Annotated in this window: 98 protein-coding genes and 1 other annotated feature; of the genes, 76 read left to right on the plus strand and 22 right to left on the minus strand. The window is 52.0% G+C overall.

The window, feature by feature from the left end:
- Positions 1–51 precede the first annotated feature (51 nt).
- Entirely contained in the window at positions 52–1080 is a 1029-nt protein-coding gene (locus tag CFI03_RS17245; protein WP_481857693.1) for a M23 family metallopeptidase, read from the minus strand.
- 175 nt (positions 1081–1255) lie between these two features.
- Here CFI03_RS17245 and lipA point away from each other — a divergent pair, with 175 nt between their 5' ends.
- Both lipA and CFI03_RS17255 read left to right on the plus strand, forming a co-directional pair.
- Positions 1256–2158 (plus strand): lipoyl synthase, encoded by a 903-nt coding sequence (lipA, locus tag CFI03_RS17250; RefSeq protein WP_248758179.1) that lies wholly within the window; start codon positions 1256–1258, stop codon positions 2156–2158.
- A gap of 35 nt (positions 2159–2193) precedes the next feature.
- Positions 2194–2955, plus strand: a complete 762-nt coding sequence (locus CFI03_RS17255) for a YutD family protein (protein ID WP_248758180.1) — start codon at positions 2194–2196, stop codon at positions 2953–2955.
- Between the two features lie 82 nt (positions 2956–3037).
- On the opposite strand, the gene CFI03_RS17260 is transcribed toward CFI03_RS17255, so the two are convergent.
- Both CFI03_RS17260 and ylbJ read right to left on the minus strand, forming a co-directional pair.
- A complete protein-coding gene (locus tag CFI03_RS17260; RefSeq protein WP_201006145.1) occupies positions 3038–3826 on the minus strand; it encodes an NAD kinase in 789 nt (262 codons plus the stop codon).
- Positions 3827–3910: 84 nt separating this feature from the next.
- Complete coding sequence (ylbJ, locus tag CFI03_RS17265) at positions 3911–4969, minus strand: sporulation integral membrane protein YlbJ (RefSeq protein ID WP_248758181.1); 1059 nt, start codon at positions 4967–4969, stop codon at positions 3911–3913.
- Between the two features lie 409 nt (positions 4970–5378).
- On the opposite strand from ylbJ, the gene CFI03_RS17270 reads away from it, so the two are divergent.
- Together CFI03_RS17270 and CFI03_RS17275 are read left to right on the plus strand one after the other, a co-directional pair.
- Complete coding sequence (locus CFI03_RS17270; RefSeq protein ID WP_041613309.1) at positions 5379–5762, plus strand: globin domain-containing protein; 384 nt, start codon at positions 5379–5381, stop codon at positions 5760–5762.
- A 13-nt stretch (positions 5763–5775) separates the two neighbouring features.
- The gene (locus tag CFI03_RS17275; protein WP_248758182.1) at positions 5776–6501 is read left to right on the plus strand and encodes a DUF2225 domain-containing protein; all 726 of its coding nucleotides are present in this window, start codon (positions 5776–5778) and stop codon (positions 6499–6501) included.
- A gap of 15 nt (positions 6502–6516) precedes the next feature.
- On the opposite strand, the gene CFI03_RS17280 is transcribed toward CFI03_RS17275, so the two are convergent.
- A complete protein-coding gene (locus CFI03_RS17280) occupies positions 6517–6759 on the minus strand; it encodes a hypothetical protein (RefSeq protein ID WP_127490897.1) in 243 nt (80 codons plus the stop codon).
- Positions 6756–6947 carry a YycC family protein gene (locus CFI03_RS17285; protein ID WP_248758183.1) on the minus strand — a complete coding sequence of 64 codons (192 nt, stop codon included), beginning with the start codon at positions 6945–6947 and terminating at the stop codon, positions 6756–6758. The genes CFI03_RS17280 and CFI03_RS17285 overlap by 4 nt, the downstream gene beginning before the upstream one ends.
- Before the next feature lie 151 nt (positions 6948–7098).
- On the opposite strand from CFI03_RS17285, the gene CFI03_RS17290 reads away from it, so the two are divergent.
- From CFI03_RS17290 to CFI03_RS17445, 32 genes are all read left to right on the plus strand, one after another.
- Positions 7099–8883: a M3 family oligoendopeptidase gene (locus CFI03_RS17290; RefSeq protein ID WP_248758184.1), complete on the plus strand. Its 1785-nt coding sequence runs from the start codon at positions 7099–7101 to the stop codon at positions 8881–8883.
- Between the two features lie 184 nt (positions 8884–9067).
- Positions 9068–10876, plus strand: a complete 1809-nt coding sequence (locus CFI03_RS17295) for a cache domain-containing sensor histidine kinase (RefSeq protein ID WP_248758185.1) — start codon at positions 9068–9070, stop codon at positions 10874–10876.
- 19 nt (positions 10877–10895) lie between these two features.
- Positions 10896–12509, plus strand: a complete 1614-nt coding sequence (locus tag CFI03_RS17300; protein WP_248758186.1) for a response regulator — start codon at positions 10896–10898, stop codon at positions 12507–12509.
- A gap of 203 nt (positions 12510–12712) precedes the next feature.
- Positions 12713–14098, plus strand: coding sequence for an ABC transporter substrate-binding protein (locus CFI03_RS17305; RefSeq protein WP_248758187.1), 1386 nt, complete (start codon positions 12713–12715; stop codon positions 14096–14098).
- A gap of 85 nt (positions 14099–14183) precedes the next feature.
- Positions 14184–15077 (plus strand): carbohydrate ABC transporter permease, encoded by an 894-nt coding sequence (locus tag CFI03_RS17310; RefSeq protein ID WP_248758188.1) that lies wholly within the window; start codon positions 14184–14186, stop codon positions 15075–15077.
- Positions 15074–15907 (plus strand): carbohydrate ABC transporter permease, encoded by an 834-nt coding sequence (locus CFI03_RS17315; RefSeq protein ID WP_248758189.1) that lies wholly within the window; start codon positions 15074–15076, stop codon positions 15905–15907. The genes CFI03_RS17310 and CFI03_RS17315 overlap by 4 nt, the downstream gene beginning before the upstream one ends.
- A complete protein-coding gene (locus tag CFI03_RS17320; RefSeq protein WP_248758190.1) occupies positions 15904–19095 on the plus strand; it encodes a glycosyl hydrolase in 3192 nt (1063 codons plus the stop codon). Before CFI03_RS17315 ends, CFI03_RS17320 begins: the two co-directional genes overlap by 4 nt.
- 2 nt (positions 19096–19097) lie before the next feature.
- A complete protein-coding gene (locus CFI03_RS17325) occupies positions 19098–20096 on the plus strand; it encodes a glycoside hydrolase family 130 protein (RefSeq protein WP_248758191.1) in 999 nt (332 codons plus the stop codon).
- Positions 20097–20456: 360 nt separating this feature from the next.
- The gene (locus CFI03_RS17330) at positions 20457–21074 is read left to right on the plus strand and encodes a CBS domain-containing protein (RefSeq protein WP_248758192.1); all 618 of its coding nucleotides are present in this window, start codon (positions 20457–20459) and stop codon (positions 21072–21074) included.
- A 6-nt stretch (positions 21075–21080) separates the two neighbouring features.
- On the plus strand, positions 21081–21878 hold the full coding sequence (locus CFI03_RS17335; protein ID WP_248758193.1) for a pyruvate, water dikinase regulatory protein: 798 nt from the start codon (positions 21081–21083) through the stop codon (positions 21876–21878).
- Positions 21879–21964: 86 nt separating this feature from the next.
- Positions 21965–22933: a class II fructose-bisphosphatase gene (gene glpX, locus CFI03_RS17340; protein WP_248758194.1), complete on the plus strand. Its 969-nt coding sequence runs from the start codon at positions 21965–21967 to the stop codon at positions 22931–22933.
- Between the two features lie 26 nt (positions 22934–22959).
- A complete protein-coding gene (gene ndk, locus CFI03_RS17345; RefSeq protein ID WP_248758195.1) occupies positions 22960–23367 on the plus strand; it encodes a nucleoside-diphosphate kinase in 408 nt (135 codons plus the stop codon).
- On the plus strand, positions 23364–24014 hold the full coding sequence (gene fsa / locus CFI03_RS17350; RefSeq protein WP_248758196.1) for a fructose-6-phosphate aldolase: 651 nt from the start codon (positions 23364–23366) through the stop codon (positions 24012–24014). Before ndk ends, fsa begins: the two co-directional genes overlap by 4 nt.
- Before the next feature lie 213 nt (positions 24015–24227).
- Positions 24228–24983: a YveK family protein gene (locus CFI03_RS17355; RefSeq protein ID WP_248758197.1), complete on the plus strand. Its 756-nt coding sequence runs from the start codon at positions 24228–24230 to the stop codon at positions 24981–24983.
- A 102-nt stretch (positions 24984–25085) separates the two neighbouring features.
- Entirely contained in the window at positions 25086–25973 is an 888-nt protein-coding gene (galU, locus tag CFI03_RS17360) for a UTP--glucose-1-phosphate uridylyltransferase GalU (RefSeq protein WP_248758198.1), read from the plus strand.
- Positions 25974–25985: 12 nt separating this feature from the next.
- Positions 25986–26675: a sugar transferase gene (locus tag CFI03_RS17365; RefSeq protein WP_127490887.1), complete on the plus strand. Its 690-nt coding sequence runs from the start codon at positions 25986–25988 to the stop codon at positions 26673–26675.
- Between the two features lie 29 nt (positions 26676–26704).
- Positions 26705–28081, plus strand: a complete 1377-nt coding sequence (locus tag CFI03_RS17370) for a sugar phosphate nucleotidyltransferase (RefSeq protein ID WP_248758199.1) — start codon at positions 26705–26707, stop codon at positions 28079–28081.
- Between the two features lie 158 nt (positions 28082–28239).
- A complete protein-coding gene (locus CFI03_RS17375) occupies positions 28240–30447 on the plus strand; it encodes a glycosyl hydrolase family 28-related protein (protein WP_248758200.1) in 2208 nt (735 codons plus the stop codon).
- Positions 30448–30575: 128 nt separating this feature from the next.
- The gene (locus CFI03_RS17380) at positions 30576–31364 is read left to right on the plus strand and encodes a YveK family protein (protein ID WP_283094579.1); all 789 of its coding nucleotides are present in this window, start codon (positions 30576–30578) and stop codon (positions 31362–31364) included.
- A complete protein-coding gene (locus CFI03_RS17385) occupies positions 31339–32028 on the plus strand; it encodes a CpsD/CapB family tyrosine-protein kinase (RefSeq protein WP_248758202.1) in 690 nt (229 codons plus the stop codon). The genes CFI03_RS17380 and CFI03_RS17385 overlap by 26 nt, the downstream gene beginning before the upstream one ends.
- Before the next feature lie 44 nt (positions 32029–32072).
- A complete protein-coding gene (locus tag CFI03_RS17390; protein WP_248758203.1) occupies positions 32073–32999 on the plus strand; it encodes a glycosyltransferase family 2 protein in 927 nt (308 codons plus the stop codon).
- Positions 32975–34402 carry an O-antigen ligase family protein gene (locus tag CFI03_RS31335; protein WP_164775345.1) on the plus strand — a complete coding sequence of 476 codons (1428 nt, stop codon included), beginning with the start codon at positions 32975–32977 and terminating at the stop codon, positions 34400–34402. Before CFI03_RS17390 ends, CFI03_RS31335 begins: the two co-directional genes overlap by 25 nt.
- On the plus strand, positions 34377–35528 hold the full coding sequence (locus tag CFI03_RS17400; RefSeq protein ID WP_248758204.1) for a glycosyltransferase family 4 protein: 1152 nt from the start codon (positions 34377–34379) through the stop codon (positions 35526–35528). The genes CFI03_RS31335 and CFI03_RS17400 overlap by 26 nt, the downstream gene beginning before the upstream one ends.
- Positions 35529–35541: 13 nt before the next feature.
- Positions 35542–36891 (plus strand): oligosaccharide flippase family protein, encoded by a 1350-nt coding sequence (locus tag CFI03_RS17405; protein ID WP_248758205.1) that lies wholly within the window; start codon positions 35542–35544, stop codon positions 36889–36891.
- 28 nt (positions 36892–36919) lie between these two features.
- Positions 36920–38110, plus strand: a complete 1191-nt coding sequence (locus CFI03_RS17410) for a glycosyltransferase family 4 protein (protein WP_248758251.1) — start codon at positions 36920–36922, stop codon at positions 38108–38110.
- Positions 38107–39300 carry a glycosyltransferase family 4 protein gene (locus CFI03_RS17415; RefSeq protein WP_248758206.1) on the plus strand — a complete coding sequence of 398 codons (1194 nt, stop codon included), beginning with the start codon at positions 38107–38109 and terminating at the stop codon, positions 39298–39300. The genes CFI03_RS17410 and CFI03_RS17415 overlap by 4 nt, the downstream gene beginning before the upstream one ends.
- Positions 39297–40445 carry a glycosyltransferase gene (locus CFI03_RS17420; RefSeq protein ID WP_248758207.1) on the plus strand — a complete coding sequence of 383 codons (1149 nt, stop codon included), beginning with the start codon at positions 39297–39299 and terminating at the stop codon, positions 40443–40445. Before CFI03_RS17415 ends, CFI03_RS17420 begins: the two co-directional genes overlap by 4 nt.
- 86 nt (positions 40446–40531) lie before the next feature.
- Entirely contained in the window at positions 40532–41461 is a 930-nt protein-coding gene (locus CFI03_RS17425; RefSeq protein WP_248758208.1) for a phosphoenolpyruvate carboxykinase (ATP), read from the plus strand.
- A complete protein-coding gene (locus CFI03_RS17430; protein WP_248758209.1) occupies positions 41458–41751 on the plus strand; it encodes a lasso peptide biosynthesis PqqD family chaperone in 294 nt (97 codons plus the stop codon). The genes CFI03_RS17425 and CFI03_RS17430 overlap by 4 nt, the downstream gene beginning before the upstream one ends.
- The gene (locus CFI03_RS17435) at positions 41751–42203 is read left to right on the plus strand and encodes a lasso peptide biosynthesis B2 protein (RefSeq protein WP_248758252.1); all 453 of its coding nucleotides are present in this window, start codon (positions 41751–41753) and stop codon (positions 42201–42203) included. The genes CFI03_RS17430 and CFI03_RS17435 overlap by 1 nt, the downstream gene beginning before the upstream one ends.
- A gap of 24 nt (positions 42204–42227) precedes the next feature.
- Complete coding sequence (locus CFI03_RS17440) at positions 42228–43436, plus strand: nucleotidyltransferase domain-containing protein (protein WP_248758210.1); 1209 nt, start codon at positions 42228–42230, stop codon at positions 43434–43436.
- Positions 43433–45235: an ABC transporter ATP-binding protein gene (locus tag CFI03_RS17445; protein ID WP_248758211.1), complete on the plus strand. Its 1803-nt coding sequence runs from the start codon at positions 43433–43435 to the stop codon at positions 45233–45235. The genes CFI03_RS17440 and CFI03_RS17445 overlap by 4 nt, the downstream gene beginning before the upstream one ends.
- A gap of 102 nt (positions 45236–45337) precedes the next feature.
- Here CFI03_RS17445 and CFI03_RS17450 read toward each other — a convergent pair whose 3' ends face one another.
- The gene (locus CFI03_RS17450) at positions 45338–45451 is read right to left on the minus strand and encodes a paeninodin family lasso peptide (protein ID WP_164775344.1); all 114 of its coding nucleotides are present in this window, start codon (positions 45449–45451) and stop codon (positions 45338–45340) included.
- Between the two features lie 280 nt (positions 45452–45731).
- Here CFI03_RS17450 and CFI03_RS17455 point away from each other — a divergent pair, with 280 nt between their 5' ends.
- Genes CFI03_RS17455 through CFI03_RS17500 form a run of 10 tightly spaced genes read left to right on the plus strand, consistent with a single transcriptional unit; the run spans position 45732 to position 55909 of the window.
- A complete protein-coding gene (locus CFI03_RS17455; RefSeq protein ID WP_248758212.1) occupies positions 45732–46844 on the plus strand; it encodes a P-loop NTPase family protein in 1113 nt (370 codons plus the stop codon).
- Complete coding sequence (locus tag CFI03_RS17460) at positions 46822–48075, plus strand: TadA family conjugal transfer-associated ATPase (protein WP_248758213.1); 1254 nt, start codon at positions 46822–46824, stop codon at positions 48073–48075. Before CFI03_RS17455 ends, CFI03_RS17460 begins: the two co-directional genes overlap by 23 nt.
- The gene (locus CFI03_RS17465) at positions 48066–48929 is read left to right on the plus strand and encodes a type II secretion system F family protein (protein WP_248758214.1); all 864 of its coding nucleotides are present in this window, start codon (positions 48066–48068) and stop codon (positions 48927–48929) included. Before CFI03_RS17460 ends, CFI03_RS17465 begins: the two co-directional genes overlap by 10 nt.
- Before the next feature lie 10 nt (positions 48930–48939).
- Positions 48940–49788: a type II secretion system F family protein gene (locus CFI03_RS17470; RefSeq protein WP_248758215.1), complete on the plus strand. Its 849-nt coding sequence runs from the start codon at positions 48940–48942 to the stop codon at positions 49786–49788.
- A 34-nt stretch (positions 49789–49822) separates the two neighbouring features.
- Positions 49823–50014, plus strand: a complete 192-nt coding sequence (locus CFI03_RS17475) for a Flp1 family type IVb pilin (RefSeq protein WP_127490866.1) — start codon at positions 49823–49825, stop codon at positions 50012–50014.
- Positions 49983–50708 carry a TadE/TadG family type IV pilus assembly protein gene (locus tag CFI03_RS17480; RefSeq protein WP_248758216.1) on the plus strand — a complete coding sequence of 242 codons (726 nt, stop codon included), beginning with the start codon at positions 49983–49985 and terminating at the stop codon, positions 50706–50708. Before CFI03_RS17475 ends, CFI03_RS17480 begins: the two co-directional genes overlap by 32 nt.
- Positions 50705–52918 (plus strand): hypothetical protein, encoded by a 2214-nt coding sequence (locus tag CFI03_RS17485; protein WP_248758217.1) that lies wholly within the window; start codon positions 50705–50707, stop codon positions 52916–52918. The genes CFI03_RS17480 and CFI03_RS17485 overlap by 4 nt, the downstream gene beginning before the upstream one ends.
- Positions 52884–53855 (plus strand): TadE/TadG family type IV pilus assembly protein, encoded by a 972-nt coding sequence (locus CFI03_RS17490; RefSeq protein WP_248758218.1) that lies wholly within the window; start codon positions 52884–52886, stop codon positions 53853–53855. The genes CFI03_RS17485 and CFI03_RS17490 overlap by 35 nt, the downstream gene beginning before the upstream one ends.
- Positions 53852–54367: an A24 family peptidase gene (locus CFI03_RS17495; protein WP_248758219.1), complete on the plus strand. Its 516-nt coding sequence runs from the start codon at positions 53852–53854 to the stop codon at positions 54365–54367. The genes CFI03_RS17490 and CFI03_RS17495 overlap by 4 nt, the downstream gene beginning before the upstream one ends.
- Before the next feature lie 18 nt (positions 54368–54385).
- A complete protein-coding gene (locus CFI03_RS17500; RefSeq protein ID WP_248758220.1) occupies positions 54386–55909 on the plus strand; it encodes a DUF6382 domain-containing protein in 1524 nt (507 codons plus the stop codon).
- A gap of 31 nt (positions 55910–55940) precedes the next feature.
- Here CFI03_RS17500 and CFI03_RS17505 read toward each other — a convergent pair whose 3' ends face one another.
- From CFI03_RS17505 to CFI03_RS17515, 3 genes are all read right to left on the minus strand, one after another.
- Positions 55941–56843 (minus strand): TIGR01777 family oxidoreductase, encoded by a 903-nt coding sequence (locus tag CFI03_RS17505; RefSeq protein WP_248758221.1) that lies wholly within the window; start codon positions 56841–56843, stop codon positions 55941–55943.
- Positions 56844–56860: 17 nt separating this feature from the next.
- On the minus strand, positions 56861–57367 hold the full coding sequence (locus CFI03_RS17510; RefSeq protein WP_201006287.1) for a hypothetical protein: 507 nt from the start codon (positions 57365–57367) through the stop codon (positions 56861–56863).
- 178 nt (positions 57368–57545) lie between these two features.
- Positions 57546–57983 (minus strand): DUF2621 domain-containing protein, encoded by a 438-nt coding sequence (locus CFI03_RS17515; RefSeq protein WP_015842874.1) that lies wholly within the window; start codon positions 57981–57983, stop codon positions 57546–57548.
- 100 nt (positions 57984–58083) lie between these two features.
- Here CFI03_RS17515 and CFI03_RS17520 point away from each other — a divergent pair, with 100 nt between their 5' ends.
- From CFI03_RS17520 to ppnP, 4 genes are all read left to right on the plus strand, one after another.
- On the plus strand, positions 58084–59214 hold the full coding sequence (locus tag CFI03_RS17520) for a deoxyribonuclease IV (protein ID WP_127490858.1): 1131 nt from the start codon (positions 58084–58086) through the stop codon (positions 59212–59214).
- Between the two features lie 47 nt (positions 59215–59261).
- A complete protein-coding gene (gene purU, locus CFI03_RS17525; protein ID WP_127490857.1) occupies positions 59262–60140 on the plus strand; it encodes a formyltetrahydrofolate deformylase in 879 nt (292 codons plus the stop codon).
- Between the two features lie 156 nt (positions 60141–60296).
- Positions 60297–62315, plus strand: a complete 2019-nt coding sequence (tkt, locus tag CFI03_RS17530; RefSeq protein WP_248758222.1) for a transketolase — start codon at positions 60297–60299, stop codon at positions 62313–62315.
- A gap of 38 nt (positions 62316–62353) precedes the next feature.
- Complete coding sequence (ppnP, locus tag CFI03_RS17535; protein ID WP_015842878.1) at positions 62354–62671, plus strand: pyrimidine/purine nucleoside phosphorylase; 318 nt, start codon at positions 62354–62356, stop codon at positions 62669–62671.
- 281 nt (positions 62672–62952) lie between these two features.
- On the opposite strand, the gene CFI03_RS17540 is transcribed toward ppnP, so the two are convergent.
- Positions 62953–63867 carry an NAD(P)-dependent oxidoreductase gene (locus tag CFI03_RS17540; RefSeq protein WP_349292484.1) on the minus strand — a complete coding sequence of 305 codons (915 nt, stop codon included), beginning with the start codon at positions 63865–63867 and terminating at the stop codon, positions 62953–62955.
- A gap of 270 nt (positions 63868–64137) precedes the next feature.
- Between CFI03_RS17540 and CFI03_RS17545 the strand changes: the two genes are divergently transcribed.
- The 6 genes from CFI03_RS17545 to CFI03_RS17570 all read left to right on the plus strand — a co-directional run bounded on the left by CFI03_RS17545 (position 64138) and on the right by CFI03_RS17570 (position 70145).
- Positions 64138–65487 (plus strand): glucose-6-phosphate isomerase, encoded by a 1350-nt coding sequence (locus CFI03_RS17545; RefSeq protein ID WP_127490854.1) that lies wholly within the window; start codon positions 64138–64140, stop codon positions 65485–65487.
- On the plus strand, positions 65487–66119 hold the full coding sequence (locus tag CFI03_RS17550) for a YigZ family protein (RefSeq protein ID WP_248758224.1): 633 nt from the start codon (positions 65487–65489) through the stop codon (positions 66117–66119). Before CFI03_RS17545 ends, CFI03_RS17550 begins: the two co-directional genes overlap by 1 nt.
- Positions 66120–66365: 246 nt before the next feature.
- Positions 66366–67181, plus strand: coding sequence for a sulfate ABC transporter permease subunit CysT (cysT, locus tag CFI03_RS17555; protein ID WP_248758225.1), 816 nt, complete (start codon positions 66366–66368; stop codon positions 67179–67181).
- 2 nt (positions 67182–67183) lie between these two features.
- Positions 67184–67981 (plus strand): sulfate ABC transporter permease subunit, encoded by a 798-nt coding sequence (locus CFI03_RS17560; RefSeq protein ID WP_127491085.1) that lies wholly within the window; start codon positions 67184–67186, stop codon positions 67979–67981.
- Positions 67982–67984: 3 nt separating this feature from the next.
- On the plus strand, positions 67985–69049 hold the full coding sequence (locus CFI03_RS17565) for a sulfate/molybdate ABC transporter ATP-binding protein (protein WP_248758226.1): 1065 nt from the start codon (positions 67985–67987) through the stop codon (positions 69047–69049).
- A 34-nt stretch (positions 69050–69083) separates the two neighbouring features.
- The gene (locus CFI03_RS17570; RefSeq protein WP_248758227.1) at positions 69084–70145 is read left to right on the plus strand and encodes a sulfate ABC transporter substrate-binding protein; all 1062 of its coding nucleotides are present in this window, start codon (positions 69084–69086) and stop codon (positions 70143–70145) included.
- Between the two features lie 58 nt (positions 70146–70203).
- Here the strand turns inward: CFI03_RS17570 and CFI03_RS17575 are convergent, their stop codons facing one another.
- On the minus strand, positions 70204–71010 hold the full coding sequence (locus tag CFI03_RS17575) for a Cof-type HAD-IIB family hydrolase (RefSeq protein WP_248758228.1): 807 nt from the start codon (positions 71008–71010) through the stop codon (positions 70204–70206).
- Positions 71011–71181: 171 nt separating this feature from the next.
- Here CFI03_RS17575 and CFI03_RS17580 point away from each other — a divergent pair, with 171 nt between their 5' ends.
- The 4 genes from CFI03_RS17580 to CFI03_RS17595 all read left to right on the plus strand — a co-directional run bounded on the left by CFI03_RS17580 (position 71182) and on the right by CFI03_RS17595 (position 74125).
- A complete protein-coding gene (locus CFI03_RS17580; RefSeq protein WP_248758229.1) occupies positions 71182–72600 on the plus strand; it encodes a S41 family peptidase in 1419 nt (472 codons plus the stop codon).
- A gap of 91 nt (positions 72601–72691) precedes the next feature.
- A complete protein-coding gene (locus CFI03_RS17585; RefSeq protein WP_015842888.1) occupies positions 72692–72913 on the plus strand; it encodes a DUF1450 domain-containing protein in 222 nt (73 codons plus the stop codon).
- Positions 72914–73008: 95 nt separating this feature from the next.
- Positions 73009–73512, plus strand: coding sequence for a ferritin (locus tag CFI03_RS17590; RefSeq protein ID WP_248758230.1), 504 nt, complete (start codon positions 73009–73011; stop codon positions 73510–73512).
- Positions 73513–73591: 79 nt separating this feature from the next.
- Positions 73592–74125 (plus strand): hypothetical protein, encoded by a 534-nt coding sequence (locus tag CFI03_RS17595; RefSeq protein ID WP_248758231.1) that lies wholly within the window; start codon positions 73592–73594, stop codon positions 74123–74125.
- Here CFI03_RS17595 and CFI03_RS17600 read toward each other — a convergent pair.
- On the minus strand, positions 74122–76200 hold the full coding sequence (locus CFI03_RS17600; RefSeq protein ID WP_248758232.1) for an ATP-dependent helicase: 2079 nt from the start codon (positions 76198–76200) through the stop codon (positions 74122–74124). The genes CFI03_RS17595 and CFI03_RS17600 overlap by 4 nt on opposite strands.
- 96 nt (positions 76201–76296) lie before the next feature.
- Between CFI03_RS17600 and CFI03_RS17605 the strand changes: the two genes are divergently transcribed.
- From CFI03_RS17605 to fur, 3 genes are all read left to right on the plus strand, one after another.
- Positions 76297–76863, plus strand: coding sequence for a GNAT family N-acetyltransferase (locus CFI03_RS17605; RefSeq protein ID WP_248758233.1), 567 nt, complete (start codon positions 76297–76299; stop codon positions 76861–76863).
- 135 nt (positions 76864–76998) lie between these two features.
- Positions 76999–77490 carry a GNAT family N-acetyltransferase gene (locus CFI03_RS17610; protein ID WP_244935482.1) on the plus strand — a complete coding sequence of 164 codons (492 nt, stop codon included), beginning with the start codon at positions 76999–77001 and terminating at the stop codon, positions 77488–77490.
- A gap of 135 nt (positions 77491–77625) precedes the next feature.
- Positions 77626–78096: a ferric iron uptake transcriptional regulator gene (gene fur / locus CFI03_RS17615; RefSeq protein ID WP_041614036.1), complete on the plus strand. Its 471-nt coding sequence runs from the start codon at positions 77626–77628 to the stop codon at positions 78094–78096.
- A gap of 59 nt (positions 78097–78155) precedes the next feature.
- Here fur and CFI03_RS17620 read toward each other — a convergent pair whose 3' ends face one another.
- Positions 78156–78488, minus strand: a complete 333-nt coding sequence (locus tag CFI03_RS17620) for a DUF1904 family protein (RefSeq protein WP_248758234.1) — start codon at positions 78486–78488, stop codon at positions 78156–78158.
- 203 nt (positions 78489–78691) lie between these two features.
- Complete coding sequence (locus tag CFI03_RS17625; RefSeq protein WP_248758235.1) at positions 78692–80557, minus strand: prenyltransferase/squalene oxidase repeat-containing protein; 1866 nt, start codon at positions 80555–80557, stop codon at positions 78692–78694.
- A gap of 123 nt (positions 80558–80680) precedes the next feature.
- Here CFI03_RS17625 and CFI03_RS17630 point away from each other — a divergent pair, with 123 nt between their 5' ends.
- On the plus strand, positions 80681–81028 hold the full coding sequence (locus CFI03_RS17630) for a hypothetical protein (RefSeq protein ID WP_127490843.1): 348 nt from the start codon (positions 80681–80683) through the stop codon (positions 81026–81028).
- 51 nt (positions 81029–81079) lie between these two features.
- Here the strand turns inward: CFI03_RS17630 and CFI03_RS17635 are convergent, their stop codons facing one another.
- Positions 81080–81376: a DUF6509 family protein gene (locus CFI03_RS17635; protein WP_248758236.1), complete on the minus strand. Its 297-nt coding sequence runs from the start codon at positions 81374–81376 to the stop codon at positions 81080–81082.
- A gap of 4 nt (positions 81377–81380) precedes the next feature.
- A complete protein-coding gene (locus CFI03_RS17640; protein ID WP_248758237.1) occupies positions 81381–82349 on the minus strand; it encodes an RluA family pseudouridine synthase in 969 nt (322 codons plus the stop codon).
- Between the two features lie 243 nt (positions 82350–82592).
- On the opposite strand from CFI03_RS17640, the gene CFI03_RS17645 reads away from it, so the two are divergent.
- The 3 genes from CFI03_RS17645 (at position 82593) to CFI03_RS17655 (ending at position 86899) form a co-directional block, all read left to right on the plus strand.
- Positions 82593–84140, plus strand: coding sequence for a stalk domain-containing protein (locus CFI03_RS17645; RefSeq protein WP_248758238.1), 1548 nt, complete (start codon positions 82593–82595; stop codon positions 84138–84140).
- 131 nt (positions 84141–84271) lie between these two features.
- Entirely contained in the window at positions 84272–86098 is a 1827-nt protein-coding gene (locus CFI03_RS17650) for a B12-binding domain-containing radical SAM protein (protein WP_248758239.1), read from the plus strand.
- Positions 86099–86224: 126 nt separating this feature from the next.
- Complete coding sequence (locus CFI03_RS17655) at positions 86225–86899, plus strand: deoxynucleoside kinase (protein ID WP_248758240.1); 675 nt, start codon at positions 86225–86227, stop codon at positions 86897–86899.
- Positions 86900–86943: 44 nt separating this feature from the next.
- Here the strand turns inward: CFI03_RS17655 and CFI03_RS17660 are convergent, their stop codons facing one another.
- From CFI03_RS17660 to mnmL, 4 genes are all read right to left on the minus strand, one after another.
- Positions 86944–88182 carry an MFS transporter gene (locus CFI03_RS17660; protein WP_201006313.1) on the minus strand — a complete coding sequence of 413 codons (1239 nt, stop codon included), beginning with the start codon at positions 88180–88182 and terminating at the stop codon, positions 86944–86946.
- A 23-nt stretch (positions 88183–88205) separates the two neighbouring features.
- Positions 88206–89204 carry an ROK family transcriptional regulator gene (locus tag CFI03_RS17665; RefSeq protein WP_248758241.1) on the minus strand — a complete coding sequence of 333 codons (999 nt, stop codon included), beginning with the start codon at positions 89202–89204 and terminating at the stop codon, positions 88206–88208.
- A 491-nt stretch (positions 89205–89695) separates the two neighbouring features.
- Complete coding sequence (gene mnmM, locus CFI03_RS17670; protein ID WP_248758242.1) at positions 89696–90274, minus strand: tRNA 5-(aminomethyl)-2-thiouridylate-methyltransferase MnmM; 579 nt, start codon at positions 90272–90274, stop codon at positions 89696–89698.
- A 1-nt stretch (position 90275) separates the two neighbouring features.
- Positions 90276–91241, minus strand: a complete 966-nt coding sequence (gene mnmL / locus CFI03_RS17675; RefSeq protein WP_248758243.1) for a tRNA modification radical SAM protein MnmL/YtqA — start codon at positions 91239–91241, stop codon at positions 90276–90278.
- A gap of 297 nt (positions 91242–91538) precedes the next feature.
- Here mnmL and CFI03_RS17680 point away from each other — a divergent pair, with 297 nt between their 5' ends.
- Both CFI03_RS17680 and trmB read left to right on the plus strand, forming a co-directional pair.
- On the plus strand, positions 91539–91745 hold the full coding sequence (locus CFI03_RS17680; RefSeq protein WP_015842906.1) for a hypothetical protein: 207 nt from the start codon (positions 91539–91541) through the stop codon (positions 91743–91745).
- Between the two features lie 155 nt (positions 91746–91900).
- Positions 91901–92665, plus strand: coding sequence for a tRNA (guanosine(46)-N7)-methyltransferase TrmB (trmB, locus tag CFI03_RS17685; RefSeq protein WP_127490833.1), 765 nt, complete (start codon positions 91901–91903; stop codon positions 92663–92665).
- A gap of 125 nt (positions 92666–92790) precedes the next feature.
- On the opposite strand, the gene CFI03_RS17690 is transcribed toward trmB, so the two are convergent.
- The gene (locus CFI03_RS17690; RefSeq protein ID WP_248758244.1) at positions 92791–93354 is read right to left on the minus strand and encodes a phosphatase PAP2 family protein; all 564 of its coding nucleotides are present in this window, start codon (positions 93352–93354) and stop codon (positions 92791–92793) included.
- Positions 93355–93650: 296 nt separating this feature from the next.
- Between CFI03_RS17690 and CFI03_RS17695 the strand changes: the two genes are divergently transcribed.
- From CFI03_RS17695 to rplT, 5 genes are all read left to right on the plus strand, one after another.
- Positions 93651–94829, plus strand: coding sequence for a glycosyltransferase family 4 protein (locus CFI03_RS17695; RefSeq protein ID WP_248758245.1), 1179 nt, complete (start codon positions 93651–93653; stop codon positions 94827–94829).
- A 349-nt stretch (positions 94830–95178) separates the two neighbouring features.
- A complete protein-coding gene (locus CFI03_RS17700; protein ID WP_127490830.1) occupies positions 95179–96417 on the plus strand; it encodes a glycosyltransferase family 2 protein in 1239 nt (412 codons plus the stop codon).
- Between the two features lie 78 nt (positions 96418–96495).
- Positions 96496–96656, plus strand: a sequence feature (ribosomal protein L20 leader region).
- Between the two features lie 16 nt (positions 96657–96672).
- Complete coding sequence (gene infC / locus CFI03_RS17705; protein ID WP_174806518.1) at positions 96673–97212, plus strand: translation initiation factor IF-3; 540 nt, start codon at positions 96673–96675, stop codon at positions 97210–97212.
- A 20-nt stretch (positions 97213–97232) separates the two neighbouring features.
- Positions 97233–97433: a 50S ribosomal protein L35 gene (gene rpmI / locus CFI03_RS17710; protein ID WP_015842912.1), complete on the plus strand. Its 201-nt coding sequence runs from the start codon at positions 97233–97235 to the stop codon at positions 97431–97433.
- 53 nt (positions 97434–97486) lie between these two features.
- Positions 97487–97846, plus strand: a complete 360-nt coding sequence (gene rplT / locus CFI03_RS17715; protein ID WP_127490829.1) for a 50S ribosomal protein L20 — start codon at positions 97487–97489, stop codon at positions 97844–97846.
- A gap of 62 nt (positions 97847–97908) precedes the next feature.
- Here rplT and CFI03_RS17720 read toward each other — a convergent pair whose 3' ends face one another.
- Complete coding sequence (locus CFI03_RS17720; RefSeq protein ID WP_201006331.1) at positions 97909–98775, minus strand: helix-turn-helix transcriptional regulator; 867 nt, start codon at positions 98773–98775, stop codon at positions 97909–97911.
- A gap of 164 nt (positions 98776–98939) precedes the next feature.
- Between CFI03_RS17720 and CFI03_RS17725 the strand changes: the two genes are divergently transcribed.
- Both CFI03_RS17725 and CFI03_RS17730 read left to right on the plus strand, forming a co-directional pair.
- The gene (locus tag CFI03_RS17725; RefSeq protein ID WP_349292483.1) at positions 98940–101258 is read left to right on the plus strand and encodes a glycoside hydrolase family 95 protein; all 2319 of its coding nucleotides are present in this window, start codon (positions 98940–98942) and stop codon (positions 101256–101258) included.
- Positions 101259–101437: 179 nt separating this feature from the next.
- Positions 101438–104485, plus strand: coding sequence for a CBM35 domain-containing protein (locus tag CFI03_RS17730; protein WP_248758247.1), 3048 nt, complete (start codon positions 101438–101440; stop codon positions 104483–104485).
- Positions 104486–104734 lie beyond the last annotated feature (249 nt).

A 104734-nucleotide genomic window follows, 5' to 3' on the forward strand; every position in this document is an offset into this window, starting at 1 on the left:
AAAGGGGCATCCCAAAAGGTCCGGACGAATCGGCCTTCGGGAGTGCCCCTTTTATCTGTTTGCTGCTTTTAACCGGTTTCGCTCATCCTGTTCCCACCGTCGCAAGAGCGGATAAGGATCAAATGCCCATTCGATAAGCCCGCGGTCGCGATAAACCCCGTAATGCAGATGCGGCGGGAATTTGCCTTGCGTTCCGGGCTTGCCGTATCCGGAGCTGCCGACCCAGCCGATCGTTTGGCCGGGTTTTACAATCGTACCGATGCCAATAGTCTTATCGAATCCGGACAAATGGGCGTAATAGTGATAGTAGTTGTTCAAATCCCGGATACCGATCCGCCAGCCTCCGTAAGGATTCCAGCCTTTTATCTCCACGACGCCATAGCAGGTGCTGCGGACGGGAATGCCGTGATTGGCGAAAATGTCGGTTCCTTCGTGAGTCCGCCGTCCTCCCCAGCCGCGGGCATTGCCCCAGGTGCTGCGGTACGAATAATTGGTTCCGACCGGGACGGGGAACGCATGCTCATACAAGTCCAGACGTCCGAAGGTAGCGTAAATATTGGAAAACTGCTGAATACGCTGCACAGCCCTGCTATTATGGTAATATTCCCATACGCCAATGGAGAAATCGTCTTCCGTAGACCCGCCATACTGAAGCAGTCTGTTCGCTACGGAATAGAGCAGGTCGAGATCGTTGTTGCGGTCGGCAAAGCCGTCCCCGTCTCCGTCGCGGCCAATGCCGTTGAACCACTGAATCGAAGCCGGTACGTTATCGGACGAATCGGGATTAAGCGGGCCGGCCCATTGCTCCTCGTCGATGTAGATGCCAACGATACTGCCCAGCTGAGGGCGGGCTTTTGGCCGGGCTTTGGACAACGTTCGCTCGTATTGGTCAACGGCAGCGATACGGTACCAAGGAATGCCGGTAACGGTGCTTAGCCTGTCGTAAAGCTGCTGTCTGCTGGTTAAGGAATCAACCTCTCCTTCCGAAGATTGGGTTTGAGCAGGTTTAGCGTTACCGGCATTTGAGTTCGCGTTTTTTTGATTCGGATTTGCATAGCCTGTTTGCCCGGATATTAGCATGGAAGCGACAACGGCAGCCAAGGCAATAGAAAAAGTCTGTTTCAATCGTTCCACCCTTTCGAAGCTCGAAGCAATATTCGTTATGTTTTGCAAATCATTGGATTTTATCCGAACTATGCTATAATAAACGGTGAGATTCGACTGTCCAATTGAAAGTGAAAGCAGGGAATTCCAGATGAAATCAAACAAAGAAAAATTGAAAAAGCCGGACTGGCTTAAAATAAAGCTTACAACCGAAGGCAACTACACCGAAATCAAAGACATGATGCGCACCAAAACGCTGCATACCGTCTGCGAGGAAGCGCGTTGCCCGAATATTTACGAGTGCTGGGCCAACCGTACGGCAACCTTTATGATTTTGGGGGATATTTGTACGCGCGCCTGCCGCTTCTGTGCCGTGAAGACAGGCCTTCCTACGGAGCTTGATCTGCAAGAGCCGGAACGCGTAGCGGAAGCAGCGGAGCAAATGGGACTTCGCCACTGCGTAGTAACATCCGTTGCCCGCGATGATTTGGCTGATGGCGGCGCTTCGATTTTCGCCGGTACGATCAAGGCTATCCGCGAGCGGATGCCATTCACTCGGGTAGAAGTGCTTATTCCCGATTTTATGGGTAACGAGGAGTCGCTGAAGATCGTTATGGATGCGAAGCCGGACATTCTGAACCATAACATCGAGACCGTTGAGCGGATGTCGAACCGCGTGCGCGCGAAAGCGAAATACAGAAGATCCCTGGAGCTTCTAAGACGCGCGAAGGAAATGAATCCGAAGATTCCTACGAAATCCAGCATTATGCTGGGCGTTGGCGAGACTTACGAAGAAGTATTGCAGGCAATGGATGATCTTCGTGCGGTAGACTGCAACATTTTGACGCTGGGTCAATATTTGCAGCCTACGCCTAATCACATGCCGATTGAACGTTACGTGCACCCGGATGAATTCAAAAGCTTGAAGGAAGAGGGCTACAAACGCGGATTCCGCCATGTCGAGTCGGGGCCGCTGGTACGGAGCTCCTATCATGCCCATGAGCAGACGGATTCGGCTGCCGAAGCAGAGGAACGCGAGCTTAGCAACGTATAGCTTCTATTGGAGAATTCGAAAGAGGGGAAACGGAATTGATCCAAATTGGCGGCAAAATATATGAACTAATCCATGAAAATCGCAACGGCTGGAACGCGGATGCGTTCAAGGATCGTTACAGCGAAGTTTTGGAACGCTACGATTTTATTATTGGCGACTGGGGTTACAGCCAGCTGCGCCTGAAGGGCTTTTTCCGCGATAATCATATGAAGGCAACGAAGGACAGCGCGTACTCCGGAATGTCCGATTATATTAACGAATACTGCAATTTCGGCTGTGCGTATTTCGTTCTGGAGAAGACCGGTACGGCTGCAAAATCCCCGGATGAAGAGGCGGGAGATGAGCAGGAAGCTTCTTCGAAACAGGATACTTACGGGCAGGACAAGACTGATGCCGAGGACGAGCAGGAGGTTGGCGCTTCCTCGCTTGCGGATGCCGTACTGGCTGGTGCCGCGGCAGCCGCAAGGGAAAGCGCGGCTGCGGGCAGAGGCGGCGGACGTCACGCTGAGGATTCCCAGCAGCAGCAGCCATCCCGACAGCATGGCCAGCAGCGCAGCGGGAAAGATCAGCACCGCAGAAGCTATCGTTCTAACGGAAAGAAGCCGATTAGACCGGCTGCGAACAAGGATGTCGCCGCAGCATCCGAGCAAGCAGCGCCGGTTCATTCTCCGTCCGGCCCTAAGCGAGAGCGGGGAGAACGCGGAGAACGGGACAGAAACAGGGAGAGCAACAAAGTTAACAACCGAGATAACAACAGGGATAACAACAGCAACAAAGAGCAAAGCAGCCGTCCATAAACATAACGAAAGGGCTGTCCGCAGGTCATCGAGACCAGTGGACAGCCCTTTTTTATATTCGAAGGGCTCGATAGAGGTTTTCTCACATATCAACAAACGCATCGCGGACGCGGTTCCAGAACGGGAACGGACGGTACCTTGCAAAGCTGACTTTGCGGGTAGAGACGCTGCAGCGGATGGAGCGGATATCGGTCCGTTGAAGGCTGAGATGATCGATCGTAAGCAGCAGACGTTGCTCCTTTTTCGAGATAATATCGCAATGATGATGTTGCGGCAGCAGGAACGACGATCCAAGCGTCCGGTACACGCGATTGTTAATCGAAGCGATCTCTGCTATCTGCAGCGATTCAATGGACGGGTGAACGATAGCGCCGCCAACGCTCTTGTTATAAGCGGTGCTCCCTGACGGAGTGGAGATGACAATCCCGTCGCCCCGGAACATTTCGAAAGACTCATCGTTAACGCTAAGCTGTACGACAAGGGTAGCGTCAACGCCCTTTAACGTGAATTCGTTTAATGCCAGGTAATAAAAGTTCTGCTCATCGGTTTCCACCGCGATTTCCGCAAGCGGATAACGGACGAGATGGGGCGTTTCTTCCGCCATCAAGGTGACAAGCGTCTCTAATTCATCTGCTTTCCAGTCGGCGTAAAATCCCAGATGGCCCGTATGAATACCAACAAAGGATACATCGGTTACCCGGTCGGTATATTTGTGGAAAGCCTGGAGCAGCGTTCCGTCTCCGCCGATGGACACAATGATGTCCGGCATGTCGTCATGACGCGTGAGTCCGCGTTCTGCCGCCAGTTGATGGAATCGCTCCGCCAATGATTTCGATAATTGATCGCCACGATCGATGACTGCGTATTTCAAGAAATTTAAACCCCTTCCGGCCTATTGCAAAGATACTATGATGATATAGGAATATGGCTTCAAATTCAACGCCGATACAAAAGTTTAAGGTGCGAGCCATCCCCACAGCAGATAAACGAGAGCGACGGAGATAAAAGCATGAGCCAGGCGGGCCAGCATAAGCGGCATGTACCGCAGGTCCGTACGGCTTAGCAGGCTGAGCACCTGGGCATGCACGGAAAGCCCTCCCCAGGACAAAATCCAAGCGGCTATAGCGGCTTGATGCATCAAGCCGGTACCTGCTTCCCCCGCAGCCCGCGCGCCAAGGGTGACCTCGAATAAGCCAAACACGACGGCGTCGGCAAGCTTTGCCGGAAGCCCAAAGGCGCCGAACAATAACCGCAGCCCTTCGGCCAATGCCTCAACGACACCCGCATGAGTGAGCAGCTCCATCACGACGGAGAAAAAAACGACAAGCCCGCCTACAACCATCATAAGGCGCAGCGCGGATTGAATGCTGTCCTGCAGCAGCTTGCCGAGGCTTCGGCCATCCATAAGCCTGGCTTGATGCATGGCTTTGGTTGCTTCAACCAGCCGGGAGCTCCTGCGCGAAGGCGACTGCCTTAAGGATTCGGTAACCGGCTCGTGGCGGTCATGGAACCGCATGAGAAGTCCGATAATAAAAGCTCCGCCGTAGTGGGCGGCTGCAAGCAGCGGTGCTAGAGCGGCGTTATGGAAAAAACCGACCGATACGGCGCCGATCAGGAAGATTGGGTCCGAGGTGGTCGTAAAAGCGACAAGCCGCTCGCCTTCCGCGCGTTTGACAAGGCCCTGCTCCCAGAGCTGGGCGGTAAGCCTTGCCCCAACCGGATAGCCCGATACATAGCCCATCGTAACGACAAAGCTTCCGATGCCCGGAAGGCGGAATAACGGCCTCATCAGCGGATCAAGCAGCTTGCCGAAGAAGTGGACAATCCCGAAGCCGAGCAATAGCTCGGAAATGACGAAGAAAGGGAAGAGAGCCGGGAACAAAACCTGCCACCATATCGATAATCCCCGAAGCGCCGACTCCAGCGTTTGGGAGGGGAACACGGCCATCAGCAGGACGATGAGCAAAGCGATAAGGCCGGTTATCGAGGCCGGCCGGGTAAGCGTTCGGAGCATGGATGCGTCCTCCTTTGGACTTTGGGACATGCGGAAAAGCAAAATGTACAACCCCTACATGAGGTATATGAAGAAAGGTGGACATCCATCACTACAGGCTGGTTTTAGTTAAAGAAAAATTTTTTCATAATTCTAAGAAAACGCTTGCAAAAAGGGCTGGACGGTCCGTTTTTTTATGTTACAATGGAGTTACCTTTGAAGGCTTGGAGTGATGATAATGAGTATAATCGCTGGCATTCTGGTCTGTGCGTTTGTGTATGTCATCCGAGAATCACTGACAGCACCGGGAGAAGAGGACTACGAAGGTTAATCGTTGCAGCTAATCAATAATAATCCCGCATTGGTGACGATGCGGGGTTTTTTTTGTGTTATAATACTAAATACCTACACGATGGAGATGAAATTGACGATGAATAGGAATATAAGCCTTTATGAAGCGATTGGTGGAGCTGAGACTTTAAGACGAATCGTTGAGTCTTTTTACCCTAAAGTGCAGGCGCATGAGCTGCTTGGTCCACTATTTCCGGAGAACATCATCCCCGTTATGGAGAAGCAGATTATGTTTTTGACGCAGTTTTTTGGAGGACCTACGTTGTTTTCCGATGAATACGGCCATCCAATGATGCGGGCGCGGCATATGCCTTTTCCGATCACGCCGAAGCATGCGGAAGCCTGGCTTGATTGCATGAAGCGGGCACTGCAGGAGGCTTCCGGCCTCGATGAAGAGCTGCAAGCGTACATTATTGAGAGACTGTCAGGTCCGGCCAACCATTTTGTGAACACACCCGAATAGGAGATGGATGGGCATGGAGCCGCTCTATCAGACAAAGATGAATTGCATTTGCTGTGAGACCATCTTTTCGACATCACGAGTACGCCCAAGCTTTAAAAAAGCGGTGGCTATCGATTCTGATTTTTGCGGTTATTACCGGGCGGAAGCAAATCCGGATTTTTACGTGGTCCGGGTCTGTCCGACTTGCGGATTTGCAACAACGGAGAATGGTACGCAAAGGCTTACCGAGCGGCAGCGCAAAAATTATTTGGAGCAGATTGGCTCACGCTGGACTCCTTATGATTTCGGCGGCGAACGAGATGCGGCGCAGGCGATGAAGGTGTACAAGCTGGCCTTATTGTCGGCGCAGGCGGTTGAGGAAAGGCCAAGAGTTATAGCGGGTATTTTGCATCATATTGCATGGTTATACCGTTACGAGGGAAATGGGCAGGAGGAGCTGCGGTTTATGCGGTTCGCTCTCCAGGCATATATCAAGGTTTACGAGGAAGAAGGATCGCAATTAAACAATGCGAAGCTGATGTACATCATCGGAGAACTCAACCGGCGAACGGGCGAGCTGTCGGAAGCGGTAAAATGGTTCTCGCGCATTGTCAGCGACAAACGCATTATGGATGAGGCGATGATTCGCCGGAGCCGCGAGCAATGGCAGCTTATCCGGGAACAGCTGGAGCAGGGACAGCCGGTGTCGCCGGCCGCTGCGACGGGAGAAGCCGAGTCTCCCGTGCAAACGACGGCGTAATTGGCTTGTCCTGCATCAATGGCTCAGCTTGCGGAGCCGCTGATCCGTCAGCATATAGTCTTGATCCATATCGAGGACCGTAACTTTGTTATGGCAGCACGGGAAGACTAGCAGCTTTTTCTTCCCGTGCTGAATGTCCTCGATTTCCCGCACGCGAAGAGGGATGAGTACGTTCTCGCTGCTGCAGAAGGGGCAGCTGGGAACGTAAACGTCCTTCATCACAATGTCGTAGGGCCAAGTCCTCTCGAACGGAATCATGAGGACGACTCCTCCGTACCGGGAGCGGATTCAGACAGCTTACCCGCCTCTGCTTCCGCTTTTGCCAGTTCGGTGAGCTTCTGCAGTAATATATGTTTAGGCATATGCATTAAATGCTCGAGCGGCACGCCAAGCTGCTTGGACAACTTGATTGCGGTTTCGGGTGAAATTTGCAAGGGTTGTGACATGGTGTTATTCCTCCAATCTGGATATAATTAAGTTATACACCGCTGAAGCAAGATTGCGCAAATTTATTTGTCGATCTTTTTGTGGCGGTTTTTTCTATTGAGGGCTTACATAAGGAAGGTCAATACGAACGCGAAGGAGAGGAACGGTTGAATGGCGACTAGCAATTATCCAATGAAATGGGATTTGGAGACGTTTTATGAAGGAGGCTCGGGTTCGGCCGCTTTCGCCAGTGAATTGGCCGGCATCGAGAAGGATGTGGCCGAGCTGGACCGGCTGCTGTCCGACAGCTCCCTGGGGACCAAGAAAAAAGTTGAAGATACGACGGCTATTCTGCAGTCGGTGCTGATCCGTCTGCGTCAATCGGAATCATTCGTGGAATGCCTGCAGGCACAAAATATGAAAGACTCCGCTGCTAACGGCTTAAGCGACCGCGTAAAAACGATCAGCGCGAAGCTGCTTGGAGCATTAACGCGTTACGATAATGAGCTTCGCCAGATTGGCGATGAGGAATGGGCCGCTATCGCTAGCGACGGTTCGCTTGGCGAGGTCGCATTCAGCTTGTCCGAACGCCGCGAACTGGCGAAGGAAAAGCTTGCTCCTGAGCTTGAAGCGCTCGCCGGCGATCTGGCGGTTGACGGCTATCACGGCTGGGGGGCTCTGTACGATCTGATCGTTTCCCGCGCGAAGTTTACGGATATCGGCGAGAACGGGGAAGAAAAGATTCTCTCCGCCGGACAAATGTTTAACCGGCTGTCGGACGGCGACCGTTCGGTCCGTATCCGTGCTTTTGCCGAGTGGGAGCGCGAGTGGGGCGACGCGGCAGAGCTCTGTGCGGATGCGCTTAACCGCCTCGCCGGATTCAGGCTGAAGCTGTACGGCAAACGCGGCTGGGACTCGGTGTTGAAAGAGCCGCTGCAAATTAACCGAATGTCCGAAGCGACCTTCAACGCGATGTGGTCGGCGATCAACGAAGGCAAGCCTAAGCTGGTCCGTTATCTGGAACGGAAGGCGAAGCTGCTGGGTCTTGAGAAGCTGGATTGGCATGATGTCAGCGCGCCGCTTGGCTCCTCGGCACGTACAATCACGTTTGAAGAAGGCGCTAAATTTATCGTGGAGCAATTCCGCAAGTTTAGCCCGGATATGGCGGATTTCTCGGAAATGGCTTTCCGTGACGCCTGGATTGAAGCGGAAGACCGGGCAGGCAAGCGCCCCGGCGGCTTCTGTACTTCCTTCCCTAAGAGCCGTCAGACGCGGATTTTTATGACCTACTCGGGCACTGCGGATAACGTTTCGACGCTTGCCCATGAGCTTGGACATGCGTACCACCAATATGTCATGGACGATTTGCCGGCGCTGTCCCAGGAATACGCGATGAACGTGGCGGAGACGGCCTCGACCTTTGCCGAGCTGATCGTATCGGATTCGGCCATGAAGACGGCTGTTGATCGCGAAGAAAAGCTGGGCCTCCTGGAGGACAAAATTCAGAACGCGGTTGCGTTCTTTATGAACATTCATGCCCGGGTATTATTCGAGACTCGCTTCTATGAGGAGCGCAAGCAAGGTATCGTACCGGTCGAGAAGCTGAACAGCCTGATGGAGGAGGCGCAGCGCGAAGCGTTCAGCGGAGCGTTAGGCGAGCTGCACCCGCATTTCTGGGCATCCAAGCTTCACTTCTATATTACGAGCGTACCGTTCTATAACTTCCCGTACACGTTTGGCTACCTGTTCAGCGCCGGAATCTATGCGCGAGCGCTGCAGGAAGGGCCGGCGTTCGCGGAGCGTTACGTGCAGCTTCTGCGCGATACCGGCCGCATGACGGTGGAGGACTTGGCGAAGAAGCATCTTGGCGTCAACCTCGAAGAGGCCGATTTCTGGCGCGAAGCTGTTGAGCTTACAACGAAAGATATCGACCTGTTCCTGGAATTGACGGAATAGGTCGGAGAATTCAATTCATCCTAAAGATAGTGGCCGTGCGGGGTCTGACTCTGCACGGCCACTGTTTTTGGATTTTTTTGCTTTCAGTAAAGGATAGATCCCCCGACAATTAGCTGTTGCTAGATTCCCTCTTATCTATTATGTTGGTTACAAGCGGATCGAAGGACCTAGGGGGAACTTTGACATGAGGCAATTGACACGATCGATTTCCGATCTGAGCGTTTTTAATAAATTTTTCTACGGCGTTATTGCCATTGTGCTTCTTATTCTCGCCCTCAGTTTGTTTGCCTCATATACCTATTCTCAGAGCATCTATGAAAAACAGGCGTCCGAGAATGCTTCCCGGCTTGTGAAGAGCATCGATGAAGGCTTCAAATCGAATCTCGACCAAGTGGACCGGATTATCATGTCTATCTATAACGACTTGGACTCCGAAAATTCCAATTTCCTCTCATCGACCGAATATAGCGGTCTAACGGATGAATACCGTACCCTACAATTGACTCAAACCTTCTATCAGCGGCTGCTCAACCTCCGGCCGGATTTTAATAGTATTTATATCTACGTTTCGCCTAGCAAACAAATTTCCTACGCGGTGAACGGAATCGTAGATCCCGATTACGACCCCCAGCAGGAAGACTGGTTTCTTCAAACGGTTGCCGCTGACGGCAGCACGATCATATCCGCTCCGCATGATCCTTTCCAATTGCATAACGCGGAAAAGGTGATCTCTTTCTCGCGCCTGTTAAAGCGTTTCGATTCGAACAAAGACGACTCTTACGGCGTTATTCTGATCGACCTGTCGATGGATGCCATTCGGTCAATCGTGGATAATGCCGACCTCAGTTCTGAAACCGGTGTTATGATTCTGGACGGCAAGGGAGAAACGTTATTCTCGGGCGGTCCGTTAAGCAGAGGAGAGTTTTTGAACGAGGAAACCCGAAGCAAGGTGGCCTCTTCGTCCCAAGGTATGCTGAATTTGCGGATCAACGGCAAGAAGTATTTACTTTCCTACGGAACGATTGGCATTACGGGCTGGAAGTCGCTTACGCTTACCCCGTTTTCCGAAATCCAAAAGGATCGCAACAAGCTGCTTCTTTTCTGCCTTGCGCTAGCGGCAGTCGCTCTCTTGATAACCGTCATTATCGCCTATCTGTTCTCCAAGCGGCTGTTCAAGCCGATTCATACGCTTAAGCAAGGGATTGTGCAAGTTAAGCAGGGAAATTTCAATATCGAACTCGATCCGCCGACTAGCGACGAGCTTGGGCAGGTGGTATTCAGTTTTAATGTTATGGTAAAGACGATCAAACAGTTGATCGAAGAGAAATACGAAGAAGTTCTGGCAAGGCAGGAGGCGGAATTCCGTTATTTGCAATCGCAGATGAATCCCCATTTCATGTTCAATACGCTTCAGACGATTAACGGCATGGCAATCGTAAACGAAGTGCCCGAAATCAGCGCCGCTTCCAGCAATCTCGCAAGAATGCTAAGATACAATATCGACATGAAACAAAGGACCGTAACGATCCGGGAGGAGCTCGAAAACGCGGTATGTTATTTGCAAATTCAGAAAATCCGCTTCAGAGAGTATCTCGATTACGAATTAAGTGTGGACGAAGATATCTATGACTGCACCATCATCAAACTAATCCTTCAGCCTATTTTGGAAAATGCGATCGTTCACGGCATTGAACCGAAAGGGAATAACGGCAGCATCCGCTTATCAGGCTCCCGAATGGAAGAAGCGGTGCGTATCCAGGTTTTTGATAACGGTGCCGGCATGTCCGAGGAGCAGTTGGATCGCTTGATGCGCGGTATTCGAGAGGATAGCGAGCTAAGTGACGCGGATGAAAAAAAGCGGCATAACCGCGTTGGCTTGAAGAACATTCATAAAAGAATTCAAATCATTTATGGACCGGAGTACGGTATTACGGTGGAAAGCTCGCAGGGGGAATGGACGCGGGTTATTATCGATCTTCCGGTAACCGGTTAAAAGGAGGGATGTGATTGCGATGATCAGAGCGATTATTGTAGACGACGAGGAATGGACGCGGATGAGCTTGCGCAAGCAAGCGGATTGGGAAATGCTTGGCATCGAGCTTGCGGGAGAAGCGAGGAATGGCGCTGCTGCGATGGAGCTGGTCCGCGAGCGCAAGCCGCATCTTGTCATTACGGATATCCGGATGCCGGCTATGGACGGCATTCGTCTGATGGAGCTGCTTCACGCCGAATATCCTGAGGTGCTGATCATTGTGATCAGCGGCTACTCCGATTTCGAATATGCGCGCAAGGCGCTTAGCTTTGGCGCTTTCGAATATATCCTTAAGCCAATCGAGACGGAGCCCTTGATGCAGGCCCTGCAGCGTGCCGCGGATAAGCTCCGTCATGAAAGAGAACGGCAGGCCGGTTATGTAGATTTGTTCCGAAAGGCCAACTTAAGCGATCTGCTCTCGAAAGAGAAGGTTTTGACCCGGCTCGTCACCAGTGCGGCTTCCGACTCCGGGGAAATCGAGAATGCTTTGCGCAGGCATGGCCTATTGCTGGATTGGCCAAGAACGGCTGTATTGACGATTGAGGTTGCGAATTTCGAAAAAGTAGCTGCAGAGCGGTACAAGCAGGATAAGGATTTGGCTCATTTTGTGCTGGCCAATGTCATTGGCGAGTTGTTCCGCAAGTATCCGATGACGATTCTGTTTCGGAATATCGGAAAGGACAATGAATTGGTTTTGCTTAAAGGCTTGAGCGAAGAAGAGGATCAGAAGAACATTTCTTCTCTGTACGAGGATTGCCGGCTTATCATTGATACGGTGAAACAGGCAACGCAGTTTGAGTTAAATATCGGCATCGGGCGTGAATGTACGGATCTGGCTGATATTTATCGTTCCTATGCCCAGGCATGCGAAGCGGTCCAAAACGCGGAGCTTGTACTTGCGAGCCAAGTAACCCATTTCGACGAAGTAAGCAGCCGCAACGAATATTATATTTACCCGAACGACAAGGAGAAGGCGCTGCTATATTATGTCGGGAATTTGTACAAGGGGCAGGCTGTTGCGCTTGTGGCGGAGCTGTTCGGGGAGATGAAGAAGAACGCCGCTCTGCATCCGCAGAGCATTCGGAGCACGGCGCTGGGGCTTATTTTCGCGATAAATCAAGCCTTAAGTCCCTATCAGTCATCAATAAACGAACTCGGCATCGGGGAAGCGGAAAATGCGGTCAGGAGCACGCGTCTTACGGTTGACGAACTAAGCACGGATGTTCAGCGGATCGTCGAAGCGGCAGTGGATTACTTATCCTCTCGGAAGAAGTCAGGGTCATACAGGGGCGTGGAAGAAATCGTGGAATACTTGGGCGCGCATTTCCATGAAGAGATAACGCTCGGCAGCGTGGCGGAGCGTTACTTCCTCAATCCCGCATACTTATCGCGTATTTTCAAAAACGAAACGGGGCAGACGTTTAACGATTACGTGAATACCCTTCGACTGGAAGCCGCATCGAAGCTGCTCAAGGATCCAAAGCTCAAAATGAGCGCCATCTCGGAGATGGCTGGCTATATGAGCGAGAAATATTTTTTCAGGAAGTTCAAAGAGCATTACGGCTGCACCCCAACCGAATACCGCAATCGCTAGGCGCGAGAATCGCGAAGGCAAGCGCAGCCGGATTCCTTCACAAAGAAGGAATCCTTTTATTTGGTGCCGCATCCCCCAGTTAAAAAAGTGCACCTCAACTAGTAAAATGCGTGGACTGATTAGGGGCCTGGGGCCGTCTATAATGAGGAACATAAAGCAGCGGCGACAAGCAGCCGCGTGTTAAATACAAAGGAGGGTCATGCATGTTACCTATCAAAAAACCGCTTATGCTTTCCCTGACGCTCGCCATGCTCGCATTGTCGGTCACGGCATGCGGCAGCAACAACAACGGCAATTCGAACCCGAGCAATTCCCCGTCCGCCAACAGTTCGGCCAGTCCTGAACCATCGGCCAGCTCCACTGCCGAACCGAAGGGAGAGCAAGAAGCCGTTACGTTGAACTACCTCACATGGAACTACGCAACGATGGGCAAGTCGACGGATGCGTGGATCAAAGGCTTGAAGGATAAATACAACATTACGATCAACATGCAGAACGTGCCAAGCGACAATTATCCCGCTGCTTTCAAAACAAAGTATGCAGCCAATGACATGCCGGACCTCGTCATGACGCATGGCATCGACCGCAATCTGTTTATGAGCTTCGAGAAAGTGGCGATCAAGCCGGAGGACTTCGTCGATCTGTCCGAGCTGCCGGAAGTGGCCGATTTCATGCCTTCGGTCATCGCTGACCGCAAAGAAAATACAGCCGGCAAGCTGTACTACGTACCGGTTACGTCCAACGCGCTAGGCGTGCTGTACAACAAGAAGACGTTTACGGATAACGGCGTTGCCATTCCGAAGAATATCGATGAATTCGTGGCAGTGGCCGAGAAGTTCAAAGCGGCCGGCATCCCGCCTATTGAAGCCGCGTTCAAATCGCTGACCCAGGTGCAGATCATTCCGTTTATCGCGTTTGGTCAATACGTGAATACGAAGGACATGGAGATCCGCAAGAAGCTGGCGGACGGTTCGATGAAATACAGCGATATTAAGGAAGACATGATGAAGGTGCTGCAGCTCCAGCAAGAATGGAGAGACAAAGGATACTATCAGGACGGTATTCTTGGCACGGATCCAAACGTTGCGGCCGAGCAAGTCGCGCTGGGCAAGACGGCGATGTTCATTACGGGTACGTGGCAGTTCACGAACATGAAAAATGCGAATCCGGAAGCGGAAATCGGCTATTTCCCCCTGCCTTTGAACGCTGCTGGAGAGAAGACCGTTGTGCCGACCAGCGCTGACAACGGGCTTATGATCAGCGCGCATTCCAAGCACGTGGACGCTGCAAAGCTTGCGATGCAATATTATTTGAGCCCGGAGATCCAGGCGCTGGTAGTCGACGATCTGAAGGGAATCCCGACCAGCTCCAAGGTGCAGACTAACGATCCGTTCCTGAAGGACGTGCAGGATGCGATGGCTGCCGGCATCGTACAGCCGGATTGGCTTGGCTCCAACGGCTATTACTTCCCTTCCGGCACAACGTTTAACATTGCGCAGAACCTGCAATCGCTTGTCGCCGACGGAACAACCATCGATCAGTTCTTGAAAGATCTCGATGACGCAAACGCCAAAGCGTTAAGCAAATAATCCAATAAGCTCCAGGGTGAAAACCGGCGCGTGCGATTGCGTTGCCGGTTTTCTTATACCCACGGAGAGAAAGGCAGTAGGAAAGATGCAAACAAACCTTCGGCAAAAATGGAAAATAAACGGCATATGGCTCCTATTCGTGCTGCCGGCCTTGCTGTTCTACCTGGTTTTCCTGCTCCTTCCGACGTTAAGCGCAACCTATTACTCGCTTACGGATTGGGACGGCGTGACGAGCACGTTTATCGGCCTCGACAACTTCCGTGCTATGTTCCATGACCGGCTGATCATGGCGTCGTTTCGGAACACGGTGCAATACACGGTATCCATTACCGTTGTGCAGAACGGGCTGGGGCTGCTTGCCGCCCTGATTCTCGTTCGGGCCTTTCGTGGCGTTAACGCGCTGCGGACGATGTTCTTTATGCCTCATATTTTCAGCGGACTCGTCATGGGGTACGTATGGGGCTTTATTCTGGAGCCGAACATCGGGGCCTTAAACAATGTGCTTGATTTTCTTCATCTAGGTGCGCTCAAGATGAGCTGGCTCGGGGATCCCTCCGTTGCGAGATGGATGATCGTCTTTGTATCCAGCTGGCAAAATTTCGGCTTCTCGATGGTGATCTATATCGCAGGCCTGCAGGGCGTTCCGCGGGATTTGTACGAATACAGCGAAGTAGAGGGCGCGTCGTCATGGCGGAAATTCGCGAGCATTACCTTCCCGCTTATCGCGCCTTCGTTCACGATTAACATGATTTTGTGCCTGATCGGCAATTTGAAATTGTTCGACCAGATTTATTCCCTTACCGGCGGAGGACCGGGGTTCGCGACGGAATCCATTGCTTCAACGATCTATAAGGTAGGTTTCTATAACGGCATTGAATGGGGCTACGGTTCGGCGCTTTCGATCGTTTTATTCCTCTGTATTCTGCTTTTGTCGGTAACGATGGTTACCCTTCTTCGCCGAAGGGAGGTAGAGATGTGAGAAGCTATTTATCCAAAACGACGGCCATTGCCGGTATGGGGCTGCTGTGGCTCGTGGCTCTCATTGAGATCTATCCGATTCTGCTCGTCGTGATCAGCGCGGTGAAGAGCAAGCCGGAGCTGGCGGCCAATCCCTTCGGCCTTCCGAAGGAAGTGACGTTCGAGTTTTTCAAAACGGCGTACAACACGATGCATTACCTGCAATCGGTCGGCAATACGATTCTAATCGCCACGCTATCCGTCGCGGTAAGCGCGGCGATTACTTCAATGGCCGCTTACGCAATTGTCAGACGGAAGAACCGGTTCCATTCGTTTCTCTATATGCTCTTCCTGGCCGGGATGATTATTCCGTTCCAGATGACCATGATTCCGCTGTATAAAATGATGGTCGACTTTGGTCTCTATAACTCGTACCACGGCATCATGATGATTTATTTGGCGTTAACCGCTCCATTCTCCGTGTTTTTGCTCGTTGGTTTTATCAAAAGCGTGCCGCGCGAGCTGGAGGAAGCCGCTCTTATCGACGGCTGCGGCATCTTCCAGACGTTTTTCCGCATCGTTTTGCCTTTGCTCAAGCCTGCGTTAACCACGTTATGCGTATTGAATTTGTTCTCGGTATGGAACGACTTCCTTATGCCGGTGCTGTTCCTGCCGGATGACAAGAAGATGACGATTACGGTGCAAATCTCGAAATTCCAAGGCATGTACAGCAATGATTGGTCACTGTTGTTTGCCGGAATCTGCATGATTGTCCTGCCGATGGTCGTGATCTACCTGCTGGCGCAACGGTTCATAATAAACGGCATTACGGCGGGGGCGATTAAAGGATGATGACCGGCATGGAAATGAAGGAAAGATTTAAGCAGCCGGCGAACCGGAATCGGCCGATCGCCTTCTGGGTATGGAATGACGATCTGACGCCGGAGCGTGCCAGGCTGCAATTAAGGGAGCTGGCTTCCCATGGCTTTGGCGGGGCCTTTGCGCATCCGAGGCCGGGACTTGCAATCGAATATTTGTCCGAGGAATGGTTCGAGCTGTGGAGCGCGGCATTGGATGAAGCGGAAAGTCTCGGTTTGCAGTTATCCATATACGACGAGAACTCTTATCCTTCCGGTTTTGCGGGAGGGCATGTGCCCTCTGAACTTCCGGATTGTCTTGCGAATTGCGTTCACTTCAAAAAATACGGCAGGGGTCAGCTGTCGGAGCTTGGCAAGCAACAATCTTTAATGCTGAATGTGCCCGGTCATCCGATCCGTGCCTTTGCGATGCTGCCCGCTGAGGAGAAGTCCTCCGGCTTTGTCATCGCACGGGATGTTACGCTGCTGCCGGTCTCCGAATGGGAGCAGCATGGCGAAAGCTTCTGGCTGTTTGAGCTCGGAACGCCGGAAACGAATGGTTGGATGGGCGGCTTCGCGTACGCCGATTTACTGCGGCCGGAAGTTACGCGCCGCTTCCTGGAGACGACGCATGAGGAATACCGGAAGAGGTTCGGTGATCGCTTCGGGAGCGTTATTCCGGCGCTGTTCACGGACGAACCGGAAATATCGCCGGGCAACCTTTTTCAAGACGGTGCAGGTTTCCTGCCGTTTACCTACTGGTTCGCGGGCGAATTCGAGAAGCGAAACGGCTATTCGCTCTTCGACTATTTGCCTTGCCTGTTCGAGGATGTCGAGCATCCCTTAAAGCAGAAGGCCGCACGACGGGTGCGTTACGATTACTATTGCACGCTTCAGGCGTTATGGACAGACAACTCGGTACGTCCGATTTCGGAATGGTGCGAGCATAACGGTCTCGCGTATACGGGCCACTATGTTGAACATAACTGGCCGCATCCTTTTAACCGGTCATCGCCATCGGTCATGTCCATGTACGAATACATGCATTGGCCGGCAATCGATATGCTTCGATCCGAAATGCACCGGCCGGACCGGAAGTCGCCGGATAACTCGGCTCATATGCTCATCTGCATCCGAGAAGCGCAAAGCGCAGCCAATCAATTCGACCGGGAGCGGGTACTGTGCGAAGCTTTTGGCGCGGGAGGATGGGATTCCTCATTCGAGGATTACAAGCGGATTGGCGATTGGCTGTTCGCGAACGGCATTAACGCGTTAACGCCGCATTTTACCCAATCGTCCATAGCGGGTGCGCGTAAGCGGGATCATCCGCAATCGTTCGACTGGCGCCAGCCGTGGTGGGAGGAATGGAAGACGCTTGCGGATTATTTCGCCAGATTGTCCGCGGTACTGACTGAAGGCAAGACGCGTAACCGCATTCTTGTCCTGAATCCGACGACCTCCTCGTATCTGTTCGCGCCAAAGGACCTGGAGTCTAATGAAGAGTATAAGCTTGGAGTCGAGAAGACGCGGCAGTTGACGCAATGGCTGGTTGACAGAGGCTGGGATTTTGATTTTGGCGACGAGACCATTATCGAACGCCATGGATCCGTTGAAGGCGGTAGGCTTGTTGTCGCGAATCGGGCATACGAGGCGGTTATTGTACCTCCGGCGATGCTGAACATGAAACGGACTACCGTATCGCTGTTGGAACGATTCATGGATGCGAACGGAGTAGCGCTGTCATACGGAGCAATGCCGGTATGCATGGAAGGCGAGGCTTGGGATGCACAACTATTAACCGGGCATGCGGCTTGGGTGCGGGCAGATCGTTTAGAAGAACTGGATAACGGATTAAGATCGAGGCTTCAGCCTTTGCTGCGGTGGCGGTCGGGCTCGGCGCAGCATCCACGGCTGTCCCATCTGCGAAGAGAGCATGAGGATGGCAGCGTGACGTTATTTTTCGCAAACAGCAGCGTGCATGACGTTCAAGATGAACTGCTGCTGCCCTGCGCCCGCGTTGAGAGCTGGGACCCTTATAGCGGCATGGTCACCGTTGTTGGAAATGCTGCGGAAGAAGCGGGTATGGCTATTCCTGTCCTGATAATTGGTTCGGGATCCCTTCTTCTGCGGGTTTATCCGGGTGGCGAAGGCCGCTCCAGGGATGAGAGCGATCGGTACGATTCCGCTATAGCTCCTCTTGTCTATAAGAAGATAGAAGGAAGTCCAACGATGATCATGCCTGAGGAAGATAACCTACTGCCTATTCTCTATTGCGACTTGACCGTCGGGGCGAATACGTATACCGGCGTCAGTGCGCTTCAAGCGGGCAGACTGGCCTTCGAGCATCACGGGTTTCCGTCCAATCCATGGGATAACGGCATTCAGTTCAAGAGACGGCTGCTCGACAGGGAAGAAGCTTTCGACGAGCGTACCGGCATTGCGGTAGAATACCGCTTCTATGTCGTGCCTGAAGAGTTGCCGGAGCGATTAGGCCTCATCGTTGAACGGCCCGAGCTCTACCGCATCACCGTTAACGGTTTTCCGCTGGAGATCCGGCCTGGCAATTGCGGACTTGACGAACATATGGGACAAGGAGATATTTCGGCATACGCCAGAGAAGGGGACAATGTCATCCGGCTGGAAGGGCGTCCTTTTTCAATCCATATGGAGATTGAAGCGGTGTATTTGGCAGGTGCCTTTCGTGTCATGGAATCGGATGGCAAGTGGGTGATTTGCAAGCCTTCTCCAATAAGGATTGGTTCGTGGAGAGAGCAAGGATTTGCTTTTTACGGCGGGGCGATGGGCTACTCCAAGACGGTGAGTATACCTGCTTCGGCCTGCCGGGCGATCATTCGCCTGCCGCATTGGCGGGGGAGTGTCGCAACCGTGTATGTCAATGGAGAGAAAGCCGGAATCATTGGACTGGATCAAAGCTCCGTGCTCGAGATTTCGGATCGGGTCGAAAAAGGTTCGGATAATATGATTAGCGTCAGACTTGCGGGAGGGTTCAGGAATTTGCTTGGCCCGCATTTCGATCCTTCCAGACCGCGCAACGTTGCCTGGCCTTCCTTCTGGAAGCGAACGCCGGCTTATGGTCCGCCTCCCGCGAAGGAATTTGATTTAATCGATTACGGATTGATGACCGACTTCGAGGTGGAGGTCGGGAGTAAAGGAGACCAATAAAAATGAATTTACCAGCAGCCGAGCTATTCAAGTCCAGCAAAAGGATTCACCGGTACCCGGGCAATCCGATCCTCAGCGCCGGCCTCGTGCCTTATCCTACGGCTTTAACGTTTAATGCCGGCGTGACCAAATTTAACGGGAAATACGTGATGATTTTTCGCAACGATTACGGCTCCGCGGAGGAACAACGCATTGCTCCTCATGATACGACCGACCTTGGCATTGCCTACAGTGACGACGGGATCCGCTGGGAGGTTGGACCAAAGCCTGTCTTTAAGCTCCGCGATGAGGAGATTATTCGTGCTTACGATCCAAGGCTTACGGTGTTGGACGGCCGCTGTTATATGTGCTTTGCGGTCGATACGAAGCATGGTATACGGGGCGGTATCGCGGTAACGGATGATTTCGAGACGTTCGAGATTTTAAGCCTATCGACACCGGATTTGCGCAACATGGTGCTATTCCCTGAGAAAGTTAGAGGACGATATATGCGGTTGGAAAGACCGTTCACCGTCTACAGCCGCGGGGGAACGGACAGGTTCGATACTTGGATTTCCGAATCGCCCGATCTGAAATACTGGGGAGGCTCGGAGCTGCTTCTGGCGGTTGAGCATGTTCCGTTCGCCAATGACAAAATAGGTCCGGCCGCGCCTCCAATCCGGACCAGCCGCGGCTGGCTCACCACGTTCCATGCGGTGGATATCGACCCGGCGAGAGGAAAGAACGGCTGGGAGCCGTCCTGGAAGAAGCGTTACACGGCCGGTATTATGCTGCTTGATCTTGATGATCCAAGGCGGATTGTCGGCATGAGCCAAACGCCGCTCCTGTCGCCGGAAGCCAGCTACGAGGTTGAGGGAGGCTTCCGCAACCATGTAATATTCCCTGGCGGCATGATTCTGGAAGATTCGGGCGAGGTCAAAATTTATTACGGAGCCGCGGACGCCGTCGTGTGCTTGGCAACCGCTGATGCGGAAGAACTTGTTCGGCTTTGCTTGGAATGAGAGCGTTTACTGGGATGGCAGCTTCTCCGATGAATTCGGGGAAGCTGTTTTTTGACGTTCTCCTAACCGCATCAATGATCGGGCTTTTTTGTTTCGCTGTGCTTGCTTGTACCGTCTCTTCTTTCTCTTCTCTTACTTTCATTTCCCCTCTCAGGGTCAGATTTTTTTGTAGTACAAAAGCCAGTATGGCCATTCACACAGCATAAATAGAGCGCAATTCGGATGCGATAGAACATATATTGTGTAATAAATATATATGTGATATATTAAATCCGATTAATGATGGTTATATAGGTAAATGTGTGTAATAAAAAGGTGAGAGGGTGAACCGTTATCCAGCTATCGAATCGCCAGCTAGAATTGCTTGAGCTCGTTAAAAAGCATGCGCCGATTACGGGTGAGCAGCTTGCGGAGTATATGGGCGTCAGCCGCCCGACGCTGCGCTCGGACCTGTCGCTGCTTGTGATGCTGAACCTGCTTGACGCGAAGCCGAAGGTTGGCTATTTTCTCGGCGAAGCCTACCGTTCGACCGACGATACGGCAGCGCGCCAGCGTTTTGACAATATTAAGGTTCACGAGATCCAGGGCGTTCCGGTCAATATTCCGGAGACGTTATCCGTCCAGGATGCGGTTATCACCTTGTTCACGGAGAACGCCAATACGCTGCTGATCGTGAACGAGAACAAGAATCTCGCGGGCATTGTAACTCCCAAGGATCTGTTGAAGATCACGCTCGGAAATCCGGGCGCGGGTGCTATCCCGGTAAGCATGGTTATGACGCGTTTTCCGAATATCGTCACGCTTGTTCCCGAAGAATCCGTTTCGGATGCGATTCGAAAGATGATGCTCCATCAAGTGGACTGCCTACCGGTTATTATTTCGGGCGAGGGCGGACCGGAAATTAGCGGATGGGTATCGAAATCGAACATTATCCGGCTGATGTCGGATATTGCAACAGCTGCGGAACTGGGGGATTAGGAGCTTATGTCAGAGCAAATTATCTATGTTTGTTCAGATGCGGTAGGGGAGACCGCGGAAGCCGTCGCGAAAGCGACCTTGCGGCAGTTCGCATCCGATCATGTCAAAATTAAACGATTCGGCCATGTAAAGACCGAAGAGGAAGTTATTCAGATCGTTGCCGAAGCAGCCCGTACGGGCGGCTTTATCAGCTATACGCTTGTTCAGCCGGAGCTTCGCGAGCTGATGAAGGAAGAATCGTTCCGCTGGGGAGTACGGGCGGTTGATGTTATGGGCCCCATGATGCAGGCTTTCGTGGATACCTTTGGCAGCTCGCCAAAGCGCAAGCCCGGGCTTCTCCATTCCATCGACGACGATTATTACCGCCGGATGGAAGCGATTGAATTTGCGGTGAAATACGACGACGGCAAGGATGCCCGCGGCCTGATGCAGGCTCAAGTGGTTCTTATCGGCGTATCACGTACGTCCAAGACTCCGCTTAGTATTTTTTTATCCCATAAAGGAATCAAGACGGCGAACCTGCCGTTAATGCCTGAGGTCAGACCACCTGCCGAGCTTACGCCGGCACCGGGCCGGTTAATTGTTGGGCTTACGATGCAGCCGGAGCATCTGCTGCATATCCGGACTGAGCGTCTTAAGACGCTTGGTCTTCCGGAGTCCGCGCAGTACGCTTCCATGGAGCGGATTATGGAGGAGCTCGCTTACGCATCCAGCGTGATGCAGACATTCCAATGCCCGGTAATAGACGTTACGAATCGAGCGATTGAAGAGACCGCGGGACTTATTATCGAGCAATTATCTTAAGTACCCCTAGAAAATCTTGCACAAAAAAACGCCGCCAACGTATTTATCGCATAAAAATGGCAATACGTATGAGAGGATGCCCAAAAATGTTAGAACGCGAATTGTCTTTAGAGCTAGTTCGAGTCACGGAGCTTGCGGCGCTTGCCGCTTCCCCTTGGATGGGCCGGGGAGATAAGAACAGCGCCGACGGCGCAGCAACCGAAGCGATGCGGAGCATGTTTGATACGGTATCAATCCGTGGTACGGTTGTTATAGGCGAAGGCGAAATGGATGAAGCGCCGATGCTTTACATTGGTGAGCAAGTCGGCAGCATGCAGGGACCCGAGGTTGACGTTGCCGTTGATCCGCTCGAAGGGACGGAGATCGTTGCTCGGGGACTCAATAACGCAATGGCCGTGTTGGCTGTTGCAGGCAAAGGCCAGCTCCTTCACGCGCCTGACATGTATATGGAAAAGCTTGCGGTTGGACCGGAGCTTGCCGGCAAGCTGTCTCTGAAGGACCCGATCCGCATAACGCTGGAGAAGGCGGCGCTTGCGCTGGATAAGCCAATCACGGACTTGACCGTGATGATTCTGGACCGTGAGCGCCATGCGGACATAACCCGCGACTTAAGGGAAGCGGGCGTTCGGATCAAGTTTTTATCGGACGGGGATGTCGCGGGAGCGCTAGCGCCTTCTTTTCCGGAAGCGGGCATCGATCTCTATGTTGGTTCGGGCGGCGCTCCCGAAGGCGTCCTTGCGGCGGCTGCGCTCAAGTGCTTAGGCGGCGAAATTCAAGGCAGGCTGATTACCGAAAGCGAGGAGCAATATGAACGCTGCGTCTCTATGGGACTGGCGGATCCTCGCAAAATATTAAATATCAACGATATGGTAGGGACCGGGGATGTTATTTTCGCGGCCACCGGCGTAACGCCCGGTGAGTTCCTGGGCGGAGTGCGCTATATGCCGGAGCAGCGCGCGGAGACGCATTCCATGGTCATGCGGGCACAGACGCGTACCGTACGGTATGTGAAGTCGCTTCATTATTTACCGAACAAACCTCTATTGCGCAAATAAAACTAGGAATGAAAGAAGGAATGGAAATGGAACGAACCTTTGTCATGGTGAAGCCCGATGGCGTGAAGCGTGGATTAATCGGCAGCATAGTAGCAAGATTCGAGCACAAAGGCTTTAAGCTCATACAGGCGAAATTGATCGAGATCGATACGCCCCTGGCAGAGCGCCATTACAGCGAGCACGCGGCGAAGCCTTTCTTTGGCGAACTCGTCGAGTTCATTACTTCCGGTCCTTCTTTCGCCATGGTCTGGGAAGGCCCCGGTGCCGTAAAAAACGCCCGTACCCTGATCGGCCGCACGAATCCTTCGGATGCGGATGCCGGCACGATTCGCGGCGATTACGCATTAAGCGTAGATAGCAATATCGTTCACGGCTCCGATTCCGTTGAGAGTGCGGAACGCGAGATAGAGATGTTTTTTGGCGGACAGCTATGAAGTTTTTCCTGGATACGGCTAATGTCGAGGAGATTAGAAGAATTGCAAGGCTTGGTCTCGTTGACGGGGTAACGACGAATCCATCCCTGATCGCGAAGGAAGGCCGTGAATTCAAGGAAGTTATCCAGGAAATCGCAGGTTTTATTCACGGTCCCATCAGTGCGGAAGTAATCGGTACGACTTCGGAAGAAATGCTGATGGAGGCATTTGACATCGCGGATTGGGCCCCCAATATCGTCGTTAAGCTGCCAATGACCGAGGACGGTCTGTATGCAACCCGCGCTTTGTCGGAAAAAGGCATTAAGACCAATGTAACGCTGATTTTTACGGCTGCGCAAGGTCTGATGGCTGCCAAAGCAGGCGCAACCTACATTAGTCCTTTTGTCGGCCGTCTGGATGACATTGGTACGGATGGCATAGGGCTAATTCGGGATCTCCGGACGATCCTTCATAACTACGGGATGCATGCGGAGATCATCGCGGCAAGCATCCGCCATATCGGGCATGTCGAGCAGGCTGCGTTGGCCGGAGCCCATATCGCAACGATTCCAGGAGCGCTGCTTCCTTCACTTTGGAAGCATCCGCTTACGGATGCCGGCATTGCGAAATTCCTTAGCGATTGGGACGGCAGGAAGCCGAATTTGTAAAGAATAAAACCGTTCACTAACCCTCATCAAACGGGTAACCGTTTGCATGGGGGTTTTCTTTTTGCCGGAACGCTTCGCTGCAACGATATGTCGCAAAAATATGAAAACCGTTGAAAAAGCTATTGACATGATACGGTTTGTATCTTAAAGTAAATATACAAATGTTGATACAAATTGTATCTAAAGTCCTACAAGGCTGCAGGAGGGAAGCGAGTGGAACTTAAGCAGTATGCTCAGATCTTAGTGAAAAAATGGTGGCTGATTGCCGCCATTGTTATCGTTGCTGTTGTTGCTACCGGTGTTAAAAGCTACTTCTTTACAACCCCGATTTATCAAGCCAAGGCTACACTTATCGTCAATCAATCTCCCCAGCAAGCCGGCGTGGAAGCACTGAATCTTGGTCTGCTGCAGTCCAATGTCATGCTTATCAATTCCTATAAAAAAATTGTTGAGTCAGCCTACATCATGGAAAAAGTTGTCGAGCAAAACCAGAACCTGGGCATTACCGCGGATCAATTATCGCAGAAGGTAAAGGTAGAATCGGCCGATGAATCACAGGTGATGGACATCATGTATACCGGAGCTTCATACAAGCAGGCCGCCCAGATCGTGAATACGGTATCGGAAATCTTCAAGGATCAAATCCCTCATATCATGCAGGTCGATAACGTGACCATTCTCGATAAAGCGGATGACAAGGATATTCCCAGCCCTATCAACAACAGCCCAATCCTGAATATGCTGATCAGCTTTATCGTCTCTTGCATGCTGGCAGTCGGCATCATCTTCCTGCTCGACTATCTTGACGACACGATCAAGAACGAAGCGGAAATGCTGCAAACTCTTGATTTGCCGGTTCTTGCGCTGATCAACAAGATTAATAAACAGGACATGGGGCTAAAGAACAAGCCGACAGTCAAGATGCAAAAAGAACGCAATGAAGCAACGTACGCGACGCTTAACCAATAAGAACTAATCGAATATAGGATTTGGTTTGGCAGCCCTAGACCTATAAGTCAGGGCTTGTATTTTATAGAGATACTATATTGGATAGGTGAGGGTGAGAGTGTAATGAACAAGGTGAAAAAGGCAATTATTCCTGCTGCCGGGCTCGGAACCCGGTTCCTTCCGGCGACCAAAGCGATGCCGAAAGAAATGCTGCCCATCGTCGATAAACCTACGATCCAGTACATTGTGGAGGAAGCAATAGCATCCGGTATTGAAGACATTATTATCGTAACGGGCAAAGGAAAGAGAGCGATCGAGGATCATTTCGATCATGCATTCGAGCTGGAGCATAACTTGTTCAGCAAAGGCAAGTTCGATTTGCTGGATGAGGTTCGGCGCTCCTCCAACGTGGATATTCACTATATCCGCCAGAAAGAGGCGCGGGGGTTAGGTCATGCCGTATGGTGCGCACGCAATTTTATCGGGGATGAGCCGTTTGCCGTGCTGCTTGGGGATGACATTGTCCAGTCCCGCGTGCCTTGCGTAAAGCAATTGATTGAGCAGTACGAACGGACAAACCGCTCCGTCATAGGGGTTCAGACGGTCCGTGATGACCAGACACACCGGTATGGCATCGTTGATCCTATCGAAAGCCTCGACCGGCTGTATCAGGTCAAACGCTTTGTGGAGAAGCCAGCCATAGGACAGGCGCCTTCCAATCTTGCGATTATGGGGCGTTATATCCTGACACCGGAAATATTCGACTGCCTGAAAAACCAGAAAGAAGGCGCCGGAGGAGAAATCCAGCTAACCGACGCGATTCAGAAGCTGAACGAGCTGCAAGGCGTGTATGCGTACGATTTTGAAGGAACCCGGTATGACGTGGGCGAGAAGCTAGGATTTATTACGACTACGATTGATTTTGCCCTCAGAAACGAAGAACTCCGTATTCCCCTGCTCGCTGCTATGGAAGAAATGATGCTGCGGGAGCAGTCCAATAAGATTAATTAGAGGTGAATGTTGATGGCTCCGACTCCTCAGCAAAATGATCTCGAAGCAGTCATTGATGCAGCGACCATATATACAGCCTACGAGCGTCGGCCTCTTCGTATTTACTTAATGGTCAAGCGCGGATTTGACCTCATTGCCGCTAGTTTGGGTTTACTTCTGCTTTCCCCGTTATTTCTTCTTGTTGCTTTTTTAATTAAGCTTGAGAGCCCAAAAGGCTCGGTCTTCTTCTATCAAACACGGGTTGGCCGTAACGAGCAGACTTTCAGAATGTTCAAATTTCGCTCCATGGTAGCTAATGCAGAGGAGATGCTGGAGAGCTTGCTCAGCCAGAACGAAATTGAAGGTGCTATGTTCAAGATGAAGGAAGATCCCCGGATTACAAAGGTCGGCAAATTTATCCGTAAAACAAGCATCGACGAGCTTCCTCAGCTGTGGAACGTCATCCGCGGAGATATGTCGCTGGTAGGTCCACGACCTGCACTGCCCCGTGAAGTTCATGAGTACACAAGCTACGATAAGCTCCGTCTCAAGGTATTACCTGGCTGCACAGGTTTATGGCAGGTAAGCGGCCGCAATGAGCTCAGCTTTAAGGAAATGGTCGAACTTGACCTGAAATATATCGAGGAGCGGGGATTTCTGTTTGATCTGAAGTTGATGCTGCTGACGGTAAGGGTCATGTTTGGTTCCAAAAACGCTTACTAGACGCATCAGCGAAACGGAGGGAGATTGGCATGAAGCTTGTCCTGTTATCGGGCGGATCTGGAAAAAGGCTGTGGCCGCTTTCCAATGATGCCCGCTCCAAGCAGTTTCTGAAGGTACTCGAGGATGAAAGGCATCAGCTCGTATCGATGGTGCAGCGGGTATGGGGACAAATTACGGAGCGGGGTCTGGGGGATATCAGCTTTATTGCTACCGGCAAATCCCAGATGGAAATGATGCATAATCAGATCGGCCGTCATGTGCCGCTGATTATCGAGCCGGAACGCAGAGATACGTTTGCGGCGATTGCCTTAACGGCTGCTTATCTCTATTCGGAGCAAGAAGCCGGACTGGACGAAGTGATTGCGATTCTTCCGGTTGATCCTTACGTGGAAGGCCGCTTCTTTGACGAGGTTAAGCAGCTGGAGGCTGTCCTAAATGACTCCGGAGCTAATCTCGCCTTGATTGGCGTAAAACCAACCTATCCTTCCTCCAAATACGGTTATATCGTACCCTCTGCCTCCGGTAGACAGAATGATTCCGGTTACCGGCAGGTGAACCGATTCGAAGAGAAGCCGTCGGAAGAACGGGCGGGTCGGCTGATTGAGCAATATGATGCGCTATGGAATTGCGGCGTATTTGCGTTTAAGCTTGGCTTTCTGATCGGGATACTCGAGCAGAAGGGGCTGCCGCTTCATTATAAAGAGCTGGTCCGGCAGTATCATACCCTGCCGAAGGTCAGCTTTGACTATGAAGTGGTTGAGCGGACAGAGCATATCGTTGTCCGTCCGTATGAAGGGTATTGGAAGGATCTTGGCACCTGGAATACGTTAACGGAAGAGATGGGCAACCGTCTCATCGGCAAGGGTATGATCAGCGAGGATAGCGTTAACACGCATCTGATTAACGAGATTGATATCCCCGTCTCGATACTGGGTTTATCCAATGTGGTAGTGGCCGTGAGCCCGGACGGCATTCTCGTGGCGGACAAAAGCGCGAGCCCGCGGGTGAAGGACTTCATTAATTATAATCAGGGACCGATGTTCGAGGAGCGGAGCTGGGGATGGGCGCGTATTCTGGATGATCAGCGTTACGATGACGGCCGTTTGGTCGTGACAAAGCGGGTAGGCATCCTGCAGGGTCGCAACATCAGTTATCAGCTGCATATTAACCGGGAAGAGGTTTGGACCATCGTTAAGGGCGAAGGCGAATTCATTCAGAACGGCAATTACATGCGGGTAAAGGCGGGGAACGTGCTTCATATTCCGATGAAGACGCTGCACAGTATCCGGGCGGAGTCCGAGCTTGAAATTATCATCGTGCAATCCGGCAACGGGGATGAGGACAGCCGGCTCGTCGAGCTGTACAATACCTGGGAAGAAGTCGAAGAGCATTGTACGAATATGTAGAAAACATGCAAGAATACCGAATAGGCGCATTCTTCTCCATTAGGAGAGCAATGCGCTTTTCTATTAAATAATTCTAATCTATCGAAGAGGGCTATTCGCGGTTGCCGTTGCTAGATTGGCTGCATATATGAAAGGAGGAGAAGAAAGGAGGAGAATGTATGGCGACAGGCAAAACAAGCAACATGGGCATGAACAGCTGGGGAACTTCCGAGACGGTCAAACCATCCGAATTAAACGCAAATTTTGCTGCACTGGACAACGAGCTTGGTGCGATAGGATTAGACATTCGCTGGAAGGGGGCTGATGCCAGCGGTGCTGCCGGCAGCTACAATGCTCTCCTCGCAGCGGTCAACGACACGGCAACAACAGCGATTTTTATCCCGCCAGGCGTATATCTGATTGAAAAGAGTATCACAATCCCCGCGAACAAACGACTGGAGTTCGCCCGCGGTGCCCGGCTGAAGCCTGCAAAAGCGATTACGATTACTGTAAACGGAACCATCGCAGCAAGTCTTTACGATTGGATCTTCGATATTTCGGCCGGAGGATTCATTGCGGGTACGCCAAAGGTAGGCGATATTTATCCGACATGGTTTGGTGCGGCAGGCGACGGGGTTACGGACGATACGGCGGCTTTCCAAGCCGCGATGGCGCTATGCAATAAAAAGTATCGAATCTTTATGCCGGTCGGCAAATACCGGATTCGGCAGACGATTACGAATAACTCCCGTGGGATGTACGGAGCGGCGACCTTTTTGGACGACGGCCAATCCGGCTCGCTTCTGCTCTGGGATCCGATTGATACGAAGACCGATCTTCTTCCATGTATCCGTATTGAGAACGCGGGAATCGACGCGAATTTCGAAGACTTCGGCATCTATGGTCCGATAGCGTACAATACCGCTAATCTCGCAGCTTGGATAAATAAAAGCCTGTACGAGCAAAACCAATATACGATGTTTGCCGCAGGAACGGTAGCGATCGAAGTTGCGGGCGGAGCAAGACCTATTTTCCGCTGCGTTGCGACCCGACAGGTAAAGGTAGGCCTGCTGCTCAACAGTACCGATGGCCATGTGACAACTTACGACTGCTCCTGGAATGGGCTGATCGGCATGTATTGCATGCGGAACAGCGAGGATTATTTCGTTCAGGGCGGCATGATGTCGGGTGCATTCTGCGGTCTGATGCTTGGCGTCAAAGAGCATGCGGGGCATTACGGAGGAATGGCGGTTACGTTCCAACGCGTTCACATGGGTTACTCGCCTTATGGCATTTACCAGGTAATTGATTCCCCTTCCATACCTGATGTCGTAAACGGAATTTACGGTACTTTGGATTCGGTTCGGTTCGAATATGTCGGCGAAGCGGCAATCAAGCTGCTCCCGGCCTCGTTGTCGGTAGGCTTATCGATCTCGGGCTTCGGGATGTCCTGGTCTACACTGAATTCGTCGGCTACGGAGTTTGCACTCCCGGATGCTTTGAAAGCGCGCAATACGAAGCAAAGCTATGCGGTCTACTTCGGCACGGTCGCGAATTGCGATTTCAATGACATTGAAGGGACGGCAATGCTGTCGGGAGCGCCCGGCCAACTGGGAACGGCTTATATCGAATATTTGGGCGATGATGTCATTTTGACAGGGCTGCAGCCGGAATATTGCGTTATTGCGGAGCGGTATATCGATACGTCGCTTCAATACTCAACACCGCTGCTTGTCGGGCAATCGATCCGCGCCAAAGCCAACAACCCGCTTGGACACGGCAACCTCATCCAAAATCCGGAGCTGCTGAAGAGCTGGACGACAACGGGGGCCACGTTATCCTTGGTGACCAACTTGGCCACGCTGCCCGTACCTTTCTCCGCGGAGATGAAAACTTACGTGGAAAAAGGCATCTCGGCAGTATTGAAAATAACGCCAAACGGCAACAGTCCGTATGTCGCGATCCCATTTAACCCTATCCCGCTTTCCGTTGATACAAACCGTTACATTGCCTTTGAATATTTTATCCTCTCTCCGCAAGCGAGCTGCCGCAGCCGGCTGGAATTCGGCAGCTCGATGACGCTGTATGATTTTACCTTCGACGTGACGGTTAACCAATGGACGAAGATCACCTGCAATGAGCAGTACGCGCCTAACGCCAACGCCTACTCGGCATCGTTCTTTGACCTTTCCCCAAGCGCGCCGACTTATATCGCAGCCGTAATGGTTTCCTACGATTACAACGCTGCTTATTCTCCTTACGGTCATGCTTACTCGAAAGCCGCTATCGAGAGCGGAGACGCCTTTATTCTCACCGACAAAACGACGGGGGCAAGAGGCCGCATCGAGCTTGTAAACGGAAAACTGCAAGTGACGATGCTGCCTTAACAAGCATGTGAATACTCTTGGAAATGACTAAGCCAGTTATTCCGCCTATGCCGGAATAACTGGCTTTTCATGTAGAATAAGCTTGACATGCTACTAATTGTATCATAAAGTTATATACATAATGTATCATGAAGCCTTGGCGGAGGTGCAAAGTGGAGATTAAACAATACATGAGAATTGTGCTTAAAAGGTGGTGGCTTATCCTAACGCTTGTTCTGCTTGCTAGCGTGATTACGGGGGTAAAAAGCTCCTTTTATACGACGCCGATCTATGAAGCCACGGCTAAACTGATCGTCAATCAATCCTCGGGCAAATATCAGCAGGGATATCCCGATGTCGGTCTGCTCCAGAGCAATCTGATGCTGATGGATTCCTACAAAGAGATTATCAGCTCCGCTGCCATACTCGATAAAGTAGTGGAGAAAAACCCTAACCTCACGGATTCCTCATACGAAATGTCCAAAATTCTTCAAGTTTACTCTTACGAGAACTCCCAGGTGCTTAACCTGACCTATCAGGCAACTTCTTATGAGAGCGCGGCGGAGACCGTAAACGCGATCTCGCTGGTGTTCAAGGAAGAAATCCCGAAAATTATGAATGTGGACAACATCACGATTCTTAATGAAGCGAAAGTAAAGGATACCCGGCCACATAATCCGGTTAATATCAACCTCGTAACCAGCATTCTCGTCGCTTTCGTGCTGTCTCTGCTTGCTTCCGTTGCGCTCGTCTTGATTCTCCATTTCCTGGACGACACCTTGAAGAACGAAGAGGAATTGAAAGAGGTGCTCGGCATTCCGCTTCTCGCGGCAATGGGCAAGATGAAGAAGGAAGATCTGCGCGGACGGCGCGGAGAGCAAGTCTTAATTCGCAAGGAAGCGGGTGGTGACAATGTCTATGCGTCGATCAACCAGTGACAACAGGCTCGTTGTCCTGCTAAATCCAAGCTCGCCGGTAGCGGAGGCTTACCGTACGCTTCGAACCAATATTCAGTACTCTTCCGTGGATGCGCCGATTCAACTGCTGATGGCCGCCTCGGCCCAATCGGGGGAAGGTAAATCGACCGTCATATCAAATCTGGCGGTTGCCTACGCGATGGAAGGAAAGCGGGTACTGCTCATTGATACCGATCTTCGCAAGCCGACCATTCACCGGATCTTTGCGCAGACGAATAGGCTAGGCCTTACCAATCTGCTGACCTCGGAAAGCACCCTGCAAGAGGTTATCAAGGATGGCGGAATCGATAATCTCGATATCATCACATCCGGCCCAACGCCACCCAATCCCGCGGAGCTGCTGGGATCTCACCGGATGAAGACCGTTCTTGAAGAGCTCAAGGAGCGATACGATTTGATTCTGTTCGATACCCCGCCCGTTCTGCCCGTAACGGACAGTCTGATTATGAGCTCTTATTGCGACGGCGTGCTGCTTGTCATTCATGCCGGAAAAGTGAAGAAGGCGTATGTCCGCAAGGCAAAGGAAAAGCTGGATTTTGTTCAGTCCCGCATTATTGGAGCTGTATTTAACCAGATGAAAAGGCAAGATGTTGCCTTCGTGAAATATTACGGAACCTCGAAGTGACAAGCAAGTAACAAATTTTCGCAGGAAGGATAAGTGAATGCCTCATGAGAATCAGTGTCGTCATCCCGTCCTATAAGCGCGTAAGCAGCTTGAAAACCGGCCTGGAAGGCCTGTTTAATCAGCAGAGGCTGCCGGATGAAATTATTGTTGTCGCAAGAGACACGGACCAGGAAACGATTGATTTCCTGTCCGGTCATCCTTCGGAGCTGCTAAGGCAAGCCATTGTGCGCAAGCCGGGAGCGGTGGCGGCATTAAACGAGGGCTTCGGGCAGGCGACCGGGGACATCATAGTGATGACGGACGACGATACGGTTGCTTATCCGGACTGGCTGGAACGAATCGAAAAGCATTACGGCATGGATCCCCGGCTTGGGGCACTTGGAGGAAAGGACTGGGTCTATCATTCCGGCAAGCTGGAATACGGTCATTCGGAGGATGTCGGAAAGCTGTATTGGTTCGGGAGGATGTCCGGCAATCATCATATCGGAATCGGGAAGGCCAGAGAGGTTGATATTTTGAAGGGGGCTAATATGAGCTTCCGTAAGGAGGCAATCCGATCCATCGAATTTGACGATCGGCTCAAAGGCGGCGGCGCCCAGGTTCACCTAGAAATCGGCATATGCCTGCGCGTGAAGCAGGGAGGCTGGCGCGTCCTTTACGATCCAAGCGTATGCGTAAACCATTACCCGGCTGAAAGATTCGATGAGGACAAGCGGAATGCTTTTAACGAAACCGCATGTATCAATATGGCGCATAATGAAACCTATATCATCCTGAAGCATTCGGGCGCATTCCGAAGAGCAGTCTATCTACTCTACAGTATGCTCGTTGGAAGCAGCCCATCTCCCGGATTACTGCAAATGATTCGAATGGTTCCGCGTGAAGGCATTTCCGCTTTTCGGAAATTGCGCACGACATACACGGGCAGATGGGATGGTTGGAAAACGTGGAAAATGTGGTCAAACTCTTAGATACTACCCGAAACATTCTGCTCAAGGGCATCAGTATAATAGCCGTATTGCTAATGGTGCTGATTATTGGCTATCTGGCCGCCGTCCATGATTATTATGCGGGCTTGTGGCAGCTTTCGATTGTTATGGCTCTCACTTTGATTGGATGGTTTATCCAGCAGGTTAAGCCGGTCCTATACCTGCCCTATCTGCTTGCGGTATGGGCGATTTATCCCGAACTGAGGCGTCTGCTCGATTGGAGCTTTGGAGCTTACAGTGAAACACCGATCTTATCTACTGCCCCCTTGTTTGTAAGCCTCGTTATGCTGATCCCAATTGTCAAAAACTTCAGGAAGCTGTCGAAAACGGTGCTCCGAATCGAAACGATCGCCCTCTCTGTTCTGCTTTACGGATTTTTGATCGGCATCATTCAATACGGCGGAATTGCCGCAAGCTTCGACCTAATCAACTATGCCACTCCGCTCCTCATAATAGCTTACGTGAATGTCAGCCCTTTCCAAAGCCAGACCAGGGATTGGCTGCTCAAAGGCTTTGCTTATATTGCCGTCCTTGTGGCTTTATACGGCATCTATCAATATTTCCTTATCCCGCCCTGGGATAAGTTCTGGATGATTCATTCGGAGATGCTGTCGATCGGAAAGCCGGAGCCGCTTAAGGTAAGGGTGTTCTCGACGCTTAACTCTCCGGGCCCGGCAGGCGTGTTTTTCGGATTTGCTCTTGCGGTTATGACCATGAACAAAAAATGGCGGGCATTAGGCTTAATCGGAATGGTTATCGTCGCTTTCGGGTTTCTGCTCACGCTTGTTCGCAGCAGCTGGATCGCGCTTGCGGCGATGATCCTCGTCTATTTCCTGCAAGCCAAGTCTACCCATAAATTCAAGCTGCTCACAATCCTTGTCGTGCTGTTCTTATGTTATCAATTCATTTTGCCGGGATTGCCCGGCGCGGAGACGATTACGAACCGATTCGATACTTTCGGCAATTTGAATGAGGATGTCTCCTATAACGACCGTCTTGCATTCTCGACATTCATTTTGGACTCGATATCGGTTAATCCGATGGGCAATGGCCTTGGCAGTACGGGGCTTAGCGCAAAGCTGAACGAAAACGCGATGCAGGTGTTCGATAATGGCTTTCTGAACATCTTTTATACGTTTGGCTTGCCGGGAGGGCTGGCATTTCTCGGTTTCCTGATCTATCTCTCCATTCTTGCTTTAAAAAGAGAGAAGCAATCGAGTCAATATTATCATCTCGCCTTTGCTTCGATGGCAGGAGCCGCAGTACTGCTTATGAGCAACAATTTCCTGCCGGGAAGTGGCGGGGCATGCTTATGGTTTCTCGTATCCATGATTTTCTTGAGGGGGGAGAAGGAGAAGTATGAAAATCTGCTTCGTCACCCATAAGGTGAAAAAAGGCGATGGACAAGGCCGGGTGAATTACGAGGTTATTCTTGAAGCCCTAAGACAGGGACACGAAGTTATGATTATCGCTTCCGAGCTGTCGGAGGACCTCGCAAAGCATCCGAAGGTGGAATGGAGAAAGGTGTCCGCAGGCCGACTGCCTACCGAGCTGCTCCGCAATCAGTTGTTCGCCGTCCGTACGACGTTCGAACTGTTATTGAGAAAGAGGCAGCTCGATCTCGTTGTTGTGAATGGTTTTGTGACTTACGCGAAATCGGATATCAATTGCATTCATTTCGTTCATAGCGCATGGCTGGCATCACGCTATCATCCTTACCGGGAACGGAAAAGCTTTTCTTCCTTGTATCAATGGATTTATACGGGGTTGAACCGTTATTTGGAGCAAAATGCAATGAAGCGGACTTCCGTTGTTGTTGCCGTGTCGGATCGGGTCCGGCAAGAGTTGATCCAGGATGCGGGTGTTGGCGGGGAGCGGATTGCGGTTATAAGGAACGGCGTTGATCTGCAGGAATTCCATCCGAATCGGGCAACACGCGCAGACCTTCAGCTTGACGAAGATAAGCTCTATGCCTTGTTTGCCGGCGACATAAAGTCTTCGCGCAAAAACCTCGATACCGTTATGAAGGCTCTAAGCCACGTTCAGGATGTCCATTTGCTTGTCGTTGGCGATACGACGGGAAGCCCGTATCCGAAAATGGCTGCCGAGCTTGGAATAACCGGCAGGGTGCGGTTCCTCGGCTACCGGACCAACATGGCCGATTGGATGTCGGTTTCGGATATGTTTGTTTATCCTTCCCGTTACGAGCCCTTTGCTCTTGTCCTGCTGGAAGCGATGGCGGCCGGCACGCCGGTTATTGCTAGCCGCATCTGCGGGGCATCCGAGCTGTTTACCGATAAATTTGCCATAGGTATCGATGATCCGGACAATACGGAAGCCTTGACGGACGCTATTCGGAGCCTGGCGACTGACCGTGAGCGGTTAAATATGATGGGCGCCGATGCCAGAAATGCCGCTCTTAGGCATTCCTGGTCGAAGATGGCGGAGCAATACGTACGATTACTGGAGGAAGCAGCCGTCCGCAAGTCTATGCCTCTTGTAGAACCGTGAAAGGAAACCGCAAATGGCCCTATTTAATGTACTGAAACGAAAAGATAGCTTAGGCTACATGGCGCAAATTTTTGCCTCCAATGTGTTTATTCTCGTCCTTAACATGCTGACGGGTATTATTGTAGCCAGATACCTGGGACCGGAAGGACGCGGAGAGCAGGCTGCCATGATTATGTGGCCGCAGCTGTTGTCCTATGTCGTGACGCTTGGACTTCCTTCTTCGATCGTGTATTACATGAAGCAAAAGGGCAGCCAACAGGGCTCCTTATACGTCGCTTCTCTGTGGATGTGCTTTACTCTCGGAATTTTCTCGATGATAGGCGGGCTATTTTTTCTTCCCGAATGGATGAAGGGTTATTCCCCAGGAAAAGTCGAGTTTGCTTGCTGGGCGTTGATCCTGATTCCTTTTAGCCTTCTTGGCGTTATTAACAATGCCGTTCTTCAGGCGAGAGAGGAATACCGGCTGTACAACCGGATCCGCTATCTGCCTAATATTATTACGCTTGTCCTGCTAGGTCTCATGGTTGTCTCCGGACAGGTCAATTCCTTTTATTCTTCGGCTGCTTATCTTGCTCCGACACTGCCGATAACGCTGTGGACCATGATCAGGCTGCTCCGTATCTATTCGATTAAACAGAAGGATATTATTGCCTCATCCAAACAGCTTGTCCAATACGGGATCCGCTCTTACGGTACGGATCTGGCGGGCACGTTATCGTATTATATCGATCAGGTGCTGGTTGTAGGCCTGCTTTCCCCGGCTAGTCTGGGGATTTACCTGGTCGCACTCAGTCTGGCGAAAATGCTGGACGTCATCCAATCCTCTGTCGTATCGGTCCTGTTCCCGCAGGCGTCCGGACTGCAGCGGGAGGAGGCGATCCGGCTGACGCTTAAAGTGTACCGAATCAGTATGGTTATTACGCTGGTTTTTGTTGCCGCGGTTATTCTTCTTGCTCCTTACGCTTTGCTCATTCTGTACGGTCACTCCTACGAAGGGGCAATCCCGGTGTTTCGGGTGCTTGTCCTGAGCACTGCTGTCGCAAGCGCAACCTGGACGCTGTCACAAGGTTACATGGCGACGGACAAACCCGGAAGAGCGACGCTTCTGAAGGTGCTGTCCCTATTTATGAATGCTCTGTTTATTAATATATTTACTCCTCACATGGGCATTATCGGGGCAGCCTACTCCTTGCTTCTATCCGCATTCATTAACTTCTTGCTTATCTTGTTCCTGTATTCCTATGAGATGAAGCTGAAGTGGTCCTCTTTCTTCTATAACAAGGAAGACTGGATATGGATGAAAGAGATGCTGAGGAACAGGGGCAGGAGACATAAGGAAAGCAGCGAGGCGATTAGCGGATAAATAAGGATGACGGAAAAGAGTGATACCGATGAAAGTTCTGACGACCGGATTAGGATGGAACGAATTGCAGCCCGGGGGGCTGAACCGTTATTTTGTGGATTATAACCAGGCTCTCCGGGAGCACGGTCACGCAGAGCTTGGGCTGGTAGTCGCGGATCCGGGCATGAAGCTGGAGACTAGCCTCAACGTAGCCAACACGGTTAATCATGGAGAAAGCGGCCTGCTGGCCCGGATAAGATCGGTGCGCAAGCATACGCTGGAGGCGCTGGAGTCCTTCCGCCCCGACGTGTTTAATCCGCATTTCGCGCTTTACGCATCGATGATATCCCGGCAGGCGCTGCCGGAGCATATTCCGATCGTGACCCATTTTCACGGGCCTTGGGCGATGGAATCCAAAATCGAGGAAGGCGGCCGCTCCGCTCTATTCCGGGAGGCGCGGTATTTGATGAAGAAGCAGGTCGAGCAGGTCACATACCGCCGTTCGGACAGCTTTATCGTGCTAAGCGAATATTTCCGCGATATCTTAACGGATCATTACGGCGTAGACCGCCGGAAAATACATATTATACCGGGTGCCGTGGAGCATGAACGGTTCAAGCCGCATTCGGATCGGGAGAACCTGAGGAATAGGCTTGGAATCAAGGCGGATCAAAGACTTCTTTTCTGCGCGCGCAGAATTGTACGTCGTATGGGAATAGACCGTCTGATCGAGGCAATGAGATTGGTTGCGGACCGTCATCCCGAAGTGCTGCTGTTTATCGCGGGGGACGGTCCGATGCGGAGCGAATACGAGAGGCAGATTGAGAAGCTGGATTTGTCTGCCCATGTAAAGATGCTTGGCAGAGTATCCAATGAAGAGCTTGTCGAATGGTATCAGGCAGCGGATTACAGCATTGTCCCCACGATTACGCTCGAGGGCTTCGGCCTTGTCACGATTGAGTCTTTGGCATGCGGAACGCCGGTATTCGGGACGCCTTACGGAGGCACCAAAGAAATCCTAAGCAAATTTTCCCCCGAGCTCCTTTTCGAGGAAGGAACAGCAGGAGCTATCGGCGGCAAGCTGATTGACGCCTTGGGAGGGAAGATCTTTTTGCCGACGCGGGAAGACTGCCGGAACCATGTGCTGAAGCATTATACCTGGAGTACCGTGACTTCTGCGGTTACGGACGTGTTCAAGGAGGCGCAGGAGAAACGGAGAAGGGGAGGCGCGTTTGGATGAGAATCGCCTATTATAACCATACCAGCTCCGTAAGCGGGGCGGAAATGAATCTGCTTGTGACTGCCGCGCATTATCAGCGGGCTGAGGTAACGATTATGGCTCCGGAAGGCGAGCTGCTGGAGCGTGCTCGGAAGGCGGGGCTGGCCGCGATGGCCTTGCCAAGCTATAACGCCAGATTATCCCGCAATCCTTTTCGGCTGGCAGCCGGGATTATAGGAATGATAGGGGCCGGAAAACAGTTGTCGGATGCGGCCATGGCAGGCGGGGCGGAGGTTATCCATGCAAACTCGCTTCGCGCGGGGATGATGGCCTCTCTATTCTACTGGCGTCACCGGATCCCGGTTGTCTGGCATCTTCACGACAACCCGCCGAAAGGTCTTGTCGGCAAATTAATCCGGGTGTACGCCTCGAGAGCGGCTCAAGCGTTTATTGCGATTTCCGAGCCTGTCAGAGTGGGATTCGGCAGCTCTTCGGGGCCGGTGCATCTGATTCATAACGGGGCCGTTCTCAGCCATTACTCCGAGCTGGAGAAAAAGCGATACCGGATAGAGCTTAGGCGGCAATTAGACACGCCTGCAGGGGGCAGGGTTATGGTTATAATCGGGCAAATTACGCCGTGGAAGCGGCAGGAGGATGCGATCCGGGCGCTGCAATCCTTAATTCAACAGGGAGAGGAGAATTATTTATGGATTGTCGGGGAGCCAAAGTTCCGAGAGGAGAACATGCTTTATCTCAAAAAGCTAAAGCGTCTGGCGGATGAATTAAGCGTCACTAAGTATATCCGGTTTACAGGCTTTCGGAACGATGTGGATCAGCTATGCTGCGCAGCGGATCTGCTGCTCTTATGCTCCGAGAATGAGCCGTTTGGGAGGGTTATTATTGAGGCAATGGCGCAGGGAACGCCAGTCATTGCGACAAGCGGCGGAGGAGTAGGCGAGATTATCGAGCACGGAAGAAGCGGCTTGTTATACGAGGCCGGAAATATTCCCCAGCTTGCGGATTCGGTCCGATCCTTGCTGAACAACGATAGGCTGCGCAAGCAGATCAGCATAAATAGCGTTAAACGGGTCAGCGGACATTTTTCTATTGAGCAGGCCGCTGCCAAGACGGAACGCGTATACGCTCAAATGGTAGGGGAGAAAACGGGAAGAAATAAAGGGCTTCAGCAGACTAAGGGGGTGGCGAAATGAATTACCGGATTGCCATTGTACACGACTATTTGAATCAAATGGGGGGAGCGGAGCGGGTTGTCGGCGTTATGCACAAGTTGTTTCCGGACGCTCCGATTTATACGACGATCGTAGATCGCGAGAAACTGCTTCCCGAACTGCGCACGGCGGATATCCGAACTACCTGGATGCAGCATATCCCTAATATTTTACGGGACTTCAAGCTGTATTTCTGGCTGTATCCATTTGCGGTCAGGTCTATCGATCTCAAGGGATACGATATCATTGTGAGCTCTAGCAGCGCTTACGCGAAAGGCGTCCGGAAGCCGGGCAACGCCATACATTTATGCTATTGCCACTCCCCTATGCGGTTTGCATGGAACTTTGACGGTTATATCGAAAACGTGAATGTGTCGAAAACGCGGCGGACGATTGCCAAGTGGCTTACTTTTCCACTTCGGCTGTGGGATAAGGCGAATTCGAAGCAGGTTGATCGGCTGATCGCCAATTCGAGCGTAGTAAAGGGCCGGATCTCGAAATTCTATGGGCTTGATTCCGCCGTCATTTATCCTCCGGTTGAGATTGACCGTTTCTCCGTGAGCAAGGATGGGCCTAAAGATTATTTCCTTGTTGTCTCAAGGCTCGTCTCGTACAAAAAAATTGATATCGCGGTTGAAGCCTGTACGCGTCTTGGGCTCAAGCTGCTGATTGTCGGAGACGGGGATGACCGGAAGCGGCTAGAAGGACTTTCTGGTTCAAACGTACAGTTTCTCGGAAGACGGAGCGATGAAGAAGTAACCGGCTATATGCAGCATTGCCGGGCTCTATTATTTCCGGGACTGGAGGATTTCGGGATCACCCCTCTGGAGGCGAATGCATGCGGCAGGCCGGTTATCGCTTTCCAGGCAGGCGGTGCGCTTGATACGATCAAGGCAGATGTAAATGGCATGTTTTTCAAGGAACAGACGACGGAATCATTAATGGAAGCCCTGCGGGAATTCGAGAGCAAAAAGTGGGATACCGGGTTAATCCGGGGGCATGCGGAATCCTTTAATGAGCGTTACTTTATTGAACGGCTGTTATCCAGCCTGCAAAGCGCGATTGGCCCTTTAGGCAGCAGTCTCCAGCATTACGGAGTGGAAGCAGGCGCGCACGCAAGTTCTTAGCATACTCTATTTTGCTACGTTTTGTTGATTTTCCAGGTCTATATTGATACAATTAGTATCAAATAAGAGGATAGGTGAGATCCAATATGGAGCACAGCAAGCGAATGTACACAGCTTACGGTTTACGGCTCGCAAGTGAAATCGAATTACCGGAGCTGCTTACCGCAATAGATGACGGATCTGAGCCTGATGCTTGGATTACTTATGCCGATTTAAGCAGCTATGTTGCGAATTGGGAGCCGGATAGACGAAATTGGGCGGATGAGGAGCAGGTTCTAATCTATGTGCCCGGCGTGGCCTATTACCGCGTGGTATTTAACCTTATTGAGGTGATGCCGCTAAAAGACGTGGATCCACGGCAATCCCGCCTTTATATAGTAGGCGCATGCTGCAGCGTACTGCTCGTCCGCAGAGGAATAGTGCCGATGCACGCGGGCGGCGTGGTGATTGACGGGAAAGCTTACGCTATTCTTGGCGACTGCGGCGCGGGAAAGTCGACGCTGGGAGCTGCTTTTATGGAAGCGGGCTACAAGCTGCTAAGCGACGACATTGTTGCGGTTGCGATGAACGAGAAGACGAACGAGCTTACGGCGTATCCCGGTTATCCGCAGCAAAAGCTGTGGCGTCAAAGTTTGGAATATTTCCAGCGCGAAGCGTCGGATTACCGGTCAATCCTTCAAGATTACGATAAATACGCGGTTCCGATTACGGATCTGTTCCACAAAGAGCCTATACCGCTCGCAGGTATATTCGAACTGGAGAAAGCGGATGTCCCTCAAGTTCGAATTCATCCGTTAACGCCGCTGCAGCGAGTGCAGCTGTTCCGTTACCATTCGTTTCTTGACCGCGTCTTAAAGGAAATGAAGCTGGAGCAATGGCTGTTTACCTTCGGAACCAAAGTGGCGCTGGCTATTCCGTTCTATCAATTGAAGCGACCGTCTACCGGTTATACGGCACCGGAGCTGGTCAGCGAAATTCTACATACCGTGAGAGAAAGAGAGATGATTTCACTATGAGTAAATCCAGTGTGCTGATTCATGAACGTATCGTTCAAGCGGAGGGCTTTCTTGTAAGCGATATGGGCGGCGAAAAAGTGATGATGAGCATTCAGAGCGGGAAATATTTCAATCTGGGGCATTCGGGCGGAGAGATCTGGGAGCTGCTTGCTGCGCCTACAACCCTGGAAGAGATCGTAAACCGGCTTTGCCTGGAGTATGAGATAGAGAAAGAGGTTTGCGTGAATCAAGTGGCTTCTTTCCTGAAGCAGCTGGCGGAGCAGGGCCTTATCGTCAACGCGGGAGCGTGATAAGCGTTATGGGACGGCTGCGAAAATTTCTGGCTGCCGATAGAGCGTTTAAGCTTCTGCTTCTGGAAGCCTTCGTGAACCTGGGCAAGGCCCGTATTATGAAGGCGGTTCCTTTTTCGAGAACGGCTCCGAAGCTTGGAGTTGCGATGAAGGAGACATCCTTCTCGGAACCAGGAGAGGAGACGGAGCTTATCCGTAACATTGCCCGGGCTGTACGTATTATGAGTCGCTTTACGTTGTGGGAGAGCAAATGTCTGGTGATGGCTATTGCCTGCATGAAAATGCTGGAGAAGCGCCGGATCGAGAGCACCTTGTATCTTGGAACAATGAAGAATGACAAAGGAATTATGAGCGCGCATGCCTGGCTTCGGACGGGGCCGCATGTGGTAACCGGTGCGGAGATTATGGATCGTTACACCGTCGTTGGCATTTTTGGTAAAGTGCTGAGGTGATAAACAAGCAAGGGGAGAATAGAGATGAGTCAATCTTGGGTGCTGGATATAAGCTCTTTTTCAAACGAACTGCGTTTTTTGCTGCGATTGCTGCGCAGTGACAATAAATTGGAAGCGGAAGAGGCTGTACTGCTCGCCCATGAACTGGATTGGCCGTTATTTCTCCGTTTTGCCGTTTATCACGAGACTTATCCGATCGTTTATCCTTTGCTTGTTCAACTCAATGCCAAGCAGCAGTGGCTTCCTGAATTCGTTATGGCCAGATTGCGGGCTCTATATACGCGCAATACGATGATGATGCTTCAGCTGCGCGGGGAAATGGAACGCGTTAACGGGCTGCTCAATGAACGGGGAGTCAGGTCCTTGTTTTTGAAAGGTCCCGTGCTTGCCGCCATGCTGTACGGCGATGTTTCCGGACGTACCTCCGGTGACCTGGACATTCTGGTCGATAAGCGGGACTGGGACGCCAGCGTGCAGCAATTGCTGTCAGCCGGTTACATTCTTGCGGAGCAGTATGAAGAGGAAGAGGTATTAAACAATACCGAACGGAAAACGCATCATGTCTCTTACATCCACCGGGAGAAAAATATTGAAGTGGAACTGCATTGGAGCCTCAATCCGGATACCGTGATCGAACCTTCCTTTGAAGAATTGTGGGCGCGCCGGCAGGCGAGTTCCCTGCACAAATCGGTATTTACGCTTGGCAATGAAGACTTGTTGGTTTATCTGATTTTGCATGGAACGCGGCATGGCTGGTCATCTTTGAAGTGGCTCCTAGATATTGACCGGATGATGAACCAATTCCTGAATTGGAACCGAACAAACCAACTGTTCGACGGGAGCGGAAACCGAATGCTTGGAGGAGAGGCGTTCTTGCTGGCTACGCAGCTGCTTGGAACCCTGCTTCCGGAGGAAGCTCATGTTATGACGCTTGAACCAAAGGCAATGCGGCTCGCGCGAATGGTGCTTCCTTTTATCAGGGAGGAATTAATCCTATATCCAAAACCGGAGCGCAAAGACATTGCGGTGCTCTTCAACCGTTATTTGCTGGCAACGATGAGTCCCCGGCAGAAAATGCTTTATGTGACCAACAAGCTATATCCGAGCTCGAAGGATATGAGCGTGCTGCCTTTGCCCCGTTCGCTGCACTTTTTATACTTTCCCCTTCGTCCATTCCTATGGTTCTGGCGGCAGGTGAAGCGGCAAGCGCCTAAAGAGGAGGCCTCTTCGTGAAAGAGATACTCCTCTTGGTCCGAAAGCTTTATGCCTCCTCTGGCAAAAGGTTGTATCTTCATCTGGTGCTAATGCTGCTTGTCAGCTGCCTTGAGGGAATCGGCATCTTCCTGATCATCCCGCTGCTTAGCTTAATTGGCGCCTTTGATATGGATGTTGGCGCGATTCCCTTTGTCTCTGCCGCGATGGAGAAGCTGCAGCAATCCCGCATACCGCTTAATCTGCCAATCATTCTTCTTCTGTATGTTCTGCTCGTGGGAGGGCAGGCATTGCTGCAGCGGAATCAAATGATATTAGGCATACAAATCGAACAGCGTTATATTAAAAAGCTTAGAATCGAGACGCACGAATCTTTATTGAAGGCCAAGTGGGAGTTCTTTATAAATCGCCGGAATTCCGACTTTAACCAGGTATTGTCGACAGAGCTTAACCGGGTAAGCAACGGCATCAACATGCTGCTGTCGTTAGTGTCAGCGGCTGCTTTCACCCTGATCCAGGTTGGCTTTGCGATGTGGCTGTCCCCAACTCTTACTTCGATTATTATAGCCAGCGGGCTGTTGCTATCTCTGATTTCGCGAAAGTTTGTGCGGAAATCCGCCAAGCTGGGAAAGGAATCCACCAAGCTGTTCCAGAGTTATTTTGCTGGCTTGAGCGATCATTTCAACGGCATCAAGGATTTGAAGAGCAACTTGCTCGAATACTCGCATATACGCAAGTTTATGGAACTATGCGGGAAGATTGAGGCGAACTACGTAAGAGCATACCGGGTGTATGCCAATTCCCAATTTCTATACCGCGCTTCCTCCGTTGTTCTGATTGCCGTATTTGCTTACGTTTCGATCAAGCTTCTAAAGGTCGCACCAGAGCAGCTTTTGCTGGTTGTGCTCATTTTTACCCGTTTGTGGCCGAGGTTTATCACGATCCAGTCCAGTCTGGAACGTATGATGTCGCAGCTTCCCGCCATGCAGGTGCTGACCGAGCTGCAGATGGAGAGCCGAAATGCACGGGAGTCGATTCTGCTGCGGGAAGCAGGCCGGATAGAGCCTCTTCGGATAAAAGACGGCATTACTTGCGCGAATGTAAGCTATCGCTATGATATGTCCTCCTCGCGGCTTGCATTGCGCAACATTGATGTTTCGATACCGGTTAATCAAATGACCGCGATCGTTGGAAAATCCGGAGCCGGCAAAAGCACTTTCGTAGACATGCTCATGGGATTAATCGAGCCGGAAGCTGGAGAGGTGCTTGTAGACGGCAAGCATCTGACGGAAGAAAGGTTATTGGCATACCGGCATTCTATCGGTTATGTGGCGCAGGAGCCTTTCCTGTTCCATGGCACATTGCGAGAAAACCTGCAGCTTGTTGTTCCGGATGCATCTGAGGATCAGATGTGGGAGGCGCTCCGTTTCTCCTCCTCCGATGAATTCGTCCGCAAGCTTCCCGCAGGTCTGGATACCGTTATCGGAGATCGCGGTATTCGCTTGTCCGGCGGAGAGCGGCAGCGAATCGTGCTGGCGCGGGCAGTTCTAAGGAAGCCTTCAATTCTGGTATTGGATGAGGCGACCAGCGCGCTCGACAGTGAGAACGAGGTTCAGATAAAGGAAGCGCTGGACCGGCTGAGAGGAACGATGACCATCATCGTTATTGCCCACAGGCTGTCTACCATCCGGCATGCGGATCAGGTCATCGTACTGGATAATGGCGAAATCGTGCAGCAAGGGGGCTATATGCAGCTGTCGATGGAAACGAGAGGAACCTTCAGGAAGCTGTTAAGCTATCAGACCGAGGCCAACGCTTAAGCGTTGGCTTTTTTGTGCTTAAGGGCTTAAACGGGTAGAATGTAAAAAACCCGTTTCCAGCTCGCTGGAGACGGGTTTCTTTGTTATAGGAGGTGAACAGAATTATTGTCTGTGGCTGCCGTGGAATGTTGTGATCGAGTTAACCTCAACATCACCATCGAAAGTCATTTTTACGTCGAGCACTTCCAAAGTTGGTGCTTCCCATACTTTTTTCATACTGTCACCTCCTCTCGCGTGTTGGAGTATCTCCCTATGTATGAGATACGTTACGTTTCTAATTATAGCATGTTTGATACAAAATGTATCTATCTGAACAAAAATGTTTTTCTTTCTTTTTAAACAATTTTAGTTGACGGACATTTGGATATAGTGGTAATATTTATGCAATAAATGGAATCGGCACACATACGGAAGCACCGTAGAAGGCCGCAGGTAAACTGCGCCTTTTACGGTGCTTTTTTGCGTTTGCCGGAAGAAGAAAGGCAGGAGCAGGCAGGTGAGACATCAATTAGTGATTGCGGTCAAGGAGCAGGATTATGTAAGAAGACTGGCCGATTACGTGCGAAACAGCCCGTTCGGCGAAATGTGGCAGCTGACGGCCTTCACTCATGCGGAAGCGTTTGTACAGTTTCTGAAGTCAGGTTATCCGGTACACGGAATTGCTGCACAGCCTTATATGCTGGAGGCCGCTGCCGGTATATTGCCCGAGGGAGTTCCGGTTGCTGCGCTGGTTGCTGCGCCGGGCCAGCTCCCGCTTTATCATGAACTGCTTCAATATCAGGCGCTGCCGGGTCTATTGCAGAGGATGGCTTCCTTAATGGCGCCTGTTTCGCAGGCGTCTGCCAGAGAGCAATCCGTTCAAGTCATTGCCGTTTATTCAGCATCCGGCGGAGTAGGAAAAACAACGCTGGCCAGACAGCTTATTCATACGGCAGCGAGCAGAGGGCAGCGAATATTTTATCTCAACCTGGAGCGCTGGAATGCGGTGGATACGTGGCTGGAGTCCGGGGCGGTACATGGAGATGAGGGCTTGTCCCAGCTGCTATACATTCTCCAATCGCATCCCGACAGGGTTGGAGAGTGGCTTGGGCGGCACAGTAAGCGGCATGCGCTTTTGCGCGCGGATTATCTGTTGCCTTGTTCGAATCCGGAAGACCGTTTGACGCTTCAAGCCTCGGATGCGGATGCCATAGTACGGGCGATCGCGGCAAACGGACAATACGATCTGATTGTTATCGATCTGGACGAAGGGCTGGATGAGCTGCACTTGTCCGTACTGGAGCTAAGCCACGAAGTGATCTGGCTGGTAACGGAGGATCCGGCTGTTCAGCGCAAGAGCCAGCTGGCCTATCAGTACGGCGTGCAGCGTTTCGGGGAGCGTTTCCGCTTGCTGGAGCCAAGGCTGCAACTAGTCGTCAACCGCAGTGAAGGCCAACTGCATTCGAGACGGAGCATATTCAAGCCGGCTTGTGCTTTCCTTCCGGATACGGCCGCAATGGGCAGGGGAGCAACCGCTGTTCTTGCGTCGCCTCCGTATATGGCAGCAGTGGAAAGGCTATACCAGCAGCTGGTCAAGGAGGAAGGGGGTGCGCCAATTGCTAACGGATGAAGCGGTCCTTGAATTAAAAACCCGGATTAAGGACCGGCTTGATTACTCAGGCTCGGTAACGGACGAACAGCTAACCGCAATCGTGGAGCAAACCGTATTTTCCTGGAGCAGCAGTCCCCCTTTAACCGCTTCGGAGCTGGCTTCGCTCGTTCGGCGCCTGTTTCATTCGTTTCGGGGGCTTGATATTTTACAGCCTCTTATGGAGGACCCGACGGTAACGGAAGTTATGATCAACCATCATTCGGAGATCTTTATCGAACGAAGCGGCCGGCTTAGTCTGTTGCCTGTTGCTTTCGAGAGCAGGGAGAGACTGGAGGATTTGATCCAGTCCATTGTCGCAAGCGTAAACCGGGTCGTAAATGAATCTTCTCCGATTGTAGACGCCCGTCTCAAGGACGGCTCACGCGTCCATATCGTATTGCCGCCTGTTGCGTTAAGGGGGCCGGCGATGACGATCCGTAAATTTCCGGAACAGCCGCTGACGATGGACGAGCTTGTGGCGAAGGGAGCCTTAACCGGGGAAGCGGCGTTTTTTTTACAGCAGCTTACGAGGGCGCAATACAACATTTTTATTAGCGGCGGTACCGGGACGGGAAAAACAACTTTTCTTAATGCTCTTTCCCAATACATTCCCCGGGATGAACGCTTAGTCACGATTGAAGATTCCGCCGAATTGCAAATCCGGAGCGTTCCTAACCTTGTTTCCCTTGAGACGCGGAATGCCAATACCGAAGGGAAAGGGGAGATTGCGATTCGCGATCTGATTCGGGCGTCGCTTCGGATGCGTCCTAACCGCATTATTGTTGGGGAGGTACGCGGCGGAGAGGCTTTGGATATGCTGGCGGCTATGAACACGGGCCATGCGGGCAGCATGTCCACCGGTCATAGCAACGGTTCCAGGGACATGATGTCCCGGCTGGAAACGATGGTGATGAGCGCGGCGGAAATGCCGGTTCAGGCCATCCGCAAGCAAATCGCTTCGGCTCTGGATATTGTGATCCATCTGTCGCGCTTCAGGGACCGTTCCCGCCGCGTGACGGAAATTTGCGAGATCGTCGGGATGGAGGATGGAGAGATTGAGGTCCGGCCGCTTTTCCAATTTGAAGAGGAAGGCGAGGAAGGCGGGAGAGTGATCGGCACGCTTAAGCGCACCGATTATAAGCTCTGTCATACCGATAAGCTGAGGATGGCCGGAATTAAGCTTGCGGAGGAGGTAACGATATGCCCGTAATTCGAGCTGCGCCTCTAGCGGCAAAAGTGCGGACGATACTGGAATGGTGCGGTTGGGACTCGTCATTTCGGGCTGGCGGCCGGCGCATAAAGCTGCCAACCAATGTTAAGCCGCTTCAGAACTATAACGAGTACCAGCTGTCATATAAGCAGTTTATGGGATCGGCGGCTGTTGGCTTCGTCATTGTTTTCGCTGCCGTCTACCTCATCTACCATTCCTTTATCGTATCCGGTTTGTTTGCCGCTGGAGGCCTGATTGCTCCAAGACTGTACAAGTCATTCCTGCTTGCCCGGCGGAAGGAAAGGCTCCAGCTGCAATTCAAAGAGGCCTTGTATTCCTTAGCCTCATCGCTGGCGGCCGGCCGATCGGTGGAGAATGCTTTTTTGGCAACGATTGACGATCTCAAGCTGCTGTACCCGGACCCGAATACGGAGCTTCTGCTCGAATTCCAGATTATCAAGTATCGCCTCGATAACGCGGAACCGCTTGAACAGGCGCTGCGCAGCCTGGCAAAGCGTGCCCACCTGGACGATATTACGCAATTCGCCGACGTGTTTGCGGTATGCAAACGCTCCGGAGGGGATCTGGTTGAAGTGATGAAACGGACCTCGCAGACGATCGGCGAAAAGCTTGAGGTCAAACAGGAAATTTCCGTATTGCTTGCGCAAAAGCGTTTTGAAGCGCGAATTATGATGGCTGTTCCTTTTGCCTTCCTCGGTTTTCTAAGCGCTTTTGCCCCCGATTACATGAAACCCTTGTACGGGGGAGGGGGATATGTCCTGCTGACCATCGGCCTTGCCGTATTGTCCTTTTGTTTCTGGCTGATCCATCGGATTATGCAAATACGCGTGTAGGAGGCGTGGAATGGCTTTTCTTGTACTGCTCTTGCTGCTGTTTTGGGGACTGCTTATAGGGAGGGACGGATTGGCGCAGCTTCTGAAGAAGGGACAACCGGATTGGAAGGGATTATTGCTCGTTAGACCCTTTGACCGGCTGCTGGAACGCGGGAAGCTTTACGAGCATCTGCAGCTTCCGCTCAGCAGCTACCATTCGAAGCAGATTATCCTGAAGGGCACGGATTGGCAGTTGAATCTGACAAAGCAGCATATAGCGGAAACTACGGGTTTCAGCTATGCCGTGTTGTGCGGCTGCACTCTTCTGGCCGTGCTGGCGAAGGAGCCGCTGCTTATCGGGATTGGCGTGCTGATAGGCATGCTGCTTCCGGTCAAACCTTTTATGGAAGCAGGCCGGCTGGTTGAACGAAGAAAACAGGCCATTGTTTCCGAGCTGCCGGAAGCGCTTAGCAAGCTGATGCTGCTTGTTGGCGCGGGGGAACCGGTACTGCAGGCGTTCTCCCGCTGCCTGGATGGGAAAGATCCGGCTGCGCAGCCTTTATATAAAGAGTGGGACAGAGTGGTTATCGCCTTGAGGAACGGGGAGTCCTTCAGTACGGCGCTTGAGCGGTTCAACCGGGGCTGCGCCGTTCAGGAGGTATCTATTTTTACTACGGTCATGCTGCTTAATTACCGCAGGGGCGGCGATCAATTTGTCCTTGCTTTAAGGGAAATCTCTTACTCCTTATGGGAGAAACGCAAGGCGGTTGCCCGTTCCCGCGGGGAAGAGGCTTCCTCCAAGCTTGTTTTTCCGCTAGTGGGCATATTGCTAGTGTTAATGGTATTTGTTGCGGCTCCGGCGATGCTGCTCATGTCTTGAACCTTTAAATCAATGAATAGAGAGGATGTTTACTATGTTGAAAAAGTTAGGTAAAGCCGTCCGTTCCTTCTGGCGCTCGGAAAGCGGTCTAGGGACGCTTGAAGTGATTCTGATTATTGCGGTTGTTATTATTATTGCTCTTCTATTTAAAGATTGGATTATCCAGTTAATAGAGAAGCTAATGGGAAAAGCCGATGATGAAGCGGACAAAATTTTCTCCAACTAACCGAAAACGCAGCTTGCCGCAATGGCTATGCCAAACGGAAGGGAGTTTTACGCTGGAATCCGCGCTGGTGTTCCCGGTTATCTTTCTGCTTATTCTTATGTTTCTCTTATTCAGCATGTATATCTATCAGAAAGCGGTGCTCTATTATTCCGCCTCCGAGACGGCGGAACGGGCTTCGTTCAGCTGGGATAACAGTCACCGCAATGCCCGTAACGGGATGCTGACAACCGGTCAGTATGACGGCTTGTACTGGCGGGTCAGCGGGGATTTCATGCTTGGCTCGTTGTTTGGAATAACGGCTGACCAGACGGATGTAACCTTGGAACTGCCGGGGGCGCGGGATACGGATAAGCTGGAGCTTGCAGGCACGAAGCTGCATTCAGCATCGGCTTGGCTTACAGGCGATGCGGAGCTGCCGTTTCAAGGGAGTATCGCTTACGCGAACAGCCTGCTCAAGCGGGAAGTATCGGTAAAGCTGATGCAGCCGGTGTCGCTTGCTCCGCTTGAGCTTACGCTCGGGCTGTCCGAGCCCAAGACGGTTGCTGCGGCCAGCATCGTTGATCCGGTTCAGTTTATCCGGGATGTCGATACGGTGCGGTATTACACCGCCAAATTCAGCAGCGGAACGTCGAAGCAGCAGGCCGGAAAAGCGCTAACGGCATATAGCGGCGGCGGGAAAGCAGGCAAGCCGTGAATAAGCCATCGACATCTTACGGTTCGATAACGATATTTTCGGCGGTTGTATTGTCGGGTCTGCTTCTATTCTCCGCGGTACTCATCGATTACGCAAGAATGGCGGTATTGCACAAGGTTACGGAGGATGCTGCCAGATCCGGCGTCCGTTCCGCTCTTTCCGCTTACGATAATCGGCTGTATGAACGGTATGGGCTGTTTGGACGGGGAGGGACGGACAGCAATGACATTTATGAACAGACGGTTCAGGCGAATTTGGGAACATCCTCCCGGCAGAAGGGGACCTTTAAGCTGGTACAGGCTGAGCTCCAATCGGCGCATATCGATAACGCGGAAGTATTGGGAAAGCACGAGGTGTTTTCCCGTCAGGTACTGGAAGAGATGAAATATAAAGCTCCGGTCGATTTCGCCTTGGAGCTGGCCTCCAAGTTTGCCCCGCTTTCCGGAGCAATGAAGGAAGCAACCGTTACGGTTAATATGCTGGAGGAGCTTCGGAAGCTGTATGACAAACGGGAGGAAAAGCTGGCTGCAGCTTTGCAGCTGCAACGCCAGACCGCGGAAACCGTAGGCGGCATAGCGGGCCTTATTCCGACCAAAGCGCTGGAGCTCGCCACGGGCACCGAGAATGCCGCTAGGCTTGCCGGCGATTACGCCCAGTATGCGAATTGGGTCATGACCGACCAACAGCTGGTTCAGCAGGGCAAGAAACCGAAATATTCGGATCAAATCGAGGCTTACGCGGAAAAAGCGAGAGGTTGGACTGACGGTATGTCCAAGGAGCTTGATAAGGCCAGGAAGCAGCATGATAAGCTGCAGCAGGAAGCGGTCAAAGCAATCAACGAGGCTAAGCAGGTTAACGCGGACATGCAGCGCATCAAACAGGATACGGCAAATGCTCCTTCTAACAGCAGTTATGACCGCGTAACCGGCAAAAATGTCGCGGGTGTCGATCCCGTTACCCCTGTCATGGATACCGCGCCGGAAAACGATATGCAGGAGATCCGGAAGCTGGCAGATGAGCTTATTTTGCCGGACGGTTGGTTTGCCGAATATAACGGGGAGATTGCGGATCAAGCCACGGTGTTTGCTTCACTGCAAATGGAAGCAGGAGGCTTTATTACCAATCTGACAGCGGGCCTTGCCGTTCCCAATCTCTCCAACGAGCAGATCAAGGAGGGAGCCGTTAATCTTCGAATGGCTTATGAGCAGTATGAAGCGGCTTACGTGCGCAAAGGCTCAAGTCTCGACGAGCGGGAGCAGAAGCTGACCGATAAGGAGCTGAAAAAAGAACGCCAGGCACAAGAGGCAAAGGCGGGGGAGCTATGGTCCCAAGCTCGCCGCTTGCTTCACGGAATGACATCGGTTCCCCAGAGCGAGGAACATCTTCAAGTCATTCAGGATATCGAAAAGCGATATAAGAACAATCTTTTATTCAATCAGGAAGCAGCCGGCGCCGAGGCGGAAGGGCTTGCCCTCGCGCAGGATGCGCATGAGGAGGCGGAAGAAGCGGCATCCGCCATGAGCGGTTTGTTTGGCGGCATTGCCGATATGCTGGAGCAAACCAGAGACTCCGTCTATTTATCGGAATATACGGTTTCGCATTTTGCTTCATTTGCGCCGCAAAATCTGAGGGCATTGCTTACAAGCGGCGATACGAACGAGCTTGCCCATGCCGTCGCATTCAGCAATCAGGAAGCGGAATATGTCATTTACGGGTTTCATAGTCCAACGGCGAATTTGGCTGCCGCCTATGGCGAATTAATCGGCGTTAGAATGGCGATCCGGACGATGGAAGGGTTGTCTGCCTGCCGGGCCGCCGCCCATCCCCTCCTGATTTTGTCATGTTCGGTTGCATACGGCCTGGAAAAAACAATGGAGGATATGGCCGCTTTTACCGAACGCGGAGCGGCTCCGTTATCTAAATATATAAACGTGGATGTTGCCTACACGGATTACCTGCGGTTGTTCATGCTGGTCCACGGGGGCGCCAACCAGCCTTCCGCTTTAGCCAGGATGATTGCCGTTATTGAACATAACTTCGGGGTTACTTTGTCCAAGGTTCCGACTGCTTTAACGGGAGAAATAAAGGCCTCTGCCAGGCTGTGGTTTTTACCGGGCGTGATGGACATCGTCCAGCATTTTGGATCCTTGCAAGGAAAGGTTGTTGGCGGCAAGTATGAAACCGTTCAAACGATTGGCTGGTCTTATTAGGCGGCGTGGAAAAGCCGGGGGCGGCGAGAACGGCAGCATGGTGCTTGAGGCGGCGCTTGTCATGCCGCTGCTCCTGATGATCCTGCTGCTGTTCATTACGATGATCCGCTTATGCGCCGTGCAAATGGCCCTTCAATCGGCAGCGTCCCAGACGGTCCGGCAGATTGCGACGCATATTCGCCCAGCCGACCTAACCTTTCAAAAAGCTTCCTCTTCCATTCCCGATTTTGGTTCTATCGGTCTGAAGCTGCCGGATTGGGGAGGAGCAATAGCGAAGGAGGCGGCCGGGTGGCTGCCGGCGCCCGCAGACGCGTTAGCTTCGGCGGCTCTAGAAGGAAACTGGCAGCCGGTCACGGATGCGGCGGCTACCGAGCTGGGGAGGACTGCCGTCGAGCCGCTGCTTCGGCAATTCGCGGATGAAGCGGTGCTGGAAAAGGAGCGCTTGGGCCTATCCCATCTGTCCTTGCCGGATCTGAAGGAAAAACAGGAGCCATATTTGACAATTGAAGCGGAATACGAGTTTCCTTTATCTTTGCCGTTCTTAAACAGAAAGATCGTATTGCGAGAGCAGGCATCCGAACGGGTTTGGGTCAGCGATGCGGCGCCTGCGAAGGAAGATACCGTCGCTGCTGACGTAACGCCTATCCAGATCGTTTCCATTCAGCCGGTTCCGCTGCATCCCGGGAACAAAGCAACCGTTATAGCATTAACCTCTCCGGGTGCTTCAGCCTCGCTTACGGTCAATTATAAAAGCGGCACAAGCACGGCAAAGCATCTTGGCAGCGCAACGGCGGATGCAAACGGTTATGTGCAATGGACATGGCTGGTGTCCGGCAATACGACTCCGGGAACCTGGGAATTAACCGCAACCTCGGCGTCTGGAGAAACGGTGTCGATGCATTTTAACGTAACAAAGAAGGAGGACTCTCCGTCATGACGATACAGCTTTTGGCTGCAGGACTGCTCTTGCTTGCCGCATTGTATACCGATTTGAAATCGATGACTATTCCTAATCTGCTTACGGTTCCTTTTCTGGCAGGAGGATGTGTCTATGCCTTGTTCGCCGGTGGGGGTTACGGACTTTTGCTCGCCGTCTACGGTGCGGCGGCAGGATTTGTCCCGCTGCTGATTCTTCATTTGGCAAAAGGAATCGGCGCGGGTGATGTTAAGCTGTTTGCTGCACTGGGAGCTTGGCTTGGCGCATTGGCCGTGCTCCAGCTTATGATGTACGCCATCTTGTACGCGGGGCTGGTGGGACTAGTCCTGCTAGTTTTCCATAGACCGTTTGCCAGAAAAATGACGGCGGGCATGTATACGTTCTTTTCCCTTCGTTTCGGAGGACGGCCGAATGCTTCTTCGTGGCTGGCATGGACAAAAAATGGACGGACCTTTCCGTTTATGCTGGCGGTGGCCCCGGGAGCTTTAACTTTATGGATGATATCGGGTTAATCGAAAGGAGGAGTATTCGTGAGGCAGCCGTTCAGAATAGATTTTTCCATGAACCGAGGACATGAAATGATTGTTGACCGGAAGGAAGGCATTGTGCGGGATGAATTGGATGAGCTTGAGCTGCAGATGCTGCAGTCGAGCAAAATTCCGCATCTCTTGCCAGTCGAATGGCTGGAGATCGACGGGTGTGTCACCTTCCGTTATGCCCTGGCAGGGCGAAAAATGCTGCTGCACCGCCTGCAGGTCCAGCCGCTTTCGATGGAGCAATTTTATACGCTTTTGCTTGGCGTCGTAGAAGCATTCGAGGAGTGCAAGCATTATATGCTGCGTCCCGAAGGCTGTCTGCTTGATGACCAATATTTGTTTGTAGGCGATCAGTTGAACGATATTTGCGTTGCTTATCTGCCTTTAAAGGACGGATTGCGTGACAGCGGATCAGGCGCAGGGGATCTGCTTTCTCTTGTAGTCAGGTGGACCGCGTATATTCGGGATATTGACGGAGTGGGCCTCCAACGTATCTTGCAGACGCTTAACGGCAGCAAATGGCCTCTATCCGAGCTAAGATCCGTTCTTCTCGGATTAATTGGGGATGCTTTTATCCAAGCAGGCCCGAAGCAAGCTCCGAAGCAGGCTCCGGAGCGTATTCCCGTCGTTTTTCCGGCAGTTGCTTTAGCTGACGTTGAAGCAGACGATATCGTGCCAAAGGCAAGTTACGAAGCAAAGCCGCGAGCTGCTGGTTTAAAGCCTGCGGCAAGAGCGGCATCTGCACCAACCGCTCAAGACATTCCGCTTGTGGAGCTTGAGGAGCAGGATTCCGATGCGGCAAGAAAAAAATTATGGGTAACGGCAGCTGTTGTGGCCATAGCCGTTGCTTGCGTATGGAAATATATTTATTTATCCTCGCATTCCCGAAGCAGCCTTTATATATGCCTAGGCTTAACCTTTATGGGAATAGCCGCTCTTTATATGGTTTGGTCGCGCAGGCTTCCGGCCGGACTGCTTGCCAAGGAAGGGGACGGAGAGGGAGAAGAGGATTTTGTACCGGAATCCCGGCCGCTAGGCATGTGGCAGCGGTATGAGGATATTGAGCATGAAGAGATGGTACCGGTGATTCGAATGGAAACGGAACTCCACCCCCATGCAGGCAATACGGCTGATCTTCGTAGCCAAACGGCAATGGCGGAAGCGACGGTACTGCTGGCAGAGAGGGACATGGACCCAGCCGGACCGAAAGGGCCGGCCTTATACCGGGAGTGGGCAGGCGGCAGTTCCTGGATCGAGTGGCGGGATGAGACGTTTACGATAGGCCGGTTAGGAGAGCAGGTTAGCTATGAGGAAGAAGCCCATGGCATTTCCAGGCTTCATCTGGAGCTTGCGCGGGACGGCGGAGCTTACCTCGCGAAGGATTTGGGATCGCGAAACGGAAGCGTGTTGAACGGCGAGGTGATGATTCCGTATAAGTCCTATCCGTTTAGCGCAGGGGATGTTATTCAGCTGGCCGGCAGCAACGGGCCCAAATACGAATTGAAGACGAGAGGTTAACCTCTCGTCTTCGGCTTGTTCTGCTTTTATTTTATGTTTGGCTTATTTCCTTCATTGCGCTTTCGATCGTCGGGTATTTGAACGCAAAGCCGTTTTCCAAGGCTTTGCGAGGCAATGCGCGTTGCCCTTCGAGAAGCAGGGAGGACATTTCTCCGAGTACGGCCTTTAACAGAAAGGCTGGTGTTGGCAGCCAATGCGGTCGTCCAATAGCCTTCCCTAACGCGCGTCCGAATCGGTCGTTCGTAACGGGTTCGGGAGCCGAGGCATTTACCGGCCCCTCAATTTCGCGGTGATCCATGCAGAACAAAATCAGCCGGACCAGATCCTCCAGATGAATCCACGACAGCCATTGCGAACCGCTTCCAAGCCGCCCCCCAGCGAATAGCCGGTGAGGCAGACTCATCAGGGGGAACGCGCCGCCGGTCCGGTTAAGCACGACGCCTACCCGCAGCTTAACCAGCCTTTTTACGGGAATGGAATCGGCAGCTTTCTCCCACTGCTCCACAACGCCGGACAAAAAGTCGGTTACCTTCATCGGACTGTCTTCCGCAAACGTAGCCGTTAACGAGTTGCCGTATGCAGAAATGCCGGAGGCGTTAATCACGGCCTCCGGCTTGGTGTTTAGTTCGGTTACAAGCTTGGCAATACGCGAAGCGGCAACTATCCGGGATTGAAGAACACGCTGCTTGGAAACTTCCGTCCAACGCTGGTTAATGCTTTCGCCGGCCAGATTTACGATCATATCCGTGCCCTCCAGCCGCTGAGGCGATGCGGCAAGCTCGTCCCATGTCATATGATGGAGCTTAGCATTCCGAGGTGAAGCGGAAGCCGTTCCTTTCCTGGATACGACAGTAACTTCATCGCCCCGTTCAAGCAGTGCCTTCACCAGCGCCCGGCCAACAAAGCCGGTTCCTCCCGTTACCGCAACGCGCATTGTTCATCCGTCCTTCATTAGGATTTGACTTCGAGCTTCTTCAGGAAATATTGCGTTACATCGCCGCTGACCTTTTCGGTATAGTCGAACTGTACCTTTGTGTCCGGCGGTATGCTGTTAATTTTGTCCGTCAGATCGTCCGTAAATTGAAGCACCATCGGTCCATCCGGCAGGTCGATTTCAACCGAGGTTGTGTCGGCTTGTCCGACAAAGACGCCTTCGTTTGTCTTAACGGCGCTGTCATCGGGCGCTGCGCTTGCATCCGTATCCGGCGAAGCCGTTCCCGTATCCGCCACTCCGTTGTTTTGCCCTTCGGACTGGCTATTTCCCGTATTATTGTCAGTTGTATTATTGCTTGTGTTCTCCGGAGAGGCGTTGGCCGGTTGTTCAACCGACGAGCCTTGTTCATTGCCGTTTGAATTGGCTTTGTCCGAACCGCATGCCGATGCGGTCATCATCACCGCGAGCAATACGGCGCTTGCCGCGATTAAGCTGCTCTTCTTTTTCGTTTTCATAGTTGTCATAGAAGCACCTCCTGAAAGCATTTGCTGAAGAATGAACATACAAACAGCCGTGTACAAGCTGTTTATATGTTTTATAACGAAATAATCCGTTTAAGGTTCCAATAGATTTGTAAACACTATTCATAAGGATTAAACAATGGGCTGCCCCTGTAACTGAAGCAGCCCGTTGCTCTTTTGTTTATTTATTGAGCAAATGCCGATAGGGATCGTAGTCGATTCCCTTGCGTTCCAGGAAAGAAACAAGGCTTCGATAGTCACGCTTAGGCGTTGCGCGTATGTATCCTTCGATGCAGTGATCCCGCGTTACTTCCGAAGCTCCGTTGTCAATGGCGACCTGACCGATTTTCGCGGCAATGGAATGCTTGGCGATATCCCGGAATGCGGACGGAACGGGAGAGACAAGCTCGTCCAGAAATCCTTTTGATTCGTCGGTCCACATGCTGCGGCTCCGTTCGACCCAGTAGTTTTGCCAGTCCAGCTTAGACTTGCCGTCTCGCTGAGGCAGCACCTTCAAAAACTTGCGGAACATGAAGAAACCGCCGATGGCCATAGCGCCGACCATTACGACCGCCCAGAAAATGATGAAAAACATAAACCAATCGGGAGCTGATTTCATACTGTACCTTCACCTCAGGAAGAATTATACCGTATTCCTAGATTTATTTCGACATTCCTTGTAAAATAAGGGTTGATCAACCGAAAGGGGCGTTTAAAAGATGTTGAAAATCGGTTCCCATGTATCATTTTCGGACAAGGGGCTGCTTACCGCGGCCAAAGAAGCCGTATCCTACGGTTCCAGCTCGTTTATGATTTATACCGGCGCACCGCAGAATACACGGAGAAAGCCAATCGAAACTTTATATATTGAAGAAGGCAAACAAATGATGGAGCAGGCAGGCATCAACGAGATTGTCGTGCATGCGCCTTACATCATTAACCTGGGCTCCTACAAGGACGACACCTTTGAGCTTGCCGTCCGCTTCCTTCAAGAGGAAATCCGCCGCACCGATTATATCGGAGTGCGCAATATCGTTCTGCATCCTGGCGCCTATACGGACAAGGATGCCGAGTACGGCATCGCCCGCATTGCCGAAGGCTTGAACGAAGTATTGGAAGGCACAAAAGATACGAACGTTAACATCGCTCTCGAGACGATGGCCGGCAAAGGTACGGAGATCGGCCGCAGCTTCGATGAGCTTGCTCAAATTATCGATAAAGTGCAGAATAACGACCGTTTGACGGTATGCATGGATACCTGCCACATGCACGATGCGGGTTACGATCTTATCAATGATCTGGACGGCGTGCTGCAAAAATTCGACCAGACCGTTGGACTTGACCGCGTTGCGGTTGTCCATGTCAATGACAGCAAAAACCCGGTAGGCGCGGGCAAAGACCGCCATGCTCCCGTAGGTGCCGGCTGGCTTGGACATGAGGCGATTCATAGAATCGTTCATCACGAAGCGCTTGCGGGCCGTCCGTTTATTTTGGAAACGCCATGGATCGGCAAGGATGACAAGAAGCAGTTCCCGATGTACGAAGCGGAAATCGCGCTGCTCCGCGGCGATGCGATGGAGCGCTTTGGCGAGTCGTTCTTCGACCATGTAGAACGTCTGCATCACTTCTATGGCAAGCAGGAAATCGACCCTCGCCAGTTCGTATTGTCGACCTGGGACGTTCTGAAGAACGATGCCAAGGCGAAAAAAGCGGATCCGCGCGAGCCAATGGAGCGCCTGTTCGATCTTCTGGCCGAAAGCGACGCGCTTCCGGGCGATTTGACCGAAGAACAAATCAACAAACGGATTACGGCATGGTTCGCCGGCAAGCAATTGCTTAAAACGGTGTAACAAATCTTTAAGATAACCACTGCAAAAGGAAGGAAGTTTTAACGTTTATGTCTTCATCTACTACTGAGTCGCGCAGCGGACGCGCGCGCATGCTGATCTCGTGCCCGGACAGACCGGGTATCGTGGCGGCGGTTTCGCATTTCTTGTACGAGCATGGTGCGAACATTGTACAATCGGACCAATACACGATGGATCCGGAAGGCGGCATGTTCTTTATCCGCTTTGAATTCGATTTGAACGATATGGACAAGGAGCTTCCGATTCTTGTTGAAGATTTCGCCCGCGTGGCGGACCGCTTCGATATGAAATGGCATACGTTCCGCGCGAGCCGCAAGAAACGTCTTGCGATCTTTGTTTCCAAGGAAGACCATTGCCTGATGGAGCTTCTGTGGCAGTGGAAAGCGGGCGATCTGGACGCGGATATTGCGATGGTCGTGAGCAACCACCCGGATATGAAGGACATGGTCGAGTCGTTCGGCATTCCTTACCACCATATTCCGGTTACTGCGGATACCAAGGCGGAAGCGGAGCGCAAGCAGATGGAGATCGTTGCGGACAAGGCCGACCTGATTGTTCTAGCCCGTTACATGCAGATCATCTCGCCAAAATTCATCGAGCAGTTCCCGAACCGCATTATCAATATCCACCATTCCTTCCTTCCGGCCTTCGTTGGCGGCAAGCCTTATGCGCAAGCTTATAATCGCGGTGTTAAAATCATCGGCGCAACGGCACATTATGTAACGGAGGAACTCGACGGCGGTCCGATTATCGAACAAGATGTTCAGCGCGTCAGCCACCGCGACAATGTAGAGGAATTGAAACGAATCGGACGCACAATCGAACGCGTTGTTCTCGCGCGTGCCGTGAAATGGCATACCGAAGACCGAATTATTGTGCATCAGAACAAAACGGTCGTTTTCAATTAATCCAATAAATGCTCTTGCCTTTCTCCATTTTAAGGATGGCAAACGAGTTTTCGGAATGGTACAATATTCAAAGCCTTTGCGCTACAACTCGCGCTATATCCAGATATATAGAGAGAGACAGAGCAATTTTAAACAGGAATTAGGAGGAAGTAAGAAATGACAGTTACACAAAAATCGATTGAACAGCTGTCGATCGACACGATCCGTACGCTGGCAATCGACTCCATCGAGAAAGCAAAATCCGGACATCCAGGCATGCCAATGGGCGCAGCTCCAATGGGCTACCAGCTGTTCGCGAAAAACATGACGCATAATCCGTCGAACCCGACTTGGATTAACCGCGACCGTTTCGTTCTGTCCGCAGGACACGGTTCGATGCTGCTTTACAGCTTGCTCCACCTGAGCGGTTACGATCTTCCTCTGGAAGAGCTGCAAAACTTCCGTCAATGGGGCTCCCTGACTCCGGGTCACCCGGAATTCGGCCACACGGCTGGCGTTGACGCAACAACCGGTCCGCTTGGACAAGGCGTTGCCATGGCTGTAGGTATGGCGATGGCAGAAGCTCATCTGGCAGCTACTTACAACAAAGAAGGCTTTGATGTAGTTAACCACTTCACATACTCCATTTGCGGCGACGGCGACTTGATGGAAGGCATCTCCCATGAAGCGGCTTCCTTCGCAGGCCACCTGAAGCTTGGCAAATTGGTTGTTCTGTACGATTCGAACGATATCTCCCTTGACGGCGCGCTTGACCTGTCGTACTCCGAAAGCGTTCAAAAGCGTTTCGAAGGCTATGGCTGGCAAGTTCTTCGCGTTGAAGACGGCAACGACCTGAACGCTTTGACTAAAGCAATCGCGGAAGCGCAAGCGGAAACAGGCAAGCCGACTTTGATCGAAGTTAAAACCGTTATCGGCTACGGCAGCCCTAACAAAGGCGGCAAAGGCGGACATGCTGGTCCTCACGGTTCCCCGCTGGGTGCTGACGAGACTAAGCTGACTAAACAATTCTACGGCTGGAACGAAGAGCATCAATTCCATGTACCCGACGAAGTTCGCGCTCACTTTGCTGAAGTGAAGCAAAACGGCGAGAAAGCAAACGCTGCTTGGAACGAGCAGTTCGAAGCCTACAAGAAAGCATACCCAGAGCTTGCAGCTCAATTCGAGCTGGCGACTTCCGGTCAATTGCCTGAAGGCTGGGATAAAGACCTGCCTAAATACACGACGGAAGACAAGCCGCTCTCGACTCGCGTAGCTTCGGGTAACGCTCTGAACGGTCTTGTTCATAACGTACCTGCTCTGGCTGGCGGTTCCGCTGACCTTGAGAGCTCGACAATGACTCACCTGAAAGGGTTGGCACAATTCAAGCCGGGCAGCTACGACGGCCGCAACATCTACTACGGCGTTCGTGAGTTCGGTATGGCTGCAGCTATGAACGGCATGAGCCTGCATGGCGGCATGAAAGTATTCGGCGGTACGTTCTTCGTATTTACCGACTACCTGCGTCCGGCAATCCGTCTGGCAGCTATCATGAAACAACCGGTTACTTATGTTCTGACGCATGACTCGATCGCCGTTGGCGAAGACGGTCCTACGCATGAACCAATCGAGCAGCTGGCTTCGATCCGCATCATTCCTGACTTGACCGTTATTCGTCCTGCTGACGCGAACGAAACTTCCGCAGCTTGGGCTTATGCCGTTGAGAACCAAAGCAATCCGGTAGCGCTTGTTCTGACTCGTCAAAACCTGCCTGTACTGGAAGGTACGGTTGAAGGCGTTCGCGAGAACCTGAAGCGTGGCGCGTATGTGGTATCCGATGCTGCAAACGGTGCTCCACAGGCTCAGATCATCGCTACAGGATCCGAGGTTCAACTGGCTGTTGCGGCTCAAAAAGCGCTCGCTGAAGAGGGCATCCAAGTTCGCGTAATCAGCATGCCAAGCTGGGATCTGTTCGATAAACAAGATCAAGCGTACAAAGATTCCGTTATCCTGCCTGAAGTTAAAGCTCGCGTTGCTGTCGAAATGGCTCATCCGTTCGGTTGGGATCGTTTCGTTGGCGATAAAGGCGTGGTTATCGGTATCGATCGCTTTGGCGCATCCGCACCTGGCGACCGCGTAATCAAAGAATACGGCTTCACGGTTGAGAACGTAGTAAGCAAAGTGAAATCGGTTCTGTAATTTAATAAGCTATTTGGCGTAGAGGAGCTAACCATACAATGTCGCAATTTGAAAACGTAACGGTTGTCAAAGAAGCTAATGTTTACTTTGACGGCAAAGTAACTAGCCGCGCTGTTCTGTTCGCGGATGGCACGAAAAAAACGCTTGGCATTATGCTTCCTGGCGACTACGAGTTCGGCACGGACTGCATTGAGATTATGGAAATTTTGGCTGGCGACCTGAAGGTGCTGCTTCCTGGCGAAACAGAGTGGGTACACATTCAAGGCAAAGGTGAGTTCACCGTTCCGGCCAATACGAAGTTCAAGCTTCAAGTAGCGGCTGTATCCGACTACTGCTGCTCTTACATCTACGAATAGCAGGTTGAAAAAGGGGCTGTCCCATCGTTTTGACGATGGGACAGCCCCTTTGTATTTAGGTTAAACTGCAAACTGCGCATTTTAATGTTCTTCCGATCGCCATTGCTCAGGGATTCCTTTGAATCAACGAGGTATGGTTGGAATCCCTTCACAAAAACGACCGCTGACGCTTCTACAGAAACATTAAAATGCTACGTTTGCCATTAACCTGTTCATTTCAAAGGCAAGCAGAGATTAAAAAGTGGCCATGCAAGGAACTGCATGGCCACTTTAATTACAATTTACTTTTTATCGCCGATTTTGCGGCCGATCCATTGCTCATAGGCTTGGGTCACGCTGCTCATGTCGAGCTCGCCGAGACCCATGGAATCGCCGATCTGGAACAAGCTTTTTGCCGCTTCCAGCATTGGCGTAGGCACCTTCAGGCCATCCGACAGCACGGAGGAGAGGCGTAGATCCTTCAGCATAAGCGCGAGGGAGAATTGGACGTCGTAATCGCTGGCAAGCACTTTCTCGCCCTTCAGCTCGGCTGTACGGCTTGCTGCGCCGCCGGATTGGACAAGCTCGAGGAACGCGCTGCCGCTGATGCCGCCGCTTGCCGCGATCGCCATGCCTTCAGCCAGGGCCGCCATATTGATGCCAACGATGGTGTTATGCGCAAGCTTTGCGGTCGCACCGCTGCCGTTAGCGCCCATGTAGATTACCTTGCGGCCCATAGCGGTCAGAACCGTCTCGACCTCTTTCAGGGTCTTTTCGGGACCGCCAACCATAAAGGTCAACGTGCCGCCTTCAGCCGCCGGCTTGCTGCCCGTAACCGGAGCATCAAGGAAAGATGCGCCTTTCGACTCTGCCGTTTCCGTAAGCTCTAGAGCGAGGGATGGAGAAATCGTGCTGCTGTCAATCAGGATGGTGCCCGGACGGACTGCGTCAAAAATCCCGTTTTCCCCATAATAAACTTCGCGGATCGCCGCGTCGTTGCTGATCATCGTGATCACGATTTCGGCTTCGCGCACAGCGTCGGCCGGAGTTGCGGCTTCGTTTGCCCCGCAAGCGATAAGCTCGCCGGCTTTGCCGGCTGTCCGGTTGTACACTTTAACCTCAAAGCCGCTGCGAAGCAGGTTCGCAGCCATGCCGTAACCCATCACGCCAAGACCGATAAATCCGATTTTTTTCATGTACAGTTCCCTCCAGTGTATCTTTAAGTTCTAAGTATTAATCACTTTTATCTTCTATCATAGCTTAGATTCGAGCGGAATGAAACTTGCCCGGCAGTCGAAGGCAGACGCGGCCGTTCTCGCTTGGTTAGCTCCATAATGCATCAAGCCATAAAAGCTTTTACTAATCATTATAGATAATCTTCATACCTTTTTCATGGTTTGTTGCTTGTTTTTCAAATCTAAATCCGATATTCTAAAGGCTAAGTATGACAGGTAATTGAAAAACAGTATCAGGGAGGCCTTTCTTTCATGAGTAAAACGGTAAAATTCGATTACACTAAAGCCCTTGGCTTTATCGGACAACATGAAATCGACAATTTGTCGGAACAAGTTCGTATCGCCCACGAACAATTACATAATGGTACTGGCGCAGGCTCCGACTACCTCGGTTGGATTGACCTGCCTAACAATTATGACAAAGAAGAATTCGCCCGCATCAAGCAATCCGCTGAGAAAATCAAATCCGATTCCGAAGTGCTGGTTGTTATCGGCATCGGCGGTTCTTACCTTGGCGCGCGCGCGGCAATCGAGATGCTCTCGAATTCCTTCTACAACCTGCAAACAAAAGAACAGCGCAAAACTCCGCAAGTTCTGTTCGCGGGCAACAACATCAGCTCGACTTACGTGACGCATCTGCTTCAATTGCTGGATGGCCGCGACTGGTCGATCAACGTGATCTCCAAATCCGGCACAACTACCGAGCCGGCAATTGCGTTCCGTATCTTCCGCGAAGCTCTCGAGAGCAAATACGGCAAGGAAGCGGCACGCAAGCGTATCTACGCAACAACGGACCAAGCAAAAGGCGCCCTGAAGAAGCTGGCGAGCGAAGAAGGCTACGAGTCGTTTGTTATCCCTGACGATGTCGGCGGCCGTTATTCCGTCCTGACAGCTGTTGGCCTTCTGCCAATCGCCGTTGCTGGTGTCGACATCGACGCGATGATGCAAGGCGCGGCAGACGCATCGAAAGAATACAGCAATCCGAATCTCGCCGAGAACGAGGCGTATCAATACGCTGCGGCGCGCAACGCGCTCTACCGCAAAGGCAAAGTAACGGAAATCCTCGTGAACTACGAGCCTAACCTGCACTTTGTATCCGAGTGGTGGAAGCAGCTCTTCGGCGAAAGCGAAGGCAAAGATTACAAAGGCATCTATCCGGCATCCGTCGATTTTTCGACAGATCTGCACTCGATGGGCCAATTCATCCAAGAGGGCAACCGCAATATCTTTGAAACGGTTATCCAAGTAAACGAGGTTGCCGAGCACATCACCATTGGCAACGATCCTGCTGACCTCGACGGATTGAACTTCCTGACAGGCAAAACGATGGACTTCGTTAACAAAAAAGCATTCCAAGGTACGCTTCTGGCCCATACGGACGGACAAGTACCTAACTTTATCGTGAACATCGCCGACATGACGCCTTATACGTTTGGTTACATGGTTTACTTCTTCGAGAAAGCCTGCGGCATCAGCGGCTACCTGTCGGGCGTGAATCCGTTCGACCAACCGGGCGTAGAGGCGTACAAACGCAATATGTTCGCGCTGCTTGGCAAACCAGGCTACGAGAAAGAAAAGGCTGAGCTCGAAGCTCGTCTGTAATGCTGGAGCGTTATTCTACGGTTAGAGGTCCGGGCAGCGAAGAGGTCGTTATCAAGAGGTCCCGTTTTATCGGCTACGCAAAGCCGGTAGAGACGGAGGAGGAAGCCGTTTCGTTCATCGATGAGATCAAACGGCTTCATCGGGCTGCCACCCATAACTGCTCGGCTTATGTAGTCGGGGAACGCGATCAGCATCAGAAAGCCTCCGATGACGGTGAACCTAGCGGGACGGCCGGCAAGCCAATCCTTGAGGTCATCAAGCATAAAGGTTTAAAAAACGTTGCGGTCGTGGTTACTCGTTATTTCGGCGGGATTATGCTTGGTGCCGGCGGTCTGGTCCGTGCTTATACGGACGGCGCGGTAGCGGGCATCGAAGCAGCCGGCGAAATCGTGAAGGTGCTGCACCGGGAAGTTTTTGTTGACGTGGACTATACCTGGTACGGCAAAGTGGAGAATGAGCTCCACGGCCGGGGGACTCGTCTTGGCGGCACTGAATTTACGGATCGCGTTACGGTGAAATGCCTTCCCGTCGTATCGGAGGCCGACGCTTTTGTGGCGTGGATAACCGATTTGACGCAAGGACAAGCCGTCATTACGGAGGGCGAAGAGCTTTATTATATCGAAGGCGAATAAGAAAAGCCGCCCGTTGTCTTGGCTAAAAGACAGCAGGCGGCTTTTTGCTATGTTCTAAGGAATGTTATTACAGCAAAAATGGACAGTCCAATTACGCATAAAATGTAAATATGGGATTGACTAGACCAGTTGTTCTCTGCTAAATTTAGAATACCAAGTGATCTAATAGGAATTGTGTATTTACTATTGATTAAGGTTTAGCAAACACCTACGGTTCGAACCGGTGGTTTGGAGGTCATAAGCAGCATGAATGTCATGTTTCGCAGCAAGTGGTGGAGCTTCGGATTTCGGAGCGCGATTATGCTCTACTTTATTGTATTAATTGTACTTCCCATTATCGGAATTTATACGCAGTCGGTATCCAGGGGGGTTGTTCCCTTCTGGGAGAGTATATCGGATCCCCTGGCATGGAAGGCCGTGCTGCTGACCATTAAGCTGGCGCTTATCGCAACCGTCATTAACGTGCTGCTGGGTTCTATGATCGGATGGGTACTAATCCGTTACCGTTTTCCGGGAAGAAGGATTTTGAACAGCTTGGTTGACCTGCCGTTTGCTCTTCCGACTGCCGTAACCGGGCTTATGATTTTGCTTTTGCTTGGCCCAGGGAGCTTTGTCGGCGAGCTGGCTTCGAAGATGGGCTTTACGATTGTATTCCATCAGCCGGCGATTGTGATCGCCATGGTCTTTGTAACTTTTCCGTTTGTGATCCGGGCGGTTCAACCGCTGCTCGAGGAGATCGACAAATCGGAAGAAGAAGCCGCCTACACGATGGGCGCAAGCAAATTCCGTACCTTTTTTAGCGTCATCTATCCTTCCATGCTGCCGGGAGTAATCAGCGGTGCGATGCTGGCTTTCTCAAGAGCACTAGCGGAGTTCGGGGCCGTTGTACTGGTAGCGGGCAATATCCCGGGCAAGACGCTGATTGCCGCCGTTTATATTTTTGGAGAAATTGAGAGTGACAATCCGCAAGGGGCTGCAGCGGTTTCGGTATTGCTGCTGACGCTTTCGTTTATCATTTTATGGACGGTCAACCTGATTCAATCGAGGAGGCCGGGGAAATGACAATTAGACGAACGTGGATTGGTCTTACTTATATCGTTTTTACCTTATTGCTGATTATTCCGCTTATCGAGATCTTCACGGGCTCGTGGGCGGACGGCTGGAGCGGCTTTGTTGAAGGGTTAACCCGCAAGCAATCGCTTCATGCTTTGCAGATGACGGCCATTATTGTAGTCGTTGTAACGGCTATTAACACCGTGTTTGGCGTTATGCTGGCGCTTTATCTAGTTCGCGCCCATTGGATCGGACCCCGCATGAAGCGGCTGCTCAACAGCATCGTGGATTTGCCGTTTGCCGTATCGCCGGTTATCGGCGGTTTGATGATTGTTCTTTTATTAGGTCCTAATACCGTAATCGGTTCATTTTTCGAGGATACAGGCTTTAAAGTCGTTTACGCCCTGCCGGGGATGATTCTTGCTTCCCTGTTCGTGACGTTCCCGCTGATGGTGCGCGAGGTGTTGCCGGTGCTTCAGGAGATTGGCGCCCAGCAGGAGGAAGCGGCCTCTACTCTAGGCGCTTACTCGTGGTATACGTTCTGGAAGGTGACCTGGCCGTCTATCCGCTGGGGGGTTATCTACGGCGTTGTATTGACGGTAGCAAGAACGCTAGGCGAGTTTGGAGCTGTGCTTGTCGTATCGGGCAATATTATGAACAAGACGCAGACGGCTACCACGCTCGTGTATCAGGATGTCGAGAATTTTAACGTTGTAGAAGCAAACGGCGTAGCCCTTGTGCTTGCCGTATTCTCCGTAGGCCTTCTCCTATTAATGGAATGGGCGAAAAAACGAAAGGAAGTGCATTAAGCCATGCATATTGAAGTTCGTAACCTCAGCAAGAGCTTTGGCGATTTCCACGCCGTGCAGAACGTCAGCTTCGAGATTGAAAAAGGTCATCTGATCGGGCTTCTTGGTCCAAGCGGCGGCGGCAAAACGTCGATTCTTCGTATGCTGGCCGGCCTTGAAACGCCAACTTCCGGGGATATTCTGTTCCATGGCAAGCGGGTTAACGATCTGCCCCCGCAGGAGCGCGGAATCGGCTTCGTATTCCAGAACTATGCTTTGTTCAAGCATATGACCGTATATGACAACATTGCTTTTGGGCTGAAGGTAAAAAAGCAGTCGAAAGAGCAAATCCGCGAGCGCGTATCTACGCTGGTTGAACTAACGGGTCTCAAGGGCTTCGAGCACCGTTACGTGCATCAGCTGTCCGGCGGACAACGGCAGCGCGTCGCTTTCGCCCGCGCCCTTGCTCCCGAGCCGCAGCTGCTGCTGCTTGACGAGCCGTTTGCCGCGATTGACGCCAAGATTCGTACCGAGCTGCGGACTTGGCTGAAAGAAATGATCGAGCGCGTAGGCATCACTTCCATCTTTGTCACCCATGACCAGGACGAAGCGATTGAAGTCGCGGACGAGATCATGATCATCGGCAAAGGCAAACTGGAGCAGAAGGGCACGCCTTGGGAAATTTACAAAAATCCGCAAACGCCGTTTGTCGCAAGCTTTATTGGCGAATCGACGATCGTGGAGGACGTTAAAGTACTAAAAGGCTTTGACGCCGCATTGTCCTTCCCGGGAACAAAAGCTCTCATCCGTCCCGAATATATCGAGATTGGCAAGCCGGGCGAGATTCGCCTGCAGTCCGCGTCCGTAAACGCAACGGTGAAAGCCCTGCATTTCCGCGGCAGCGAGTGGATGGTCGAGCTGCTCGTGGACAACGTAAAGCTTATTACGTACCGTTCGCTGGAGAAGGAAGTGCTGCAGCCTGGCGAGCAGGTTAGCGTGCTTGTCCATCGCGCGTACCTATTCAACGATAACGACAGCTGGATTATGGAAAACAGCCTGAAGGTTGACCCCATGCCGATTCATATCTAAGTACTCATCTTAGTAGAAAGAGTTGTATACGAACATGACAATAAATCGAAGAGCAAGCCGGCGGATTGCCGTACTGCTCCTGGCCGTACTGCTGATTATGACAGCAGGCTGCGGCAAGGAGGAGACGAAGCAGCCTGCTGAGTCTACCGCACAAGACGGTGATGTAACGCTTGTCATCGGTGCCTACTCCGTAGTGAAGGATGCGTTCAGCGAGATTTTGCCGCAATTCCAGGCCTATTGGAAAGAGCAGACAGGTCAGAAGGTTGTATTCCAGGAATCGTATGAAGCTTCGGGGACGCAGGCACGCGCCATAGCCGGAGGCTTCGAGGCGGATGTCGCGATTCTGGCGATGGAAGGCGATCTGGATAAAATCTCGGACGCAGGCTTCATTACGCATGATTGGAAGTCTCAACCGAATAAAGGCTTGATTACGAAATCGATTGTTGTCCTCGGGACCAGAGAAGGCAACCCCAAAGGCATTAAGGACTGGGATGATCTCACCCGCAAAGGCGTAAAGGTTCTCTATCCGAATCCAAAGACATCCGGTGGTGCGCAATGGGATATTAACGCGATCTATGGAGCAGGGCTCAAGAAGTCGGAGGAAGAGACGGGGACAAAGGATCCGGCTTTTGCCAAGAAATATTTGGAGTCGATTCATAAGAACGTGGAGTCACTTGATAAGAGCGGGCGCGCTTCTATGGCGGCTTTCGAATACGGCGTTGGCGATGTGATCGTTACTTACGAGAATGAACTGCTTGGCCGCATAATGAATGGAGTTAAGTATGACATCGTTGTTCCGAAGAACACGATCCTGATCGAGAACCCGGCTGCCGTCGTGGATAAGAACGTCGATAAACACGGTTCGCGCAAAGTGGCCGAAGCGTTTATCTCGTATTTGCAAAGCGAGGAAGCGCAGCGTACGTTCGTCAAATACGGCTTCCGTTCGGTCGACGATAAGGTAGCCGAAGAGTCTAAGGATAAGTATGTCGTACCGGAAGGGCTGTTCGATATTTCCTATCTGGGCGGCTGGAAGGAAGTCCGTCAGAATCTCTATTCGAAAAAAGGCATCTGGTATCAGGTGCTTGCGGGAATTTAAAACGCAACAAAAAACTCCATGGTGGAAGCGCCGCTTCCCCGTGGAGTTTTTCTTTGTTTTATTCGGCGGCTGGCTGCAGGACGAATTTCTCAATGACGTGACGAACGCCTTCTTCGTTATTCGTCAGCGTAATATAATCCGCGATTTCCTTCAGCTTAGGTGTGGCGTTGCCCATTGCCACGCCAAGTCCGGCTGCTTCAATCATTTCGTGGTCATTCCACGCATCGCCAATCGCGATGGTCTGCTCGATCCCGCAGCCCAAATGCTCGGCCATAAACCGAAGCGCATGGCCTTTTGTGCCTTCCTTGTGCATAAACTCGAGGTAATGAGGCTTGGATTTCGTAATATGGACCCGGTCGCCAATAATAGGCTTTAACTCTTCGGCGAGCTGATCCAGATAGGCCGGATCATCGATGATAAGCATTTTATTGTTAGGCTTGTCGAGCAAAGCTTCGAAATCCTCGGCTACGACATACGGGATATTCGTCAGCGTGGAATAGTTGACCGCTTTCTCGTTGGCTTCCTTCACGTACAAAATATCGTCCGCATACAGCTGCAGATGGAGGCCTCGCTGCTCCGTGATCGCGTACAGCTCCTTCGCCGCATCCTGCGGCACGCAGCGCTCGTAGAGCACTTCCCCATCCAGGAGCGTCTTCACAAGCGAGCCCTGATAAGTAATAATCGGAACGTTCAACTGGATCTGATCCGCGATTTTTTTGGCCGAAGCATACATCCGTCCCGTGGCCAGGGTAACGGTTACGCCTAACGCAATGGCTTCCTCCATCGCCTTTTTCGTGCCTTCGGTCACGATTAACTCGTCATTAAGAAGCGTATCATCGACATCGATTGCAATTAATTTGTACATGTCTCTCTCTCCTGTCTCTATTCGTCCAACAAAAGCTAGGTTGATTGTAGCGAAAAATATAACCGGCTTCAACCCTATACCCCTACGGATTACCCCGTCCATTTGCTCAGCGTACCCCAAATAAGCTACATTAGAATACAGAACATCAGTCATAGTCAGGAGTGACCCTTAGTGAAAGAAATCTCGAATGAGGCAGCGAAGCAGCGGATTATAACGTTTGCGGTTATTGGCGCATTACTATTTACGATTATCGGATTTATTCTTGGCTGGCTCTGGATGGAAGTGAGGTATCCGATGCTGAAGGAGCCTGCGTTCCGTAATTTTACGGTGTCCTACAACACCATTATGGATAAATACTTAAACGGCGCGAAGTCGGAGGATCTCATTAATGGCGCCTCCCAAGGCATGCTTGCTTCGCTGGGCGATCCTTACTCTAGATATTTGGTCAAGGAGCAGGGCAGCGCTTATACGCAAGGCTACGAAGGAGAATTCTCCGGAGTGGGCATTACCCTTCAGGAAGCGGACGGCAAGTTTATCGTGGCCAGCGTGACGGAAGGAGCGCCGGCAGAGCGCGGAGGCGTTCACGCGGGGGATGAAATCGTTGGCGTGAACGGGACCTCGATTAAAGGCAAAGAGTACGATGATGTCATTACCGTTCTGCGAGGAGATGCCGGTACGAAGGTGAAGCTGTCCCTTCAACGGGGAGACGTTGCGAAGCCGATCGAGGTGGAGCTGACTAGGGAAGCGATTGCGGTGCATACGGTAACGTCGGAAATGCTCAGCGGCGGCATCGGACACGTAACGATCACGAAGTTCGGGGAGAAGACGGATGACGAGTTCAAGACCGAAATCGGGAAGCTGCAAAAAGAAGGGATGAAGAAGCTGCTGCTTGATCTTCGTTCCAATCCGGGCGGCCTGCTGCAATCCACGATCCAGATTGCGAATATGCTAGTGCCTAAGGATAAAGTCATTCTGGAGGTTGTCTACAAAAACCACACGAATACGGTTACTTACCGCTCGAAGCAGGAGAAGCCATGGACGATTCCGATCGTTGTCCTGGTGAACGGTCAATCCGCAAGCGCCAGCGAGGTGCTGACGGCAGCGCTCAAGGAATCCGCGGGCGCAACGGTTGTTGGGGAGAAAACCTTCGGCAAAGGCATCGTGCAGACCTTCCAGCAGTTCAAGGACAAATCGGTGCTTAGCCTGACGGAAGCCCAATGGAAAACGCCGGGAGGCACCTGGATCCATAAGCAGGGCGTGACACCGGATGTAACGGTAGCTCTGCCGGCCTTCGCAAGCCTCAGCCAGCTTCCGTTCGGAACGGAGCTTAAGACCGGAAGCTTCGGGGACAACGTCAAGACGCTCCAGCTGATGCTGCAGGAGCTCGGATACGCGCCGGTTGGAGATATCGGCTTGTTTAACGAGCGGACCGCTGATGCGTTAAGCCGCTTCCAGAAGGATAATAAGCTGGGGGCAACCGGCACGTTTAACGACATGACGGGCTACCGGATACTCGAGTTATTAAGCGACAAGCTGAAGGAAGAGGATACGCAGCTTCACAAAGGGATCGAAATTTTGAACAGTAAATAAGTCCGCCGAATTCGCTATTGACAACGGGAATGATAATTATTATCATTCATAGAGGAAAGTATTACACCGTTGCGCAGCGAGGTGAGCCGGCATGAAGAAGATCAAATATTGCACCCGGAATTTGAAGAACGGAACCAAGCCTGTTTACAAGGCGATGAAGAACAAGTATCCGGACATAAAGATGAAGAAGAAGGACTGTCTTGGCAACTGCCGAACGTGCAAACGCGAGAGCTTTGCGATGATTAAATCCAGAAGCATCTGCGCTTCGAGCCCGGACCAGTTGTATAAGGAATTGAAGAAATTGATCGGGTAACCAAATATTTTGGGTAATTTTGCATGGGACGGCTTTTGCCGTCCTTTCCGTTTATGTTAGAATAAAACCAAACACGAAAAAGAGGTGCATAAGCGATGAATGATAAATTAGCGGAAGCGCTCAATGAGCAGATGAACTTTGAATTTTATTCGGCGCATGTGTATCTTGCAATGGCAGCCTATTGCTCCGGCGAAAGTCTCGATGGATTCGCGAACTTCTTCATTATCCAAGCTGAGGAAGAGCGTTTCCATGGTATGAAAATATACAAATTCCTGAATGACCGCGGACGCCGCGCTACGCTTACCGCGCTCGGCGAACCTAAGAACGAATACGAGTCCATGCTTGACGCCTTCCAGCACGGCTATGCGCATGAGCAGCAAAATACGAAGCGCTTCTACAACCTGGCGGATCTTGCGCTTAACGACCGCGAGCATGCAACGATGTACTTCCTCAAGTGGTTCATCGACGAGCAGGTTGAAGAAGAAGCGCTGTTCGATAATATTATCCAGAAGCTGAAGCGCATTGATAAGGACAGCAACGCCTTCTACATGCTGGATGCTGAATTCGCGGCACGTACGTTTGTAGCTCCGGCGGAATAATAGACATCATGAAAAGACGGGACCTGGCAGCATAACTGACAGGTCCCGTTTTTTTATGGTCACAAGATGGAGGAATGGAATGTTTATCGCACAGCGTATTTTGGGATATGCGGCTATTTTAATCGGTCTTCTGATTTCCTTTTCGGGACAAATCGGTGAGGCTGGGATGTTCGCCGCCGCCGGATTTGTGCTTGTCTCGCTAGCCGAGCTCGTCCGGCTGCAGCAAGGAATGTACCATCTGGCCTTAGGTCTGCCGCTCAAAAATGAGCAGATTCATAAAATACTTAGAAAAACCCCGCCGGTCAAAGTGACCTCAACGACCTTGTCGATTCATCCCTTTAATGAGACCGAATATCCGCTGCTGGAGCTTCAAGGGGAATCCTATTTACGGGTAAAAGCCTTTATTCCCTATATCGAGCAGTCCGAAACGGAGTACCGTTTCACCTTCCCGGATTCGGCGCTTGTCCTGCTTATTTGCGACCCCCGTTATAGTCAGGGAAGCCGTTTGTTCCAATATAACGACCAAGTATTCGTCAAGCTGTCGGCGCTGCCTCTTTCGGTACAAAAGGAAGGGGACAGGTTACGGGTTGAAATCGCAGCATCGAAGCATTAACTATAGGCATTGATAATAAAAGACGATACCGCCGCGGGCTTGCCGCGATAATAAGCGGGGGAGCTGATATACAGCTCCTCTTCCGCCCTTGTGACGGCCACATAGGCAAGGCGCCGTTCCTCTTCCATCGCAGCTTCGCCGACATTGTCGCCGGCCTGAATAGCGCTTCTATCGCTGTTCTTCTCGGCGGTGATGGCTGAGCTATGAGGCAGAATCCCCTCGGATACGCCGCAAACAAAAACGACCGGAAACTCCAGCCCCTTCGACTTATGAATGGTCATAAAATTGACCGCGTCGGCATTGCTGCTGTCCAGCTTCATCCGTTTCATCTCTTCATGTTTCGCCGCAATCTCGTCGATAAAAGCAAGGAAAGCCGTTATGCCGTCAAAACGTTTGGCTGAAGCCTCAAGCTCGTCCAGCATTTCCTTCAAGGAATCCTTATGCTCGGTTAAGGCCGGTCCGCTTTTGTTAGCTTCAATAAATTGATCGTAGAATTCCATGCGGAGCCGGCGGATCGCCGCCTCCGGCTTCAGCTTCTCCAGGGAACGGATCAGCTTGATCCGTTCTTTTATTTTATCCTGATGGAAGGACTTAATCTCAGGGTACCGGGTCAGATGGATAAGCGGCCATTTTTTGGCCTGCTTCTTATCCTCATTCCATATAAACGCCATCGCCTGATCCGGCCGGACATACATCGTGGCAAGCATCGCTTCCATCGCGTCAAAGTTGCGGCGGTCGACGGACAAGCGAAGATGGGCGATAACCGGCTTGATGACCCATTGCTCGTACAGCGATTCGCCGCTGCCGTAGTCGATAAACGGGACCTGGCGGATAACCAGCTGATCAAATATCGCCCGGCTGCTGCTGGCGGTACGGAACAGGATCGCAAAATCGCGGAACGAGCGGCCTTTTTTCTCCTTCTGCTGAAGCAGCGTATTTACGATCAGATCCGCTTCGTCGTCGCTGTTGCCGGGTCTCGCATATACGGGCGGAAGGCCATGGGGCTTTGCCGTCAGCAAGGTTTTGCTGCGCCGCTGCTTATTATGGCGGATAACGGCGTTGCCTAGGCCAACGATGCCGGAGCCGGAGCGGTAATTGACGTCGAGAATAATGTTTTTGGCGCCGGGGAACTGCTTCTCGAAGTTCAGAATATAATCGTTGCGCGCTCCGTTAAAGGAGTAGATCGTCTGATCGTCATCGCCCACCACCATCAGATTCCGGTGCGGCTGAACGAGAAGCTTGATGATCTCGTACTGAATCGTATTGGTATCCTGGAATTCATCGATCATGACATAGCGGAACCGGTTCTGCAGCATGGCGAGCAGGTTCTCGTCCTGCTTGAGCAACTGGTACGCTTCGAGCAGCATGTCATCGTAATCGATTAAATCCAATTGGCGTTTCCATTCTTCATAACTGGTAAAGATAAGCTTAAGCTGCCGGTCCTCTTCCGTTTTCTCGGGAAGGTCCGGAACCGCAATCATCTGCATTTTATAAGACGACAGCAGGGTTATAAGCGTCTCCGGCTGGTACGTCTCATGCAAATTGCGTTCGCGCAGCAGTCGTTTGAAGTAAATCTGCTTGCGTCCGGCTTCGCCCAGAATATTGTGCTTGTAGCCGCGCCTGCGCAGCATAAGAAGACAAAACGAATGGAAGGTTCGGGCTTCAATCTTGGCTGCGGCTCCTAGCCCGATATTCGGCAGCTGGCTGATTCGTTGCTTCATTTCGTCGGCTGCTTTTTTGGAGAAGGTCATAAGCAGAAGCTGCTGGGGCGGGATGCCGCGGACGGCCAGCATATAGCCGGTTCTGCAGACGAGAACGGAGGTTTTGCCCGAGCCTGCGCCGGCCAGTGTCAGAATGGGGCCATCGATGTGACGCACCGCGGAGATCTGCCTCTGGTTCAACCGAATCCCTTGGCTCTCCAAAGCGCGGAAATAGAAGGCGTCCTTGTCGGAAGGAGGGACCAGCTGCTCGCTTGTATCCGCGGAAGCAGAGGCGGCCGGTGTATAATTTTTATTAACAACGCCGTACGGGCGTTTGTAATAGATTTTATTGTTGGAATTTGTTGCATTGTTCATTGTCCATAATCACCTGTTGTCGATTATAGCATGATAGAATGGGTGTTCGTACGTTAAAACCGAAATTATTAATATTTGGAGAGGAATGAAGACATCATGATTGTACCGGCAGGCAAGGAAGACGTGGAGCAAGTCATGCCGCTGCTGCATGAAGCTATCGGCAACATCGCCTGCTCCCTTGCGGGAGTGGAGGATGAAGCGGAAGCGATGCGGATATTGGCGGAATTTTATATCGAAGAGGGGAACCGTGTCAGCTACCGGAATGTGATCGTAGACAAAAGAGACGGCGTAATTGCGGGTATATTGGTCTGCTATTCCGGGGATCGCGCGGAGCAACTGGATCAGCCGTTAATCGAGCGCGTGAAGCGGGTAACCGATATCGCGGATTACGCGATCTTGACGGAAACGCGTCCTGGCGAGTTTTACCTGGACTCCATTGCCGTCCATTCTTCATTCCGCAATCAAGGCATTGCCAAGGCGCTGATGGCTGCTTTCGAGCAGGAGGCTGTGAAGCAAGGCTATTCTCTGGTTTCGTTAATCGTTGAAGAATACAATGGCCAGGCAAGGCTGCTTTATGAAAAAATGGGCTACAGGGCAGACGGTGAGCTCTTGATTAGCGGACACCGCTATACGAGAATGGTAAAGACTGTATTCGGGAAATAAGGGCGAGGAAAGAAGGAATGCGGCGAGTTATGTCGAAACTGTAGAACCGGCGTAATTATTACAAACTTAACGGGTGATACATATATGAACCTTATCCCTTCCTCTTGGAGTACCCCGACTTTTAGTTGTGAAGATTTGCAGTCATCCGAAATTGGTCTTGTGCAGGAGTTGTATACGGCAAGCGCGCCGGTCGCCTTGTGGGATGGGAAAGAGCAAGATCCTCATTATATCGAGCTTTCCTATCATGAAGGCATACTGCCGGAAGGCGGCGTGAAGGAGCGGTTCCGGATTCAGTCCATAAGGCTGAAAACAACGGAGGAAATCGTTGGCTTCCTCAGCGTGTATCATAGCTACCCTCATCCGGATTCGCTGTATCTGGCCATGATGTGCATCAGCGGTGATTTCCAGAATCAAGGATACGGCCAGGAAGTCATGAAGCATTTTCTGCTGGAGATTGGTCTGCTTGGTTATTCCGAAGTCAGGGTTAATGTCTCTCTCCGCAATTGGGCAGGACTTCGTTTCTGGACGAAATCCGGGTTCAATCGCATCAGCGGTATTTTTGGCGACAAGGAGTTCGCGGAAGGCAAATTTGCGGATATCGAGCTGATTAACCGATGGTCACTGTGAATTTTTAGATGTCATTGTGTAATAATGATAACTATGTTAAGATTATAATTATTCTAAATTATAATCATTCTAAATAAGCTTGAAGTACAACAACGGATATTGAGACACAAGGAAAGGCGGGTGAGCTTTATCATGATCGAAGAACAAATGGAAACGATCAACCGTCAGTTAAGAACAAAAGGCTACAAATTAACACCGCAGCGCGCAGCGACCGTTCGCGTATTGCTGGAGAACGAGAAGGACCATCTGAGCGCGGAGGATGTTTACATGCTGTTGAAGCGCAGCAATCCGGATATCGGTCTGGCAACGGTCTATCGTTCCCTCGAGCTGCTGAGCGAGCTGCACATCGTCGAGAAAGTAAACTTCGGCGACGGCGCAACGCGTTACGATCTGCGGAGCAACGACCAGGAGCATCACCATCATCACCTGATTTGTACCGAATGCGGTACGGTCGAGGAGATCATGGATGACTGGCTGCTGCCGATGGAGAATCGGATTGCGAAGGAATTCGGATTCAAGGTATTGGACCATCGCCTTGATTTTCACGGGATCTGCAAAGCCTGCAAAAGCAAAGCAACGGATAATGACCATAAAGCCGTGTCTTAACATAATAAGGAGCCTTGGATCCCGAATGGATCCAATGGCTCCTTTGTTGTTGAAAAGGCCTAGCTGCACGGCTTTCCGTTTATGTAATAGCTGTCTTCCCGGTACGTACGGAAAGCGACCTCTACTTCAGCGATGCCGATCCGGGCCAGATGCGCGGTAACGGCTTGGGCGAACCGGTCGCGGACCGCTTGTCCGCGCTCGAACCAGCCTACCTCAACGAACGGATACGATTGTCCTTCGGCAAGACCGCCAAAGACGGCCGTCGCATGAAGGCATTCCATCGTGAAGTTATCCGTGCCGCATTCGCAAATGGAGGCCAGATCTTCGGCCAGCGCCAGGCTAACCGTCGTCAGCCGATCCGCGGGTACCCCGCGAAATAAAAGCTGTGGCATATGCTACCTCCTTCTAGTCATGTAAAGCATCAGCACTAGCAAGATGCACTATCCATTAGATTACCTTGACTTGGTCTTATATTGCAATGCATGGAAACTCCGAAGGTGGAGGTTGCGGAAGCCGATGCTCATGCGTTATCGTAGGAGACAAGAGCAAGAACGAAGGCCCCCTTACGGATAAGGGAGCCTTCATGCAAGAAACATCAACTGTACTTGAGCCAAATATTGCTGAGGGCAAGAAGCGGCCAAATATAGTTGTTGCTGGCATAATGGGCATAGACGCTGCCGGGAAGCGCTCCGCCGGTTGGATACGTATACGTCCAGTCATGGCGGTCAAGGGACTGCAGGAGAGCTTCCACGCCGCGTTCCAGAGCGGGAGTAGGCTTAGGCAAAGCAGCGGTCAGCCCATCCAGCGCCCATGCCGTCTGGGATGGCGTGCTGAAGTTTAAGGGAACGTAACGCCGGACTTTATCGCTGATACAGGATTCGCCCCAGCCGCCGTCTTCATTTTGGACCTGGATCAGCCAATCGACTCCCTTCTTGATAGCCGGATGATCCTCCGCGATGCCTACGGCCGTCAGCCCTTGAATAGCGGCACTTGTACCATGCACATAAGTGATGCCCCAGCGCCCGTACCAGCTGCCATTGCTTTCCTGCTGGGACAGGACCCAGCGCAGCGTGGATTCAATCCAGCTGTTGCCGGCGTTCATGCCAAGCTCTTGGCCAAGAAACTGCAGCGTACGCGAAGTCAGGTCGACCGTGGAAGGGTCAACCGCGATATCCTTGGCACCTTCGAAATTAAAAAAAGCAATCGGCAGCCGCGAGCCCTGCCGTTCAAACGCCGGCCAGCCGCCGTTATCGTTGCGCATGGTGAGCACCCAGTTCAAGCCCCGCTGCCAGTCTGCTTGCAGCTCCGGCGTACGGGAGCTGTAGGGCTCGATGGCGCGAAGGGCGGCGGTGGTATCGTCCACATCCGGATAAAGGGTGTTTACGTTGGAGAAGCCCCAGCCGCCGGCAGGCGTGCCGGGATTACGGATTGCCCAGTCCCCAAGCTGGGTCTGCTGTCTTTGGCGCAGATAGGCGCCTGCGTTCTCAAGCGCGGTTGAGGTAGGGTTTACTCCGGCCTTGCGCAGGGCATGAACAAGCATGGCGGTATCCCATACTTCAGAGGACGCGATCTGCACATGGCTGTTGGCGCACATGACGGAACGGATGCCGTGCACCATGCGGTGAATAAGCGGTGAGCTTGACGAATAACCAAGCATCAGCAGCACCAGAATCATAAACATGGTGGCCGTTGTATAAGTGAGCAGCGTACCGTCCGGTTCCAGCCGGTCGAACAGAAATTGAACCGCCTTTTCCTGCGGGGTTGGCGATTCGAAGGGAAGCAGCTCCGACAGCGACAAGGAGCCAACCAAGGTGGCCAGGGCTGCAATCCACGGCGAATCGTTCTCGAATCGCTTGGAGCTGCCGGCGAACAGATCGGACAAATCGGGCATGGAAGCGCTATGCTGGACGAACTGGGCGTTAGCCAGCATAATGATCGGCACGATATGTACGCGGGCATGCCCGGACAAGGAAAAGAGATCGATGCCAATCCCGTTGTCAGAGAAAAAGACCTCGAGGGGAATGCGCATCGACTTTGGCCATGAAGCCTGGCCTGCCGCGGCGAAGATGGCCTGCGTCAGGAGAGAACGGATTTTGGACAAGCCGCCTTTGCTTAAAATAAACTGCTTCGCCTGCTGCATGCGGGGATCCAGCTTATTCAAAAAACCGGAGTAAAGCAGCGCGAAATAAGCTTCGGCCGTCGCATCCAGATTGCCGTCTTCTTCATCGGGGTATATTTTCCAAGTGCCGTTAGGAAGCTGTCTGCTCAAGATCCGGCTAGCTATTTGGCGGATAAGGGCTTCATTCTGGCCGTAGCCAAGCATCCGGAGAATTATGATGAAATAACTGTCCGGCATCGTGCCGGAATCAAAGCAAAGACGCCATGACCCGTCTGCCGATTGAAGCTGCAAGAGCTCACCCCGCATTTGCTCGATCCTCGCGCGGATTCGATTCATATCCATAGACCGCATTCATTCCTTTGCTGCGATGATATTGCTGCTTGTTATGTATATGCGGGAGCAAGCGGGGAAAAGAAGAAGCCTTGCAATTTCAAGCGTCATATCAGGAAAGGAGATTCGGATTAGATGCATGACATTACGATAGATTTATATAGAAACTGGATTGATACGGTAAAGGAAGTTTTTCGCGGCTCGGGCCATCCGATTCCGGGAAATGTAAGCGACACGGAGGTAGCCATCCTGTATTTCCGCCAGACGGCCCAGTCGGATGAGGAGGCAGCAGCGCAGCAGCAAGCGAACGAAGAAAGGCTGCGCGGCATGCAGCAGGCGATTACGGACCATTTCGAATCGGTTATTTTGCCGGATATCCGGAAACGTACCCGTTACGAAGGCAACCGCTTCTGCTTCCAATGGGTATACAACAACGGCGAGCATATTATCGAGGAGTATTCGTCTTACCGCATCCCGGTATAGGTTCGAAAAAAAGAGGCTGCCCCGTCTAACGACCGGTCAGCCTCTTCGTCATTATTCATCCGCTTCCTTATAATGCTCCTTGCAGAAAGCAAGCAGCTCTTGCTCCTCGTCTTCCTCCAATTCGAAGTCGAGCAGCTTGTCCGTCACCCGCTCGATCAGCTCATGCTTGATCAGACGCCCGCCGCCTTCCTCTTCGCTGTATACGGCGCGGATATAGATGCCGTTACTTGAATACAATTCGTCTTCTTCATCCAGATCGATATCGACCAGGAACTCGTAACGGAGTCCGGATAAGATGCCAAACGGATCTTTTATAAATTCTACGCTGTAGCTTGTAATTTCTAGCATATAATCATCCTTTGCTTCTTCTGTTGTCTGCCTGGGCTGCCGCATTCCGGAGCGGATTGTAGAACAGCTTCGGTATTCCGGTATCGAACTTCAGGAGCTTCCCCGTTACCGGATGCTCGAAGGCAAGAACCCGCGCGTGAAGGCCAAGGCGGCCAATCGGCTTAGTGTGCGCGCCGTATTTTTTATCTCCCGCGATAGGATGCCCGATATCCTGCATATGAACGCGGATTTGATTTTTACGGCCGGTCTCCAGATGAACCTCAACGAGCGAAAAGGCTTTTCCCGCCTGCAGCAGCTTGTAGTGGGTAACCGCGTGTTGACCGTCGTTCGGATGCGGACTGGAATACATTCGAAGCGTTTTGCTTTCCTTCAGCCAGGAGGAGACAGTCCCCTCTTGCCGTTTCACTTCGCCTTCCACAAGCGCGACGTAAGAGCGCTCCTTCACGATCGTCTGCCACTCTTCCTGCAGCTTTTGCTGCACGGCTTCGCTTTTGGCGAACATCAGCACCCCGGACGTATCCCGGTCGAGGCGGTGAACGATAAAGATCCGGTTCTTCGGATCGGAATCGCCAACATAAGCCATTAACTGGCGGTATGCGGTCATCTCGGTTTCTTTGTCCGAAGCTATCGTAAGAAGGCCGGCCTCTTTGCTGGCCACAATGACATGCTCGTCCTCGTGCAGAATCGTAAGCCCGACGAGGGGAAATTTTTCTTTTTCCCGTTCCTTGCGGATGACAACCGTTTGCCCGGGCTGAAGCGGGTAGTTATATTTCGTTTCGGCGCGGTCATTGACGTATACCTGACCATGCGCCAGCAGCGATTTGACCGAATTGCGGCCCTGGTTCAGATGAGCCAGCAAAAAAGCGAGCAGCTCGGACGCCTCGGTAACGGGGAACGACTTGTTTGGCGCGGCCGTACCGTTTCTGGATGAAGCGCTTTTAGCCGGGCCGGGGCTATGGGGTTTCTTTGACATGACTTTAAGTTCCTCCTGCGCTTGACTTGCTCAAGCTTGAATGCAACCACTATACCATGATCGGCTTTGCAAATTCTACACAGAACCCTTCACACTCCGTTCATGTTGAGCCGATATAATAAGCATTGGCATTATTAACCTATGAAACCATTTTCATAGACAAACGAAGGCAGGTAGTGGTACGATAGATTAATCTATCATTTTAGCTGGTAATACAGTAAAAATTTGGAGGAAAAAGTAATCGTGAAAAAGAAATTATCCTATACCTTGTTAACTCCGCTGCTTGCAGCAGGCCTTCTGCTTTCCCCTCTCGGAGCTCCGCAGCATGCCGCAGCCGCAACGTCTCCCGTTAAATTCGCCGCTACGGCCAAAGCTTCCGCCATCAGCGTTTACGTCGACGATAAGAAGCTCTCGGTCTCGAAAGCTCCCTATACGAAAAATGGCGTTACCTTCGTTCCGATGCGCGAGCTGTTCAAAGCCTTGAATGCCTCCGTAACCTGGGAAGAGAAGGCGCAGACGATTATCATCCGCAAGGATTACACATCCATTACGCTTACGATCGGCAACAAAGTAGCTCTAATCAACGGCAAGTCGGTGAAGCTGGACGCCGCACCGGAAATCAAGAACAATACGACCTTTGTTCCGGCCCGTTTCGTAGCGGAATCGCTTGGCGGCACGGTGAAATGGGATAATGCCAAGCAGGCCGTGCGAATCACGACAGAAGAATACGAATACGAAAAGGAATTCGAGCAGCTTCAGGAAGAGCTGAAAAACCGTCCGAAATATACGCCGCAGCAGATCGTCGACATGTACGACGACAGCGTGGTAACCATTACGACTAATTTGGGTCTGGGCAGCGGCGTTGTTATTGGCGACCGTTACGTTCTGACGAATTACCATGTGATGCAGGATGCTTCCTCGGCAACGGTTATTACCGTGAACAATAAGCAGATCAAGGTATCCGGCGTTGTTACATACAGCCAAAACAATGATTTGGCGATTATCCAGACCGACCAGTCGATTGGCTCGACGCCGGTCGAAGTGGGCTACAGCAGCCTGAACGTGAATAAAGGCGATAAGGTTGTCGCGATCGGAAGTCCGCTTGGTCTTCAAAACACGGTTTCCGACGGTCTGGTCAGCAATATCATTTATGAGGGAAGCACGCGTTACATCCAGACGAGTGCCCCAATCGACCATGGCAGCTCCGGCGGCGCTTTGTTTGACGAATACGGCGAGCTGATCGGCATCACCTCCGCGGGTTACACGTCGCAAGCGGATTTGAATTTCGCGGTCTCGACGGTTTATGCGGCGATGCTGATGGAGGATCTCCCTAAAGTGCCTTCCGCCAAAGTGAAATTCCTCGATCCAACGCTTCCGGACACGCTTGTTGGTCAATCGGAGGACAAGATTGCGGCTTTATTGAAAGAGCAATTCGGCGTTTTCTCGACGGAACAAGGGGAAGCGAAGCTGAGCAACTGGAAGGTTACGCGTGATTCCCAAGGCTGGCTTGTCATTACGACGGATATGGATCCCGTCTTTTACACGTATTACGGCGGGCAGAATAAAGAGGGTCTTCGCACCTGGGCTATCAACTTAGCAACCGAGCTTCATCGCATGCTGCCAGGCGATAAGATTCAATTCCAGATTTATTACGACCGTATTTTCGGCTTCGAACCGCGCGGCTTTGACGCTAACGAAGTGAAGGCACTCGGCAATGACAAATGGGAGGTTCGCTTCCCGATTCTGGATATGCAGTTTAAAGATCAGCTTTATATCAATATGAAGGACTAATTCTCCGTTATACGAAAAGAGGCTTACCGTTTGGAGCGGCATGAATGCTCCCTGCGGCAGGCCTCTTCTTTTTTGGGCGTGTTTTCGGTACAATAGGGTAAGCTTGCATGAGAGCAGAAAGAGGTACCGTGATGAAAGTTGTGTTATCAACGCTAAATGCCAAATATATTCATACTTCGCTTGCCCTGCGCTGCCTGAAGGCTTACAGCGGCGAGCATTTCGATATGGAAATCGCAGAGTATACGATTAAAGATCCCGTGATGAACATCGTTTCGGATATTTTCTCGCGCAAACCGGAAGTTGTAGGTTTCTCCTGCTACATCTGGAATATTGAAGAGACGATTACCGTCATCAATATGCTGCGCAAAATCATGCCGGAGATCAAGATTGTCCTTGGCGGACCGGAAGTGAGCTACGACACGGAATATTGGATGGAGCGAATTCCGGAGGTTGATTTTATCGTTGTTGGCGAAGGGGAAGAGACCTTCCATCATTTGCTGACGGAGATTGAGGGAGCGGGCAAATACCATATGGTGTTCGGCATTGCTTACCGCAAGCAGCGCGAGGACCGGGTAGAGATTCTACTCAATCCCGGCCGTCCGAAGCTGGATCTGGCGACGCTGCCGTCTCCGCACCGCTTCGAGGAGGATATTCCTCATTTGGGCAGCCGGGTTGTTTATTTCGAGACAAGCCGCGGCTGTCCGTTCAGCTGCCAATTCTGCTTGTCGAGTATCGAGGTTGGGGTCCGGTATTTCGATATGGAGCGGACGAAGGCCGATATTACGTATTTGATCGATTCCGGCGCGAAGCTGATCAAGTTCGTGGACCGCACCTTTAACATCAAGCGGGACTATGCGCTCGAAATGTTCAAATTCCTGATCGAGAACCACCGCGGCTGCGTATTCCAGTTCGAGATTACCGCCGATATCATGAGGCCGGAAGTGCTCGATTATTTGGCCGAGCATGCGCCGCCGGGCGTTTTCCGCTTCGAGATTGGCGTTCAATCGACCAATGATCCGACCAATGAGGCGGTACAGCGCCGCCAGAACTGGAAGAAGCTCGTGCGGACCGTTACGAAGGTGAAGGAGTCCGGCAAGATCGACCAGCATTTGGACTTGATCGCGGGCTTGCCGCTGGAGAATTACGATACGTTCCGCGGAACGTTTAACGATGTGTTCGAGCTGGGTCCGGAGGAGCTGCAGCTTGGTTTCCTGAAGATGCTGCGCGGCACGGGCTTGCGGCGGGACGCCGATAAGTGGGGCTATATTTACATGGACCATGCGCCGTACGAGATGCTTGGCAACGAGCTGATGCCGTTTGCCGATATCGTGCGGATCAAGCGGGTTGAGGATGTGCTGGAGAAGTACTGGAACGCGCACCGGATGGACCGAACATTAGGTTACCTGGTCAACGAGGTCTTTCCTTCTCCGTTTGATTTCTTCCAGTACTTTGGCGACTTCTGGGAGGAGAGAGGCTGGCAGAAGATCGGTCATCAGCTTGAGGATCTGTTCTCAAGGCTCTGGGCATTCCTGTCCGAGTACAAAGCGGGTGCGGCATCCGAAGAAGCGGCTAAGCTGGATCTGGATGTCGTGCTTGGCCTCATGAAGTACGATTATTTCCTGAACCATAACTACAAGCCGCGGAAAACATGGTGGGAATTCACGATGGACAAATCGGAATGGAGCGGCTGGATGCGCCGTCTTGCCGAGCGACCGGAGGAAGTATCCCGTGAATTTGCCGATCTGCAGTTGAACGAGAAGGAGCTTTACAAGCATACGGTAATCGAGCTGCTTCCGTTTGACCTGGAGCATTATCTGGCGACGGGCGAGGTTGTCAAGAGCAGCCATACGCTGCTTGCCGTCCTGTATGCCCTTGGCGGAGGAGAACGTCAGGCGAAGCCGACGCCTAAGCCGGTCATTATGAGGGTAAACTCCGATGCCATGTCCGTAGGTTTCTAAAAGAATCAAGGCCGCCCGAGAGGCGGCTTTTATTTTGCATGCGTCCATATAAAACCATTGCCCGCGGCCGCTCATATGATACAATAGGAAGCTATGCGGAACGTTGAATAAAAGGAGTTATTATACATGGAACATGGCATTCCTTCTAATGCGCTTATTACGATAGCCGGTACGGTCGGAGTCGGCAAATCGACGTTAACGTCTGCCCTCGCACAGCGTCTTGGCTTCCGGACTTCGCTGGAGCAGGTCGAGCATAACCCGTATCTGGAAAAGTTTTACCATGATTTTGAGCGGTGGAGCTTCCATCTGCAAATCTATTTCTTAGCCGAGCGCTTTAAAGAGCAGAAGGCGATTTTTGAGGCAGGCGGAGGTTTCGTGCAGGACCGTTCCATCTACGAGGATACCGGCATATTTGCGAAAATGCATGCGGATCAGGGAACGATGACCGCTACGGATTACGCGACGTATACCAGCTTGTTCGAAGCGATGGTCATGACGCCGTATTTTCCGCATCCGGATGTTCTGATCTATTTGGAAGGCAGTCTGCCGTCCATTCTGAACCGGATTGCGGCGCGCGGGCGGGAGATGGAAATTCAGACGGAACGCGCTTATTGGGAGCGGATGCATGAGCGTTACGCAGCCTGGATCGGCGAGTTTAACGCTTGTCCGGTGCTTAGGCTGAACATTGACGAATACGATGTTCACGATCCGGCATCGCTGGACGGAATTATCGCGCAAATTAGCAGTGTAATCGGAGCGTCGCGGTTGGCAAAGGCGCAGGCGGCTGCCGCAAGCGAATAGGGATAAAATAAAACTGCCGGGGCATCCCGGCAGTTTTTGCGTGTTTATACGGATGGGTCCGAACCTGAACCTATGCTTGCATGCGCCAGGTTGGTTTTTGGTTTAAGGAAAATATTCAGCCGTTCCGTAAACAGGAACATGGCTGCCGTGCACAGGACGATATAGAACGGGAAAATGCCGATGGTAATCGAGGAAGCCAATAAACCGAGAAGCGGCGGCATAAGCGTGCTGCCCGTGTAAGCCACGGCCATCTGGTACCCCATAATGGACTGCGATTTCTTTTTCCCGAACCGTACCGGCGTTTCATGCAGCATGCACGGGTAGATGGGGGCAAGGCCAAAGCCCACTATGATGAAGCCGGCAAGCGCAAAGCCTTCGGGCAGCGGAAGGAAAAGCAGCAGGGCGCCGATTAAGGCGATTAATTGGCCCCCGCGGATCAGATTGCGGTTGCTGACTTTGAAGGTAATGAAGCCGGTAATAAACCGGCCTGCCGTAATGCCTGCATAGTAGAGCGACACCCACTGCGCGGCGGTAGAAGCGGACACGTTTTTCATGTTTACAAGATAGCTGCTGCCCCACAGGCCTACCGCCGCTTCAATCCCGCAGTACAGCATGAAGGAAACGAGAGCAAGCTTCACGCCTCTGATTTTTAACGGATGACCTGCCGCAGTCTTCTCCTCGGGCTCATTTACGGCTTCTTCCTGCGCGGCGAGGTCTGAGACTCTGCTATGAATCTTGGCAACCCGGTCCCATAAGGGGAGGGAGAAGAACAGGATGACGACAAGCGCGCATTGGATAGCCGCCACGGTCAGATAGCCGTATCTCCAGGCGTTATTGGTAATGAATTGAGCCATAATGACAGGTCCAAGCGTAGCGCCTACGCCCCAGAAGCAATGAAGCCAGCTCATATGATGCGCTTTGTAATGGGCGGCCACGTAGTTATTCAGGCCGGCGTCAACCGCCCCGGCTCCAAGACCTAACGGAATCGCGCAAACAAGCAGCCAGACGAGGGACGGGGAGGTGGCGTAACCAAGCAGAGCGCCAGCGGTCATAATGCAGCTGACCAAGGTTACTCTTCCGGTGCCGAAGCGATTAAGAATCGTGCCGCTGGCGAGGCTGGATACGATCGTTCCGGCGGCAATGGTCATATACAGCACGCCTGCCGCTCCAAGGGGAGCGTTCAGCTCCGGCCGCATGACCGGCCACGCCGTTCCGAGCAGGGAGTCCGGCAATCCGAGACTGATAAAAGCCAAATAAATAATGATCAGAAAAAAAGTTGCCATGCTCGTTCACCTGTTTCTTTTATTCAAATGGAGATCATCAGTTCCAGCCCGAGGCTTTGCAGGCCGTCCAGATAATCCTTCTTCATATCGCTCGCCTTCAGAAGAGGGAGATGCTCCTTCGGGATATAATCGGCGCTTCGCTCCAAGATTCGTCCCAGAATGGCCTCCGTTACCTCGGCGTTGTTAAAAACAATCGTATGCGGGTTGATAATCGCCGTAATCGATGCGATAAGACGGCTGATGGCATCCAGCCTGCTGGCCCCGTCTTTTTTTTGTATCGCTTGCTGGAAGTTCAGTTCATTGTACTGGGGCACGAAGGAGACCTCTCCGGAGAAGAAGGTGCTTCCTCTTACGACATCCCCGTTGATCATAATGCCCGCGCCCGGGCCGAATTGCCCGAAGTACAAATAGACGAGGGACGGATTGTTCTCGCGGCTACCTGTTTTGTAATAGCCCAGCACGGCGGCATTCATGTCGTTCTCTACCACGACGGGCAGGGAGAATCGCTCCTCCAGGTATTGCTTCAGGTTAATGTTCTGAAAGTTGGAGTAGTCCGGGATATGGATGACCCGGCCGTTATTGACCGCGCCAGGTACTCCGATTGCTATGGATTTGATGTTTGGATGACTCAGCAGAAGCTGTTCGATGTACAAGGTCAGGCTGGGAAGATCGTTCATTAACGCGCTTGACGTCGTGCCTTGCTCCTTGGTTTCTCCCGCACAATTAAAGATCGTATAGCTAATCTCCGAGTTCTCGAAAAAGATAGCCAGCCCCAGCATAAACTCCGTATTGTACGCGTATCGTTGAGCTCTTCTTCCGCCGCTCGAATCGTCCAGCCCTACGGTCAGCAGCTCGCCGGCTTCTTCCATTTGGGTCAGAAACTTGCTGATCGTCGGGAAGCTAAGGCCAAGCTTTTGGCTAAGCTCCGCTTTGGTCGCGCTCCCCAGCGTCAGCAGGGCGGAACGCAGGCCGTATAGAATTACGTTTTTCATCTCTTTGGGTGTTGCCGGTAAATCAGTCACGGTTATTTACAGCTCCTCTGTACAGACTTATTAAACATCTTTAATAAGTTGGTTTGATCGTATCAAAAATGATTCCGGAGAGCAAGAGGGGAGTCGTGAGAAAATGTTTTACGTTGGCAGGCATAGTGCCGGAGAGAACGGAAATTGGGAGGAGATTGGCGTTTGGTGGGCTTAACCATGCGGCGCATCGCTAAGAAGAGAAAAGCAGCTGGTTTGTGAGTTCTTAACGATGCGGCACATCGTTAAGGAGGCGAACGGAGGCGGGAGGCGGCAGGATTGAGCGGAATTGCGGGGGCTTAACGATGTGGGATATCGCAAAGGAGAGAAAAGCAGCTGGTTTGTGTGCCCTTAACGATGCGGGGCATCGTTAAGGCTGGGCGGAGGGGAGTGGGGGCAGCGAGCGCAATGCCCGTGGGCATAAAAACGCTCCCGAAAAGTCGGTCGACCTTTCGGGGGCGCTTTTTGAAGCTGCCTGGCAAGCCTCAGGCAGCTTACCTCTTCTCCACCGCGACCAAATACGGCGCGGTGTCTCTTTGCGGCTGGCGGTACAGCACAGCCGCGTACAAGGCCCCGGGCAGCTTCGCTGCCCAGTCGGCGACAATCGCCGCCTCCTCCGCGCCGCCCGGATGCCCCGGGTACAGCGCGACAGTGACAATGCCGCCGCGGCGCAGCAGCGCAAGCGCCGCGTCCAGGGCGGCGATCGTTGTCGTCGGTACCGTAATGACCGACTCGTCGCCGCCCGGCAAATAGCCGAGATTGAACATCACGGCTGCAACGTTTCCTTCGGCGGACGGGCCAACGGCCTCCGCCATTCGCGCATGATTGCGCAGGTGAAGACGCACCTGCGGCAGCTTGCCGCGCTCCGTAAGCGGGCGGAGCCGCTCGAGCGTGCGGTCCAGCGCATCCTGCTGGATGTCGAACGCGTGCACCGTTCCGCGCGCTCCGACCAGCTCGGCGAGCTTCAGCGTGTCGACGCCCCCGCCTGCGGTGGCGTCGATGACAATGTCGCCCGGCTGCACGCGTTCGGCGATCCATTGATGCGCCATGCTGAGAATAGACAGAAACCCCATTTTACACCGCCCCCCATAGCTTGCCCTGCCATGTGCCGCGGCGTTTCAGCTCCGCGTCGATCGCATTCAGCACCACCCATTTCTGCATGCTCCACATCGGCCCGATGAGAAGCTCCTTCGGCGCATCGCCGGTAAGACGGTGGATGATCATCTCCGGCGGCAGGAATTCAAGCGTGTCGACGATCAGCTTGACGTATTCGTCCAGCTCCAGGAAGCGGAGCAGTCCGGCTTCGTATTGCTTAACCATCGGCGTTTTGCGCATGAGATGGAGCAGGTGGATTTTGATGCCCTGCACGTCCATCGCGGCAACCGCTCGGCCCGTCTCCAGCATCATTTCATGCGACTCCTGCGGCAGACCGTAAATGATATGCGTGCATACGCGGATGCCTCGTTCGCGAAGACGGCGTACCGCGTCAAGGTAACAAGCCGTATCATGGGCGCGGTTGATGAGCTCCGAGGTTGATTCATGGATCGTCTGCAAGCCCATTTCCACCCACAGGTAGGTCCGTTCGTTCAATTCGGCCAAATAATCGACGACATCGTCAGGCAGGCAGTCCGGCCGCGTTGCGATCGATAACCCCACCACGCCCGGCTGCTGCAAAATCACCTCGTAATACTCCCGAAGCTCCTCGACGGGTGCGTACGTATTCGTATACGCCTGGAAGTAGCCGATATAATTGGCCTCCGGCCATTTTTGATGCTGGCGGTCGCGGATTTTATTGAATTGCGTAACGAGATCATCGCGCCGGCTGCCGGCAAAATCGCCGGACCCGCGGGCGCTGCAGAACGTGCAGCCGCCTTTGGCAATCGAGCCGTCCCGGTTGGGACAGGTAAAGCCGGCATCTAGGGTCACCTTGAACACTTTGCCGCCTAGCTGCTCGCGCATCTCGTAGTTCCATGTATGAAATCGCTTGTCGCCCCACAGCATCGGCTGCCCGGGCGTCAAGGATGTTGAATTTGCTTTCATGCGTTTCTCCTTTATACGGATAAGAATGGCATTCTCCATTTTATCGGAAAGAAGGGGGAAATGCCATGCCGGATTAGGCGGATGGCCAGGCATCCGAAGAGACATTTTGAACCGTAGAACAAGCTGGAAATTATTTTAAAACGGGAGCGAAATAGGCTTGCTATACCTTACATGATCTGTTATATTGAAAGTGCGACAAATCAATGAAAAAACCTTACATGCTTAATTCGTAATGATCGTCATAAAACGTCGATAAACTGGAAATGCTGTAATAAAAAAATCGATGAGGTGATCCTAATGAGTCAACAAACAAGAATTCCGCATGGCGATGAGAAAGTAACGGTTGAATTAACAGTCAAAGAATTGATGGCGCTTACAGGAGTTCGATTCCACAACAACCATCATATCGAAATATCCGCACGCAAGAAGTTGAACGAGATTATCGAGAACACGTACCGGGACATTCAATCCGAAGGTCCGATTGATTACCAAATGCTCGTTTAATGATTATGCCAATATCCATACAAACCTAAAGCCTTGGCGATTTGAAAAATCGTTAAAGGCTTTTTCTTTTGCTTCATTCCCGCTGGCATCTTTACAAGGCGGCCGAACTTGGGCACAATAAGGACTAGCTTAATTTGTAGGAGGACCTGTAGAAGATGCGTTTAAGAGGAAGAAAAGGAATCCGCGAGTCGCTGGAAGCGCAGCCGGAATTAGTCGTATTGGATGCGAAGCCGCACAAGGGGAAATGGCGCGAGTTTTTCGGCAACGATAAGCCGATCCATGTAGAGCTTGGCATGGGGAAAGGCCGTTTCATCAGCAATATGAGCTTCCGCAACCCGGACAACAACTATATCGGCGTTGATATGTACGACGAGCTGATCCGCCGCGCAAGCGACAAGGCTCGCAGCATTTGGGAGGAAAGCGGAGTGGAAGAGCCGCCTAATCTGGCGCTGCTTCGCGCGAACATCGAGCATATTGAAGAAATGTTCGAGCCTGGCGAGATCGAGCGGATTTACCTGAACTTCAGCGATCCATGGCCAAAAAGCAAGCATGCCCGCCGCCGGCTGACCCATCCGCGCTTTTTGCGCAAGTATGCCCAGCTGCTGAACGAACGCGGAGAGATCCATTTCAAGACCGATTCGGAATCTCTGTTCGAATTCTCCCTTAATAGCTTTGCCGAGGTGGAATTCCAGCTCCGCAATATCTCGCTTAATCTTCATAAGAACGGTCCGCGCGAGGATCTGGTATTTACCGAATACGAGATGAAGTTTATGGAGAAGGGTCAGCCGATCTACCGCCTGGAAGCGGTAATTGGCGAAACCGTGCTGCGCGAATACCGCGAAAGCAAGCTGGAGAACTCGCGCCGCGAAGAAGCGGAAGCCGAGAACGCCGGTGAAGACGAAGACGATTCGGCAGAATAATAAAAAGGCTGTTCCCGCGGGGAACAGCCTTTTTCAATTCAAAGATCTTTATACGTTCTTTCTTATCAGCATGGCTTCGAATTTTCCGGATGGATACGCGCTTCGCCAAGCCGTTCCCCTTGCTTCTAAAATAAAGTAAGAGTCCAGCCGTATTGGACGGTTATTGCCGTCAACGTGCCGACAAGCGCGCCGGCCGCCACGTCGGACGGGTAATGAAGGCCGAGATACATGCGTGACCACGCAACCGACAGAGCGAGTACGGCCGCAACGGGCAGGATAATCGGGAACCATACTCCGCCTGCTCCGATAATCGGAACGACATAGGCGAAGATAGCGGTTGTATGTCCGGAAGGGAAGGAGGAGTCGACAAGCGGATTTTTCCCTGTGTTTACTCCGTTTAACGCCTGATAAGGGCGAAGCCTTTTTAGTTTCCGTTTCACGACATAGACCGGTAGATGACTGATAAATACGGCAGTAAAGCATTGCCAGCCTGTCGTGCTCCAGGGATTAGGTGCAAACATGGCAACGAGGAAAGAGCTGATGAGTGTAAAGGACGCTCCTCCAACATGCGTCACCGTGCTTAAATAAACCCCAAGCAACCGGTGAAGCCTGCTTTGTGATCGGCGTTGATTCGCCCATAGGATCATTTGCAATTCCCGGGTTCGTAACCACCCTATCATTCTTCTCATCCGTTTCCTCCTAAAAAGATTAAAGAGCAATTCTTAACTCCCACACATTATAATCGATATCTGTCTATTATGGTTCAATAAATAAGGTTGTACAAGTTTTAAGTTTATACGAAGAAGCCGAATTTCAAAAGATTAACCAATCTTTAAAATGAGGTTGATTATTCGCTAACAGACCTCCTGTAGAATGGAGCCGATCAAGGTTTCATTCCGAAGCTTATGCTTTCGAGGCATGAATCACCACAACGGCTGAACCTTTGCCTTTTGTAGGTGGCAATTCATTTTAGGAGGCGTTCTTCATGAGAGTTGCGCTTTTTACCGACACGTTTGAACCTGATGTGAATGGCGTGGCACGCACGCTTGGCCGCTGGACCGATTATTTGAAGCGGCAGGGTGCTGAAGTGCTTGTTCTGGCTCCGGATCCGGCTACAGGCAAGCAAAGCGGCAAACAAACCACTTCCGTTGAGCGCTTCGCCAGCCTGCCTTTCTTCTTATACCCCGAGTGTCGCCTGGCACTTCCCAATCCCATTCATATCCGCAGGGCGTTAAAAGAATTCAATCCAACGATTATCCACGTAGCTACTCCGTTTAACCTTGGACTTTGCGGCATTCATTATGCCCGCAAGCTCCGGATTCCTCTCGTTGCGTCCTATCATACCCATTTTGATCAATATTTGCCGTTTTACAATTTGCAATGGATGGCAAAGCTGTTATGGAGATATATGGAATGGTTTCACCAAGATTGCCGCTCCATCTACGTCCCTTCCCGTTCCACGTACGAGGATTTGAAGGAGAAGGGCTGGGATGACGGCCGGCTTGAAGTATGGAGCCGCGGCATTGATACGGAAGCCTTTCATCCGTCTGTCAACCGGGAGGAGTGGCTTCTCCGGCACGGAATCGACAACGATCGATTTGTCGTTCTGTACGTGGGAAGATTAGCTCCCGAAAAAAATGTCGATATCGCATTAGATGCTTTTGCGGAATTTCGGCAAAATATAAGCGAGGAAGCGGTTTTTGTCATCGCGGGCGACGGACCTTCTTCCGATGCGCTGAAGGAACGGTGCCGCCGCGAAGGAATCGACGCCCGTTTCATAGGGTTTACAACTATGCCGGATTTGCAAAAATGGTATGCTTCCGCCGATTTGTTCCTGTTCCCTTCGGCAACGGAAACATTTGGCAACGTGGTGTTGGAGGCGATGTCCTGCGGGACGCCGGTCATTTGCGCCGACAAGGGAGGCGTAACGGATTCCGTTCAGCATGGCGTAACGGGGCTGCAGTGCAATCCGGAGGATCCCCGTTCGTTTACGAACGCGATGGGGCTTCTGTACAGTAATCCGGAGCTGCGCGCGGCGATTGCAGGGCAAGGACGCATCTACAGCCAGAAGCAGTCCTGGAATGCTATTTTCGACAAGCTGGCCGCCAGCTTTGAACGGTATTCGATTCCGGTACAGCCACATATTCGTCACAAAGCGAAGTGACGGACCGGGAACATTGTATCAACTCTTTACGTATGTATTGGACGTAAGGGCTAAAAAATTAGGAAATGGATGAAAATAAGGGCGATAGGGCGCAAAAGGAGGTAATGGAACCATCTGACTGCCATGCAAGCGTTTTAATGGCTGGATAACGGATAATGGCGGGAATTAGAGCTTTTGACAAAGATAATCAATCTGTGGAAAATCAAAATGTCCCGCGATTCGTTTACACAAACACAAAAAAACGGACCGGACACAAGAGAGAATTATGATAAAGAGCCTGTCGGCGCCTGATAGCAGGGCGATTAGAACGGGCAATTAAAAAGGGGTCTCAAGGGGGCAGTACCGAAAAATGTTCAACACGATTATGCTTGTATTCCAGATCGTATTCGCATTGCTGGGCTTGTACCAACTGTTTTTGACATGTTTTGGCTGGCACCGCAAAAAAGAAGATTTATCCCATCCGCCGCAAAAAACTTTCGCGCTTTTGATTGCGGCGCATAACGAGGAGCAGGTTGTAGGAGCGCTTATCGAGAATCTGCTGAAGCTGAAGTATCCTCGCGAGCTGTTTGACATTTTTGTCATCTGCGACAACTGCACGGACGGCACCGTCGATATTGTGAACAGCTACGAAGGCGTTTATGCCTGCGTGCGCAATAACAAGAACCAGCGGGGCAAAGGCTACGCCGTGGAATGGATGCTCAAGGAACTGTGGAAGATGCCGAAAAGCTACGACGGCGTTGCGATCTTTGATGCCGACAATTTGGTAGCGACCGATTTCCTGCAGTACATGAACAATGATTTGATTAACGGACACCGCGTTATTCAGGGCTACCTGGATACGAAAAACCCGAACGACTCGTGGATCAGCTCGGCGAACGCGATCAACTACTGGTTCTGTAACCGCCTGTGGCAGCTGCCGCGCACGAATCTGGGTCTGGCTAACTTCCTCGGAGGCACGGGCATGTGCTTTGATGCCAAGCTGCTTCAGGAAATGGGCTGGGGCGCAACAAGCCTCGTGGAAGACTTGGAATTTACGGTGCGTTGCATCCAACGGGGTATTTATCCGAAGTTTAATTTCGAAGCGAAAGTGTTCGACGAGAAGCCGATTACGTTCCAGGCATCGGCACGTCAGCGCCTGCGCTGGATGCAAGGACATTTCGACGTTACGCGCAAGTACATGCTGCCGCTTTTGTGGCAGGGCATTAAAGAACGCAGCATGACGAAAATCGATGCTTCGCTGTACGTATTTAACGCATATAACTATTTGGCCGGCTTTTTCATTGCAGCGATCATCTGGGGCGACATGCTTCTGTTTGGCGGCAACAATGTGGAATCGGTATACAACCTGCTGCCAATCTGGCTGAGCATTCCGTATATGGCTTACGTGTTTATCCAGATTCCTTTGTCGATGTACATGGCAAAGGTGCCGTGGAAGCTTTACTTGCGGATTCCGACATTCCTGCTCTTTACCGTGTCGTGGTGGCCCATTACGGTTCACGCGTTCTTCACGCAAAACAACAAGAAATGGAGCCATACGCAGCATACGCGCGTTATCCGTCTGGAGGACGTGCAAAGCAAACAGCTGTAATAAGGCATGACATAATGGGTTGACACATAGAAATCCATTGTGTTATAGTATGTCGGTAACGTTTTTGACAAAACATATTTGCACAAGCAGAAGCACCCGCTTCTCACCTTTCGGTCACGCCGACTGGTTTGCGATAACTGACTAGCTTAACGAGTTGCTTCCTTGTGAGGTAACGAGGGCGGCCACAATCAACGGTTATAACAATGCGGGTTCGTGCGAACCCGCATTTTTTATTTTGCACCACAACACATAAACATCCTATCTTGGAGGTGGCACGTTATTAGCAGAGAACATCAAATCAACGATGAGATCCGGGCCAGAGAAGTACGACTTGTAGGCGCGGACGGCGAGCAAATCGGTATCAAATCGATCCGTGACGCTATGCAGATGGCAATTGACCTGAGCTTGGATCTGGTGAATGTAGCACCAACGGCTAAACCGCCGGTTTGCCGGATTATGGACTACGGAAAGTTCCGTTACGAGCAGCAGAAGAAAGAAAAAGAAGCACGCAAAAATCAAAAAATCGTCGACCTGAAGGAAGTTTGGTTCCGTGCCAACATCGACGAGCATGACTATCAAACGAAATACCGCAACGTTGTGAAGTTCTTGGGCGAAGGCGATAAAGTTAAAGCCTCCGTACGCTTCCGCGGACGGGAAATCGCTCATGCCGCCATCGGCCAGAAAATTCTGGACCGTCTGGCGCAAGAGGTTGCCGAAATATGCAGCGTAGAACGTGCACCGAAGCTGGAAGGCCGGAGCATGATTATGATTTTGGCACCAAAAAGCAACAGTTAAATAAAGGGAGGATAATCGACATGCCTAAAATGAAAACACACAGCAGTCTGAAAGACCGCTTCAAAATTACTGGTACTGGTAAAGTGAAACGCTACAAAGCGTACAGAAACCACTTGCTTTCCCACAAATCCGGTCGTCAAAAACGTGTTCTTGCTGGCCAACCACTGATGGCAGCTGGCGACGTTCGTCGTATTCAACAAGGTCTCGCTAACCTTAAATAGTAGCAATCGTTCAGATAGCTTAATCAAATTCAACCTACGGGAGGTTTCCACTCATGGCAAGAGTTAAAGGCGGTTTTGTCCGCGCTCGTCGTCGTAAAAGAATTCTTAAACTGGCAAAAGGTTATTTCGGTTCGAAACACCGTCTGTTTAAAACAGCAAAGGAGCAAGTTGGTAAGTCGCTTCTTTACGCATACCGTGACCGTCGTCAAAACAAACGTGAATTCCGCAGACTGTGGATCGTTCGTATCAACGCGGCTGCTCGTCAAAACGGTCTTTCCTACAACAAATTCATGTACGGCCTGAAACTGGCTGGCATCGAAGTAAACCGCAAAATGCTGGCTGACCTGGCTGTTAACGACATCAACTCGTTCAACTCCCTTGCTGGCGTTGCAAAAGCGAAAATCAACGCTTAGTTTTAAGCGTGATATAGAGAAGAGGTTGTCCCTGAGGGGGACAACCTCTTTTTTTGTTCAAGCTACATCTCCCGCTCGGAAGAGGGCTGAAGCCGGTAAGCGCGGGGACTAACGCCGTAATAAGCGCTGAAATGGCGGGTGAACGGATGAATCGACGTATACCCGAGCCTTTCTGCGATAGCCGTTACGGAATAATCCGTTTCGACGAGCAGCTGGGCAGCCTGCTTCATAAGAAGCCTATGGCGGTATACCTGCGGCGTAAACCCGGTCTCGCGTTGGAACAAGGAATGGAAGTAGGAGCGCTTAAGGCCGCACATGGCCGCCCAATCCTCGACTTGGGAGCGCGTCTCCGGATGCTCGTTCAAATAGGCGAGCAGCTTGACGATTCGGAAATCGCTGGGCTGGCGGGTGTGAACAACGTTGTACCAGCTGAGCATCCAGGCATACAGCATGCTGTTCACGAGCTCCGCGCGGTAATGCTGGCTGTTGTCGAACTGCCTGGAGAGCGTAACGAAAGCATCGTACAGCCATGGATAAGGCTGAAGCGAGAAGAAGCTTGGCAGCGAATCCAGCTCCGGGCATGGCTCCTCGCGCGAGCCGGGCTCCAGCTCAAACGGCTCCGGGGCATGGATGAATACCCGGTTATAGGCTTCGGAAGTCCCTTCCCACAGATTGCAATAGAGATTATATGAAGATAATGGCTGTCCTTTCCGGATATGGAAGGCATGAGGCTCGCCGGGGCGCAGAAAGATAAGCGTCCCGCGTTCAATCGGATAAAGCTTTCCGTTCACTTCCATTTCCCCGGGTCCGTCAACAAACAGATGGAACGCGTAGACGTTGCTGATGCGAAGCTTTTCGTTCCAGCCCCCCACGTATAGATAACGCATGGAATCGCCGACATAAGGCTTTATTTCATTTATCGTTTTCATTCGGTTCCCTGCTCTCGAGCAAAAATTAGCGGATTAATCGTTAAATAATAGGACTGTCGGACAAATACGCTCTTTCCGTTCAATGTTACAATAATGCCATGATTTGCGAAAGAGCTTTCACTTTAAGAACGGACATTTAGCTAAAACTTGAGAGGATGATCAGGATGAAAATGGTATATACCGAGCCGGCCTCGGGCTGGAAGCAGGGTCTTCCGCTAGGGAACGGACAGCTTGGCGCGGTGCTGCATGGCGGCATCAACAGCGAGACCTGGAATATGACGGAGATCACCTTCTGGTCAGGCAAGCCGGAGCGGTTCGGAGGATCGCCGGATGCCAAGGAAAAGCTGAAGACGATGCGCGAGGCTTTTTTCAACGGCAACTATGTGCTTGGAGACAAGCTGGCTGCCGAGCAGCTTGAACCGGAGAAAGGCAACTTTGGAACCAATCTGTCCTTATGCGATATTCTCATTTCCTACAAGGATGAGGGCAGTCAGCTTGTGCGAGAGCTGGACCTCGAGAAGGCGGTTGCCGCGGTTTCTTACCGAAGCGGTTCCGGAGCGGTCATGCGAAGGGAAACGTTTGCGTCCCACCCGGATGGCGTGCTTGTCTCGCGGATTAAAGGCGATCAGGCAGGCTCCGTGTCTTTAACTCTGAATATTGAGGGAAGGACAACTACGTTTGAAGCCCGGCTCGATGGACCGGATAAGCTTGTTTTCCGCACGCAGGCGACGGAGGACATCCATAGCGACGGCACCTGCGGGGTATGGAGCGAAGGCGCTTTAAAAGCAGTCGTTACGGGCGGGCGCGTATTAGGAGAAGGCGGTTCGGTAACAATCGAGCAAGCCGATGAGGTTGTTCTGTATTTTGCCGTAGCAACCGACTATGGACGAAGCGATGAGGCATGGAAGGCGGAGCCCTCAGAACGGATTGAAGCGGCGGAGGCAAAAGGCTTCGAGCGGCTGCTCAAGGATCATATCGCGGATTACCGGTCGCTCTACGGCCGCGTTGATCTTGATCTTGGCGGATCCAAGTCGTTTGATTTGCTGCCTACGGACGAGCGCATCCGCAAGCTGAGAGCCGGGGAGTCAGCGGATAACGGACTTATCGCGTTGTTTTACCAGTACGGACGGTATTTGACGATTGCCGGTACGCGGGCGGATTCCCGTCTGCCCCTTCATCTGCAGGGACTTTGGAATGACGGCGAGGCTAACGCCATGGCCTGGAGCTGCGACTACCATCTGGACGTCAATACGGAGATGAACTATTATCCGACGGAGATCAGCAACCTTGCGGAATGCCATATTCCGCTTATGAATTACATCGAGCAGCTTTCTTATGCGGGCCGTGCGGCCGCGGAAGATTTCTACGGCTGCGAAGGCTGGGTGGCGCATGTGTTCTCGAACGCTTGGGGATTCGCCTCGCCTGGCTGGGGACGCTCATGGGGGCTGAACGTAACAGGCGGGCTTTGGATTGCAACCCATTTGAAAGAGCATTACGAATATAGCCGGGACCGCGGGTTTTTGACTCGCCAGGCTTACCCGGTTATGAAGGAAGCTGCGCTTTTCTTCCTGGATTATATGACCGTTCATCCGAAATACGGCTGGCTGGTGACCGGCCCGTCGACCTCGCCGGAGAACAGCTTCTATCCGGGACCGGAGGAGCAAGGAGAGCAGCAGCTTTCCATGGGCTCCACGATGGATCAGATGCTGGTACGCGATTTGTTCGGCTTTGTGCTGGAATCGGCGGAGCTGCTTGCCGTGGATGAAGAGCTGCAAGAGAGGCTGAAGGAAGCCATGGAGCTGCTGCCTCCGCTGCAAATCGGCAGACGCGGACAGCTGCAGGAGTGGCTGGAGGATTACGAGGAAGCGCAGCCGCAGCACCGGCATTTCTCCCATATGTACGGCATTTATCCGGGGAACCAGATTACGCCCGAGGAGACGCCCGAGCTTGGTCAGGCTATGCGACAGACGCTGCTTGGACGGATGCTGGTCGATGAGCTGGAGGATATCGAGTTTACGGCAGCGTTGTTTGCCCTCGGCTTCTCCAGGCTTCATGACGGCAATCAGGCGGTGAAGCATGTCCGTCATTTGATCGGTGAGCTTTGCTTCGATAATCTGTTGTCTTATTCGAAGCCTGGCGTGGCTGGCGCGGAGACGAATATTTTCGTCATTGACGGCAATTTCGGCGGTACGGCGGCCATTGCGGACATGCTGCTTCAAAGCCATGCGGGCTCCATTCATCTGCTGCCCGCTTTGCCGGCGGCTTGGGCAACCGGCTCGTACCGGGGGCTTCGGGCAAAGGGGAACGCGGAAGCAGCCGTCAGCTGGGAGAACGGGCAATTGACGGAAGCCGTTATTACCGCTTATTCGGAGCTGGAGACGGTTGTGAAATGCGGAGGCAGCCAGATTAAGCTGCGGATGGAAGCGGGCAAGCGCTACCGGCTTGACGGCAAGCTTAAGCTGCTTGAGGCTGTAACGGCTTAATAGATCCTTAACAAACCGCCAAGAGGAAAGGGCCTTGAAGGTCTTTTCTCCAAACTTTGGCGGTTTGTCGTATGGTTCGTTAAATATTTGGATTGTTCGGGCCCTGTCTCTATTTTACATTGAAAAGGCAAACTGAAAGCGCTTCACCATTTTATGATGCGAACAGGAGGCTTGATGTAATGAAGAGGAAATTTGGGGCATGGTCCGGCAAAGGATGGTTTTTGCTGCTGGCAGCGGTCCTGGTCTTTCAATTAGCTGTAAGCTCCAACGGGCGGGAGGTTGAGGCGGCAGGAGCGGAGGTAACCGCCGTTGCCGATGCAGCATCTGCCGGCAGCTATTCCTTTGAGGCTGAATCCGCCGTCAACACATTGTCGGGCAAAGCGGAAATCAAGGCATGCGCGGAAGCAACCGGCTGCTCGGGCAGCCAAATCGTTGGAGGACTGTGGGGCGGCTCGTCGCTCACCTTTAACGAAGTAACGGTGGATACAGCCGGCGTATATACGATGACGGTCCATTATATTTCGGGCGATCCGAGATCGGTTGGAGTCAGCGTAAACGGCGGTTCGATTGATCATTACGATTTGCCGAAGACCGCCGACTGGAACACGCTTGGCGTCTACGAGCTGGAGCTCGAGCTGAAGGCGGGAAGCAACACGATTCGTCTGGACGATGAGGGCGGCTATTCCCCGGACATCGACCGCATTGAGCTTCGTTTGTCGGACGGAGGTTCTGGCGAGCCTGACACGGGCACGGCTTACGAGGCGGAAGCGGCGAATAACGTTCTGACGGGCAATGCTTCCGTAAGCGGCTGCAGCGCGGCAACCGGCTGTTCGGGCGGCAAAAAGGTTGGCAATCTGTGGGGCGGCTCGACCCTGCAATTCCGTGACGTAATGGCGGAGAAAGCAGGCGTGTACACGCTTAGCGTTTCTTACATATCCGGAGACCCGCGTCCGGTATCGATTGCCGTTAACGACGGTCCGTCGGATAACTACGCTTTGCCTAAAACCGAGAACTGGGACACGCTTGGCGTATTCAAGCTGGAGATTGAGCTGAAGGCGGGGGCAAATACGATCACGTTTAACGATGACGGCGGCTGGTCGCCGGATATCGACAAGATCGAGATTGCTTCCACGGAAGGTCCGGGCGAGGATCCGGGTCCGGTAGACAACATCGGCCAGATCGGGAAAGCGATCGATTCCAAGAAATACGGCTCGATTAAATTAACCGCGTACGAAAAAGGGGCAACCTTCGTATCCGGCAGCTACAGCATCACTTACAACACGGAGTCGGGGCTTTCTGCGTACGCCTGGAACGGCAAAACGCTTGTAAAAGGCGCTTACGCAAGCGCTCAGTTGGAAGATCAGCTGCTGGACAGCCGCAAATACAGCGAGCATAGCTTCAAGCTTAGCAGCGTGGAGAAAATCAAGGACGGGCATGGCAAGGGCGTCCGCATCACCGTTGAAAATAAAAGTGAAGGCCTTCCGGTTATGAAACAGATTTACCAGCTGTACGAAGACCAGTCTTACTTCCTTGTATCCCAGCAGGTAACGGGCAGCTCCGCGATCAGCTCGAACGACATGGCTCCGCTTGTCGTGAATGCGAGCGGCGGCGTTGATCTCGGAACTAGCGGCGACAACCGCGTCTTGATCACGCCTTATGATAACGATGCTTGGTCCCGTTATCAGGCTCGTACGATCAATACGGCTCTGAACAACAATAACTACATCAGCTCGGAAATGACGGCTATCTATGACAATACGAGCCGCGCAGGACTTGTTATCGGTTCGGTAACGCATGACGTATGGAAGACCGGTATTTTCTGGAGCGGCTCGAATGACAAGCTGAACAAATTGAAGGTGTACGGCGGCTTCACTTCGCTCACATCCACTCATGACAGCATCGGTCATGGCAAAGTGTCGGGCACAACGATCACTTCCCCTCAAATTGCGGTTGGTTACTATGCGGATTACCGCGATGGACTGGAGAACTACGGGGAAGCGAATGCGGCAGTAGCACCGCCGCTCAAGTTCGAGAAGGGCGTGCCTTCCGGCGTGCCGGTTGGCTGGAACAGCTGGGGCGCTTACGAAAGCTCGCTCAGCTACGACAAAGTCGTAGAGGTATCGAACTTCTTCAAGGATAATCTGCAAAAGTCGTTTACGAACAAAGGCACGGTCTATATCAATATGGATTCCTATTGGGATAACCTGTCCGAGCAGCAGCTTCGCGACGCGGTAAAGGTTATTAAGAAAAACGGGCAAAAAGCCGGCATTTACTATGGTCCGTTCGTATACTGGGGTGACAACATGTCGCAGCCGGTGGAAGGAACAAACGGCAAGTACACATACGGCGATATCGTACTCCGCGACGCGAACGGCAACATTCTTCCGAAGGTAGACGGCGCGTATGCGATTGATCCGACGCATCCGGGCTCGAAGCAGCGTATCGAGTATATTTTCAACAAGTTCCTGGACTATGGCTTTGAATATATCAAGATCGACTTCCTGTCCCATGGCTCCTTCGAGGGCAAGCATTACGATCCTAGCGTGCAGACCGGCATTCAGGCCTACAACCAGGGAATGGCTCATATCAACAAGACGCTGGGCGGCAAAATGTTCATCAGCGCGTCGATCGCGCCAATGTTCCCTAGCCAATACGCGCACGCAAGACGGATTTCCTGCGATGTCGACGGCTCGCTTGGCCGTACGGAATACCAGTTGAACAACCTGACTTACGGCTGGTGGCAGAACGGCACGATCTATTCTTACACCGATCCGGATTACATGACGCTTGCGAAAGGCGGCTCGTTTAACGCGGCTCAGACGCGGGTTAATGCCGCGGCTATTTCCGGCACTGTCTACATGAACTCCGACGACATCAGTAATGCAGAGACGCAAAAGCTGATGAAATCGCTGCTCACGAATAAAAACGTCAACGATATTGCCCTGATCGGCGAAGCATTCCGCCCGGTTGAAGGCAATACGGGCAACGCCGCGGCGGATATCTTTGTCCTCCAGGACAAGAAGGATTATTACCTTGCCGTGTTTAACTACACGAATGACGCGGTAACGAAAACCGTCGATCTGAAGCGTGCTTTTGGCGTATCGGCAACAACAAAGGTTGAGCTTACGGACGCTTGGACCAACTCCAAAGTCGAAGCGAAGGACAATATCCAAGTGAACCTCGACGGCGCTCAATCCAAGCTCTACAAAGTGAAAATCAAGAATTAAACGAATAAAGGCTGTGCCGGGTAAATCCCGGCACAGCCTTTTTGTTATATGGAGTCTTTTGTTTTCCTCCCCACTACACGCGATGCCCCCATGCGCTGACCTTATTTTCTCTACGTTGGATTTCGTCCACTAGAATGATGCCACAATGCGCGAAATTGGCGCGTACGTTGGATTCTATCCTGCGTAAACGTCCAAAAGTGGACTTAAACGCCCAAAATGGACTTAAACTAAAAAGTAGACACTTCGTTA

The sequence above is a fragment of the Paenibacillus sp. ATY16 genome, assembly GCF_003399985.2.
In the GTDB taxonomy this organism is placed as follows: Bacteria; Bacillota; Bacilli; order Paenibacillales; family Paenibacillaceae; genus Pristimantibacillus; species Pristimantibacillus glycanilyticus.

Coding starts and splice junctions, on each gene's coding strand:
- CFI03_RS17575 (WP_248758228.1), bottom strand. CDS start 71,010: ATGTACAAATTAATTGCAATCGATGTCGATGATACGCTTCTTAATGAC.
- CFI03_RS17245 (WP_481857693.1), bottom strand. CDS start 1,080: ATGCTAATATCCGGGCAAACAGGCTATGCAAATCCGAATCAAAAAAAC.
- CFI03_RS17595 (WP_248758231.1), top strand. CDS start 73,592: ATGTTTATCGCACAGCGTATTTTGGGATATGCGGCTATTTTAATCGGT.
- fsa (WP_248758196.1), top strand. CDS start 23,364: ATGAAGTTTTTCCTGGATACGGCTAATGTCGAGGAGATTAGAAGAATT.
- CFI03_RS17295 (WP_248758185.1), top strand. CDS start 9,068: ATGAGGCAATTGACACGATCGATTTCCGATCTGAGCGTTTTTAATAAA.
- cysT (WP_248758225.1), top strand. CDS start 66,366: ATGAATGTCATGTTTCGCAGCAAGTGGTGGAGCTTCGGATTTCGGAGC.
- CFI03_RS17495 (WP_248758219.1), top strand. CDS start 53,852: ATGACGATACAGCTTTTGGCTGCAGGACTGCTCTTGCTTGCCGCATTG.
- CFI03_RS17510 (WP_201006287.1), bottom strand. CDS start 57,367: ATGACAACTATGAAAACGAAAAAGAAGAGCAGCTTAATCGCGGCAAGC.
- CFI03_RS17520 (WP_127490858.1), top strand. CDS start 58,084: ATGTTGAAAATCGGTTCCCATGTATCATTTTCGGACAAGGGGCTGCTT.
- CFI03_RS17635 (WP_248758236.1), bottom strand. CDS start 81,376: ATGCTAGAAATTACAAGCTACAGCGTAGAATTTATAAAAGATCCGTTT.
- glpX (WP_248758194.1), top strand. CDS start 21,965: ATGTTAGAACGCGAATTGTCTTTAGAGCTAGTTCGAGTCACGGAGCTT.
- CFI03_RS17620 (WP_248758234.1), bottom strand. CDS start 78,488: ATGCCACAGCTTTTATTTCGCGGGGTACCCGCGGATCGGCTGACGACG.
- trmB (WP_127490833.1), top strand. CDS start 91,901: ATGCGTTTAAGAGGAAGAAAAGGAATCCGCGAGTCGCTGGAAGCGCAG.
- CFI03_RS17290 (WP_248758184.1), top strand. CDS start 7,099: ATGGCGACTAGCAATTATCCAATGAAATGGGATTTGGAGACGTTTTAT.
- CFI03_RS17720 (WP_201006331.1), bottom strand. CDS start 98,775: ATGAAAACGATAAATGAAATAAAGCCTTATGTCGGCGATTCCATGCGT.
- CFI03_RS17515 (WP_015842874.1), bottom strand. CDS start 57,983: ATGAAATCAGCTCCCGATTGGTTTATGTTTTTCATCATTTTCTGGGCG.
- CFI03_RS17640 (WP_248758237.1), bottom strand. CDS start 82,349: ATGTCAAAGAAACCCCATAGCCCCGGCCCGGCTAAAAGCGCTTCATCC.
- mnmM (WP_248758242.1), bottom strand. CDS start 90,274: ATGGGGTTTCTGTCTATTCTCAGCATGGCGCATCAATGGATCGCCGAA.
- CFI03_RS17400 (WP_248758204.1), top strand. CDS start 34,377: ATGAAAATCTGCTTCGTCACCCATAAGGTGAAAAAAGGCGATGGACAA.
- CFI03_RS17605 (WP_248758233.1), top strand. CDS start 76,297: ATGATTGTACCGGCAGGCAAGGAAGACGTGGAGCAAGTCATGCCGCTG.
- CFI03_RS17285 (WP_248758183.1), bottom strand. CDS start 6,947: ATGTCACAACCCTTGCAAATTTCACCCGAAACCGCAATCAAGTTGTCC.
- mnmL (WP_248758243.1), bottom strand. CDS start 91,241: ATGAAAGCAAATTCAACATCCTTGACGCCCGGGCAGCCGATGCTGTGG.
- CFI03_RS17390 (WP_248758203.1), top strand. CDS start 32,073: ATGAGAATCAGTGTCGTCATCCCGTCCTATAAGCGCGTAAGCAGCTTG.
- CFI03_RS17690 (WP_248758244.1), bottom strand. CDS start 93,354: ATGAGAAGAATGATAGGGTGGTTACGAACCCGGGAATTGCAAATGATC.
- CFI03_RS17490 (WP_248758218.1), top strand. CDS start 52,884: ATGAAACCGTTCAAACGATTGGCTGGTCTTATTAGGCGGCGTGGAAAA.
- CFI03_RS17280 (WP_127490897.1), bottom strand. CDS start 6,759: ATGATTCCGTTCGAGAGGACTTGGCCCTACGACATTGTGATGAAGGAC.
- CFI03_RS17655 (WP_248758240.1), top strand. CDS start 86,225: ATGGAACATGGCATTCCTTCTAATGCGCTTATTACGATAGCCGGTACG.
- CFI03_RS17660 (WP_201006313.1), bottom strand. CDS start 88,182: ATGGCAACTTTTTTTCTGATCATTATTTATTTGGCTTTTATCAGTCTC.
- CFI03_RS17275 (WP_248758182.1), top strand. CDS start 5,776: ATGGAGCCGCTCTATCAGACAAAGATGAATTGCATTTGCTGTGAGACC.
- tkt (WP_248758222.1), top strand. CDS start 60,297: ATGACAGTTACACAAAAATCGATTGAACAGCTGTCGATCGACACGATC.
- CFI03_RS17700 (WP_127490830.1), top strand. CDS start 95,179: ATGTTCAACACGATTATGCTTGTATTCCAGATCGTATTCGCATTGCTG.
- CFI03_RS17565 (WP_248758226.1), top strand. CDS start 67,985: ATGCATATTGAAGTTCGTAACCTCAGCAAGAGCTTTGGCGATTTCCAC.
- purU (WP_127490857.1), top strand. CDS start 59,262: ATGTCTTCATCTACTACTGAGTCGCGCAGCGGACGCGCGCGCATGCTG.
- CFI03_RS17480 (WP_248758216.1), top strand. CDS start 49,983: ATGATGAAGCGGACAAAATTTTCTCCAACTAACCGAAAACGCAGCTTG.
- CFI03_RS17680 (WP_015842906.1), top strand. CDS start 91,539: ATGAGTCAACAAACAAGAATTCCGCATGGCGATGAGAAAGTAACGGTT.
- CFI03_RS17695 (WP_248758245.1), top strand. CDS start 93,651: ATGAGAGTTGCGCTTTTTACCGACACGTTTGAACCTGATGTGAATGGC.
- CFI03_RS17365 (WP_127490887.1), top strand. CDS start 25,986: ATGGCTCCGACTCCTCAGCAAAATGATCTCGAAGCAGTCATTGATGCA.
- CFI03_RS17325 (WP_248758191.1), top strand. CDS start 19,098: ATGAATTTACCAGCAGCCGAGCTATTCAAGTCCAGCAAAAGGATTCAC.
- CFI03_RS17425 (WP_248758208.1), top strand. CDS start 40,532: ATGGAGCACAGCAAGCGAATGTACACAGCTTACGGTTTACGGCTCGCA.
- CFI03_RS17730 (WP_248758247.1), top strand. CDS start 101,438: ATGAAGAGGAAATTTGGGGCATGGTCCGGCAAAGGATGGTTTTTGCTG.
- ndk (WP_248758195.1), top strand. CDS start 22,960: ATGGAACGAACCTTTGTCATGGTGAAGCCCGATGGCGTGAAGCGTGGA.
- CFI03_RS17380 (WP_283094579.1), top strand. CDS start 30,576: ATGAAGCCTTGGCGGAGGTGCAAAGTGGAGATTAAACAATACATGAGA.
- CFI03_RS17410 (WP_248758251.1), top strand. CDS start 36,920: ATGAAAGTTCTGACGACCGGATTAGGATGGAACGAATTGCAGCCCGGG.
- ylbJ (WP_248758181.1), bottom strand. CDS start 4,969: ATGCTCCGAACGCTTACCCGGCCGGCCTCGATAACCGGCCTTATCGCT.
- rplT (WP_127490829.1), top strand. CDS start 97,487: ATGGCAAGAGTTAAAGGCGGTTTTGTCCGCGCTCGTCGTCGTAAAAGA.
- CFI03_RS17440 (WP_248758210.1), top strand. CDS start 42,228: ATGAGTCAATCTTGGGTGCTGGATATAAGCTCTTTTTCAAACGAACTG.
- CFI03_RS17335 (WP_248758193.1), top strand. CDS start 21,081: ATGTCAGAGCAAATTATCTATGTTTGTTCAGATGCGGTAGGGGAGACC.
- CFI03_RS17270 (WP_041613309.1), top strand. CDS start 5,379: ATGAATAGGAATATAAGCCTTTATGAAGCGATTGGTGGAGCTGAGACT.
- galU (WP_248758198.1), top strand. CDS start 25,086: ATGAACAAGGTGAAAAAGGCAATTATTCCTGCTGCCGGGCTCGGAACC.
- CFI03_RS17305 (WP_248758187.1), top strand. CDS start 12,713: ATGTTACCTATCAAAAAACCGCTTATGCTTTCCCTGACGCTCGCCATG.
- CFI03_RS17385 (WP_248758202.1), top strand. CDS start 31,339: ATGTCTATGCGTCGATCAACCAGTGACAACAGGCTCGTTGTCCTGCTA.
- CFI03_RS17465 (WP_248758214.1), top strand. CDS start 48,066: ATGCCCGTAATTCGAGCTGCGCCTCTAGCGGCAAAAGTGCGGACGATA.
- CFI03_RS17475 (WP_127490866.1), top strand. CDS start 49,823: ATGTTGAAAAAGTTAGGTAAAGCCGTCCGTTCCTTCTGGCGCTCGGAA.
- CFI03_RS17415 (WP_248758206.1), top strand. CDS start 38,107: ATGAGAATCGCCTATTATAACCATACCAGCTCCGTAAGCGGGGCGGAA.
- CFI03_RS17375 (WP_248758200.1), top strand. CDS start 28,240: ATGGCGACAGGCAAAACAAGCAACATGGGCATGAACAGCTGGGGAACT.
- CFI03_RS17625 (WP_248758235.1), bottom strand. CDS start 80,557: ATGGATATGAATCGAATCCGCGCGAGGATCGAGCAAATGCGGGGTGAG.
- CFI03_RS17585 (WP_015842888.1), top strand. CDS start 72,692: ATGAAGAAGATCAAATATTGCACCCGGAATTTGAAGAACGGAACCAAG.
- rpmI (WP_015842912.1), top strand. CDS start 97,233: ATGCCTAAAATGAAAACACACAGCAGTCTGAAAGACCGCTTCAAAATT.
- lipA (WP_248758179.1), top strand. CDS start 1,256: ATGAAATCAAACAAAGAAAAATTGAAAAAGCCGGACTGGCTTAAAATA.
- CFI03_RS17570 (WP_248758227.1), top strand. CDS start 69,084: ATGACAATAAATCGAAGAGCAAGCCGGCGGATTGCCGTACTGCTCCTG.
- CFI03_RS17550 (WP_248758224.1), top strand. CDS start 65,487: ATGCTGGAGCGTTATTCTACGGTTAGAGGTCCGGGCAGCGAAGAGGTC.
- CFI03_RS17470 (WP_248758215.1), top strand. CDS start 48,940: ATGGCTTTTCTTGTACTGCTCTTGCTGCTGTTTTGGGGACTGCTTATA.
- CFI03_RS17320 (WP_248758190.1), top strand. CDS start 15,904: ATGATGACCGGCATGGAAATGAAGGAAAGATTTAAGCAGCCGGCGAAC.
- CFI03_RS17590 (WP_248758230.1), top strand. CDS start 73,009: ATGAATGATAAATTAGCGGAAGCGCTCAATGAGCAGATGAACTTTGAA.
- CFI03_RS17545 (WP_127490854.1), top strand. CDS start 64,138: ATGAGTAAAACGGTAAAATTCGATTACACTAAAGCCCTTGGCTTTATC.
- CFI03_RS17420 (WP_248758207.1), top strand. CDS start 39,297: ATGAATTACCGGATTGCCATTGTACACGACTATTTGAATCAAATGGGG.
- CFI03_RS17450 (WP_164775344.1), bottom strand. CDS start 45,451: ATGAAAAAAGTATGGGAAGCACCAACTTTGGAAGTGCTCGACGTAAAA.
- CFI03_RS17310 (WP_248758188.1), top strand. CDS start 14,184: ATGCAAACAAACCTTCGGCAAAAATGGAAAATAAACGGCATATGGCTC.
- CFI03_RS17405 (WP_248758205.1), top strand. CDS start 35,542: ATGGCCCTATTTAATGTACTGAAACGAAAAGATAGCTTAGGCTACATG.
- CFI03_RS17650 (WP_248758239.1), top strand. CDS start 84,272: ATGAAAGTTGTGTTATCAACGCTAAATGCCAAATATATTCATACTTCG.
- ppnP (WP_015842878.1), top strand. CDS start 62,354: ATGTCGCAATTTGAAAACGTAACGGTTGTCAAAGAAGCTAATGTTTAC.
- CFI03_RS17630 (WP_127490843.1), top strand. CDS start 80,681: ATGCATGACATTACGATAGATTTATATAGAAACTGGATTGATACGGTA.
- CFI03_RS17430 (WP_248758209.1), top strand. CDS start 41,458: ATGAGTAAATCCAGTGTGCTGATTCATGAACGTATCGTTCAAGCGGAG.
- CFI03_RS17300 (WP_248758186.1), top strand. CDS start 10,896: ATGATCAGAGCGATTATTGTAGACGACGAGGAATGGACGCGGATGAGC.
- CFI03_RS17600 (WP_248758232.1), bottom strand. CDS start 76,200: ATGAACAATGCAACAAATTCCAACAATAAAATCTATTACAAACGCCCG.
- CFI03_RS17725 (WP_349292483.1), top strand. CDS start 98,940: ATGAAAATGGTATATACCGAGCCGGCCTCGGGCTGGAAGCAGGGTCTT.
- CFI03_RS17505 (WP_248758221.1), bottom strand. CDS start 56,843: ATGCGCGTTGCGGTAACGGGAGGAACCGGCTTTGTTGGCCGGGCGCTG.
- CFI03_RS17370 (WP_248758199.1), top strand. CDS start 26,705: ATGAAGCTTGTCCTGTTATCGGGCGGATCTGGAAAAAGGCTGTGGCCG.